Annotated in this window: 114 protein-coding genes and 1 tRNA gene (2 of these 115 running past the window's edge); 74 read left to right on the top strand and 41 right to left on the bottom strand. The window is 68.4% G+C overall.

What is annotated here, in order from left to right; genetic code table 11:
- Together ACIQCY_RS05010 and ACIQCY_RS05005 are read left to right on the top strand one after the other, a co-directional pair.
- A protein-coding gene (locus ACIQCY_RS05010) for a Pls/PosA family non-ribosomal peptide synthetase (protein WP_400482776.1) crosses the window boundary here: on the top strand, nt 1-1435 show its 3' end. The gene continues 2501 nt to the left of window position 1, outside the view; 1435 of the gene's 3936 nt are visible here — the last part of the coding sequence; its start codon lies beyond the left edge, outside the window; it ends in the stop codon at nt 1433-1435.
- A complete protein-coding gene (locus ACIQCY_RS05005; protein WP_400482775.1) occupies nt 1432-2799 on the top strand; it encodes a M1 family metallopeptidase in 1368 nt (455 codons plus the stop codon). The genes ACIQCY_RS05010 and ACIQCY_RS05005 overlap by 4 nt, the downstream gene beginning before the upstream one ends.
- 222 nt (nt 2800-3021) lie before the next feature.
- On the opposite strand, the gene ACIQCY_RS05000 is transcribed toward ACIQCY_RS05005, so the two are convergent.
- The 9 genes from ACIQCY_RS05000 to ACIQCY_RS04960 all read right to left on the bottom strand — a co-directional run bounded on the left by ACIQCY_RS05000 (nt 3022) and on the right by ACIQCY_RS04960 (nt 11480).
- Complete coding sequence (locus tag ACIQCY_RS05000; RefSeq protein WP_400482774.1) at nt 3022-3774, bottom strand: 4'-phosphopantetheinyl transferase family protein; 753 nt, start codon at nt 3772-3774, stop codon at nt 3022-3024.
- A gap of 66 nt (nt 3775-3840) precedes the next feature.
- The gene (locus ACIQCY_RS04995) at nt 3841-4080 is read right to left on the bottom strand and encodes a hypothetical protein (protein ID WP_400482773.1); all 240 of its coding nucleotides are present in this window, start codon (nt 4078-4080) and stop codon (nt 3841-3843) included.
- A 99-nt stretch (nt 4081-4179) separates the two neighbouring features.
- A complete protein-coding gene (locus ACIQCY_RS04990; protein ID WP_400482772.1) occupies nt 4180-4683 on the bottom strand; it encodes a GntR family transcriptional regulator in 504 nt (167 codons plus the stop codon).
- Nucleotides 4680-6032 (bottom strand): hypothetical protein, encoded by a 1353-nt coding sequence (locus tag ACIQCY_RS04985; protein ID WP_400482771.1) that lies wholly within the window; start codon nt 6030-6032, stop codon nt 4680-4682. The genes ACIQCY_RS04990 and ACIQCY_RS04985 overlap by 4 nt, the downstream gene beginning before the upstream one ends.
- Nucleotides 5981-6262: a hypothetical protein gene (locus tag ACIQCY_RS04980; protein ID WP_400482770.1), complete on the bottom strand. Its 282-nt coding sequence runs from the start codon at nt 6260-6262 to the stop codon at nt 5981-5983. The genes ACIQCY_RS04985 and ACIQCY_RS04980 overlap by 52 nt, the downstream gene beginning before the upstream one ends.
- 62 nt (nt 6263-6324) lie before the next feature.
- Nucleotides 6325-7293, bottom strand: coding sequence for an NUDIX domain-containing protein (locus tag ACIQCY_RS04975; RefSeq protein WP_400482769.1), 969 nt, complete (start codon nt 7291-7293; stop codon nt 6325-6327).
- Nucleotides 7293-9515: an RNA degradosome polyphosphate kinase gene (locus ACIQCY_RS04970; protein ID WP_400482768.1), complete on the bottom strand. Its 2223-nt coding sequence runs from the start codon at nt 9513-9515 to the stop codon at nt 7293-7295. Before ACIQCY_RS04970 ends, ACIQCY_RS04975 begins: the two co-directional genes overlap by 1 nt.
- 74 nt (nt 9516-9589) lie before the next feature.
- Entirely contained in the window at nt 9590-10561 is a 972-nt protein-coding gene (gene mshD / locus ACIQCY_RS04965; protein ID WP_400482767.1) for a mycothiol synthase, read from the bottom strand.
- A 211-nt stretch (nt 10562-10772) separates the two neighbouring features.
- A complete protein-coding gene (locus tag ACIQCY_RS04960) occupies nt 10773-11480 on the bottom strand; it encodes a winged-helix domain-containing protein (RefSeq protein WP_400482766.1) in 708 nt (235 codons plus the stop codon).
- Nucleotides 11481-11660: 180 nt separating this feature from the next.
- Between ACIQCY_RS04960 and ACIQCY_RS04955 the strand changes: the two genes are divergently transcribed.
- The 4 genes from ACIQCY_RS04955 to ACIQCY_RS04940 all read left to right on the top strand — a co-directional run bounded on the left by ACIQCY_RS04955 (nt 11661) and on the right by ACIQCY_RS04940 (nt 14827).
- Entirely contained in the window at nt 11661-12413 is a 753-nt protein-coding gene (locus ACIQCY_RS04955) for a hypothetical protein (RefSeq protein ID WP_400482765.1), read from the top strand.
- 217 nt (nt 12414-12630) lie between these two features.
- Nucleotides 12631-13230: an FABP family protein gene (locus tag ACIQCY_RS04950; protein WP_400482764.1), complete on the top strand. Its 600-nt coding sequence runs from the start codon at nt 12631-12633 to the stop codon at nt 13228-13230.
- Nucleotides 13231-13307: 77 nt separating this feature from the next.
- The gene (locus ACIQCY_RS04945; RefSeq protein ID WP_400482763.1) at nt 13308-14399 is read left to right on the top strand and encodes a YgfZ/GcvT domain-containing protein; all 1092 of its coding nucleotides are present in this window, start codon (nt 13308-13310) and stop codon (nt 14397-14399) included.
- Nucleotides 14396-14827 (top strand): ankyrin repeat domain-containing protein, encoded by a 432-nt coding sequence (locus ACIQCY_RS04940; RefSeq protein ID WP_400482762.1) that lies wholly within the window; start codon nt 14396-14398, stop codon nt 14825-14827. Before ACIQCY_RS04945 ends, ACIQCY_RS04940 begins: the two co-directional genes overlap by 4 nt.
- Before the next feature lie 67 nt (nt 14828-14894).
- On the opposite strand, the gene ACIQCY_RS04935 is transcribed toward ACIQCY_RS04940, so the two are convergent.
- Nucleotides 14895-15215, bottom strand: a complete 321-nt coding sequence (locus tag ACIQCY_RS04935) for a DUF3040 domain-containing protein (RefSeq protein ID WP_400482761.1) — start codon at nt 15213-15215, stop codon at nt 14895-14897.
- A gap of 158 nt (nt 15216-15373) precedes the next feature.
- Between ACIQCY_RS04935 and ACIQCY_RS04930 the strand changes: the two genes are divergently transcribed.
- A complete protein-coding gene (locus ACIQCY_RS04930) occupies nt 15374-15853 on the top strand; it encodes a MarR family winged helix-turn-helix transcriptional regulator (protein WP_400482760.1) in 480 nt (159 codons plus the stop codon).
- Between the two features lie 34 nt (nt 15854-15887).
- Here ACIQCY_RS04930 and ACIQCY_RS04925 read toward each other — a convergent pair whose 3' ends face one another.
- On the bottom strand, nt 15888-16610 hold the full coding sequence (locus ACIQCY_RS04925; protein ID WP_400482759.1) for a GNAT family N-acetyltransferase: 723 nt from the start codon (nt 16608-16610) through the stop codon (nt 15888-15890).
- 4 nt (nt 16611-16614) lie between these two features.
- Nucleotides 16615-17640 (bottom strand): 6-phosphofructokinase, encoded by a 1026-nt coding sequence (locus ACIQCY_RS04920; RefSeq protein ID WP_400482758.1) that lies wholly within the window; start codon nt 17638-17640, stop codon nt 16615-16617.
- Between the two features lie 228 nt (nt 17641-17868).
- Between ACIQCY_RS04920 and ACIQCY_RS04915 the strand changes: the two genes are divergently transcribed.
- Complete coding sequence (locus ACIQCY_RS04915) at nt 17869-18735, top strand: UbiA family prenyltransferase (RefSeq protein ID WP_400482757.1); 867 nt, start codon at nt 17869-17871, stop codon at nt 18733-18735.
- Nucleotides 18732-20159 carry a phytoene desaturase family protein gene (locus ACIQCY_RS04910; RefSeq protein WP_400482756.1) on the top strand — a complete coding sequence of 476 codons (1428 nt, stop codon included), beginning with the start codon at nt 18732-18734 and terminating at the stop codon, nt 20157-20159. Before ACIQCY_RS04915 ends, ACIQCY_RS04910 begins: the two co-directional genes overlap by 4 nt.
- On the opposite strand, the gene ACIQCY_RS04905 is transcribed toward ACIQCY_RS04910, so the two are convergent.
- The 4 genes from ACIQCY_RS04905 to ACIQCY_RS04890 form a co-directional block, all read right to left on the bottom strand.
- Nucleotides 20160-20966: a carotenoid biosynthesis protein gene (locus tag ACIQCY_RS04905; protein WP_400482755.1), complete on the bottom strand. Its 807-nt coding sequence runs from the start codon at nt 20964-20966 to the stop codon at nt 20160-20162.
- A gap of 82 nt (nt 20967-21048) precedes the next feature.
- Nucleotides 21049-21291 carry a PspC domain-containing protein gene (locus ACIQCY_RS04900; protein ID WP_400482754.1) on the bottom strand — a complete coding sequence of 81 codons (243 nt, stop codon included), beginning with the start codon at nt 21289-21291 and terminating at the stop codon, nt 21049-21051.
- Between the two features lie 32 nt (nt 21292-21323).
- Nucleotides 21324-21575 (bottom strand): hypothetical protein, encoded by a 252-nt coding sequence (locus tag ACIQCY_RS04895; RefSeq protein ID WP_400482753.1) that lies wholly within the window; start codon nt 21573-21575, stop codon nt 21324-21326.
- Nucleotides 21572-23383, bottom strand: coding sequence for a PspC domain-containing protein (locus ACIQCY_RS04890; protein ID WP_400482752.1), 1812 nt, complete (start codon nt 23381-23383; stop codon nt 21572-21574). The genes ACIQCY_RS04895 and ACIQCY_RS04890 overlap by 4 nt, the downstream gene beginning before the upstream one ends.
- Nucleotides 23384-23507: 124 nt before the next feature.
- On the opposite strand from ACIQCY_RS04890, the gene ACIQCY_RS04885 reads away from it, so the two are divergent.
- A complete protein-coding gene (locus ACIQCY_RS04885; RefSeq protein WP_400482751.1) occupies nt 23508-24842 on the top strand; it encodes a PspC domain-containing protein in 1335 nt (444 codons plus the stop codon).
- 72 nt (nt 24843-24914) lie between these two features.
- Nucleotides 24915-25595, top strand: coding sequence for a LuxR C-terminal-related transcriptional regulator (locus tag ACIQCY_RS04880; protein ID WP_400482750.1), 681 nt, complete (start codon nt 24915-24917; stop codon nt 25593-25595).
- Between the two features lie 77 nt (nt 25596-25672).
- On the opposite strand, the gene ACIQCY_RS04875 is transcribed toward ACIQCY_RS04880, so the two are convergent.
- Nucleotides 25673-26908, bottom strand: a complete 1236-nt coding sequence (locus tag ACIQCY_RS04875; protein WP_400482749.1) for a pyridoxal phosphate-dependent aminotransferase — start codon at nt 26906-26908, stop codon at nt 25673-25675.
- Nucleotides 26909-27155: 247 nt separating this feature from the next.
- Between ACIQCY_RS04875 and ACIQCY_RS04870 the strand changes: the two genes are divergently transcribed.
- From ACIQCY_RS04870 to rplL, 7 genes are all read left to right on the top strand, one after another.
- Nucleotides 27156-27228 (top strand) — tRNA-Trp (locus ACIQCY_RS04870).
- 154 nt (nt 27229-27382) lie between these two features.
- Nucleotides 27383-27640, top strand: a complete 258-nt coding sequence (secE, locus tag ACIQCY_RS04865; RefSeq protein WP_400482748.1) for a preprotein translocase subunit SecE — start codon at nt 27383-27385, stop codon at nt 27638-27640.
- Between the two features lie 102 nt (nt 27641-27742).
- Nucleotides 27743-28681 carry a transcription termination/antitermination protein NusG gene (nusG, locus tag ACIQCY_RS04860; RefSeq protein ID WP_400482747.1) on the top strand — a complete coding sequence of 313 codons (939 nt, stop codon included), beginning with the start codon at nt 27743-27745 and terminating at the stop codon, nt 28679-28681.
- Nucleotides 28682-28803: 122 nt separating this feature from the next.
- The gene (gene rplK, locus ACIQCY_RS04855; protein WP_087030133.1) at nt 28804-29235 is read left to right on the top strand and encodes a 50S ribosomal protein L11; all 432 of its coding nucleotides are present in this window, start codon (nt 28804-28806) and stop codon (nt 29233-29235) included.
- A gap of 148 nt (nt 29236-29383) precedes the next feature.
- A complete protein-coding gene (gene rplA / locus ACIQCY_RS04850) occupies nt 29384-30088 on the top strand; it encodes a 50S ribosomal protein L1 (RefSeq protein ID WP_400482746.1) in 705 nt (234 codons plus the stop codon).
- A 359-nt stretch (nt 30089-30447) separates the two neighbouring features.
- Nucleotides 30448-31047 carry a 50S ribosomal protein L10 gene (rplJ, locus tag ACIQCY_RS04845; RefSeq protein WP_400482745.1) on the top strand — a complete coding sequence of 200 codons (600 nt, stop codon included), beginning with the start codon at nt 30448-30450 and terminating at the stop codon, nt 31045-31047.
- 58 nt (nt 31048-31105) lie between these two features.
- On the top strand, nt 31106-31486 hold the full coding sequence (gene rplL / locus ACIQCY_RS04840; protein WP_400482744.1) for a 50S ribosomal protein L7/L12: 381 nt from the start codon (nt 31106-31108) through the stop codon (nt 31484-31486).
- Nucleotides 31487-31595: 109 nt separating this feature from the next.
- Here rplL and ACIQCY_RS04835 read toward each other — a convergent pair whose 3' ends face one another.
- Complete coding sequence (locus ACIQCY_RS04835) at nt 31596-32795, bottom strand: acetyl-CoA C-acetyltransferase (protein ID WP_400482743.1); 1200 nt, start codon at nt 32793-32795, stop codon at nt 31596-31598.
- A gap of 83 nt (nt 32796-32878) precedes the next feature.
- Nucleotides 32879-33487: an isopentenyl-diphosphate Delta-isomerase gene (gene idi, locus ACIQCY_RS04830; RefSeq protein WP_400482742.1), complete on the bottom strand. Its 609-nt coding sequence runs from the start codon at nt 33485-33487 to the stop codon at nt 32879-32881.
- Nucleotides 33488-33616: 129 nt separating this feature from the next.
- Between idi and ACIQCY_RS04825 the strand changes: the two genes are divergently transcribed.
- From ACIQCY_RS04825 to tuf, 9 genes are all read left to right on the top strand, one after another.
- Entirely contained in the window at nt 33617-34678 is a 1062-nt protein-coding gene (locus ACIQCY_RS04825) for a polyprenyl synthetase family protein (RefSeq protein WP_400482741.1), read from the top strand.
- Nucleotides 34679-35578 carry a phytoene/squalene synthase family protein gene (locus ACIQCY_RS04820; RefSeq protein ID WP_400482740.1) on the top strand — a complete coding sequence of 300 codons (900 nt, stop codon included), beginning with the start codon at nt 34679-34681 and terminating at the stop codon, nt 35576-35578.
- Nucleotides 35575-37197, top strand: a complete 1623-nt coding sequence (gene crtI / locus ACIQCY_RS04815; protein WP_400482739.1) for a phytoene desaturase family protein — start codon at nt 35575-35577, stop codon at nt 37195-37197. Before ACIQCY_RS04820 ends, crtI begins: the two co-directional genes overlap by 4 nt.
- Nucleotides 37198-37543: 346 nt before the next feature.
- Complete coding sequence (rpoB, locus tag ACIQCY_RS04810) at nt 37544-41053, top strand: DNA-directed RNA polymerase subunit beta (protein ID WP_400482738.1); 3510 nt, start codon at nt 37544-37546, stop codon at nt 41051-41053.
- 194 nt (nt 41054-41247) lie between these two features.
- Complete coding sequence (locus ACIQCY_RS04805) at nt 41248-45141, top strand: DNA-directed RNA polymerase subunit beta' (protein WP_400482737.1); 3894 nt, start codon at nt 41248-41250, stop codon at nt 45139-45141.
- A 364-nt stretch (nt 45142-45505) separates the two neighbouring features.
- Nucleotides 45506-45880, top strand: a complete 375-nt coding sequence (rpsL, locus tag ACIQCY_RS04800; protein WP_120147087.1) for a 30S ribosomal protein S12 — start codon at nt 45506-45508, stop codon at nt 45878-45880.
- Between the two features lies 1 nt (nt 45881).
- Nucleotides 45882-46352 (top strand): 30S ribosomal protein S7, encoded by a 471-nt coding sequence (gene rpsG, locus ACIQCY_RS04795; RefSeq protein ID WP_087076905.1) that lies wholly within the window; start codon nt 45882-45884, stop codon nt 46350-46352.
- A gap of 87 nt (nt 46353-46439) precedes the next feature.
- Nucleotides 46440-48554: an elongation factor G gene (gene fusA, locus ACIQCY_RS04790; protein ID WP_400482736.1), complete on the top strand. Its 2115-nt coding sequence runs from the start codon at nt 46440-46442 to the stop codon at nt 48552-48554.
- 206 nt (nt 48555-48760) lie between these two features.
- Entirely contained in the window at nt 48761-49951 is a 1191-nt protein-coding gene (gene tuf, locus ACIQCY_RS04785; protein ID WP_400482735.1) for an elongation factor Tu, read from the top strand.
- Nucleotides 49952-50077: 126 nt separating this feature from the next.
- Here the strand turns inward: tuf and ACIQCY_RS04780 are convergent, their stop codons facing one another.
- Nucleotides 50078-50464: a VOC family protein gene (locus ACIQCY_RS04780; RefSeq protein ID WP_400482734.1), complete on the bottom strand. Its 387-nt coding sequence runs from the start codon at nt 50462-50464 to the stop codon at nt 50078-50080.
- A gap of 473 nt (nt 50465-50937) precedes the next feature.
- Between ACIQCY_RS04780 and rpsJ the strand changes: the two genes are divergently transcribed.
- The 30 genes from rpsJ (at nt 50938) to ACIQCY_RS04630 (ending at nt 68399) form a co-directional block, all read left to right on the top strand.
- Entirely contained in the window at nt 50938-51246 is a 309-nt protein-coding gene (gene rpsJ, locus ACIQCY_RS04775) for a 30S ribosomal protein S10 (protein WP_026531952.1), read from the top strand.
- 16 nt (nt 51247-51262) lie between these two features.
- Entirely contained in the window at nt 51263-51919 is a 657-nt protein-coding gene (gene rplC, locus ACIQCY_RS04770; protein WP_400482733.1) for a 50S ribosomal protein L3, read from the top strand.
- Between the two features lie 4 nt (nt 51920-51923).
- The gene (gene rplD, locus ACIQCY_RS04765; RefSeq protein WP_400482732.1) at nt 51924-52547 is read left to right on the top strand and encodes a 50S ribosomal protein L4; all 624 of its coding nucleotides are present in this window, start codon (nt 51924-51926) and stop codon (nt 52545-52547) included.
- The gene (gene rplW, locus ACIQCY_RS04760; protein WP_026531955.1) at nt 52544-52849 is read left to right on the top strand and encodes a 50S ribosomal protein L23; all 306 of its coding nucleotides are present in this window, start codon (nt 52544-52546) and stop codon (nt 52847-52849) included. Before rplD ends, rplW begins: the two co-directional genes overlap by 4 nt.
- Before the next feature lie 31 nt (nt 52850-52880).
- Nucleotides 52881-53720: a 50S ribosomal protein L2 gene (gene rplB / locus ACIQCY_RS04755; RefSeq protein ID WP_055768070.1), complete on the top strand. Its 840-nt coding sequence runs from the start codon at nt 52881-52883 to the stop codon at nt 53718-53720.
- Between the two features lie 12 nt (nt 53721-53732).
- A complete protein-coding gene (rpsS, locus tag ACIQCY_RS04750; protein WP_104050958.1) occupies nt 53733-54014 on the top strand; it encodes a 30S ribosomal protein S19 in 282 nt (93 codons plus the stop codon).
- Between the two features lie 37 nt (nt 54015-54051).
- Nucleotides 54052-54417 (top strand): 50S ribosomal protein L22, encoded by a 366-nt coding sequence (gene rplV, locus ACIQCY_RS04745; RefSeq protein WP_055768073.1) that lies wholly within the window; start codon nt 54052-54054, stop codon nt 54415-54417.
- Nucleotides 54418-55263: a 30S ribosomal protein S3 gene (gene rpsC / locus ACIQCY_RS04740; protein WP_087076893.1), complete on the top strand. Its 846-nt coding sequence runs from the start codon at nt 54418-54420 to the stop codon at nt 55261-55263. It begins immediately after the preceding gene.
- The gene (gene rplP / locus ACIQCY_RS04735) at nt 55264-55680 is read left to right on the top strand and encodes a 50S ribosomal protein L16 (protein WP_087030089.1); all 417 of its coding nucleotides are present in this window, start codon (nt 55264-55266) and stop codon (nt 55678-55680) included.
- 2 nt (nt 55681-55682) lie between these two features.
- A complete protein-coding gene (rpmC, locus tag ACIQCY_RS04730) occupies nt 55683-56027 on the top strand; it encodes a 50S ribosomal protein L29 (RefSeq protein ID WP_400482731.1) in 345 nt (114 codons plus the stop codon).
- The gene (gene rpsQ, locus ACIQCY_RS04725) at nt 56024-56332 is read left to right on the top strand and encodes a 30S ribosomal protein S17 (protein WP_400482730.1); all 309 of its coding nucleotides are present in this window, start codon (nt 56024-56026) and stop codon (nt 56330-56332) included. Before rpmC ends, rpsQ begins: the two co-directional genes overlap by 4 nt.
- Before the next feature lie 351 nt (nt 56333-56683).
- Complete coding sequence (gene rplN, locus ACIQCY_RS04720) at nt 56684-57052, top strand: 50S ribosomal protein L14 (RefSeq protein ID WP_049829173.1); 369 nt, start codon at nt 56684-56686, stop codon at nt 57050-57052.
- Nucleotides 57053-57055: 3 nt separating this feature from the next.
- Nucleotides 57056-57430, top strand: a complete 375-nt coding sequence (gene rplX, locus ACIQCY_RS04715) for a 50S ribosomal protein L24 (protein ID WP_400482729.1) — start codon at nt 57056-57058, stop codon at nt 57428-57430.
- Nucleotides 57430-58005, top strand: coding sequence for a 50S ribosomal protein L5 (gene rplE, locus ACIQCY_RS04710; RefSeq protein WP_400482728.1), 576 nt, complete (start codon nt 57430-57432; stop codon nt 58003-58005). The genes rplX and rplE overlap by 1 nt, the downstream gene beginning before the upstream one ends.
- Before the next feature lie 87 nt (nt 58006-58092).
- A complete protein-coding gene (gene rpsH, locus ACIQCY_RS04705) occupies nt 58093-58491 on the top strand; it encodes a 30S ribosomal protein S8 (RefSeq protein ID WP_043440638.1) in 399 nt (132 codons plus the stop codon).
- 18 nt (nt 58492-58509) lie between these two features.
- Nucleotides 58510-59046 carry a 50S ribosomal protein L6 gene (gene rplF, locus ACIQCY_RS04700; RefSeq protein WP_400482727.1) on the top strand — a complete coding sequence of 179 codons (537 nt, stop codon included), beginning with the start codon at nt 58510-58512 and terminating at the stop codon, nt 59044-59046.
- Nucleotides 59047-59048: 2 nt separating this feature from the next.
- Nucleotides 59049-59432, top strand: coding sequence for a 50S ribosomal protein L18 (gene rplR / locus ACIQCY_RS04695; protein ID WP_400482726.1), 384 nt, complete (start codon nt 59049-59051; stop codon nt 59430-59432).
- Between the two features lie 29 nt (nt 59433-59461).
- Nucleotides 59462-60169, top strand: a complete 708-nt coding sequence (gene rpsE, locus ACIQCY_RS04690) for a 30S ribosomal protein S5 (protein WP_400482725.1) — start codon at nt 59462-59464, stop codon at nt 60167-60169.
- Nucleotides 60169-60387 (top strand): 50S ribosomal protein L30, encoded by a 219-nt coding sequence (rpmD, locus tag ACIQCY_RS04685; RefSeq protein WP_400482724.1) that lies wholly within the window; start codon nt 60169-60171, stop codon nt 60385-60387. Before rpsE ends, rpmD begins: the two co-directional genes overlap by 1 nt.
- Nucleotides 60387-60884 carry a 50S ribosomal protein L15 gene (gene rplO / locus ACIQCY_RS04680; protein ID WP_400482723.1) on the top strand — a complete coding sequence of 166 codons (498 nt, stop codon included), beginning with the start codon at nt 60387-60389 and terminating at the stop codon, nt 60882-60884. The genes rpmD and rplO overlap by 1 nt, the downstream gene beginning before the upstream one ends.
- A gap of 225 nt (nt 60885-61109) precedes the next feature.
- Nucleotides 61110-62420: a preprotein translocase subunit SecY gene (gene secY, locus ACIQCY_RS04675; RefSeq protein WP_400482722.1), complete on the top strand. Its 1311-nt coding sequence runs from the start codon at nt 61110-61112 to the stop codon at nt 62418-62420.
- A gap of 5 nt (nt 62421-62425) precedes the next feature.
- The gene (locus ACIQCY_RS04670; RefSeq protein ID WP_400482793.1) at nt 62426-62989 is read left to right on the top strand and encodes an adenylate kinase; all 564 of its coding nucleotides are present in this window, start codon (nt 62426-62428) and stop codon (nt 62987-62989) included.
- A 9-nt stretch (nt 62990-62998) separates the two neighbouring features.
- On the top strand, nt 62999-63826 hold the full coding sequence (map, locus tag ACIQCY_RS04665; protein ID WP_400482721.1) for a type I methionyl aminopeptidase: 828 nt from the start codon (nt 62999-63001) through the stop codon (nt 63824-63826).
- Between the two features lie 315 nt (nt 63827-64141).
- Complete coding sequence (gene infA / locus ACIQCY_RS04660; RefSeq protein WP_019481515.1) at nt 64142-64363, top strand: translation initiation factor IF-1; 222 nt, start codon at nt 64142-64144, stop codon at nt 64361-64363.
- A gap of 21 nt (nt 64364-64384) precedes the next feature.
- The gene (rpmJ, locus tag ACIQCY_RS04655; protein ID WP_043440658.1) at nt 64385-64498 is read left to right on the top strand and encodes a 50S ribosomal protein L36; all 114 of its coding nucleotides are present in this window, start codon (nt 64385-64387) and stop codon (nt 64496-64498) included.
- 163 nt (nt 64499-64661) lie between these two features.
- Nucleotides 64662-65039 carry a 30S ribosomal protein S13 gene (rpsM, locus tag ACIQCY_RS04650; protein ID WP_307084227.1) on the top strand — a complete coding sequence of 126 codons (378 nt, stop codon included), beginning with the start codon at nt 64662-64664 and terminating at the stop codon, nt 65037-65039.
- Nucleotides 65040-65176: 137 nt separating this feature from the next.
- A complete protein-coding gene (rpsK, locus tag ACIQCY_RS04645; RefSeq protein WP_104052715.1) occupies nt 65177-65578 on the top strand; it encodes a 30S ribosomal protein S11 in 402 nt (133 codons plus the stop codon).
- A gap of 150 nt (nt 65579-65728) precedes the next feature.
- Nucleotides 65729-66739, top strand: a complete 1011-nt coding sequence (locus ACIQCY_RS04640) for a DNA-directed RNA polymerase subunit alpha (RefSeq protein ID WP_055769255.1) — start codon at nt 65729-65731, stop codon at nt 66737-66739.
- A gap of 66 nt (nt 66740-66805) precedes the next feature.
- Nucleotides 66806-67405: a 50S ribosomal protein L17 gene (gene rplQ, locus ACIQCY_RS04635; protein ID WP_400482720.1), complete on the top strand. Its 600-nt coding sequence runs from the start codon at nt 66806-66808 to the stop codon at nt 67403-67405.
- A 22-nt stretch (nt 67406-67427) separates the two neighbouring features.
- Nucleotides 67428-68399: a tRNA pseudouridine synthase A gene (locus ACIQCY_RS04630; protein ID WP_400482719.1), complete on the top strand. Its 972-nt coding sequence runs from the start codon at nt 67428-67430 to the stop codon at nt 68397-68399.
- Between the two features lie 109 nt (nt 68400-68508).
- On the opposite strand, the gene ACIQCY_RS04625 is transcribed toward ACIQCY_RS04630, so the two are convergent.
- Nucleotides 68509-69132: a prepilin peptidase gene (locus tag ACIQCY_RS04625; RefSeq protein WP_400482718.1), complete on the bottom strand. Its 624-nt coding sequence runs from the start codon at nt 69130-69132 to the stop codon at nt 68509-68511.
- Nucleotides 69133-70827 carry a sensor histidine kinase gene (locus tag ACIQCY_RS04620; RefSeq protein WP_400482717.1) on the bottom strand — a complete coding sequence of 565 codons (1695 nt, stop codon included), beginning with the start codon at nt 70825-70827 and terminating at the stop codon, nt 69133-69135.
- Nucleotides 70828-71022: 195 nt separating this feature from the next.
- Between ACIQCY_RS04620 and ACIQCY_RS04615 the strand changes: the two genes are divergently transcribed.
- Nucleotides 71023-71826, top strand: a complete 804-nt coding sequence (locus tag ACIQCY_RS04615) for a response regulator transcription factor (RefSeq protein ID WP_400482716.1) — start codon at nt 71023-71025, stop codon at nt 71824-71826.
- 21 nt (nt 71827-71847) lie between these two features.
- Here the strand turns inward: ACIQCY_RS04615 and ACIQCY_RS04610 are convergent, their stop codons facing one another.
- From ACIQCY_RS04610 to ACIQCY_RS04570, 9 genes are all read right to left on the bottom strand, one after another.
- Entirely contained in the window at nt 71848-72228 is a 381-nt protein-coding gene (locus tag ACIQCY_RS04610) for an Hpt domain-containing protein (protein ID WP_400482715.1), read from the bottom strand.
- A gap of 96 nt (nt 72229-72324) precedes the next feature.
- A complete protein-coding gene (locus tag ACIQCY_RS04605) occupies nt 72325-73203 on the bottom strand; it encodes a type II secretion system F family protein (RefSeq protein ID WP_400482714.1) in 879 nt (292 codons plus the stop codon).
- Nucleotides 73204-73215: 12 nt separating this feature from the next.
- Nucleotides 73216-74148 carry a type II secretion system F family protein gene (locus tag ACIQCY_RS04600; RefSeq protein WP_400482713.1) on the bottom strand — a complete coding sequence of 311 codons (933 nt, stop codon included), beginning with the start codon at nt 74146-74148 and terminating at the stop codon, nt 73216-73218.
- A 4-nt stretch (nt 74149-74152) separates the two neighbouring features.
- A complete protein-coding gene (locus ACIQCY_RS04595) occupies nt 74153-75583 on the bottom strand; it encodes a CpaF family protein (RefSeq protein WP_400482712.1) in 1431 nt (476 codons plus the stop codon).
- On the bottom strand, nt 75580-76776 hold the full coding sequence (locus ACIQCY_RS04590; protein WP_400482711.1) for a CpaE family protein: 1197 nt from the start codon (nt 76774-76776) through the stop codon (nt 75580-75582). Before ACIQCY_RS04590 ends, ACIQCY_RS04595 begins: the two co-directional genes overlap by 4 nt.
- Entirely contained in the window at nt 76773-77537 is a 765-nt protein-coding gene (cpaB, locus tag ACIQCY_RS04585; RefSeq protein ID WP_400482710.1) for a Flp pilus assembly protein CpaB, read from the bottom strand. Before cpaB ends, ACIQCY_RS04590 begins: the two co-directional genes overlap by 4 nt.
- Nucleotides 77534-78571, bottom strand: a complete 1038-nt coding sequence (locus ACIQCY_RS04580) for a pilus assembly protein TadG-related protein (RefSeq protein WP_400482709.1) — start codon at nt 78569-78571, stop codon at nt 77534-77536. The genes cpaB and ACIQCY_RS04580 overlap by 4 nt, the downstream gene beginning before the upstream one ends.
- Entirely contained in the window at nt 78568-78960 is a 393-nt protein-coding gene (locus ACIQCY_RS04575) for a TadE/TadG family type IV pilus assembly protein (RefSeq protein ID WP_400482792.1), read from the bottom strand. Before ACIQCY_RS04575 ends, ACIQCY_RS04580 begins: the two co-directional genes overlap by 4 nt.
- Before the next feature lie 63 nt (nt 78961-79023).
- Nucleotides 79024-79269 carry a Flp family type IVb pilin gene (locus ACIQCY_RS04570; RefSeq protein WP_400482708.1) on the bottom strand — a complete coding sequence of 82 codons (246 nt, stop codon included), beginning with the start codon at nt 79267-79269 and terminating at the stop codon, nt 79024-79026.
- Nucleotides 79270-79752: 483 nt separating this feature from the next.
- Here ACIQCY_RS04570 and rplM point away from each other — a divergent pair, with 483 nt between their 5' ends.
- The 3 genes from rplM (at nt 79753) to glmM (ending at nt 82204) form a co-directional block, all read left to right on the top strand.
- A complete protein-coding gene (rplM, locus tag ACIQCY_RS04565; protein ID WP_055768152.1) occupies nt 79753-80196 on the top strand; it encodes a 50S ribosomal protein L13 in 444 nt (147 codons plus the stop codon).
- 40 nt (nt 80197-80236) lie between these two features.
- Nucleotides 80237-80734 (top strand): 30S ribosomal protein S9, encoded by a 498-nt coding sequence (rpsI, locus tag ACIQCY_RS04560; protein ID WP_055768155.1) that lies wholly within the window; start codon nt 80237-80239, stop codon nt 80732-80734.
- Nucleotides 80735-80845: 111 nt separating this feature from the next.
- On the top strand, nt 80846-82204 hold the full coding sequence (glmM, locus tag ACIQCY_RS04555) for a phosphoglucosamine mutase (protein ID WP_400482707.1): 1359 nt from the start codon (nt 80846-80848) through the stop codon (nt 82202-82204).
- An 84-nt stretch (nt 82205-82288) separates the two neighbouring features.
- Here the strand turns inward: glmM and ACIQCY_RS04550 are convergent, their stop codons facing one another.
- Entirely contained in the window at nt 82289-83113 is an 825-nt protein-coding gene (locus ACIQCY_RS04550; protein ID WP_400482706.1) for a sirohydrochlorin chelatase, read from the bottom strand.
- Nucleotides 83114-83145: 32 nt separating this feature from the next.
- Nucleotides 83146-83508, bottom strand: coding sequence for a nitrite reductase small subunit NirD (gene nirD, locus ACIQCY_RS04545; protein ID WP_400482705.1), 363 nt, complete (start codon nt 83506-83508; stop codon nt 83146-83148).
- Nucleotides 83509-83732: 224 nt separating this feature from the next.
- On the opposite strand from nirD, the gene nirB reads away from it, so the two are divergent.
- From nirB to ACIQCY_RS04530, 3 genes are read left to right on the top strand one after another with little or no spacing between them, the layout of a single operon-like run.
- The gene (gene nirB, locus ACIQCY_RS04540) at nt 83733-86399 is read left to right on the top strand and encodes a nitrite reductase large subunit NirB (RefSeq protein ID WP_400482704.1); all 2667 of its coding nucleotides are present in this window, start codon (nt 83733-83735) and stop codon (nt 86397-86399) included.
- A 3-nt stretch (nt 86400-86402) separates the two neighbouring features.
- Nucleotides 86403-87428 carry a uroporphyrinogen-III C-methyltransferase gene (gene cobA / locus ACIQCY_RS04535; protein WP_400482703.1) on the top strand — a complete coding sequence of 342 codons (1026 nt, stop codon included), beginning with the start codon at nt 86403-86405 and terminating at the stop codon, nt 87426-87428.
- A complete protein-coding gene (locus ACIQCY_RS04530) occupies nt 87425-88546 on the top strand; it encodes a uroporphyrinogen-III synthase (RefSeq protein WP_400482702.1) in 1122 nt (373 codons plus the stop codon). Before cobA ends, ACIQCY_RS04530 begins: the two co-directional genes overlap by 4 nt.
- Nucleotides 88547-88623: 77 nt before the next feature.
- Here ACIQCY_RS04530 and ACIQCY_RS04525 read toward each other — a convergent pair whose 3' ends face one another.
- From ACIQCY_RS04525 to ACIQCY_RS04515, 3 genes are read right to left on the bottom strand one after another with little or no spacing between them, the layout of a single operon-like run.
- Entirely contained in the window at nt 88624-90147 is a 1524-nt protein-coding gene (locus tag ACIQCY_RS04525) for an FAD-dependent oxidoreductase (protein ID WP_400482701.1), read from the bottom strand.
- Nucleotides 90144-92315, bottom strand: a complete 2172-nt coding sequence (locus ACIQCY_RS04520; RefSeq protein ID WP_400482700.1) for a molybdopterin oxidoreductase family protein — start codon at nt 92313-92315, stop codon at nt 90144-90146. Before ACIQCY_RS04520 ends, ACIQCY_RS04525 begins: the two co-directional genes overlap by 4 nt.
- 3 nt (nt 92316-92318) lie before the next feature.
- Complete coding sequence (locus ACIQCY_RS04515; RefSeq protein WP_400482699.1) at nt 92319-93725, bottom strand: MFS transporter; 1407 nt, start codon at nt 93723-93725, stop codon at nt 92319-92321.
- 277 nt (nt 93726-94002) lie between these two features.
- Between ACIQCY_RS04515 and ACIQCY_RS04510 the strand changes: the two genes are divergently transcribed.
- Complete coding sequence (locus tag ACIQCY_RS04510; protein ID WP_400482698.1) at nt 94003-94308, top strand: hypothetical protein; 306 nt, start codon at nt 94003-94005, stop codon at nt 94306-94308.
- A 315-nt stretch (nt 94309-94623) separates the two neighbouring features.
- On the opposite strand, the gene ACIQCY_RS04505 is transcribed toward ACIQCY_RS04510, so the two are convergent.
- The 5 genes from ACIQCY_RS04505 to coaA all read right to left on the bottom strand — a co-directional run bounded on the left by ACIQCY_RS04505 (nt 94624) and on the right by coaA (nt 99357).
- Nucleotides 94624-95256, bottom strand: coding sequence for a GNAT family N-acetyltransferase (locus ACIQCY_RS04505; protein WP_400482697.1), 633 nt, complete (start codon nt 95254-95256; stop codon nt 94624-94626).
- Between the two features lie 133 nt (nt 95257-95389).
- Nucleotides 95390-96280, bottom strand: a complete 891-nt coding sequence (locus ACIQCY_RS04500; protein WP_400482696.1) for a GAF domain-containing protein — start codon at nt 96278-96280, stop codon at nt 95390-95392.
- A gap of 259 nt (nt 96281-96539) precedes the next feature.
- Entirely contained in the window at nt 96540-97337 is a 798-nt protein-coding gene (locus ACIQCY_RS04495; protein ID WP_400482695.1) for a DUF2382 domain-containing protein, read from the bottom strand.
- Nucleotides 97338-97495: 158 nt separating this feature from the next.
- Nucleotides 97496-98377 (bottom strand): D-alanyl-D-alanine carboxypeptidase family protein, encoded by an 882-nt coding sequence (locus ACIQCY_RS04490; RefSeq protein ID WP_400482694.1) that lies wholly within the window; start codon nt 98375-98377, stop codon nt 97496-97498.
- 2 nt (nt 98378-98379) lie between these two features.
- Complete coding sequence (gene coaA, locus ACIQCY_RS04485) at nt 98380-99357, bottom strand: type I pantothenate kinase (protein ID WP_400482693.1); 978 nt, start codon at nt 99355-99357, stop codon at nt 98380-98382.
- Between the two features lie 61 nt (nt 99358-99418).
- Here coaA and glmS point away from each other — a divergent pair, with 61 nt between their 5' ends.
- The 9 genes from glmS to ACIQCY_RS04440 form a co-directional block, all read left to right on the top strand.
- Entirely contained in the window at nt 99419-101359 is a 1941-nt protein-coding gene (glmS, locus tag ACIQCY_RS04480) for a glutamine--fructose-6-phosphate transaminase (isomerizing) (RefSeq protein ID WP_400482692.1), read from the top strand.
- Between the two features lie 54 nt (nt 101360-101413).
- Nucleotides 101414-101785 (top strand): holo-ACP synthase, encoded by a 372-nt coding sequence (locus ACIQCY_RS04475; protein WP_400482691.1) that lies wholly within the window; start codon nt 101414-101416, stop codon nt 101783-101785.
- 44 nt (nt 101786-101829) lie between these two features.
- Nucleotides 101830-103383, top strand: coding sequence for a bifunctional ADP-dependent NAD(P)H-hydrate dehydratase/NAD(P)H-hydrate epimerase (locus ACIQCY_RS04470; protein WP_400482690.1), 1554 nt, complete (start codon nt 101830-101832; stop codon nt 103381-103383).
- A gap of 138 nt (nt 103384-103521) precedes the next feature.
- Nucleotides 103522-105708 carry a glycogen debranching protein GlgX gene (glgX, locus tag ACIQCY_RS04465; RefSeq protein ID WP_400482689.1) on the top strand — a complete coding sequence of 729 codons (2187 nt, stop codon included), beginning with the start codon at nt 103522-103524 and terminating at the stop codon, nt 105706-105708.
- Nucleotides 105709-105759: 51 nt separating this feature from the next.
- Nucleotides 105760-108072: a malto-oligosyltrehalose synthase gene (treY, locus tag ACIQCY_RS04460; RefSeq protein ID WP_400482688.1), complete on the top strand. Its 2313-nt coding sequence runs from the start codon at nt 105760-105762 to the stop codon at nt 108070-108072.
- Nucleotides 108069-109817, top strand: coding sequence for a malto-oligosyltrehalose trehalohydrolase (gene treZ / locus ACIQCY_RS04455; protein ID WP_400482687.1), 1749 nt, complete (start codon nt 108069-108071; stop codon nt 109815-109817). Before treY ends, treZ begins: the two co-directional genes overlap by 4 nt.
- A 157-nt stretch (nt 109818-109974) precedes the next feature.
- Nucleotides 109975-111186 (top strand): GGDEF domain-containing protein, encoded by a 1212-nt coding sequence (locus ACIQCY_RS04450; RefSeq protein WP_400482686.1) that lies wholly within the window; start codon nt 109975-109977, stop codon nt 111184-111186.
- Between the two features lie 51 nt (nt 111187-111237).
- Nucleotides 111238-112284 carry an L-glyceraldehyde 3-phosphate reductase gene (mgrA, locus tag ACIQCY_RS04445; RefSeq protein WP_400482685.1) on the top strand — a complete coding sequence of 349 codons (1047 nt, stop codon included), beginning with the start codon at nt 111238-111240 and terminating at the stop codon, nt 112282-112284.
- Nucleotides 112284-112780 carry the 5' portion of a GNAT family N-acetyltransferase gene (locus ACIQCY_RS04440; protein WP_400482684.1) on the top strand. Its footprint extends 25 nt past the window's final position, so 497 of the gene's 522 nt are visible here — the first part of the coding sequence; its start codon is at nt 112284-112286; the stop codon falls past the right edge of the window. The genes mgrA and ACIQCY_RS04440 overlap by 1 nt, the downstream gene beginning before the upstream one ends.

Here is a 112780-nt window from a genome sequence, read left to right as displayed (position 1 = left end):
GGACGTCCCGCCACCGCGCTCGCGGCTGCACTCCCGGCTGTCGTTCCTGGTGTTCGCGGCGGCGTCGGGCGTCCTCGCCCTCATCCCGTACGTCGCCGCCGCCGTCGCGGCACTGCCGGTCGTGGCCGCCCTGCGGGGAGCGCCGTCGCTCTCGGCCGCCTGGCCGTCCCTCGTGGGGCCGGTGGTCCTCGCGGCGGTCCTCTGGCTCGTCGTCACCGCCGTCCTCGTGCTCGGAACCGTCCGGTTGCTGGGGATCGGCCTGCAGGAGGGGTACTACCCGGCGCGCAGCCGCATCGGGTGGCAGATCTGGGCCACCGAACGCACGCTCGACCTGGCGCGGGACCTCCTCTTCCCCCTCTACGCCAGCCTCTTCACCCCGGTGTGGCTCCGGCTTCTCGGGGCGCGGGTCGGCCGGAACGTCGAGGCCTCCACCGTGCTGCTGATCCCGAAGATGACCACCATCAACGAGGGCGCCTTCCTCGCGGACGACACCATGGTGGCCTCCTACGAGCTCGGTGGCGGCCACCTCAGGATCGCCCCCGCGAAGATCGGCCGGCGCGCCTTCCTCGGCAACTCGGGCATGACGTCGGCCGGACGGCGGGTGCCCAAGAACTCGCTCGTCGCCGTGCTCTCGGCCACGCCGCCGAAGGCCAAGGCCGGCAGCTCCTGGCTGGGCAGCCCGCCGTCACGCCTCCGCCGCCTCGCCGTCACGGGCGACCAGAGCCGCACCTTCCAGCCCCCGCGCAGGCTGAAGGCAGCCCGAGCCTTCTGGGAGCTGTGCCGGGTGGTGCCGGTCATCCTTACCGTGATGATCGCGGCGGGCGCGCTGGTCATCTTCGATGCACTCGCCGTCCGCGGCGGGTACCCGGTGGCGGCGCTGCTGAGCGGCGTCGTCTTCATGGCGCTCGGGGCCGTCGCGGCGGGCAGCGCCGTCGTCGCGAAGTGGCTGCTGGTGGGGCGGATCGCGGCGGGCGAGCATCCGCTGTGGAGTTCCTTCATCTGGCGCAACGAGGTCGTGGACACCTTCATCGAGAGCGTGAGCGCGCCGTGGTTCGCCCGGGCGGCCAGCGGCACCCCGGCGCTGGTCTGGTGGCTGCGGGCGCTCGGCTCGCGGATCGGACGCGGCGTCTGGTGCGAGAGCTACTGGCTGCCGGAGGCGGACCTCGTGACGCTCGGCGACGGATCCACCGTCAACCGTGGCTGCGTGGTGCAGACCCATCTCTTCCATGACAGGATCATGAGCATGGACACCGTGGAGCTTGCCGCAGGCGCAACCCTGGGTCCGCACAGCGTGATCCTCCCGGCTGCGGAGATCGCGCCAGGCGGCACGGTCGGCCCAGCATCCCTCGTGATGCGCGGCGAGACCGTCCCCGCAGGAAGCCACTGGATGGGCAACCCGGTCAGCTCGTGGTCGGGTCCGGGAGACGGTGCGTGAGCGGTAGCGCCGAGGGTCCCGCACCGGACCCGTACACGCCGGCCAACGGCAGCACTTCCTACCGGGTGGAGCACTACGACCTCACCCTCGACTACAAGCTCGCCAGCAACCGGTTGTCCGGCCGCGCCGTCCTCACGATGACCGCCCAGCGCGAACTCCACGAGCTCGAGCTAGACCTCCGTGGGCTGCGCACCACGAAGGTCACGTCCGACACCGTGCGCGTGCGGTCCTTCAAGGATCGCGGCGGCAAGCTCGTGATCGGCTTCCGGCACCCGGTGCCCGACGACGCCGAGTTCAGGCTCGACATCCGCTACGAGGGCAATCCCGAGCCGATCTCCGGTACCTGGGGCGAGGTCGGGTGGGAGGAACTGACCGACGGCGTCATCGTGGCCGGGCAGCCCACCGGTGCGCCGTCATGGTTCCCGTGCAACGACCACCCGTCCCGGAAAGCCCGCTACCGGTTCACGGTGACCACCGACGCCGGCTACCGCGCCATCTGCAACGGTGTGCTCGTCTCGCGTATCGCAAAGTCCAGCCGGACCACGTGGGTCTACGAGCAGGCGGAGCCGATGGCCACCTACCTCGCGACCGTCCAGATCGGGCGCTACGAGCTCGTGGCGCTGAACGACCCGGCGCAGCCCGCCGTCGGGCTTCCCTCGCACGCACTGCCGCGCGACCCTGCGCAGCCGGTGCCGCAGTACGCCGCCGTCCCGCCGTCGCTCGCGCCCGCTGCCAGGGTCTCGCTGGCCCGCAACCACGAGATGATGACGGCGTTCGAGCAGCACTTCGGGCCGTACCCCTTCCCCCAGTACCTCGTGGTGGTCACCGACGACGAGCTGGAGATCCCCCTCGAGGCGCAGACGCTCTCCATCATCGGGCGCAACCACCTCGACCAGGACTGGAAGGCGCAGCGGCTGATCGCCCACGAACTGGCGCACCAGTGGTTCGGCAACGCGGTCACGGCCGCCCGGTGGCAGGACATCTGGCTGCACGAGGGGTTCGCCTGCTACGCCGAGTGGATCTGGTCCGAGGCCGGCGGGTCGACGACGGCGGACGCCCACGCGCTGTCCACGCACCAGCGCCTGGCCAGGGAACCGCAGGACCTCGCCATCGGGGATCCGGGTGCGCCGGACATGTTCGACGACCGCGTCTACAAGCGCGGCGCGCTGGCCCTGCACGCGCTGAGGAAGGCCGCCGGCGACGACGCCTTCTTCGGTCTCCTGCGCTCGTGGTCCGGGGAGTACCGGTTCGGCTCCGTGACAACGCCGAACTTCCTCGCGCTCGCCGCGCGGACGCTCCAGGGCGTCGACGCCGAAGCGCTGCTGGCACCATGGCTGTTCGCGGAGGAACTCCCCGCCCTCTGACGGGGCGGGACGCACCGAGGCGGGTCCGGTGGGTCCTCCCTCATCGCTGCCGGGACTCTCCGGCGGGCCTGGACTCTCGGCAGGGCCTGGACTCTCCGCACGGCTGAAATCATCCGGCAGGGCCGGCACCCTCCGGCAGGCCTGAAGTCATCGGGCAGGGCCGGCACTTTCCGCACGGCTGAAGTCATCCGGCAGGGCCGGCACCCTCCGGCAGGCCTGAAGTCATCCGGCAGGTGCGGGGACGACGGCGACGGCGGCCGCGAGCCCCAGGGTCCCGAGCAGCACGTCGTCGACCTCCCTGACGTCCGTGATCCTCCCGTCCGCCAGGACCTCCACCCCGCTCGGACCCCGATCGGTGAAACCCGTCCCCAGGGCCTTGACCAGGGCCTCCTTCCGCGTCCAGAGGCGCGCCCGCGCAGCAGCCCGGTGTGCCGTCGGCAACCGCTGGAGGGAGGACCGCTCCCCGGGCGTGAGCGCGACGTCGTCGAACCCGTCGAACCCCACGTCCGCGACCCGCTCGAGGTCGACTCCGATCCCGGCGCCGACGCCCCAGCCCGTGCCCGTGCCGCTGCCCGGGTCCAGGGCGCCGAGGAGTACGACCTGACCGGCGCGGGAGAGGCTGAGTGCCATGGGCAGCACCCCGCCGTCGAGGGTGTACCCGGGCCGTCCGTGATCCGACCTGCCGGCCCGGGTGCAGCGCGGGCACGTGAAGCTGGAGACGAGGCGGAACGCCGGGACGCCGAGCAGCTCGGCGGCCAGGGTGCGCAGCAGGTACCGCCCGGCGATGAAGGACGAGGAGAGACGGGGATCGATCAGGCGCGCAGCGCGAGCGAGTTCGACGTCGTCCAGGACGAGCGACATGGCGGCAACCGGAGGCAGCACGGATTCCGCGCCCGTGGCCTGCAGGCGGAGCAGGACGCCCGTCGGTCCACCCGGTACGGTTCCTGCATCCACTGCCTCGGGGAACGGCTTCATCCCGCCATCCTCCCCGAGGACGGCATGCCTGCGCAGGATCACCGAGGGACCGCGCCGCGGGTCGTACTAGTGGTTGACGCCGAACAGTTCGGCGCACACGTCCTCGCGCAGCACGAAGGGCCGGGGCCGGTCGGTATCGGCGGGCGTGCCGTACACGTAGTAGCCGCGGCCCTCGCCGGGTCCGCCGGCCGCACGGTCGATCGCGTGCAGGAGCTTCGGTGTCAGCGGGCCTGCGGGCCCGATGCCGTGGATCTCCTCGATCTCGTGGGGCAGAAGCCCCCGTACGAGGCCCTTGACATCGGCCATTGCTGTGTTCCCGTCCTCGGTGCTGGTCCCTGCTTGACGTCCCGAGATTAGGCAGCGGGGGTGAACGCGGCATGAACGGGGCCAGCACCGGCGGTGAAACTACGCCGACTGATCATTCCCGCCGATGTCCGGGCCGGGAGCCGGGGCAGCGTAGGCCCGACGGACCAGGACCGCCAGGTCCTCGGCGGAGACCCCACCGGCCCGTGCAGCGGTGACGGCGAGGGCAACGGCCTCGCGGAGGTCCGGGCCGATGTCCGGGTCGACGTCCCAGTCAAGATCCGGGTCGACGTCCGGGTCGATGTCCGGGGGGACGGCACGCTCTGCATTGCCGGCTATCCCGCTGCTGCTGCCGTCCGTCGGCGGAACGCGCACCAGCGTCCCCCGCCTGCCGCGTCCTTCGACCAGGCCTGCCTGTTCGAGTTCACGATACGCACGGGCCACGGTGCCCGTCGCGACGCCCAGGTCCGCGGCGAGGCTGCGGACGGTCGGCAGGCGGGCGCCGTCGTCGAGTGCGCCCCGCGCGATCAGGCGTTCGATGCCCGCCCGGATCTGCTCGAAAGGAGGCACCGGCGAGGACAGGTCGATCCGGAGGAGCGTGCTCACCGGTAGGCGTCCGCGGTGCCGACCGGAAGCGCAGAGCCACGCGGGGCGGGAAGGATGGCGACGGCGACCGCGGACACGAGCAGCGCGACGACGAGGGTGTCGACGTATCCCTGATCGACCGGCAACCCGCCCGGCCCGGCGGCGAACACTTCAGGGCGGTTCCCCGCCAGCAGGAGGCCGGTGGAGGCACACATGGCAGAGCACGCCATCAGCAGCATCCTGCGCACGGTCCCGACCCGCAACGCGATGTCCTGTTCCCGCAGGGCGCCGCGCACAGGCGGCCTGGCGACAGCAATGCTTGCGGCCATGACCATCACCGCGGGCACCGCGAACGCGACCAGCCAGGCCGCGGCACCGGGTGAGCCCCGGAGCAGTCCCACCACCCAGGCCGCAGCGATGACGGCGACCAGGAGCAGGAGGACGGCGGGGACCAAAGACCACGGCTTCAGTGGCGCCACCTGCCGGGCGTGGGACCGGCTGAGCCTCCGATCCGTGCCGTGGTTGCGGGTGAGTGCGAGTTCGGCGAAGACCTGTGCACCGCAGAACCCGAGGAACCCGAGAGCCAGCAGCGACAGCCCCAGGACGGTGCCCAACGCTTCGGATGCGAGGAGCAGGGGTACCAGGCAGATGGTCCAGGCGGCATAGCCGATACGCCGCCCACCGAGCACGACGGCGTCCGCCCGCTCGATCGATCCGCCCGGCGCGGCCAGGCCGGTGGTGACGGGCTGGTCCACCGGCTCCGCCTCCCGTGGTGGCGCGGCCGCGAGGATCACCATCACGGTCACGAACCACAGCACCGCCAGGGCGAGGCGGAGGGAGCTCCACACCTGCTCCGAACCCGAACCGGCGGCGAACTCGAGCGAACTGCCGATGCCGGACACCGAGACGAGCGCGGTGGTCCTCAGGAGCCGATTGATGAACACGCGGCGCACGATGCTGTCCTCGACATGCGTCAGGGTGGGCACCCGCCGCCTCCTGACGACGACCACGAGGGCGAGGACGACGCCGAGGACGAAGAGCAGGTGCGAGGTGCCGGCAACCAGGGCGAAGTAGCTGCCGGGGATCCGGCCCGGCGGTACCCGTCCGGTCCCGTCCGCGATACCGTCCGCCTCCACAGCGGGCAGGCCCGCGGTGAGGGCGATGGCGACGGCGCCGGCCACGACCAGCACGCCGGCGAAGGCAGCCAGCTTCACCGGCACGTAGCTTCGGAGGCTCCTGACGGTGAGGTCCGCCGTGCGGACCGTGCCACGACCGGACGGCCCTGTGGACTGGGCCAGTACGTAAATCCCACCGATCATCAGCAGGGGTGAGGCGGCACGGAGGAAGTCCCGGACCGGTGCAGGCTCCATGGTGCTGTTCCCGCCGGTACCGACCCCTGCCCGAGGAGCTCGTAGAAGGGTGGAGGCCCGAAGACCCCTCCGGCGATCAGTGCGATCACCGACGCCATGAACGCGTGCCGCCGCGCGAGCTTCATCGGCGACGCGCCGGCGTCGGTGCTGCGGTGAGCGAGCCACAGGACGGCGTACGCCACCAGCGCCTGGATCAGCAGTCCGACGAGCGAAGCGCCGAGGTACTTCATGGGACCCCCATCATTTTGTGTCAAGTGTTTGACACAGAATGGCTGCGGTCAAGCCCTCGCGATCAGTCGTCGTAGGCGCGGAACTGTTCCACCGAGACGATCCGCCCCTGGTTCGTGCTGCTCACCTGGCAGATCACGGCCTCGCCCGGCGCGAGGTACGGATCCTCGGCGGGAAGGAGCCGGCGCAGGGTGCTCGTCATGTGGTCGCCCAGCACGGAGAACACGAGCGGCAGCACCGGACGGTGCGTGCAGACCGCGACGGACCGGCGCTTGTCGAAGAGCCTCTCCACGGCGGTCCTGGCGCGTCCCGGCTTGCGGGCGGCATCGTGCTCGGTCAGGGCGTCGACGAGCTTGAGCTTCGCGCTGCGCTGGTTGACGTAGGGGGAGATGGTCTGGACGCAGCGCACCCAGGGGCTGCTCACCACCCGCTCGGGGTTCCACGCCTGCAGGAGGCGGCTCACCGCGATGGCCTGCCGCCGGCCGGTGGCGGCAAGGGGCCTCTCGCCCTCGGCCTGGCTCCACGAGGACCGTGGCTTGGCTTTCGCGTGCCGCACCACGATCAGGGGCCATGTCTGGAGGTCCTTCGAGCGGTGCGCCTCGACGAGGGCGTCGAGGGGTTCGACGTCGGACGGATTGGTCAGCAGGTCGCGCGCCCTCTCCGGCGACACCCACTGCACCCGGTCCACCTCCTTGCCGTCAGGGGTGGGGATCAGGCGCTCGGTCCTGGCTGCCCAGTAGTGCACCACCTTCTCGCCGGAGGTCACCGGATAGGCGATGGTGGCGAGCGGGATCCCGAGCTTGACGCTCAGCCCCACCTCCTCGAAGGTCTCGCGGACGGCACACTCCGGCGTCGTCTCTCCCGGATCGAGCTTGCCCTTGGGCCAGGACCAGTCCTTGTAGCGGGGACGGTGGATGATCAGGACCTCGAGCAGGCCCTTCTCGATCCGCCAGCAGAGGGTCCCGGCCGCGGCGACGGTGGCGTCGCCGCTCCGTGTGGTGCTGGCGGTGGCGTCCTTCGTGGAGGTGGCCATCAGCGGCGCGATACCGCTCGCTGGCGGCCCCGTGAGGCCAGGAGCCAGGACTGGATGTCCTCGAGGGGAGCGCCATCGTCGTCCTTGTGGTGCCGCGTCCAGCAGCCCGTCTCGTCGAGGTGCCAGCTGGACACCGATGGATTCATGTAGCGGTCCATGAGGGTCATCAGGTAGGAGATGTCGTCGGGCGCACTGAGCTGCACGAGTGCCTCCACGCGGCGGTCCAGGTTGCGGTGCATCATGTCGGCGGACCCGATGAAGACGGCAGGCTCGCCGCCGTTCGCGAAGGCGAACACCCGCGAGTGCTCCAGGAACCGTCCGAGGACGGAGCGGACCGTCACGTTCTCGCTGAGGCCCGGGACTCCCGGACGCACCGAACAGATGCCGCGGACGATCACGTCCACCTTCACGCCCGCCTGCGAGGCACGGTAGAGCGAGTCGATGATCGCCTCGTCCACCATCGAGTTGACCTTGATGACCACGCGCGCGGCGAGGCCCGCCTGCTTGTTCGCGATCTCCCGTTCGATGCGGTCGATCAGGCCCGAGCGGACGGAGCGCGGCGCGACGAGGAGGCGCTTGAAGGTGGACTTCGGGGCGTAGCCGGAGAGCTGGTTGAAGAGGCGGGAGAGGTCCTGGCCCACCTGTTCGTTGGACGTGAGCAGGCCGAGGTCCTCGTAGTACCGGGCCGTGCGGGGGTGGTAGTTGCCCGTGCCGATGTGGCAGTAGCGGCGCAGGCCGTCGATCTCCTGCCGCACCACGAGCGAGAGCTTGCAGTGCGTCTTGAGGCCCACGATCCCGTAGACCACGTGGACGCCGGCCTGCTCGAGCTTGCGCGCCCAGGAGATGTTGGCCTGCTCGTCGAAGCGGGCCTTGATCTCCACGAGCGCCAGCACCTGCTTGCCGGCCTCTGCGGCGTCGATCAGCGCGTCGACGATGGGGGAGTCGCCCGACGTGCGGTACAGCGTCTGCTTGATCGCCTGCACCTTGGGATCGGCGGCGGCCTGCTCGAGGAACGCCTGGACCGATGTCGAGAACGAGTCGTACGGGTGGTGCAGCAGGATGTCCCGACGGCGCATGGCCGCGAAGACGTTCGCGGCCTTCGACGTCTCGCTCTCGTTGAGGTGGCGGCTCGTGTGCGGGACGTGCTTCGGGTAGTGGAGGTCGCCGCGGTCGATCCCGGCGATCACGCTGAGCCCGCGCAGGTCCAGGGGTGCCGGGAGGTTGTAGACCTCGTCCTCCTCGACCCCGAGTTCACGGGACAGGAGCGCCCGGATGCTCGGGTTGATGTCCGTGGTCACCTCCAGGCGCACGGGCGGGCCGAAGCGGCGGCGCAGCAGTTCCTTCTCGAGGGCCTGGAGGAGGTTCTCGGCGTCGTCCTCCTCCACCTCGAGGTCCTCGTTGCGCGTGACGCGGAACAGGTGGTGCTCGAGGACCTCCATCCCCGGGAACAACTGGTCCAGGTGGACGGCGATGACTTCCTCGAGCGGGATGAAGCGCGCTATGCGGCCGGCGACGTTGCCGGCACGGGGTCCGTCCACGGACATGAGGCGCGGCAGCTGGTCCGGTACCTTGACGCGGGCGAAGAGCTCCTTCTCGCTGATGGGGTTGCGGACGACGACGGCGAGGTTCAGGGACAGCCCCGAGATGTAGGGGAAGGGGTGCGCCGGATCGACGGCGAGCGGCGTGAGGATCGGGAAGACCTTCTCGGCGAAGATCTTGTGGAGTTCGGCGCGCGCGGTCTGGTCGAGCTCGTCCCACGTGGTGAGGTGGATCTGCTCCTCGGCGAGCGCCGGGCGGATGTGCTCGGCGAAGACTGCGGCGTGCCGCTGCTGCAGCCGGTAGCCGTCCTGCATGATCTTCTCGAGCTGCTCGATGGGGCTCAGCCCTGCAGCGGAGGGGACGGCGAGGCCGGTGGCGATGCGCCGCTTGAGCCCTGCGACGCGCACCATGAAGAACTCGTCGAGGTTGGACGCGAAGATGGAGAGGAAGTTGACGCGCTCCAGGAGGAAAAGCTCGGGATCCTCGGCCAGCTCCAGGACACGCGCGTTGAAGTCGAGCCAGCTGATCTCACGGTCCAGGAAACGGTCCGGGCGGATGTCCCCCGAGGGCAGGAGGCTGGGAGCGAATTCGGGGATGTCGATGCGGTCCTGGGTAGCCCGGGCCGGAGCCGTCTCGGACGACCCGTACAAGGACGCACCCCGGCGTGTGGTTCCTGAATCCATTGCGTCTCCTGCAGAGTGGGCGGACATGGTGGCGCCACACCGCTGGGACAGCCGGGCGCGCCTCGAAAATAACCTTACAAGGTGGGTCGGGCCGTCTTGCCCGCGTACATGACGTCGACGTCCCAGCGCGTGAACCCGAGCTTCCGGTAGAGCGCCACCGCAGCCGTGTTGTCGGCGTCGACATACAGCATGATGGCCTGCAGGCCCTTGGCGTGCAGGTGCTCGATCCCGGCGATCGTGAGGGCCTTTCCGAGCCCCATGCCCTGTGCCTCGGGCGTCACCCCCACCACGTACACCTCGCCCATGGCAGGGTGGCTGCCCGCTCCGGCATGGATCTTCGTCCAGTGGAAGCCGAGGAGGCTGCCGTCCTGCTGCCGCACGGCGAGCAGGAAGCCGTCGGCGTCGAACCAGTCCTCGTCCATGCGCGCCTCGAGGTCGGCGCGGGTGGTGGCGCCCTGCTCCGGATGGTGTGCGAAGGCCGCGGCATTGGCCGCCAGCCAGGCGTCCTCGTCCTGGCCCCGCACGAACGTCCGCAGCACGACGCCGGCGGGCAGGCGCAGTTCGGGAACGGACTCCTCGACGGCCGCGCGCGTCAGGCGCATCCGCCACAGCTCCCGTACCGGTTCGAAGCCGAAGCGCGTGGCGAGGTCCGCAGCGGCGGAGTGGTTGCCGTGGGACCAGCCGCGGAGGTCGCTGATGCCCTCGGCCAGGACCGCCTCGATGAGCGCGGTGCCCGCGCCCTCGCCACGGCAGTCCGGCCCGACGACGAGTTCGAGGACGGCGCCGTCCTCCGCACCCCGGGTGATGACGGCGACGCCGGCCAGGTCGCTCTCCTGCGGTCCCGGGGTGCGCGCCGTGAAGACGAGCAGGCGGTCCCCGGCGTCCTGTGCGCGAAGGGTCACGAGGGTCTGCTCGGACAGGGGCGGGTTGCCGTCGGCTTCCGCTGCCGCTCCGGCGAGGCGCCGGATCTCCCCGAGGACCGCGGGTGCCGGGGCGCCGGCGATCCTGTCGATGGACCAGGTGGGGGAGTGCTCTACGGCGGTCATGCGCCCAGCCTAGTCCCCGCCCGGCAGGCGGGTTTGGCCGCCGGTCCGGCGTGGGGTAATGTCGTGAACTGCTCGAGGGGGATGCACCAGTGGGGTGCCCGCGATACGTTCGACCCGTATGTCCTCCACTTCCGGTTCCGGTGCCATCCGGACCACGAAGAAGCCCCTTCCACCCGCGGGTGGAAGGGGCTTCTTCGTTCCCTGCCGGCGCTCAGGCGTCCTGGTTGACGGAGCTGCGGTCCTCCGGGAGGCGGGTCAGCGTGAAGCGGTATCCCACGTTCCGCACCGTCCCGATCAGCTGCTCGTGGTCGGCGCCGAGCTTGGCCCGCAGGCGCCGCACGTGGACGTCGACGGTGCGCGTGCCTCCGTAGTAGTCGTAGCCCCACACCTCGTGCAGGAGCTGGTCGCGGGTGAACACGCGGCCGGGGTGCTGAGCGAGGTACTTGAGGAGTTCGAACTCCTTGTACGTCAGGTTCAGCGGCTCTCCTCCGACCCGGGCGGTGTAGCTGGCCTCGTCGATCACGACGCCGGAGGCATGGATCTCGGTACTCGCCTCCTCGCTGGTCGCCGTCGACCGCGCGATGACCAGCCTCAGGCGGGCCTCGACCTCGGCTGGTCCGGCCGAGTCCAGCACGACGTCGTCCGCGAGCCAGTTGGCGGCGACCGCTGCCATGCCGCCCTCGGTGAGGACGAGGACGAGGGGGGCGCTCAGGCCGGTCGCCTTGAGCAGCTGCGTGAGGGAGCGGGCGCCGACGAGGTCCTTGCGCGCGTCCACCAGGACGACGTCGCACGGTTCGGTCTCGAGGAGCGCTGTGGGCTCTGCCGCGAGGATGTGCACCTTGTGGTTCAGCAATTCGAGGGCCGGCAGGATGTCGACCGACGAGCCGGTGGTGTTCGTGAGCATCAGGATGTGCGGCATGTGTCCTCCACGGGTCGGGAATGCGCATCATCGGGCAGCGGCGCCGTCAGGGCCCAGGGGGCGACGGCGGTAGAGATTTCGACAAGTATAGCCGCAGCCCCTGTGATGCGGCGCACGCCGGTGCCCCGCCGCCGTGCCCGCGTTTTCCCGCCCCCCGTGCCGGTAGGGCAGTATTGCAGGGTGAAGAGGACGAGTGTTGCCGCAGCGGCCGGGGCCGCGGCTCTGGCGGCCGGGGCGATCATCGGTTCCTCCTATGTCTCCCTGCAGGCCGTGGCGATCGCTGCGGCGCTCGCCTGTCTCGTCGCCGCTGTCGGCTGGCCCCATATCCTGCGCGTACCGGCCAAGAAGAGCCAGTCCGCCGCCATCGGCCTGGCAGCCCTCCTCGCCGTCGTCCTGACGGCCACCACCCCGGGCCCGTCGTTCCTGACCTGGTTCCCGGCGTCGGTGGCTCTCGGTGTCGGCGCCGTCTTCATGATCCAGCTCGTGCGCGGAACGGGTCAGAGCCACCGGCTGGAATCGACCCTCGGGGCCAGTTCCGGGGTCGTCGCGGTCGGCATGGGTGCGGGCTGGGTGGCTGCGGACCGCCTGGCCGTCAATGCCGCCGATTCCGGGGTGACGCTCGTGACCGGGGTCAGCATCCTCGTCGCGATCGCGGTCTGCCTCCTGCCCCTTCCTGACCGCCTCGTCGCGCCCGCCGCCGTCCTCCTCGCGGCCCTCGCGGGTCCGCTCGGAGCACTGCTGTTCACCGACGTCCCAGCCCTCGCGGCCGCGGTGGTGGGACTGGCCTGCGGTGCGATCATGGCGGGGACCCGTCGCCTGCTCGTCGCGCGCGAAGCGCCGCTGGCGGCCGTCGCCGCCATCGCGGCGGGCGTCACCCCCGTGCTCGCGATCGGCGCTGTCGTCTACTTCCTCGACAAGCTCCTCCTCTCCTGAACGCAGTTCCTCGCCCGGACAGGCCCACCGGGCGTGCAGGGGCCCGGTGCCGTGCTGTCCGAGGCGGGCGTTAGGATGGAAGCATGTCCATTCTTGCTCTTGAAATCTTCTTCATCTCGCTGCTGGTCGTCGCCGGTCTCGGCATGGCAGGTTTCGCAGCCCTCGTCATCACGCGCCTGTACAAGGGCCAGAAGTAGCCGACTGACACGGAGCCCCCATGTCGATTGACCTGCCCACCGACCTGACGCCCGAGCTCGTCCCACTGTCGTGGCTCCTCGGAACCTGGGAGGGGACGGGGATGCTTGGCGAGGGTACCGCCGACTCGGAGCGCTTTTCGCAGCGCGTCGTGTTCTCCCAGAACGGCCTGCCCTACCTGCAGTACAGCGCTGAATCGTGGCTCATCGACGAGCACGGTTCGCAGCTGCGGCCGCTCTCGGTCGAGACCGGCTTCTGGGCGCTCGACCGCAAGCTGAACGACGCCGACGTCGGACCGGGCCTGAGCCCCGCGGACATCGTCCCGGCCCTCAAGACGGCCGACGAGGTGGAGCACTTCCGCAACGGGGCCGGCGGCTTCGACATCACGGCGACCATCGTGCATCCCGGCGGCATCGCGGAGCTCTACTACGGCAGCATCAAGGGCCCGCAGATCCAGCTCAGCACCGATCTCGTGATGCGCGGCCAGCATTCCAAGGAGTACACCGCTGCCACCCGCCTGTTCGGCCTGGTCGAAGGCAATCTGTACTGGCGCTGGGACGTGGCCGCGGACGGCAACGCCCTTGAGGCCCATGCCTCCGCCATCCTGAAGAAGACCTCCTGACCGTACCCGTCCCGGCATGTCCGCCGGCACGTGCACCCGGTGGAGGAATAGTCCCGTAGAGAAGGCGTTATACCGTCATGACCACCACCAGCCCCCTCCTGAGCCGACCCGGAGCCGTCGATGGCGGCGGAGCGGATGCCGGAGTCGCCTCGCACTACGGCGACCCCTTCCGCGAACAGCGTGCCCTGGCGGACGGGCAGGCCCTCGTCGACCTCTCGCACCGCGGCGTCGTGACGGTCTCCGGGCCCGATCGCCTCAGCTGGCTCAACACGCTGTCCTCGCAACTGCTGCTCGGCCTCGCGCCCGGCCAGAGCTCGGAGACGCTGCTCCTCACCGTGCAGGGGCGGATCGAATACTCCGCGCACGTCGTCGATGACGGGAACACCACCTGGCTCGTCACCGAGGGCGGGGAAGCCGGGCCGCTCGCCGCCTGGCTCGAGCGCATGAAGTTCATGCTCCGCGTCGAGGTCGCGGACGCCACACCGCAGTGGGCCGTGCTCGGCGCCACGAGGGCACTGCCCGAACTGGGGGAGGACGTCCTCGTGTGGGAGGATCCCTGGCCCGCCGTCGGCGCGGGCGGTTATGCCTACTCCATGGTCGACGACGGCCGGCACCCGGGCCGGGATAGGCCCTGGTTCGAGTACCTGGTGCCGCGCGCGGACCTCGACGCCGTCGTCTCCGCGTCCGGGCTCGCCCTTGCCGGGTCGCTCGCCGCCGAGGCCCTGCGCATCGCCGCCTGGCGTCCGCGTCCCGGTTTCGAGACGGACGAGAAGACGATCCCGCACGAACTCGACCTCATGCGCACGGCCGTACACCTCGCCAAGGGGTGCTACAAGGGGCAGGAGACCGTCGCGCGTGTCCACAACCTCGGGCACCCGCCACGTCGGCTCACCTTCCTGCACCTGGACGGCAGCCAGCACACGCTCCCGGCGCCCGGGAGTGCCGTGCTGAGCGAGGGCCGCACCGTGGGCAGGGTGACCTCGGTGGGCCACCACTACGAGATGGGGCCGATCGCCCTCGCCGTCCTCAAGCGCTCCGTCGGCGCCTCCGCCGACCTGCTGGTGCAGGACGGCGAGGAGGCGTACTCGGCCGGCCAGGAGGTCATCGTGGCCCCGGACGCCGGGCAGGTCGTCGGGCGGGCCACGGGCTTCCTGAGGTCGCCGCGATGAGCGAGGGGAACGACCGCGACGCGGGTAGGGACGGCGGCGCGGGTCGGGACGGCGGCGCAGCCGCTGCGATCGCACTGGCCCACGCCCTGTTCGACGCCGCCCGCCAGGGGGACAGGTCAACGCTGATGCGGTACCTCGACGCCGGAGTGCCGTTCACGCTCACCAACACCGCCGGCGACAGCATGCTGATGCTCGCCGCCTACAACGGGCACCCGGGCGTCGTCCGCGATCTCCTCGCACGCGGTGCCGAGCCCGATCAGGCGAACGATCGCGGCCAGACACCCCTCGCAGGCGCGGTCTTCAAGGGCCACACCGACGTGGTGCGGCTCCTCGTCGAGGCCGGAGCGGATCCCGACGCGGGAACGCCGTCGGCCCGTGCAGCCGCCGACATGTTCGGTCGTACCGAGATCGTCGCGCTCTTCGCCTAGCCCGGTCGTCGTAGCCGGCAACGGTCCCGTTCCCGCCACCGTCCTATCGGCAGCCTTCCTCGGCGGCTCAGGCTGGACTGCGGGGATGCGGGTGGTCGAACGCTCGCGCGTTCGCGTTCAGCCAGCCGAGGATGCTCCAGCCCAGGCACAGGACGGCGGCGGAGACGACGATCGCCGCCGTGACGCTGATGAAGACGCTGTTCACCGCGACGCCGGCGATGAACAGGGCCAGGCCGCCGACCCCGAGGCCGATCCCGCTACGCCAGGACCCGCCCCGCAGTCCGGATCGAGGGGCGGGTCCGAGCGCCATGAACGCTCGATTGTCGAGAGCGGTGAACTGGTTCTCGAGGAGGGCCAGCTCCTGACGTTCGTGCCTGGTCAACGACATGGTTCCTGCCTCCCACGGAGCGGACGACGATCGTATGGGGGCACTGTACTTCGCTGGTTGCGCCTGCGCAAGCATCCTGGAAGGACGGGCCGGCCCGGACGACCCGGGGGGTCCGCCGGCTTTGCCGGTGGCGGCGGCGCAGCGCAATACTGGGTGCGATGGACGACGAATGGATTCCCGACCCCGAGGTGGACGCGGTCATGGGGGCCTCCCGCGCCCTGATCGCGGTGGCGGCGAGATCGATGGTCGAGATCGAGGACGCCATGACGCCGCTGCAGTGGAGGGTCCTGGTCCTGATCTCGACGAAGGGGCCGCGCACTCCCGGCCTGATCGCGGAGGACCTGGGGGTCCATGCGTCGAACGCGACCCGCATCTGCGACCGCCTCGTCAGAGCGGACTTCATCGGGAAGACGACGCATCCGGATGACCGGCGCTTCCAGCAACTGGCACTGACCGGCAAGGGGGAGAGCCTCGTCGACCGCACCATGGCACGCCGCCGCTCGATCATCCTCGACATCATGCGCCTCATGCCCGCCCCGGAACGCGCGGCACTGGGCGCGGCGCTCGGAGCCTTCGCGGAAGCGGCCGGCGAGCTACCGCTCCATCCCGTGCCGGGCGTCTTCGGGCTCGGTGCGTAGCGCCGACCCTGCAGGCCACGCGTCGCCGGTGCTCTCAGGTCTCCAGGAGTACCGACGTCTGCGTCCCCGCGAACGCGAATCCGGCGCGGCGGGCCGTGCGCTGGGATGCCGTGCTGTCCGTTCGTGCCCGCCACTGCGGCACGAGTCCCGCGGCCATGGCTTCCTCCACCGCGACGGCGGCGATGCGCCCGGCATAGCCCTTCCGCCGCTCATCGGGCGGCGTGATCACGGCGAGGTGCGCCAGGATCCCCTCCCAGATGTCGTAGCCGGCGCCGGCCAGGGGGGTCGGCTGCGCCGCCTCCGGGGCGTCCGTCTCGTCCACCAGGACGAAGGGGTGTTCCACACCGCCGAGGTCCGCCTCGGCGACGTCGTCGGGTGGGCACCGGCGCTCGAGGGCACGGACGAGCCCGGCCTCGCTGGAGACGACGGCGGCCGGTCCCTCGAACTGCGGCAGGGTGTCGCAGAAATACAGCTGCGCCTCCCCGAGCCCCCGGCCTCCGTGGTCACGGCTGAGGGCGAGCAGCGTCGAGTGGCTGCGCAGGTCCAGGCCCGAGAGGCTGCGCCCGGCCTGGACGGCCCAGCCCGGTCCGCTGAGGACCTCCCGCCCGAAGAGCGTCACGAAGGTCAGCACCGGGGCGTCGTCGTCGATGCTGTACAGGCGGTCGCTGCCGCCGTCACCGAGCGCGCCGTCGTGGAGTCCGAGGAGCCGTGACCAGGCGAGCTGGATGATCGAGACCGTTCCCGGGTCGAGGTCCACGGGCTCAGCCGAAGAGGATGGCGGCTTCGTCGTAGCGGTGCTGCGGAACCCGCTTGAGGTTGCCGAGCGCCGCCTCGAAGCCCACGTGGGCGATCTCCGTGCCGTTGAGGGAGACCATGGTGCCCCACAGTTCGTCCTTCACGGAGTCCACCGCCGCCATGCCGAGGCGGGTGGCGAGGACGCGGTCGAAGGACGTCGGGACGCCGCCGCGCTGGATGTGGCCGAGGATCGTGGCGCGCGTCTCGATGCCCGTCCGCGCCTCGAGTTCCGGTGCGAGCTGGTCCGCGATGCCACCGAGCCGGGGGCGGCCGAAGGTGTCGAGGCCGCGCTCGGAGTGCGCCTGGTCCATGTGGGAGGGGACGAAGCCCTCCGCGACGACGACGAGGGGCGCACGCCCGCGGGCGTTGGCCGTGGAGACCCACTCGGCGATCTGCTCGATGCTCGTCTGCTGCTCGGGGATCAGGATGGCGTGGGCGCCGGAGGCCATGCCGGCGTGCAGGGCGATCCAGCCCACATGCCGGCCCATGACCTCCGCGATCATGCACCGGCTGTGGGACTCGCCCGTGGTGCGCAGCCGGTCGATGGCCTCGGTGGCGATCTGCACGGCGGTGTCGAAGCCGAAGGTGTAGTCGGTGGCGTCGAGGTCGTTGTCGACCGTCTTGGGCACGCCCACGATCTTGAGGCCCAGGTCCGTGAGTCGCTTCGCCGCGGCCAGCGTCCCCTCGCCGCCGATCGCGATGATCGCGTCGATGCCGAGGCGCTGCATGTTCGCCTTGATGGCTTCGGCTCCGCCGTTGCCCTCGAAGGGATTGGTGCGCGAGGTCCCGAGGATGGTGCCGCCCTGCTTGGAGATCCCGCGCACCGCGTGGCGGGGGAGGTCGATGATGTCGCCCTCGACGACGCCGCGCCAGCCGTCACGGAATCCGACGAACTCCTGCTCGTGCACCTTGATGCCCTTGAGCACCGCGCCGCGGATGACGGCATTCAGCCCGGGGCAATCGCCGCCGCTGGTGAGGATTCCGATCTTCATGTGGGGTGGGGTTCCTTTGACGATGGGTGGGTGGTGCATCAGGAGCACGCCGTCGGGCCCGCCTATGATTCTAGACACACACCGGTGGCGGCACCGGACTGCGTTCCCCGTCCCCGCCGGGCGGGGAACCCGCGGCCCCTGAGCACGCCGTAGGCTGGGACCATCCGGCGCAGGGCGGGCCCGAATCCCGCGGATCGCGCGCCTCGCCGTCCGAGGAGGACACCAGCAGTGCCCCAGGCAGGTTTTGCGCCAGCGGCGCTGCGCATGGTCTCCATCTCCCGGCCGGTCCTCTGGATCAACACGGTCGGCACCGGCGTCGTCGGTATGTGGCTCACCGGCACGTTCTGGCAGCCGGAGGCGCTCGCGCTCCTGCTGTGGCTGACGCTGCCGTTCAACCTGCTCATCTACGGCGTCAACGACATCTTCGACCAGGACACCGACGCCCTCAATCCCCGCAAGGGATCACTCGAGGGTGCCCGGATCAGGTCCTCCGAGGTCCGCGCCATCTGGATCTCCGTCCTCGTCACCAATGTGCCGTTCCTCGCCTGGTTCGCGGCCACGCTTCCCCCTGCCGCCCTCGCCTGGATCGCGCTCTACGCGCTGGTCTTCGTCTTCTACTCGGCTCCGCCGCTCCGGTTCAAGGCCCGCCCGTACCTCGATTCGATCAGCAACGCGGCCTACGCCTTCCCGCTCGTCTTCATGCCCTACGCGCTGGGTGGTGAGCCGGTCTGGGCCGCTGCGATCGGCCTCATGGCCTGGAGCGCGGCCAAGCACACCTACGACGCCGTCCAGGACATCGACGAGGACAGGGCGGTGGGCATCACGACGACGGCGGTCCGCCTCGGTGCCCGCGGTGTCGTCGCGTGGAGCGGCGCGTGGTGGGCGGTGGCGACGGCGTGCTTCGCCCTCGTGAACATCCCGGTCGCCGCGGTGAACGCCCTGATCGCGGGCTGGCTCCTGCTGGGGCTGTACCGGGATCCGCGGCCCGAGACGGGCCACCGGCTGTACCGGTACTCCATCGCGTTCCCCTACGTGGCGGGCACGGTCGCGGGGGTGCAGCTCGTCGTCGCCCTGACCCTGGGCCTCCACCGATGAGCCGCGTCGTCGTGGTCGGGGGCGGGATCGGCGGCCTCACGGCAGCTGCCGTCCTCGCGCGCGCGGGGCACGGCGTCACGCTGCTGGAGGCCTCGTCGAGCGTCGGGGGCAAGAGCCGCCGTCTCGAACTCGCGGGGCAGCGCGTGGACACCGGTCCGTCGCTCTTCACCTTCCCGTCCGTGTGGCAGGAACTCCTGCACCTGCTCGACGCCGTCGGGCGCCCCGGGTCCGTCCCAGCCGCGGAGACGGCGGACCTGCGGCTCGAACGGCTGCCGGAGGTCGGCACCTACTACTACCGGGGCGAGGAGTGCGCGCTGCCCGTGCCCGTGGGCCACCCCTGGCACGAGGCCTGGGAGCGCTTCGCGGCCGAGCACGGCGTCCTCGGCCCGGACGTCTCGCGACTGCTCACCACGGGTCCGCTGGAGAAGGCGGCCTATCCCGCGCTGGCCAGGCTGGGCGGCCTGTACGGGCGGAGGCTCACCACCCGCAGCTACCTCGACAGCCTGCACTGGCTCCCGGAGGGGTTGCGCGAGGTCATCGCGATCCACACGCTGAACGCGGGCGTCAGCCCCACCCGCACGCCGGCGCTGTACGCGAGCATGCCCGCGATCATGGCCCACGACGGCGCGTGGATCCCCGAGGGCGGCGTCTACGAGCTGGTGCTGGCCCTGGAACGGCTGGCGCTCGATGCCGGCGTGGAGATCCGCACGGGCGAGCCCGCGCAGCGCATCGGACGACGGCGCGTGGTCACCTCCGCCGGCACCTACCCGGCCGACGCCGTCGTGAGCGGCCTCGATGCCCACCGCCTCGCCGGCCTCCTCGCCGGACAGGCTCCGCGCACCCCGCGCAAGCTCACCTGCTCCGCCGTCGGGATCTACGCCGTCCTGGCCCGCCCGCTCCCGGACGGCACGGCACGGCACGGCGTGATCATGCCGGACGATCCCGCCGCCCTGTACGCGAGTCTCGAGGCCGGCGACGAGCCCGGGCAGACCATGGCGTTCGCCAACTACTACCCGGCGCACGGCGTCTACCCGAATGCGTCCGCAAGCCTCGCACTGCTCCTCACCGCGCCCGCCAATGGGAAGAGCTACTCGCTCGACGATCCGTTCGTGCGGCGTGAGCTGGACCGGACGACGCGCGTGCTGGGGCTGCCGGAGCCCATCGAGGAGTACTTCGAGACGTACGAGATCCTCGACCCCGGCTACTTCGGCGAGCGCGGCTCCGCCGGCGGCGCCCTCTACGGGGCAGTGCACCCCGCCTGGCTGAGCGGCCCGTTCCACGTGCCGCCCTACTCCGACCCGCTGCGGCCGTGGCTGTGGCGCGTGGGCGCCTCGGTGCATCCCGGCGGCGGCCTGCCCGCCGTCCTCGGGGGAGCGATGATGTCCTCGCAGAAGCTGCTGGCCCGCCTGGGCCCCGTCTCCTGATCAGTGCCGCGGTGCGGCATCCCTCGTCCCGCTGGTCTCCGGGAACGCGTTCGCGGCCCGGGTGAGCTGCAGGCGACGACGGACCAGCAGGACGATCAGCGCGGCGGCGAGCACCGCGGGGAACACGAGGCCCGAGAAGACGCAGACACCCAGCCACAGGAACATCGAGACGAGCAGGCTGTCGAGCAGGCCGGGGCGCAGTGCCTCGTGGGTGAGCCGCCGTCCGCCGATCCACGTCACGAGTGCCGAGGCGATCAGCCCGGAGATCAGCCAGCCCCCGTAGTTGGAGAGCGGCACCCCGTAGTAGGGTCCGCCACCGGGCCAGATCCAGAAGCCGAGTGCGACGGCCCCCGGATCCAGGACGCCGTCGATCACGACGAGCAGCAGTCCTCCGAGGACGATCCTGCGCAGCGCGGTCCCTGTTCCCGACACCACCGCCACCGCCCCGATGACCAGGGGCACGTAGGAGAGCGGCAGCAGGTAGGGCACGAGGCCGAGGATCGTGGGGCCGAGGGGTTCCCCGTAGTAGAACTCGCCGTAGGGCACTCCCGTGGCAACACCGAAGCCTTCGATCAGGTAGCCGAAGACGGACACGGCCACGAGGGCCGCGGCTCCCCGTGCGGCGCCGAACTGGCGCACGAGTGCGATGAACGCCGGCAGCGCGATCAGCAGGTTGAAGCCGTAGGACGCATAGCTCGCACCCTCGACGTCGGGGAACCGCACCACGAAGTAGCCGGAGATGAAGAGGAATACGCAGGACGCGACGAGCAGGCGGGGGAAGCTGCGGACAGCGGGGGTCTTCGGCACGGGATCCATCCTTGCAGGTCGCCCAGCAGGAAGGGGCACCCGCCGGCCCTGCGCGGATGCCCCTCCGGAACGTGCCGATGGCCTAGCGGCCGGTGAGGAGCTTCTCCAGGGCGATGCTGCCATCGGTCGTGGGCAGCAGGAGCCACAGCACCGCGTAGAGGGGCAGGCCGATGAACGGGAGGAGGAAGCTGAGGAGCATCGCGATGCGGACGTAGCCGACGCGCCAGCCGTACTGTGCGGCGATGCCCGAGGCGATACCGCCGAGGATTCCCCCGGGAGCACGCTTGATGGGGGATGAGCGAAGGATCCGGTAAAAGGACTGCATGGTGTGCCTTTCGGTTCGGGAGGTGGTGGAGCTCAGTATGCCGTCGTGTCGCGGGCGTCGTCCTGCTCCTCCGACGAGGGCCGGCTGCGGAGCGAGAGGATGCCGCCCGCGATCAGCGACAGCCCGACGCCGACGAGCAGTCCGAGGGCGACCACCACCGGATCGATCGACAGGGCGAAGAACTGGCCGAGGAGGATCAGGACGGCGACCGCGAGGATCCCGGCTCCCCAGACGACGGTGACGACGCGCGTCCTGCGCCTCCGTGCGGCTATCGAGGTACTCATGGGATGTCTCCTGTCGGGGTGGAGGTACTGGTCCGGGGGGTGAAGGAGCCGTCGGTGTCGGCTTCCGTGATGATCGAGACGTCGCTCAGGGCTCCCCGCACGTCCAGGATGAGCGCCGCCCCGGTCGCCTCGGGATTCAGGTCGCCGTTGCTCACCTGCAGGAGCCCGTCGTCGCTCTGGAAGACGGGAGGCGGGCCGTCGGCGCCGGTGGCGGCACCACGCGCGTCCGCGTCGCCCAGCGCCATGCGGGTCCGCACCTCGACGGGCACGTCCGCCGGCACGATCACCGTGACATCGCTGGCCAGGGAATTCACCGGCACCACCACATCCCGTGCCGGTGCGGGCAGATCGGTGAGGTCGATGGTGGTCTGTGCTGCCAGCACGCTGTACCCGCCGGATGCCGCACCGAGCGAGGCCGGCGTCGTCCTCGTGTCCTGTGCCACGATCCACGCTCCACCGACGACCGTGAAGGACGCCCCGAGTGCCCCGAGGGTCGCCAGGGCCGCCGTGAAGCCGACGAGGCCGGACGTGCGGCCCCGGGCCCCGAGTGCCACGATGCCGAGGGCGAGGACGATCGCGGCCGACGCCAGCGCGACGACGGCAGGGTTTGCGAGGTCGAGGACCGCCGCGTAGTCGAGGACGAGGAGGACCGCCGCCACGACGACCGCCCCGCCGATGAGGAGCGCCGTCACGGACCCGGAAGGCCGGGCGGGGCGCTCCGCTCGTGCCTTGGTCGCGCTCGCCGCCCGGCCGGGAAACGCCGGTCCCGTCAACGACGGCTCGGAGTAGGCGGACGGATAACCGGACCAGGTGTCCTGGCCCGGCCGGTAGGGCAGCGGGTAGGGCTCGGTCAGGGGGGCGGCCTGGTACGGCAGGGGAACCGTGCGGTGCGTGGACTCGTGCAGCAGGCCCGCGCCCCGTCCGTCATCGTCTCCGTCATCGTCGTCGTACCCGTCCGTGCCGGTTGCCGTACCGGCTGCCGGACCGGACGCCGCACTGGCTGTCGAACCGGTCGCCGTACTGGCTGCCGTACTGGCTGCCGGACCGGCAGCCGGACCGGAGGTCTGGTCCGCTCCACGACCCGACGCGGGTGCGTCGTGCCCGTCGTCGTTCCCGTCGTCGTGCCCGTCGGTGGGTCCGGCGTGCCCGTCAAGTCCGCCGACGGGCCCGTCGACGGGGCCGGTGGAACCCGGTCCGCCCGGCACGGGAGGTGCGGGTGGCGTGGCGGGCACGGACGGTGCAGGCCCGAACGGGGGCGTGGATCCGCCGCCGGGGCCGCCGAAGCCCTCGGGGCCGCCGGCAGGGCCGCCGGGGCGCGCCTGGCCGGCGGATCGGTTCACGATCCAGTAGACGAAGAGGACGACGGCGCCGATCCAGAACAGTGCCCAGAGGAGGCCGGCACCGCCCCCGCCGTCGCCCAGGAGGGGCAGGTTCGGGCGCCACAGGCCGATCGCCACGAGGGCTGCCGCCCCGGTCAGGCCGGAGGTCCACGAGCCGCGACCGGCCTGCTCGACGTGGATCCGTCCGTCGGGCTCGGGAAGCAGCGCCCAGGCGAGCCCGTAGAGCAGCACGCCGATGCCCCCGAAGACCGCCAGGACCACGATCAGTCCGCGCACGAGGGCCAGGTCGAGGCCCGTGCGGTGTGCGACACCGCCGGCGACCCCGCCCACCCAGCGATCGGGTGCCCTGGTGATGTCGAGGCCGCGGACCCAGCGGAAGAACGACGACGAGGCGGGACCTCCCGCCTGATGAGGTGCGGCCGGTTCATGCTGCCAGGACGGCCCGCCTGGTGTTGGTGCTGATGTCATGCCTCCATCCTTCCGCCGGCCCGCGGGGCAGGCTATCGGGGCCTACCCTGATTGAACCCTGAGAGCTCCCTGATTCTGCTCGGGGAGCGCCGCCGAGCCCCCGGCCGCGTGCTTTGCTGAGGGCATGAGACCCCCGCTGCTGCGCAGATCCGACGGCGTGATCGCCGGGGTCTGTGCGGGACTCGCCGTGCACCTCGGCATCAAGCCCGCCTGGGTCCGCATCGGCATGGCCGTGCTGACCCTGGCCTCCGGCGCGGGCGTCCTGCTGTATGCGTGGCTCTGGATCTTCGTCCCCACGGCGGCAGACAGGGCGGCCCAGGCAGGCCGGCAGACGGGCCCCGCGGCGTTCATGCAGGACGTCGGCACGGGGCCACCGCTCGACGCCGCCCCGCCGGACGGCGGTGCGGTCCGGACCACGCGGGTCCTCCGCGATCCCACCGGCCCGCGGACGGCAGGACCGGTCGATCCGGACGCCTGGCGCGAGCGCGCCATGCGGGCCGGGCGGCGGGAGGTCCTCTTCGGCTCGGTGCTGCTGCTCGCGGCGGCCGTGCTCGTGGTGCAGCTGCTCGGGGTCCACATCAACTGGGGCTTCCTCATCCCGATCGCCGTCGTGCTGACGGGCGCGGCGCTCGCCTGGTCCCAGCTCGACGACGTGCGGCGGGCGAGGGTCATGGACAGCGCCGGTGCCGGGCGGGCAGGCGGGACACTCCGCCTCCTCGCGGGCATCGTGCTCGTCGTCGCTGGCGTCCTGGTGGCGCTCTCCAGCAGCGGCTCCTGGACGCTGACCATGGCGACCCTCGTCGCCGTCCTCGCCGTCCTGGCCGGCGTCGTCCTGGTGCTCGCGCCTTGGGGGCTGAAGTTCTGGCGCGACCTCGAGGCCGAGCGGGCGGCCCGCGTGCGGGAGACGGAGCGCGCGGAGATCGCGGCGCACCTGCACGATTCGGTCCTGCAGACGCTCGCCCTCATCCAGAACCGGGCGGACTCCGAGACGGACGTGCTGCGCCTGGCCCGGGCGCAGGAGCGCGAACTGCGCCAGTGGCTGTTCGCCGACCCCGCGCGTGATCCCGGCAGCCTCGCCGAGCGCCTGCGCCTGATGGCGGGGGAGATCGAGGACCTGTACGGGCATCCGGTCTCCGTCGTCGCCGTCGGGGATGCCGTCCTGGGGCCGGCGGAGGACGCCCTGGCGCAGGCAGCGAGGGAGGCGATGCTGAATGCGGCGAAGCACGCGGGGGTGGCCGTGTCCGTGTACCTCGAGGCCGGGCCCGACGCCGTGGAGGTGTTCGTCCGGGACAGGGGTGGCGGGTTCGATCCGGCCGCCGTCCCGACCGATCGGGCCGGCATCCGCGAATCCATCCACAGCAGGATGCTGCGCCACGGCGGGTCCTCGGAACTGCGCAGCGACGCGGACGGGACCGAGGTTCGGCTGCGGCTGCCCGTGCCCGCCGCACGCGACGCCTAGGCTGGCGGGAGCGCACAGCCGCAGGACGACAGCACCGGATGAAGCACAGGCCGGCCGGCGAAAGGAAGATACGTGGACAGCGAGAACGTACCTACGGAGCGAACGGAGCCCGGAACCGTGTCCGTGGTCATCGTCGACGACCACGGCATCTTCCGCTCCGGTCTCCGGGCAGCGCTCGGGCCCGTGATCCGCGTCCTCGGCGAAGCGGCGACGGTCGAGGAGGCGGAGGCCGTCATCAGCGCTACCGGGCCCGACGTCGTCCTGCTCGACGTGCACCTGCCGGGTGGCCGCGGCGGCGGTGGGGCGGAGGTCATCCACCGCTGCGCGAAGCGCGGGACGACGTCCCGGTTCCTGGCGTTGAGCGTCTCCGACTCCGCCGAGGACGTCGTCGCCGTGATCCGGGCGGGCGCACGGGGCTATGTCACGAAGACCATCTCCGGCCCCGAGATCACCGACGCGGTGCAGCGCATCGCCTCCGGTGACGCCGTGTTCTCCCCGCGGCTCGCCGGATTCGTGCTGGACGCGTTCGGAACCGCCTCCGTCGCGGTCGACGACGAACTGGACCGCCTGTCGGCACGCGAACTGGAGGTCATGAGGCTCATCGCGCGGGGCTACAGCTACAAGGAGACGGCGAAGGAACTGTTCATCTCGGTGAAGACCATCGAGACGCACGTGTCCGCCGTGCTCCGGAAACTGCAGCTCTCCTCGCGCCACGAACTCACGCGCTGGGCCACGGAGCGCAAGCTGCTCTGAGCCGTCCTGCCTGTCCTGCCCGTGTTGCGGGCGCCGCAGCCGGGGAGTCGGGTCCTGCCCGGCCCGCGGGAACGCAGCTAGCGTGCGGAGCCCAGGAACTCCTGCAGGCGGCCCACGCCGGTGGCCAGGTCCTCGTCGCCCAAGGCGTAGGACAGGCGCAGGTAGCCGCTGGGGCCGAACGCCTCACCGGGGACGACGGCCACCTCGACCTTCTCGAGGATCAGCGCGGCGAGTTCGGCCGACGTCGCCGGGGTGGCGCCGTCGAAGCTGCGGCCGAGCAGGGCACGTACGTCCGCGTAGGCGTAGAACGCCCCGTGGGGCGTGGGGCACTCGACGCCCTCGATCCCGTTGAGCGCGGAGACCATGGCACGACGGCGGCGGTCGAACGCCACCTTCATCTCGTCCACGGCCGTCAGCGGCCCCGAGACGGCCGCCAGGGCCGCCATCTGCGGAACGTTCGAGACGTTCGACGTCGCGTGCGACTGGAGGTTCGTGGCGGCCTTGACCAGGTCCTTCGGTCCGACCATCCACCCCACGCGCCAGCCGGTCATGGCATAGGTCTTCGCGACGCCGTTGAGGATGACCACCTTGTCGCCGAGCGACGGGGCTGCCGTCGCGATCGACGTGAAGGGGACGCCGTCGTACGTCAGGTGCTCGTAGATCTCGTCGGTGACGACCCAGAGGCCTCGGGCAGCGGCCCATTCGCCGATCTCGCGCACGGCATCGGCGCCGTACACCGCCCCGGTGGGGTTGGAGGGCGAGACGAACAGCAGCACCTTGGTGCGCGGCGTCAGTGCCGCCTCGAGCTGGTCCAGGGTCACGAGGTAGCCCTGCTCCGGGCCCGCGAACACCTCGACGGGTACGCCGCCCGCGAGCCTGATGGCCTCGGGGTAGGTGGTCCAGAACGGTGTCGGCACCAGCACCTCGTCCCCCGGATCGAGGAGGGAGGCGAAGGACTCGTAGACGGCCTGCTTGCCGCCGTTCGTCACGAGCACCTGTGCCGGGTCCACCGCGTAGCCGGAATCACGCAGGGTCTTCTCGGCGATCGCCTGCTTCAGTTCCGGCAGGCCCCCGGCGGGGGAGTAGCGGTGGAACCGGGGCTGCCGTGCCGCGGCGATAGCCGCCTCGACGATGTAGTCCGGCGTCGGGAAGTCCGGCTCGCCCGCGCCGAAGCCGATGACCGGCCGGCCCGCAGCCTTGAGTGCCTTCGCCTTGGCATCGACGGCCAGCGTCGCGGACTCCGCGATCGAGCCGATCCGCCGGGAGATCCGGGGAAGGGCTGCGCGGATGGAGTCGTCGGTCGTCGCGTTCATCGGGTCCCGTTCCGTGAGGGTCTTCTGTCGGTTTCCAGCTTAGGTGGTGGCACCTGCCCGAAGCCGATTCGGAGGGCGGCGGCGCTGTCACGCACCGCGCGGCGTAAGCCGCGAGCCGGGGCCCGGTCCGTCCGGTTCGACGTTCCGGCGGGTATTGCGTAGACTTGTTCCTCGGTGTTGAAACACCATGATGGTTCGTGCCCTCGCAGGGCCGTCCGGAGTGGAAGCTGTACCGGTTCAAAACCAAAGGGTAGTGGCGCAATTGGTAGCGCAGCGGTCTCCAAAACCGCAGGTTGCAGGTTCGAGTCCTGTCTGCCCTGCGCGTGGCCTTCGCCGGACAACGGCGAAGGCCCGGCAGAAACAGATCACGAAGCCCCGGCGCAGGCACAGGCCCCGCGCGGCGGTAAACATGATCAGCTGGGGGCGCCACTGGTGGTCCGGCTGGGAACACCACACAGATTGATGAGGTTGACGGTGACCGATACGGCTGCGAGCAGCTCCAAGGGAAGCCCCTCCGAGAAGAAGGCCCCCGAGCGCGGGTTCTTCGGACGCATCATGCTGTTCATCCGCCAGGTCTTCGCGGAACTGGGGAAGGTCGTCACGCCCACCCGCCGCGAACTGGTCAGGTTCACCATCACCGTCCTCGTCTTCGTGGTCATCATGATGCTCCTCGTGACCGCCCTGGACCTCCTGTTCGGGGCCGGCGCGGTGTGGGTCTTCGGCGACAGCTGACGCTGTCCCGCGGAATGCACGTTCCGGCACGTTCGTTGTGGTGTCGGGTGAGTACAGGCAAGCAAGAGAACTTTCGAAGAATGTCAGAAAGCAGGCGGCTAGGTGTCCGAGCAAGAACTCGAACGGCAGATCACTCCCGAAGATGGTCTGGAGAACGAGGAGTACGGAACGGAGGCGGACGTGGAAGCCTCCGACCTCGACGTGCCTGCTGACGACTCCGACGTGGCCGACTACCCCGCGGACACCGATGTCGCCGCCGAGGACGGACTCCTCGCGGACGACGCCGAAGAGGCCGTGGACGCCGACTCCGAAGAGGCCGTAGACGCGGACGACGACGCCGACATCGAGGCCACTGCCGCGGACGCCGTCGACGAGGCCGCGTCCTCGGACGCCGACGAGGCCGGCACCGAGGACGCTCCCGCGGAGGAGGCTCCCGCCGAGGACCCCGTCGCTGCGTTCAAGGCCAAGCTCCGCCGGCAGGAGGGTGACTGGTACGTCATCCACTCCTACGCCGGTTACGAGAACCGCGTGAAGGCGAACCTCGAGACCCGCATCCAGACGCTGGACATGGAAGATTACATCTTCGAGATCCAGGTGCCGATGGAAGAGGTCGTGGAGATCAAGAACACCACGCGGAAGATCGTCAACCGCGTGCGCATCCCCGGCTACGTGCTGGTCCGCATGGAACTCACCGACGAGTCCTGGGGCGCCGTACGCCACACCCCGGGGGTTACCGGCTTCGTGGGCAACGCCCACAACCCGGTGCCGCTGAGCCTCAACGAGGTGTTCTCGATGCTCGAGCACACCATCGTCCACACGGACGCGGAGTCGGGCAAGCCTGTCCAGCCGCAGTTCACCCCCGCCACGGTCAACTTCGAGGTCGGCGAGTCCGTCACGGTGAACGAGGGCCCCTTCGAGACCCTCCCGGCGACGATCTCCGAGATCAAGCACGAGTCCCAGCAGCTCGTGGTGCTCGTCTCGATCTTCGAGCGCGAGACCCCCGTCACGCTCTCGTACAGCCAGGTCACCAAGATCCAGTAAAGCTTCGACGCCTCCCGGCGTGCTTGGCCGGGAGGTGCCGTTCGGCCATCACGCCATGATGGCCACCACCCCGCAGGACGCTCCTGTCCCGCGGGAACGCAATGCAAGAGAAGGACCCTTTCATGGCCCCCAAGAAAAAGGTCACCGGACTCATCAAGCTGCAGATCAATGCAGGTGCCGCCAACCCGGCTCCTCCCATCGGTCCCGCGCTCGGCCAGCACGGTGTCAACATCATGGAATTCTGCAAGGCATACAACGCCGCAACCGAATCCCAGCGCGGAAACGTCATCCCCGTGGAGATCACGGTGTACGAGGACCGCTCGTTCACCTTCATCACCAAGACCCCTCCGGCAGCCGAGCTGATCAAGAAGGCAGCCGGCGTCGCCAAGGGATCGGGCACGCCCCACACGGTGAAGGTCGCCAAGCTGACCAACGCCCAGGTCGAAGAGATCGCCACCATGAAGATGGAAGACCTCAACGCCAACGACGTCCAGGCAGCCGCGAAGATCATCGCCGGCACCGCCCGCTCCATGGGTATCACCGTCGAGGGCTGACACCCTTCCCCGTCGCTCCGTCCGGCACTGCCGGGCAGGGCACACCACCAATTTCACAGCACGACGACGCCGCACCCCGCGGACGACGGCGTGAGTGGCAGGGCCCAGCGCGGTCCGCAGACCACGACTGCATAAGGAGAACAAGCAGATGGCACAGCGCAGCAAAGCATACAAGGGAGCTGCCGCGAAGATCGAGGCGGACAAGCAGTACGCCCCCCTCGAAGCGGTAGTCCTCGCGAAGGAGACCAACCCTTCCAAGTTCGACGCCACGGTCGAGGTGTCCTTCCGTCTCGGAGTGGACCCCCGCAAGGCGGACCAGATGGTCCGTGGCACCGTGAACCTTCCCCACGGCACCGGCAAGACCGCCCGTGTCCTGGTCTTCGCGACCGGCGAGAAGGCAGAGGCGGCCATCGCGGCCGGCGCTGACTTCGTCGGTTCCGACGACATGATCGAGAAGGTCTCCGGCGGCTGGACCGACTTCGACGCCGCCGTCGCGACCCCTGACCTCATGGGCAAGGTGGGACGCCTCGGAAAGATCCTCGGCCCCCGCAACCTGATGCCGAACCCGAAGACCGGCACGGTCACGGCGGACGTCGCCAAGGCTGTCACCGACATCAAGGGTGGCAAGATCGACTTCCGCGTGGACAAGCACTCGAACCTCCACTTCATCATCGGCAAGGTGTCCTTCGACGAGCAGAAGCTGGGCGAGAACTACGCCGCTGCACTCGAGGAGATCCTCCGACTGAAGCCTTCGGCTTCGAAGGGCCGCTACATCCAGAAGGCAACGGTCTCGACCACCTTCGGTCCCGGCATCTCCGTCGACCCGAACGTCACCAAGGTCTTCACCGTCTAGGTGAGCGCCTGAAGAAGCCCCGCGGCACGTGCTGCGGGGCTTCTTCGTCTTAACGCTCCACCGGCCGGACCGGGGCTGCGAGTGGTGCCGCCGGGCCGATTTGGCGGCACGCCGCGCGTCCCGTAGGCTTGGAGTACCAAAGACCGTCGGTCGGTCCACCTCCACTTTCTTCTAGCGCACCCGTGTGCTGGCAGGAAGAAGGACAAGGATCCGAAAGTTCCCGTGAGGGACGGCCTACGCAGGTGAACGAAGCTCCTCTCCACCGGCTCACGCCCGTGTCGAGCAAAGCCCCGTGCATCTGCGCGGGGCGTTTTTTATTGGAGCCGGAAGGCCGACGCACATTCCCCGGAAGGAGGGTTATGGCAACGCCAACAAAGGTTTCTGCAGTGGATGAGATCACCACCGATTTCAAGGATTCCACCGCCGCTGTCCTGACCGAATACCGCGGGCTCACCGTTGCTCAGCTCAAGGAACTGCGCCGTGCACTTGGCACGGACAACAAGTTCTCGGTCGTCAAGAACACCCTGACCGGCATCGCGGCGAAGGAAGCGGGCATCGACGCGTTCGATGGCCAGCTCTCCGGACCCACCGCGATCGCCTTCATCAAGGGTGACGCCGTCGCTGCTGCCAAGAGCCTCACGGATTTCGCGAAAGCCAACCCGAAGCTCGTCATCAAGACTGGAATCTTCGAGGGCAAGGCCCTCGACGCCTCCGAGGTCGTTGCCCTGGCAGCCCTCGAGTCGCGCGAACTCCAGCTCGCCCGGGTGGCAGGTGTCCTCAAGGCACCGATGTCCGCCCTGGCACGCACCGTCGATGCGCTGCGCATCAAGCTCGAGGAAGAAAGCGGCGCTGCACCTGCAGCCGACGCTGACGCTCCTGCTGCCGAGGAAGCCGCTGCTCCCGCAGAAGCTGCCGCGGAGGCTCCCGCCGAGGAAGCCGCAGCAACCGAAGCGAACTAGTTTCACTTCGATCCACACACTGAAGGTGCCCTGCACCACTAAAGGAAGGACGCCTCCCATGGCGAAGCTCACCAACGAAGAGCTCATTGAAGCTTTCAAGGAACTGTCCATCATTGAACTCTCGGACTTCGTAAAGCTGTTCGAGGAGACCTTCGATGTCACCGCTGCCGCAGTTGCAGTAGCAGGCCCCGCCGGTGGCGGAGCCGGCGACGCCGCCGAAGAGGAGCAGACCGCGTTCGACGTCGTCCTCGAGGCTGCCGGCGATAAGAAGATCGCAGTGATCAAGGAAGTTCGCGCGCTCACCTCGCTGGGCCTGAAGGAAGCCAAGGACGTTGTCGACAGCGCCCCCAAGGCCGTCCTCGAGGGTGTCACCAAGGAAGCCGCAGAGAAGGCCAAGGAGGCCCTCGAGGCCGCCGGCGCCACCGTCACCCTCAAGTAGCACCCGCTGCTCCGCGTCCCGGCTCACGCCGGGACCGCCGCAGGACGAAAGAGCCCCGCTTCATTCGAAGCGGGGCTCTTTCATGTTGGAGGCCGGAGCCCGATCGAGCTCAGCGCCAGAGCAGCAGGGCCTCGCCCTGGCCTCCGCCTCCGCAGAGGCTCACGGCGGACCTGCCCGCGCCGCGCCGGGCGAGTTCCATCGCGGCGTGGAGGGCCAGGCGGGCGCCCGATGCGCCGATCGGGTGGCCCAGCGCGATGGCCCCTCCGTGGATGTTGCACTGCTCCAGCGGATAGTCGAGGTCCTTGAGGGACTGGCAGGCCACGGATCCGAACGCCTCGTTGATCTCGATGAAGTCGAGGTCGGTGGCGTCCCACCCGGCGCGGTCGAGTGCCTGCCGGATGGCGGCGGACGGCTGGGAGTGGAGGGTGTTGTCCGGTCCTGCGACCTGGCCGGGCCTGCCCACGGCGGCGAGCACGGGAAGGCCGGCCTGCTCGGCGTGCGCGCGCGTGGTGAGCACGAGTGCCGCGGCGCCGTCGGACAGCGGTGAGGAGTTGCCCGCCGTGATCGCGCCGTCCGGATGGAACGCCGGCCGCAGCCGGGCGAGGGACTCGACGGTCGTCGTCGGGCGGATGCCCTCGTCGGTGGTGAGGACGACGTCGTCGCCCTTCCGCTGCCGGACGGCCACCGGGACGATCTCCTGAAGGAGGACGCCGCTGTCGGTGGCGGCCGCCGCGCGCTGGTGGGACGCAGCGGCCACCGAGTCCTGGGCCGTCCGGTCGATCTCGAGGCGGATGTTGCCGCGCTCTGTCGAGGCTCCCATCGACTCGTCGTCGAAGGCGTCGGTGAGGCCGTCGTGCGCCACCGAGTCGAGGGCGGAGATGGAGCCGTAGTTCCAGCCCTGGCGTGCACCCGGGAGCAGATGGGGGCCCCGCGTCATGGACTCCTGGCCGCCGGCCACCACGACCCGGGCCTCACCGCTGCGGATCAGGCGGGCGGCGTCGATGACGGCCGTCAGTCCGGAGAGGCAGACCTTGTTCAGGGTGACGGCAGGAACGGTCCACGGGATGCCTGCCTTCACGGCCGACTGCCGCGCCGGGTTCTGGCCGCAGCCGGCCTGGACCACGTGGCCCATGATGACGGCGTCGACCGTCGCGGCGTCGACACCGGCGCGCTCGAGGGCGCCTGCGATGGCGAGCGCGCCGAGTTCGACGGCGGTGAAGGAGGCGAGTTGTCCGTTGAGGCGTCCGAGGGGTGTGCGGGCGCCGCCGACGATCACGACGTCGTCGGGGGTTGGCGTGGGTGTCGCCATGGCGAGACTCTCTTTCATCGTTGAAATGGTGCCGCTACCAGATTAGGGCGTGTGCGCCTCGCCCTCGCCCGAGACCCGGGAACTCAGGAGCCGCCCCGCGGGCCCGGCCCGTCCGCGCCCTCCGGGTACAGCAGGGGCAGCTGGAGCGTGAGCCAGGGGCTGAACGCCCACGGAGTCGCGGTGACGGCGCGCACGAGTTCGGCGGCGTCCACCCACCGGAAGTCCATGACCTCCTCGGGCAGGGGAGCCACGTCGCTGTCCGCGAGGGCGGTGTAGACGGGGCAGATCTCGTTCTCGACGATCCCGGAGGCGTCCACCGCCCGGTAGCGGAAGTCGGGAAGCGCGGGCGTGATGTCCCGGACGGTGAACCCGAGCTCCTGGCGGGCACGGCGCCGCACGGCATCCTCGAACGGCTCACCCGGGGCGGGGTGGCCGCAGAACGAGTTGGTCCAGACACCGGGCCAGGCCTTCTTGCCGAGCGCACGGCGCGTGACCAGGATGCGGCCCTCGCCGTCGAACACGTGGGTGGAGAAGGCCAGGTGGAGGGGAGTGTCGAGCGTATGGACGGTGGCCTTCTCCTGGGTGCCCAGCGGCGTGCCGTCCTCCGCGAGCAGCACCACCACCTCGGCCTCCGGCGCCGCACCACTGCTGTCGGCGCTGCCCGGCCGAAGGGTTCCTGCTTCGCTCGCCATGGTGGCTCTCTTTTCGCTGATCGTCCGCTCGGTGCGCGGGGCTCGCCGCGGCCGTCCGGCTGGCCCGGCTGCAGCCGCTCCCATGTTTCGTCAAGGGCGGCTCATCCGTTGTTTACTTTACCTATGGACATGGACACTCTGCTGGTCGAGCCCGCCGGGCTCGAGGAGGTGGAGGGTGCCCTCGGCCGGTTCTTCGAGGAGTCCAAGATCCGCGCGGCGAAGATCGGGCCCGGTTACCACGCGCTGTGGGAGACCCTCGAACGGTGCACCGCCGGCGGGAAACGCTTCCGGCCCCGCCTGGTGATGTCCGCATACCAGGTGCTCGGTGGCAGGGACCTCGACAACGCGGCCGGGCTCGGCGCGGCCTTCGAACTGCTGCACACGGCCCTGATCGTGCACGACGACGTGATCGACCGTGACTTCGTCCGGCGCGGCATCCCGAACGTCTCCGGCCGGTACCGGAGCATCGCCGAGGCCGCCGGAGCCTCACCCGAAGGCGCGCAGCACGTCGGCTTCTCCGCAGGAGTGGTCGCCGGGGACCTCGCGCTGTCCAACGCCTACCGGCTCCTCGAGCGCGTCGAGGCGCCGGCCACCGTCCGGCGCCGCCTGAGCGAGATCCTCGACGAGGCCGTTTTCGCCTCCGCAGCGGGGGAGTTCCTCGACATCGAGACCTCGCTCAGCCCCACCATGCCCTCGCTGGAGGACATCGTGCACATGGCGCGGCTGAAGACCTCCGTCTACTCCTTCGAAGGGCCCCTGCAGGCCGGCGCCGTCCTCGCGGGAGCGGAGGAGGAGGTGATCGACCGGCTCGGCGACTTCGGGCGCGACGCCGGTATCGCCTACCAGATCGCCGACGACCTGCTGGGTGTCTTCGGCAACGAGACGCGGACGGGCAAGACGAACTGGGGGGACCTCCGCGAAGGCAAGCGCACGGCCCTGATGTCCTACGTCGCCGCGCGCCCGGAATGGGACAGGATCTCGTCACTCGTCGGGAGTCCCGGCATGTCCGCCGCGGACGCGGACTACGTCCGGCGCATCCTGGTGGACAGCGGAGCCAGGGACTACTCCGCGGACCTGGCGGCGGAGTACGCGTCGCGGGCCCGCACCCACCTCGAGTCCGGCGGCATGCCGACGGCCCTGCGGTCCGCCCTCGAACCCGTGGTGACCGCCGTCGTGGACCGGGTGCGCTGAATGGGCGTGGAGGATTCGCTCGCGCGGTACAACGCGGCAGCCCTGAAGACCTCGGCGGAGGTGATCCGCTGCTACTCGACGTCCTTCGGGATGGCCTCGCGCATCCTCGACCGCACCACGCGCAGTTCCATCGAGGCGGTGTACGCGCTCGTGCGCGTGGCGGACGAGGTGGTCGACGGGGCCGCCGCCGGGGCCGGTCTCACGGCTTCCGGGGTGGAGCGGATGCTGGACGACCTCGAGCGCGAGACGGAGGCGGCGATGGCCACGGGCTACAGCACCAATCTCGTGGTGCACGCGTTCGCGGTCACGGCGCGGACCACCGGCATCGACACCGATCTCACGCGGCCGTTCTTCGCCTCCATGCGCGCGGACATCACGCAGAGCGAGCACACGCAGGAGTCCTTCGACCGGTACGTCTACGGGTCCGCGGAGGTCGTCGGCCTCATGTGCCTGCGGGCCTTCCTGGTGGGCAGGCCGGTGACGGCGGAGGAAGACGCCGTCCTCGTGGACGGCGCACGCCACCTGGGCGCAGCCTTCCAGAAGATCAATTTCCTGCGTGACCTCGCCGAGGACTTCTCCACCCTGGGCCGCAGCTACTTCCCCGGCGTCCGGCCGGGGAGCTTCACCGAGGCGGACAAGATCCGGCTGCTGGACGACATCGACGAGGACCTGAGGATCTCGGCCGCCTCGCTCCCGGGCCTGCCGCCGACGCCGCGCCGCGCCGTCGCACTGGCGCAGGGACTCTTCACCGAACTCGCCGTGCGGCTGCGGAGCACACCGGCCGAGGAGCTCCTCCGGGCCCGGATCCGGGTTCCGAACCCGGTCAAGTTCCGCATCCTGGCGAAAGCCTTCACCGGTCGCGCGGTACCGGAACTCGCCGCGCAGGAGAGGACGGCATGACCGCAGGCCAGAGTGAGCGCGCACGGGTGGGCGCCAGGAACGTCGTCGTGATCGGAGGCGGGATCGGCGGTCTCGCGACCGCGGCCCTGCTGGCGAAGGAAGGACACCGCGTCACCCTGCTGGAGAAGCGTGGCCAGGTCGGTGGCCGTGCCGGCTCCTGGGAACAGGACGGTTTTCGCTTCGACACGGGCCCCTCCTGGTACCTGATGCCCGAGGTGATCGACCATTTCTTCAGGCTGATGGGGACGAGCGCCGCCGAGCAGCTCGAGCTCGTGAAGCTCGATCCCGGCTACCGCGTGGTCTTCGAGGAGGGGTTCGACACCGTCGACGTGCCCGCGGACCGCGAGGCCGTGACCAAACTCTTCGAATCGCTCGAGGCCGGCGCCGGGGACCAGCTCTCGAAGTATCTCGACTCCGCCGAGGACGCCTACGAGATCGCCAAGAAGCGCTTCCTCTACTCGACCTTCCAGTCCTTCCTGCCGTTCTTCCGCCCGGACGTCCTTCGGCGCCTCCCGAGGATCGGCTCGCTCCTCCTGGAGCCGCTGCAGTCCTTCGTGGAGAAGCGCTTCAAGGATCCGCGCATCCAGCAGATCCTCGGCTACCCGGCCGTGTTCCTGGGCAGCTCTCCCTTCGAGGCCCCGAGCATGTACCACCTGATGAGCCACCTCGACCTCGACGACGGCGTGCTCTACCCCATGGGCGGCTTCACGACCCTCATCGAGGCCATGGAGCGCGTGGCGACCGCTGCGGGCGTCGAGATCCGCACCGGGGCCGACGTCGTCTCGATCGACACGGAGGCACGGACGCCCGGACGCTCGCCCCTCGATCGCCGGGCGGCGACGGTGCGGGCCGTCACCTACCGCTCGGGTGGGACGACGACGTCGGTGGACGCCGACATCGTCGTCTCCGCCGCGGACCTGCACCACACCGAGACCACCCTGCTGCCGGGTGCGCTGCAGACCTACCCGGAGAAGTACTGGCAGAAGCGCGTCCCCGGGCCGAGCGCCCTGCTGCTGTACCTGGGGGTGAAGGGCGCACTGCCGCAGCTCGAGCACCACACCCTGCTGTTCACCACCGACTGGCGGGACAACTTCGGGCGTATCTTCGGCAAGGAGACCTCCGTGCCCTCACCGGCGTCGCTCTACGTCTGCCGTCCCAGCGCGACCGACGGCTCCGTGGCACCCGAGGGCCACGAGAACGTCTTCGTCCTCGTGCCCATCCCGGCGGACGTCACCATCGGCAAGGGCGGCCTCGAGCGCGGGGGAGACGCGCGCGTCGAGGAACTCGCCGACGCGGTGATCGGCCAGATCGCCGAGTGGGCGGGCATCCCGGACCTCGCCGAACGCATCGTGGTGCGCCGCAGCTACGGCCCCCAGGACTTCGCGGACGACCTCAACGCGTGGCGGGGCACCTCCCTGGGGCCGGCGCACATCCTGAAGCAGAGCGCGTTCTTCCGGGGCTCCAACCGCAGTGCCAAGGTGGGGAACCTGTTCTACGCGGGCAGCTCGACGGTCCCGGGGATCGGGATCCCGATGTGCCTGATCAGCGCCGAACTCATCGTCAAGCGCCTGCGCGGCGATACCAGCACGGGGCCGCTGCCGGAGCCCGCGGCCGGTTAGCGCGGCCGGTTAGCGCGGCCGCGGGCGCCGCGATCCGAACAACACCTCCTCGCTCCCCGGCAGGCGCGGCGCGCTTGACGCACGAGGGGGAGAGGGGCTATTGGACTTTCCATGACCCATGCCGTAGTGTAGGTCTTTGCGTCTTCCCTCTAAACCCTGCTTGATACACAAAGCGGTAGCCTTCATATAGCGGTGGGCTTTCTTCTGCTCTCGTCGTTTAACCTGGCCCCACGGTTGGGATGCACGCGAGCAGATCCGGTGAGCACTGAGATCCCCGCAGCATACTGCGGTGGCGGTGCTGAGGCGAATGCGCTGACAAGCCTGACGGTCTGTGGAAGGATCCCTCTTGGTCGCCCCGAGCACCTCTAATAATGCAACCGCTACCAGCCAGGTCGACGCCGACGGCGCCGCACCCCGGCTCTCATTCGCAAAGATTCACGAACCGCTTGACGTTCCCAATCTTCTCGCCCTCCAGACGGACAGCTTCGACTGGCTCGTCGGCAACGAGCGCTGGAAGGCCCGCGTTGAGGAAGCGCTGGAGAAGGGACTGCAGGGTGTAGCCACGACCTCCGGTCTGGCAGACATCTTCGAGGAGATCTCCCCGATCGAGGACTTCCAGGGCACCATGTCCCTGAGCTTCTCCGAGCCCGAGTTCGCAGACCCCAAGTACACGATGGCCGAGTGCAAGGATCGCGACGCGACCTACTCCGCCCCGCTGTACGTCAAGGCCGAGTTCATGAACAACAACACGGGCGAGATCAAGCAGCAGACCGTGTTCATGGGTGACTTCCCCCTCATGACCGACAAGGGCACCTTCGTCATCAACGGCACCGAGCGTGTCGTCGTGTCGCAGCTGGTCCGCTCGCCGGGCGCCTACTTCGAGCGCACCGCCGACAAGACCAGCGACAAGGACATCTTCAGCGCGAAGATCATCCCGTCCCGCGGTGCCTGGTTCGAGCTCGAGATCGACAAGCGCGACCAGGTCGGCGTCCGCCTCGACCGCAAGCGCAAGCAGTCGGTCACGGTGCTCCTCAAGGCCCTCGGCTGGACCGAAGGCCAGATCCTGGAGGAGTTCGGCCAGTACGACTCCATCCGCGCCACCATGGAGAAGGACGCGACGGAGACCCGCGAGGACGCCCTCCTTGACATCTACCGCAAGCTGCGCCCGGGCGAGCCCCCCACGGTCGAGGCTGCCCAGACACTCCTGGACAACCTGTACTTCAACCCGAAGCGCTACGACCTCGCCAAGGTCGGCCGGTACAAGATCAACCGCAAGCTCGGTATCGACAAGGACCTCACGGACTCCGACGCCTCGGTGCTGAACATCAACGACATCGTCGCGATGATCAAGTTCCTGGTCGCGCTGCACGCCGGCGACAAGACCCTCGGCGGCAAGCGTGACGGCGGCGACGTCGAACTCCGCGTCGAGGTCGACGACATCGACCACTTCGGCAACCGCCGCATCCGCGCCGTGGGCGAGCTCATCGAGAACCAGGTCCGCACCGGCCTGTCCCGCATGGAGCGCGTCGTCCGCGAACGGATGACCACCCAGGACGTCGAGGCGATCACGCCGCAGACCCTGATCAACATCCGCCCCGTCGTCGCCGCGATCAAGGAGTTCTTCGGGACCTCCCAGCTCTCGCAGTTCATGGACCAGAACAACCCGCTCGCCGGACTGACGCACAAGCGCCGCCTGTCCGCGCTGGGCCCGGGTGGTCTGTCCCGTGACCGTGCAGGCATGGAAGTCCGTGACGTCCACCCGTCGCACTACGGACGCATGTGCCCCATCGAGACCCCTGAAGGCCCGAACATCGGCCTCATCGGTTCGCTCGCCTCGTACGGCCGCATCAACGCCTTCGGCTTCATCGAGACCCCGTACCGCAAGGTCGTCGACGGCATCGTGACCGACCAGATCGACTACCTCACCGCGGACGACGAGGTGGAGCGCCTCATCGCCCAGGCGAACGCGCCCCTCAGTGAGCAGAACACGTTCATCGAGGACATGGTCCTCGTCCGTACCCGTGGAGGTTCCGGCGAGCCCGTGCTCGTCGAGCCCACCGAGGTCGAGTACATGGACGTCTCCCCGCGCCAGATGGTGTCCGTCGCCACCGCGATGATCCCGTTCCTGGAGCACGACGACGCGAACCGCGCCCTCATGGGTGCGAACATGCAGCGCCAGGCCGTGCCCCTGCTCCGTTCCGAGCGTCCCCTCGTGGGCACCGGCATGGAGAAGAACGCGGCCGTCGACGCCGGTGACGCCGTCACCGCGAACAAGGCGGGCGTGGTCAAGGAGGTGTCGGCCGACCTGGTCAGCATCCTCAACGACGACGGCACCGAGACGAACTACCCGATCATGAAGTTCGCCCGCTCGAACCAGGGCAACGCGTACAACCAGCGCGTCCTGGTCTCCGAGGGCGACCGCGTCGAGTACAACACGATCATCGCCGACGGTCCGTCCACGGACCAGGGTGAGCTCGCACTGGGCAAGAACATGCTCGTCGCGTTCATGTCCTGGGAGGGCCACAACTTCGAGGACGCGATCATTTTGTCGCAGCGCATCGTCTCCGACGATGTCCTGACGTCGATCCACATCGAGGAGCACGAAGTCGATGCCCGCGACACCAAGCTCGGTGCCGAGGAGATCACGCGTGACATCCCGAACGTCTCCGAAGAGGTCCTCGGCGCGCTCGACGAGCGCGGCATCATCCACATCGGTGCCGAGGTCGAAGCTGGCGACATCCTCGTCGGCCGCGTCACCCCCAAGGGTGAGACGGAGCTGACCCCGGAGGAGCGCCTGCTGCGCGCCATCTTCGGCGAGAAGAGCCGCGAAGTCCGCGACACCTCGCTGAAGGTCCCCCACGGTGAGTCGGGTACGGTCATCGGTGTCCGCATCTTCGATCGCGACAACGACGACGAGCTGCCCCCGGGCGTCAACCAGCTCGTCCGCGTGTACGTGGCGCAGAAGCGCAAGATCACGGACGGCGACAAGCTCGCAGGCCGCCACGGCAACAAGGGCGTCATCTCCAAGATCCTCCCGATCGAGGACATGCCCTTCATGGAGGACGGCACGCCCGTCGACATCGTCCTGAACCCGCTCGGTGTCCCCGGCCGCATGAACGTCGGCCAGGTCCTCGAGATCCACCTCGGCTGGGCAGCCAAGCAGGGCTGGAAGATCGAGGGTGAGCCCGAGTGGATGAAGAACCTCCCGAACCTTCCCCGGGAGATCTCCTCGACCACCGTCGCGACCCCCGTGTTCGACGGCGCCACCGAGGACGAGATCGTCGGCCTGCTCGGCTCCACGAACGTCACCCGCGACGGACAGCGCCTCATCGGCGAGTCCGGCAAGGCGCGCCTGTTCGACGGCCGCTCCGGCGAGCCGTTCCCGGACCCGATCTCGGTCGGCTACATGTACATCCTGAAGCTCCACCACCTGGTGGACGACAAGATCCACGCGCGCTCCACCGGCCCGTACTCGATGATCACGCAGCAGCCGCTGGGTGGTAAGGCACAGTTCGGCGGCCAGCGCTTCGGCGAGATGGAAGTGTGGGCCCTCGAGGCCTACGGTGCGGCCTACACGCTGCAGGAACTCCTGACCATCAAGTCGGACGACATCCACGGACGCGTCAAGGTGTACGAGGCCATCGTCAAGGGCGAGAACATCCCCGAGCCGGGCGTTCCCGAGTCCTTCAAGGTCCTCATCAAGGAAATGCAGTCGCTCTGCCTGAACGTGGAAGTCCTCTCCACCGACGGCACCACGATTGAAATGCGTGACTCGGATGAAGAAGTCTTCCGGGCCGCGGAGGAACTGGGCATCGACCTCTCACGGGCCGAGCCGAGTTCTGTCGAAGAGGTCTAGGCGACATCCGGATCCTGTCTGGTCCGGCGCCTGGAGGAAGGCGGCTTTAATATTTCGGAGGCCGCCCGCGGCCGAGGAAATTTCGTTGCCGCCGTTCCAGGCGCCGGGCCGGACACCCGGCACCCGCCCAGCACTCTTCGCCGCACCCCATAAGACTTCAAGAATTTAGAGAACAAAGAGAGAACAGGGACCCTATGTCCAGCGAATCCTCCTTCGGCCTCATGCGAATCGGCCTTGCCACCGCGGACGAAATCCGCGGCTGGTCTTACGGCGAGGTCAAGAAGCCGGAAACCATCAACTACCGCACGCTCAAGCCCGAGAAGGACGGCCTCTTCTGCGAGAAGATCTTCGGCCCTTCCCGTGACTGGGAGTGCTACTGCGGCAAGTACAAGCGCGTGCGCTTCAAGGGCATCATCTGTGAGCGCTGCGGCGTCGAGGTGACCCGCGCCAAGGTGCGCCGCGAGCGCATGGGCCACATCGAGCTTGCTGCTCCCGTCACGCACATCTGGTACTTCAAGGGCGTCCCCTCACGCCTGGGCTACCTCCTCGACCTGGCGCCGAAGGACCTCGAGAAGGTCATCTACTTCGCCGCCTACATGATCACCGCGGTCGACGAGGAGAACCGCCACGCCGAACTGCCGAACCTCCAGGCCGAGCACGACCTCGAGAAGAAGCAGATGACGGACCAGCGCGACTCCGACATCGCCACGATCGCCAAGGACCTCGAGGACGAGCTCGCCCGCCTCGAGGGAGAGGGCGCCAAGGCTGCCGACAAGAAGAAGGCACGCGACTCGGCCGACCGCCAGATGGCGAACGTCCGCAAGCGCGCAGACGCCGACATCGAGCGTCTGGTCCAGGTGTGGGAGCGCTTCAAGACCCTGAAGGTCGCCGACCTCGAGGGTGACGAAGGCCTCTACCGCGAACTGCGCGACCGCTACGGCCTGTACTTCGAGGGCTCCATGGGCGCCGAGGCGATCAAGAAGCGCCTCGAGAACTTCGACATGCCCGCCGAGGCAGAGATGCTGCGCGACATCATCCAGAATGGCAAGGGCCAGCGGAAGACGCGTGCCCTGAAGCGCCTCAAGGTGGTCAACGCGTTCCTGACGACCACGAACAGCCCCCTGGGCATGGTCCTCGACGCCGTGCCGGTGATCCCGCCGGAACTGCGCCCGATGGTCCAGCTCGACGGTGGCCGCTTCGCGACGTCCGACCTCAACGACCTGTACCGCCGCGTCATCAACCGCAACAACCGCCTGAAGCGCCTGCTCGACCTCGGAGCTCCCGAGATCATCGTGAACAACGAGAAGCGCATGCTCCAGGAAGCCGTCGACTCCCTTTTCGACAACGGTCGTCGCGGCCGTCCGGTCACCGGACCGGGCAACCGTCCCCTGAAGTCCCTCTCGGACATGCTCAAGGGCAAGCAGGGTCGTTTCCGCCAGAACCTCCTCGGCAAGCGCGTCGACTACTCGGGCCGTTCGGTCATCGTGGTCGGCCCGCAGCTGAAGCTGCACCAGTGTGGTCTGCCCAAGCAGATGGCCCTGGAGCTCTTCAAGCCGTTCGTGATGAAGCGCCTGGTGGACCTCAACCACGCGCAGAACATCAAGAGCGCCAAGCGCATGGTCGAGCGTTACCGCCCCCAGGTGTGGGACGTCCTCGAGGAGATCATCACCGAGCACCCCGTGCTGCTGAACCGTGCACCCACCCTGCACCGCCTCGGCATCCAGGCGTTCGAGCCGCAGCTCGTCGAAGGCAAGGCACTCCAGCTGCACCCGCTGGTCTGCGGTGCGTTCAACGCGGACTTCGACGGCGACCAGATGGCAGTCCACCTGCCGCTGAGCCCCGAGGCCCAGGCGGAGGCGCGCATCCTGATGCTCTCCTCGAACAACATCCTGAAGCCGTCGGACGGCCGTCCGGTCACCCTGCCCTCGCAGGACATGATCATCGGCCTGCACCACCTCACCACCAAGCGTGAGGGAAGTGCCGGCGAAGGCCGCGTCTTCACCAGCGTCGCCGAGGCGATCATGGCGTTCGACATGGGCTCGCTCCACCTCAACTCGGTGGCGCGGATCCGCGTGGACAACTTCGTGCCCAGTGCCGACATCGCTGCTCCCGAAGGCTGGGAGCCGGGGACGCCTGCGCTGATCGAGACCTCGCTCGGACAGGTGCTCTTCAACGAGACGCTTCCCCTGGACTACCCCTGGGTGGAGAAGGTCGCCGACAAGGGCCAGCTCTCGACGATCGTCAACGACCTGGCGGAGCGCTACCCGAAGGTGGTCACGGCGGCGACGCTGGACAACTTGAAGGACGCCGGTTTCTACTGGGCCACCCGCTCGGGCGTCACCGTCGCCATCTCCGACATCTCCGCGCCGATCAACAAGGCCGGGATCATGGAGGGCTACGAGACGCAGGCCGCCAAGGTCCAGTCGCAGTTCGACAAGGGCCTGATCGCCGACGAGGAGCGCCGCCAGGAGCTCATCGACATCTGGAACAAGGCCACCAACGAGGTCGCCGCGTCCATGCGTGCCGCGATGCCGAAGGACAACACCATCAACCGCATGGTGTCCTCCGGTGCCCGTGGTAACTGGCTGCAGGTCCGCCAGATCGCCGGTATCCGTGGCCTCGTGGCCAACCCGAAGGGTGAGATCATCCCTCGTCCGATCAAGTCCTCGTACCGCGAGGGCCTGTCGGTCCTGGAGTACTTCATCGCCACGCACGGTGCCCGTAAGGGCCTCGCCGACACCGCCCTGCGTACGGCCAACTCGGGTTACCTGACCCGTCGCCTGGTCGACGTCTCGCAGGACGTGATCGTCCGCGAGGACGACTGCGGTACCGAGCGCGGCCTGAAGGTCACCATCGCCGTGCCGAACGCCGACGGCGAGCTCGTGCTGCACGAAGAGGTCGAGAACTCGGCGTACGCCCGTACGCTGGCCACCGACGTCGTCGACTCCAAGGGCCAGGTGCTCGCTGCCGCGGGCTCCGACGTCGGAGACGTGCTCATCGGTGAACTGTTCGAGGCCGGCATCGCCGACATCAAGGTCCGCTCCGTGCTCACCTGTGAGTCCAGCGTCGGAACCTGTGCCCTCTGCTACGGCCGTTCGCTCGCGACCGGCAAGACCGTGGACATCGGAGAGGCTGTCGGCATCATCGCCGCGCAGTCCATCGGTGAGCCGGGCACGCAGCTGACCATGCGTACCTTCCACACCGGTGGTGTCGCATCGGCGGAGGACATCACCCAGGGTCTGCCCCGTATCCAGGAGCTGTTCGAGGCGCGTACCCCCAAGGGTGTCGCCCCGATCTCCGAGGTCGCAGGGCGGGTCACCATCGAAGATGCCGAGAAGCAGCTCCGCCTGGTGGTCACCCCCGACGACGGCTCCGAGGAGATCGCGTACCCGGTCCTGCGCCGTGCACGCCTCCTGGTCTCCGACGGCGACCACGTCGAGGTCGGGCAGCAGCTCGTCTTCGGTGCGGTCGACCCGAAGCAGATCCTGCGTATCCTCGGCCCCCGCAAGGCCCAGGAGTTCCTGGTGGACGAAGTCCAGCGCGTGTACCGCAGCCAGGGTGTGGGCATCCACGACAAGCACGTGGAGGTCATCGTCCGGCAGATGCTGCGCCGCGTCACCGTGATCGAGTCCGGCGAGTCGGACCTGCTCCCGGGTGAGCTGGCGGAGCGTCGCCGCTTCGAGGACGAGAACCGCCGCGTGGTATCCGAGGGCAAGAAGCCGGCATCCGGCCGTCCCGAGCTCATGGGTATCACCAAGGCGTCGCTCGCCACCGAGTCGTGGCTGTCGGCCGCTTCCTTCCAGGAGACCACGCGTGTCCTCACGCAGGCCGCCATGGAAGGCAAGAGCGATCCGCTGCTCGGCCTCAAGGAGAACGTCATCATCGGTAAGCTCATCCCGGCCGGCACCGGCCTGGACCGCTACACGAAGGTCACGGTCGAACCCACCGAGGAAGCCAAGGCGAACCTCTTCACCGGTCCGAGCGCGTTCAGCGACTTCGACTACGCCGGTGTCGAGGGCGGCCTGAGCCCCGAGTTCCACGCGATCCCGCTGGACGACTACGACATGGGTAACAGCGACTTCCGCTGATCCTGAGCGTCACAAGGAGAGGCCCCGGACCATCTGGTCCGGGGCCTCTCCCGTCCCTGCCCGGCTGCCCTACCACGTGGGGGAGGAGACGGGGCGAAAGGCCACCGCCGATCTCTGGTAGACTGGACCTCAATTGTTTGTGTGGCAGAGGATCGGCGTTGCGAAACGTATCTCCGCGTTGTACGTAAGTTGTATAACGAATGCCACATTTTCGCACGCCTACAGTCGTTCTGCGGCAGTTGTCAGTGGGTGTTGCGCCAAACGACTGATCATCCCGACTTCTGGATGGTGCGGCCCTGCTGAGCCGCCCTCGCCGCGGAGTAGGGCGACAGAGATCACTTCAGACATTACGGAGAACACGAAAGTGCCTACGATTAACCAGCTGGTCCGCAAGGGCCGGACACCTAAGGTCTCCAAGACCAAGGCGCCCGCACTGAAGGGCAGCCCCATGAAGCGCGGCGTTTGCACCCGCGTCTACACCACCACCCCGAAGAAGCCGAACTCGGCCCTGCGCAAGGTCGCCCGCGTGCGCCTCAACGGCGGCATCGAAGTCACCGCCTACATCCCCGGTGTGGGTCACAACCTTCAGGAACACTCCATCGTGCTCGTGCGCGGCGGCCGTGTGAAGGACCTTCCCGGTGTCCGCTACAAGATCATCCGTGGCGCGCTCGACACCCAGGGCGTGAAGAACCGCAAGCAGGCTCGCAGCCGCTACGGCGCAAAGATGGAGAAGAAGTAATATGCCTCGTAAGGGCCCGGCCCCGAAGCGGCCGCTCGTACTCGATCCCGTCTACGGCTCACCCCTGGTCACGCAGCTGATCAACAAGGTGCTCGTCGACGGCAAGAAGTCCACCGCAGAGCGCATCGTCTACGGCGCACTCGAAGGCGCACGCGCCAAGTCCGGCGGCGACCCCGTCGCAGCCCTCAAGAAGGCCATGGACAACGTGAAGCCGACCCTCGAGGTCCGCTCACGTCGTGTCGGTGGCGCGACCTACCAGGTTCCCGTCGAGGTCAAGCCCGGTCGTTCGACCGCCCTGGCCCTCCGCTGGCTCGTGGGCTACTCCAAGGCCCGCCGCGAGAAGACCATGACCGAGCGCCTCCAGAACGAGATCCTGGACGCGTCGAACGGTCTCGGTGCCGCAGTCAAGCGCCGCGAGGACACGCACAAGATGGCCGAGTCGAACAAGGCCTTCGCACACTACCGCTGGTAGCAGATCTGCCGGCCGGACCGTTTCCCCACCAGGGCCGGCCCGGCCGGCAGCCCAGCAGAACTCCATTTTCGTATTAAGGGAGACACCGTGGCACAGGACGTGCTTACCGACCTCAACAAGGTCCGCAACATCGGCATCATGGCCCACATCGATGCCGGCAAGACCACTACTACCGAGCGCATCCTGTTCTACACGGGTGTCAACCACAAGATCGGCGAGACGCACGACGGCGCCTCCACCACCGACTGGATGGAACAGGAGAAGGAGCGCGGCATCACCATCACGTCTGCCGCCGTGACCTGCTTCTGGGAGAACAACCAGATCAACATCATCGACACGCCCGGCCACGTGGACTTCACGGTCGAGGTCGAGCGTTCGCTGCGCGTCCTCGACGGCGCTGTCGCAGTGTTCGACGGCAAGGAGGGCGTCGAGCCCCAGTCGGAGACCGTATGGCGCCAGGCCGACAAGTACGAGGTCCCCCGCATCTGCTTCGTCAACAAGATGGACAAGCTGGGCGCCGACTTCTACTTCACGGTGGACACCATCATCAGCCGCCTGGGCGCCAAGCCCCTCGTGCTGCAGCTCCCCATCGGTGCCGAGAACGACTTCATCGGCGTCGTGGATCTTCTGCACATGCGCGCCCTCGTGTGGCCCGGCGATGCCAAGGGTGACGTCACCATGGGTGCGAAGTACGAGATCCAGGAGATCCCGGCCGACCTCAAGGAGAAGGCCGAGGAGTACCGCGCGGCACTCGTCGAGACCGTCGCCGAGTCCTCCGACGAGCTCATGGACAAGTACCTCGAAGGCGAAGAGATCTCCGTCGACGAGCTCAAGGCCGGCATCCGCAAGATGACGATCAACTCCGAGCTCTACCCGATCCTCTGCGGCTCCGCGTTCAAGAACCGCGGTGTGCAGCCGATGCTCGACGCCGTCATCGACTACCTGCCCTCGCCCCTCGACGTCCCCCCGATGATCGGACACGATCCCCGGAACGAAGAGATCGAGCTCACGCGCAAGCCCAGCACGGAGGAGCCTTTCTCGGCCCTCGCGTTCAAGGTCGCGACGCACCCGTTCTTCGGCCAGCTGACGTTCATCCGCGTGTACTCCGGGCATGTCACGGCCGGTACGCAGCTCGTGAACTCGACGAAGAGCAAGAAGGAGCGCATCGGGAAGCTCTTCCAGATGCACGCCAACAAGGAGATCCCCGTCGAGGAGGCTTCGGCCGGACACATCTACGCGGCGATCGGCCTGAAGGACACCACCACCGGTGACACCCTCTCCGACTCGACGAACCAGATCGTGCTCGAGTCCATGAGCTTCCCCGCGCCGGTGATCTCGGTGGCGATCGAGCCGAAGACCAAGGGTGACCAGGAGAAGCTGTCCACGGCCATCCAGAAGCTCTCCGCCGAGGATCCCACGTTCCAGGTCTCCCTGAACGAGGACACCGGTCAGACGATCATCGCCGGCATGGGCGAGCTCCACCTGGACATCCTGGTGGACCGCATGCGCCGCGAGTTCCGCGTCGAGGCGAACGTGGGCAAGCCCCAGGTCGCCTACCGCGAGACCATCCGGAGCAAGGTCGCGAAGCACGACTACACCCACAAGAAGCAGACGGGTGGCTCCGGCCAGTTCGCGAAGATCCAGATCGCGATCGAGCCGATGGAGGTCGAGGAAGGTGTCATGTACGCCTTCGACAACAAGGTGACCGGTGGCCGCGTGCCCCGCGAGTACATCCCGAGCGTCGACGCCGGCATCCAGGATGCCCTCAACGACGGCGTCCTCGCCGGATACCCCGTGGTCGGCATCAAGGCGACCCTGCTCGACGGCGCCTACCACGACGTCGACTCCTCGGAGATGGCGTTCAAGATCGCCGGCCGGATGGCTTTCAAGGAAGCCGCACGCATGGCGAAGCCCGTGCTGCTCGAACCCCTGATGGAGGTGGAGGTCCGCACGCCCGAGGAATACATGGGTGAAGTGATCGGCGACCTCAACTCCCGTCGCGGCCAGATGCAGTCCATGGAGGACGCCAGCGGCGTGAAGGTCATCACGGCCCACGTGCCCCTCTCGGGCATGTTCGGCTACATCGGTGACCTGCGGTCCAAGACCCAGGGCCGTGCCGTGTACTCCATGAAGTTCGACAGCTACTCCGAGGTCCCGAAGGCAGTCGCCGACGAGATCATCCAGAAGACTCGCGGCGAGTAGCAACCCCTCCCGGAAACGGGAATCCCGGGAAGCGTGGCCGGCCTGTCCAAGGGCAGGCCGGCCCGCTTCCCAGCTTCCGGACCAAGCCGGACCGGCAGTGCAGAGCAATTTCATCAAAACAAAAGCCCCCAGTAGACTTGCATGAGTTTCAGCTGCGAAAAGCGCGGCTGGGAAGCAGATCTTCTCAAACGTTCTAGGAGGAACCCGTGGCGAAGGCAAAGTTCGAGCGGACTAAGCCGCACGTTAACATCGGCACCATCGGTCACGTTGACCATGGAAAGACCACGTTGACGGCTGCCATTTCCAAGGTGCTGTACGACAAGTACCCCACCCTCAACGAGCAGCGTGACTTCGCGTCGATCGACTCGGCTCCCGAGGAGAAGCAGCGCGGCATCACGATCAACATCTCGCACGTTGAGTACCAGACCGAGAAGCGCCACTACGCACACGTAGACGCCCCCGGTCACGCTGACTACATCAAGAACATGATCACCGGCGCGGCCCAGATGGATGGTGCGATCCTCGTGGTTGCCGCCACCGACGGTCCCATGGCGCAGACCCGCGAGCACGTGCTGCTCGCCCGCCAGGTCGGCGTCCCCTACCTGCTGGTCGCGCTGAACAAGTCCGACATGGTCGACGACGAGGAGCTCCTGGACCTCGTCGAGATGGAGGTCCGCGAACTGCTCAGCTCGCAGGGCTTCGACGGTGACGAAGCTCCTGTCGTCCGCGTCTCCGGCCTCAAGGCCCTCGAAGGCGACCCCGAGTGGGTCAAGTCCGTCGAGGAACTGATGGAAGCTGTCGACAACAACGTGCCGGACCCCGTGCGCGACAAGGACAAGCCCTTCCTGATGCCCGTCGAGGACGTCTTCACGATCACCGGTCGTGGAACCGTCGTCACCGGCCGCGCCGAGCGTGGAACCCTTGCCATCAACTCCGAGGTCGAGATCGTCGGCATCCGCCCGGTCCAGAAGACCACGGTCACCGGTATCGAGATGTTCCACAAGCAGCTCGACGAGGCTTGGGCAGGCGAGAACTGTGGTCTGCTCCTCCGCGGCATCAAGCGCGAGGACGTAGAGCGCGGCCAGGTCATCGTGAAGCCGGGTTCCATCACCCCGCACACCGATTTCGAGGCCAACGTCTACATCCTGGCCAAGGACGAGGGCGGGCGTCACAACCCGTTCTACTCGAACTACCGTCCGCAGTTCTACTTCCGCACCACGGACGTGACCGGCGTCATCACCCTCCCCGAGGGCACCGAGATGGTCATGCCCGGCGACAACACTGAGATGACCGTAGAGCTCATCCAGCCCATCGCCATGGAAGAGGGCCTCGGCTTCGCGATCCGCGAAGGCGGCCGCACCGTTGGTTCGGGACGTGTCACCAAGATCCTGAAGTAGTCCTCCGACTGCTGACGTGATTTTCAAGAAGGGCCCCGCTGCTGTAGCAGCGGGGCCCTTCTTGTGTCGGTGCTGGGGTGCGGACAGCCGGTTCTTCGGCCGGTGGCCCTGAAGGGGGGAGGAGGTTCAGGTCGTCAGCTGGTGGAGGCAGAGGATGTTCTGCTCCGTGTCGGTGAACCAGGCTGCCCTGCCCATCCCGTCCTCCGCGATGTGGTTGACGGTCTTCAAGCCGGGCAGGTCGTAGTCCTCGAATTTCACCCCTCGCGATTCGAGGGCTTCCAGTTCCGTCGCGAGGTCCTCGACCTCGAAACTGATCTCCGTGTTGCCGGACGGAACAGCGTCCGGCTTGAGCATGAGCTGTTGTATTCCGCTGTGTCCGTCGTCGCTGAACGTGATGGTCCCGTGGTCCATGGGGCCCATCGCGGTGAGCCCGAGGGACCCCTCATAGAAATTTCGCGCACGATCCATGTCCTTCACGGGCAGGATCGTCGTCGTCTTGTTGGGGCTGAGCATGGCCGAACTCCTCTCGTACTGGTGGGACCCCTCACACTAGCGACGCGGCGCCCTCTTCGACCCGGGTCTTCCTACCTGTCTTCGGGTGGAGGATGGTCGGGCGGGGGAGTGGCAGGGCCCTCCCGATTGGCGTTATCCCGGCGTCTCTGCCACACTGGACAAGTTGTTCAAGCGCTCGCGCGCGCGGTCTGAGACCTCCTCCCGGTCAGGATAATGCCTGATGCAGGGATCCGGTCCGCCGGCACGTGCGGCCCAAATATAATCCACCCCGTTCGGCTCGGCCGGAATTCGCGGACCGTGTGTGTCCAGGAAACACGACACGCCCGAGCGCGGGGGTCGGAGACCTGGCAGGGTGAGGAACCCGGATCCTTCCGGATTCAGCCTGATCAGGACGCGTCGCACAACGGACGCAGGAAATGTACGTACGTACCGGAACTGCCCAGGCAGTTATGTAGAGAGAGAGTCGAGACGCCATGGCGGGACAGAAAATCCGCATCCGGCTGAAGTCATATGACCACGAGGTCATTGATGTTTCAGCGCGGAAGATCGTTGAGACGGTGACGCGCGCAGGCGCAACGGTAGTGGGCCCCGTGCCGCTGCCCACGGAGAAGAACGTTTTCGTTGTCATCCGGTCCCCGCACAAGTACAAGGACAGCCGTGAGCACTTTGAGATGCGTACTCACAAGCGTCTGATCGACATCATTGACCCCACGCCCAAGGCCGTCGATTCGCTGATGCGTCTCGACCTGCCTGCGGACGTGAACATCGAAATCAAGCTGTAAGGGAGAGCGGATACATATGTCTACTTCACTTACGCGCCAGGTCAAGGGCCTGCTGGGCATCAAGCTCGGCATGACCCAGGTCTGGGATGAGAACAACATCCTCATCCCCGTCACCGTCGTCCAGGCGGACTCGAACGTCATCACCCAGCTCCTCAGCGAGGACAAGGACGGCTACACGGCCGTCCAGATCGGCTTCGGCCAGATCGATCCCCGCAAGGTCACCAAGCCGCTCGCCGGCCACTTCGACAAGGCAGGCGTCACGCCCCGCCGTCACGTGGTCGAGCTGCGCACGTCCGACGCCGACACCTACTCGCTCGGCCAGGAACTCTCCGTGGAGATGTTCGAGGCCGGCCAGACCGTCGACGTCATCGGCACCACCAAGGGCAAGGGTTTCGCCGGTGTCATGAAGCGCCACGGGTTCCACGGTGTTGGAGCCTCGCACGGTGCCCACAAGAACCACCGCAAGCCCGGTTCCATCGGTGGAGCATCCACCCCCAGCCGCGTCTTCCGTGGAATGAAAATGGCAGGCCGCATGGGTGCCGTTCGTCAGACCACGCTGAACCTCAAAGTTCACGCTGTCGACGCCGAGAAGTCGCTGCTGCTGATCAAGGGTGCCGTACCCGGCGCCCGCGGCCAGGTCGTCCTCGTACGCACCGCCGTGAAGGGAGCATAGCCACATGGCTGCCAACACTGTAAATGTCGATTTCCCCGCGGAGATCTTCGACGCACAGACCAACATCCCGCTGCTGCACCAGGTCGTCGTGGCCCAGCTTGCGGCTGCCCGTCAGGGTACCCACAAGACGAAGACCCGCGCCGAGGTGAGCGGCGCAGGCCGCAAGCCGTTCAAGCAGAAGGGAACGGGCCGCGCCCGCCAGGGCTCGATCCGCGCTCCGCAGATGACCGGTGGCGGTATCGTCCACGGGCCCACGCCCCGCGACTACAGCCAGCGCACCCCCAAGAAGATGATCGCCGCCGCCCTGCGCGGAGCGCTCTCGGACCGGGCACGCAACGGCCGCATCCACGTCCTCGATTCCCTGGTTGCCGGCGACAAGCCGTCGACCAAGGGTGCCATCGAGACCCTGCGTTCGATCTCCGAGCGGCCCCGCCTGCTCGTGGTCATCGAGCGTGCCAACGACGTCGCCGCACTGTCCGTGCGCAACGTCCCCGCAGTGCACGTCCTCTACGTAGACCAGCTCAACACGTACGACGTGCTGGTCTCCGATGACGTGATCTTCACCAAGGCCGCCTACGACCAGTTCGTCGGTGCGTCTGCTGTCATCTCCGAGGAGGATGCCAAGTGAGCGGCACCATCGCAAAGGATCCGCGCGACGTCGTCATTGCACCCGTCGTCTCGGAGAAGAGCTACGGCCTGATCGACGAAGGCAAGTACACCTTCCTGGTCGACCCGCGTTCGAACAAGGAAGAAATCAAGCTGGCGGTCGAGAAGATCTTCTCCGTGAAGGTCGACTCCATCAACACCATCAACCGGGTTGGCAAGCGCAAGCGCACCAAGTTCGGCTGGGGCCAGCGCAAGGGCACCAAGCGTGCCATCGTGTCCCTCAAAGAGGGCTCGATCGACATCTTCGGCGGTCCGCTCTCCTAGAGCGGAGACCACTTTAACGAGGAATTGAGTTATGGGAATCCGTAAATACAAGCCGACAACCCCGGGCCGTCGTGGCTCGAGCGTTGCCGACTTCGCTGAAATCACACGGTCGACGCCGGAAAAGTCGTTGGTCCGTCCCCTTCCCAAGAAGGGTGGACGAAACAACACCGGTAAGATCACGACCCGCCACAAGGGCGGTGGACACAAGCGCCAGTACCGCCTGATCGACTTCCGCCGCCACGACAAGGACGGCGTCGACGCCCGCGTTGCCGAGATCGAGTACGATCCCAACCGCACCGCGCGCATCGCCCTCCTGCACTACGTCGACGGCACCAAGCGCTACATCGTCGCGCCGAACAAGCTCAAGCAGGGCGACTTCGTCGAGGCCGGGGCCGGGGCCGACATCAAGCCCGGCAACAACCTGCCGCTGCGCAACATCCCCGTCGGTACCGTCATCCACGCCGTCGAGCTCCGCCCAGGCGGCGGCGCGAAGATGGCACGCTCCGCCGGTGCATCGGTCCAGCTCGTCGCCAAGGAAGGCCGCTTCGCCCAGCTGCGACTGCCCTCCGGCGAGATCCGCAACGTCGATGTCCGCTGCCGCGCGACGATCGGCGAGGTCGGCAACGCCGAGCAGTCGAACATCAACTGGGGCAAGGCTGGCCGTAACCGCTGGAAGGGCATCCGCCCGACCGTCCGCGGTGTCGCCATGAACCCGGTCGACCACCCGCACGGTGGTGGCGAGGGCAAGACCTCCGGTGGACGCCACCCGGTCAACCCGAACGGTAAGGCCGAAGGCCGTACCCGTCGCCCCAACAAAGAGAGCGACTCACTCATCGTGCGTCGCCGTCGTTCCGGCAAGAACAAGCGATAGGAGCCTGGAGACATGCCACGCAGCCTGAAGAAAGGCCCCTTCGTCGATCAGCACCTTTTCGTAAAGGTCGCTCGCGAGAACGAAACGGGCACGAAGAACGTCATCAAGACGTGGTCCCGCCGCTCCATGATCATCCCCGACATGCTCGGGCACACGATCGCGGTGCACGACGGGCGCAAGCACATCCCGGTGTTTGTCACCGAGTCGATGGTCGGGCACAAGCTCGGCGAATTCGCTCCCACGCGGACTTTCCGCGGCCATGTTAAGGACGACCGCAAGGGCAAGCGCCGCTAGGCGCTGCTCTTACGGCTAAGACGAGAGAAGGAAAGCAATGGAAGCCAAGGCTATTGCGCGTCATATCCGCGTAACGCCTATGAAGGCCCGGCGCGTCGTCAACCTTGTTCGTGGTAAGCAGGCGAATGAGGCTCTGGCTATTCTGAAGTTTGCCCCACAGGTTGCTTCGGAGCCGGTTTTCAAGGTGGTCCAGTCGGCGATGGCCAACGCACGAGTCCTCGCGGACCGTGACGGCGTTGCCTTCGACGAGGACAACCTCATCATCAGCGAAGCATTCGTCGATGAAGGCCCCACGATGAAGCGGTTCCGTCCGCGTGCCCAGGGCCGCGCGTTCCGCATCAACAAGCGGACCAGCCACATCACGGTTGTCGTCGCTACCCCTGAGAAAGTGGAGGTCCGCTAAGTGGGACAGAAAGTAAACCCGCACGGGTTCCGACTCGGCATCACCACCGACCACAGGTCACACTGGTTCGCCGACAGCAACAAGCCGGGCCAGCGCTACCGTGACTTCGTCCGCGAAGACATCAAGATCCGCCAGCTCATGTCGACCGGCATGGACCGGGCCGGCATCGCGAAGGTCGAGATCGAGCGCACCCGGGACCGCGTCCGCGTGGACATCCACACGGCACGTCCCGGCATCGTCATCGGCCGCCGTGGAGCAGAGGCGGACCGCATCCGCGGCGAGCTCGAGAAGCTCACGGGCAAGCAGGTCCAGCTGAACATCCTCGAGGTCAAGAACCCCGAGATCGAAGCACAGCTCGTTGCCCAGGGCATCGCCGAGCAGCTTTCCTCCCGCGTGGCCTTCCGCCGCGCGATGAAGAAGGCCATGCAGTCCGCACAGCGTGCCGGCGCCAAGGGCATCCGTGTCCAGTGCTCCGGTCGCCTGGGTGGCGCCGAAATGAGCCGCTCGGAGTTCTACCGCGAGGGACGCGTTCCCCTGCACACGCTCCGTGCCAACATCGACTACGGCTTCTTCGAAGCGAAGACCACCTTCGGCCGTATCGGCGTGAAGGTCTGGATCTACAAGGGTGACGTCACGGCGAAGGAACTCGCAGCCCAGGCTGCAGCAGCTCCCTCGCGTGGCCGTGGTGGAGACCGTCCGGGCCGTGGCCCTGCCGGTGCCGACCGCGGTGGCGACCGTGGAGGCGACCGTCGTCGTCGTGCACCCGAGCGCTCCGAGGGCCAGGGTGCTCCGGCACCCGCCGAGACCGCCGCAGCCCCCGCTGCGACTGAAGGAGGACAGGCTTAAATGCTTATCCCACGTCGAGTCAAGTTCCGTAAGCAGCACCACCCGGGTCGTTCCGGCGCTGCGACCGGCGGTACCGAGGTCAGCTTTGGCGAATGGGGTATCCAGGCTCTGAGCCCGGCATACGTCACCAACCGCCAGATCGAGTCCGCTCGTATCGCCATGACCCGCCACATCAAGCGTGGCGGAAAGGTCTGGATCAACATCTATCCGGACCGCCCGTTGACCAAGAAGCCTGCCGAGACCCGCATGGGTTCCGGTAAGGGTTCGCCCGAGTGGTGGGTGGCCAACGTCAAGCCGGGCCGTGTTCTCTTTGAACTGTCCGGAGTAACCGAAGAGGTAGCCCGCGAAGCCCTGCGCCTCGCGATCCACAAGCTGCCGCTGAAGGCACGCATCGTGCGTCGTGAGGGTGGTGAATAGTTATGGCTCTGGGTTCAAAGGAACTGGCAACAGACCAGCTGGACGGCTTCGATAAGGACCGCCTGGTGGAAGAACTGCGCAAGGCCAAGGAGGAGCTGTTCAACCTCCGCTTCCAGTCGGCCACCGGCCAGCTCGAAAGCCACGGTCGCCTTCGCTCGGTCAAGCGCGATATCGCCCGCATCTACACGGTGCTGCGCGAGCGTGAACTGGGTCTCCGTCCCGAGGTCGTAGCTCCCGTCGAGGAAGCTAAGCCCGCGAAGGCGGACAAGCCCAAGAAAGCCAAGAAGGCCTCCACGAAGGACGAACCTTCCGTGGACACCGAGGCTTCTGAGGAGGACGCCAAATGAGTGAGCAGCAGAGCGAGACCGTAGGAACCGAGAAGGCCGTCCACGACGCCGACTCGCGCGGCTACCGCAAGGTACGCCGTGGCTACGTCGTCTCCGACAAGATGGAGAAGACCATCGTGGTCGAGGTCGAGGACCGCGTGAAGCACGGCCTGTACGGCAAGGTGCTTCGCCGCAGCTCCAAGGTCAAGGCGCACGACGAGCAGAACGTCGCCGGCATCGGCGACATGGTCCTGATCAGCGAGACCCGCCCGCTGTCCGCCACCAAGCGGTGGCGACTGGTCGAGGTCATCGAGAAGGCCAAGTAGCACCAGCACCAGCACCATCCTGGAGCCGGCCCCGCCGGCACCACCGACGATGCCCCGGACACGATTTCGTGTCCGGGGCATCTTCGCGATACTATAAGAATCTTGTCTGTCTGGTGGGCTGGCGCATGCCCTCACGAGGTTTCCTCGCAGGGCGTCCCTCAGGGGTTTCCTTCACACCGGGCACATAGGCAAAAGCCCGATAATCTTGTTCACCACAATCCCACCGTGCGGACGTTCGACGCATGGACGCGCGCCTAGGCGTGCACGTGGTGAGTACCAGTATTACGGGGCCCACCCATATCCGTTCCGCAAGGCTCGACAAGAGAACCGGCGCGACGACAGGAGTAATCAGTGATTCAGCAGGAGTCGCGGCTAAAGGTCGCCGACAACACGGGGGCCAAGGAAATCTTGACCATCCGCGTTCTCGGAGGATCCGGGCGCCGCTACGCAGGCATCGGCGACGTCATCGTCGCCACCGTGAAGGACGCGATCCCCGGCGGCAACGTCAAGAAGGGCGACGTCGTCAAGGCGGTCATCGTCCGCACCAAGAAGGAACGCCGCCGCGCGGACGGTTCCTACATCAAGTTTGACGAGAACGCAGCAGTGATCCTGAAGAACGACGGCGACCCCCGCGGTACCCGTATCTTCGGCCCTGTCGGTCGCGAGCTCCGCGACAAGCGTTTCATGAAGATCATCTCGCTGGCGCCGGAGGTGCTGTAGTCCATGGCACAGAAGACAAAGCTCAAGATCAAGAAGGGTGACCTCGTCCAGGTCATCACCGGAGCCAAGCAGGAGCGCGGCGGAGACCGCGGCAAGCAGGGCAAGGTGCTGAAGGTGTTCCCCGAGACCAACCGCGTCCTCGTGGAAGGCATCAACCGGATCACCAAGCACACCAAGGTCGGGCAGTCGCAGCGCGGCACCAAGACCGGTGGCATCGAGGTCGTTGAGGCACCCGTGCACATCAGCAACGTCGCCGTCGTCGATCCCGAGACCAAGAAGCCGACCCGCGTCGGATTCCGCACCGAGACCGTCGAGCGTGACGGCCGCGAGCGCGTTGTCCGCATCCGCGTGGCCAAGTCATCAGGGAAGGATCTGTAATGACTGTCGAAACCGCAGAAACCCGGGTTCTTCCCCGCCTCAAGGCACGCTACGCGTCCGAGATCAAGGCTGCGCTGCAGGAAGAGTTCAGCTACGCGAACGTCAACCAGGTTCCCCGCCTGGTCAAGGTCGTCGTGAACATGGGTGTCGGTGACGCCGCCAAGGACTCCAAGCTGATCGACGGGGCCGTCAAGGACCTCACCGCGATCACGGGCCAGAAGCCGCAGGTCACCAAGGCCCGCAAGTCCATCGCCCAGTTCAAGCTCCGCGAAGGAATGCCCATCGGTGCGCACGCTACCCTGCGTGGCGACCGCATGTGGGAATTCACGGACCGCCTGATCTCCCTCGCCCTGCCCCGTATCCGCGACTTCCGGGGGCTCAACGGCAAGCAGTTCGACGGCAACGGCAACTACACCTTCGGCCTCACGGAGCAGTCGATGTTCCACGAGATCGACCAGGACCGTATCGACCGCGTACGTGGCATGGACATCACCGTCGTCACCACCGCCAAGACCGACGCCGAGGGCCGCGCGCTCCTCAAGGCGCTTGGCTTCCCCTTCAAATCCGAAGATTAATCTAACTACGTTGCAGGTCCGCTCCAGCCGTCACCGCGTGTGCCGGCCGGAATCCGGAAACCGTTTCGAGGAAGGGCAAGAGCCCACATGACAATGACAGATCCTGTCGCAGACATGCTCACGCGTCTGCGCAATGCAAACTCGGCTTACCACGACTCCGTGTCCATGCCGTACAGCAAGCTGAAGGCCCGCGTAGCGGACATCCTGAAGGCCGAGGGCTACATCGCCGGCTGGAAGGAAGAGGAAGCGGAGGTCGGCAAGAAGCTGACCATCGACCTCAAGTTCGGACCGGACCGCCAGCGTTCCATCGCCGGCATCCGCCGTATCTCCAAGCCCGGCCTGCGCGTGTACGCCAAGTCCACGAACCTGCCCCACGTGCTCGGCGGCCTCGGCATCGCCATCCTGTCCACGTCCTCCGGTCTGCTCACGGACCGCCAGGCATCCAAGAAGGGTGTAGGTGGGGAAGTCCTCGCCTACGTCTGGTAGCGGGAAAGGGAAAGAAAAATGTCACGTATTGGACGTCTCCCCATCACCGTTCCCGCAGGTGTCGAGATCGCGGTCAACGGCAACGAGGTCTCGGTCAAGGGCTCGAAGGGCGAGCTGAGCCACACGGTTCCCAGCCCCATCGAGGTCTCCCTGAACGAGGGAATCCTCACCGTCTCCCGCCCGAACGACGAGCGCGAGTCGCGTTCGCTGCACGGCCTCACCCGCACGCTGATCTCCAACATGATCGTCGGAGTCACCGAGGGCTACAAGAAGAACCTTGAGATCGTGGGCACGGGTTACCGTGTGCAGGCCAAGGGCAGCGACCTGGAATTCGCTCTGGGTTACAGCCACCCGGTCGCCGTCAAGGCACCCGAGGGCATCACCCTGACCGTCGACAGCCCCACCAAGCTCTCGGTCGCAGGCATCAACAAGCAGCAGGTCGGCGAGGTCGCTGCAACCATCCGCAAGCTGCGCAGGCCTGACCCCTACAAGGGCAAGGGCATCCGCTACGCAGGCGAGATCATCCGCCGCAAGGTCGGAAAGGCTGGTAAGTAACCATGGGTCTGAGCATCAACAAGAAGCGCAGCTCGAAGAGCAAGTCCGCCTCGCGCGGACGCCGGCACCTCCGTGTACGCAAGCGCGTATCCGGTACCGCCGTCCGTCCCCGCCTGGTCGTCAACCGTTCGGCCCGCCACGTATTCGTGCAGGTCGTCGACGACACCAAGGGCGTGACCGTAGCATCAGCCTCCACCCTCGAAGCGGACCTCCGTGCATTCGACGGTGACAAGACCGCCAAGGCCAAGCGCGTTGGCGAACTCGTTGCAGAGCGTGCCAAGGCTGCCGGTGTCGAAGCTGTCGTCTTCGACCGCGGCGGCAACAAGTACCACGGTCGCGTTGCAGCAATCGCAGACGGCGCACGTGAAGGTGGGCTGGCACTGTGACCGAGGAGAACAAGGCAAAGGAAGCCCCATTGAATACGGCTACAGAGCAGCCCGCAGCCGAAGCTCCGGCTGCAGGCGCAACTGAGACCGCGTCGGCTGATGCGAACCGTGGCCGCGGCACTTCCCGCGGTGGCGAGCGCGGCGGCAACTCCCGCGGTGGCGAGCGTGGCGGCCGTGGTGGCCGTGACGGTCGTGACGGCGGACGCAACGACGACAAGGACAAGTTCATCGAGCGCGTCGTCACCATCAACCGTGTCGCCAAGGTCGTCAAGGGCGGCCGCCGCTTCAGCTTCACTGCCCTCGTGGTGGTAGGCGACGGCAACGGCATGGTCGGTGTCGGCTACGGCAAGGCGAAGGAAGTTCCCTCCGCCATCCAGAAGGCCGTCGAGGAAGCCAAGAAGACGATGTTCCGCGTTCCGCGCATCGGTGGCACCGTCCCGCACCTGGTGCAGGGCGAGGCAGCAGCCGGCGTCGTCCTCCTCCGTCCCGCCTCCCCGGGTACCGGCGTTATCGCCGGTGGCCCGGTGCGTGCGGTACTGGAGTGCGTCGGCATCCACGACGTCCTCTCCAAGTCGCTCGGTTCCGCGAACGCCATCAACATCGTTCACGCAACCGTTGACGCGCTGAAGCGCCTCGAAGAGCCCCAGGCAGTCGCGGCCCGCCGCGGCCTGCCCCTCGACGAGGTCGCATCCCACCAGATGCTGCGCGCGATCGCAGCTCAGAAGGCAGGTGCGTAATGACCGCGATCACCCCGAAGCGCGTCCGCGTGAGCTCGGCGAAGCTGGAGATCACCCAGATCAAGTCCGCTATTGGCGGCAAGCAGAACCAGCGCGACACGCTGCGGTCCCTCGGCCTCAAGCGGATCGGCCACACCGTGGTCCGTGAAGCGGATGCCGTCACCGTCGGCATGGTCAACACGGTTCCGCACCTCTTGAAGGTTGAGGAGGCCAACTAATGGCAGAGAAGAACACTGCGGCTCCGGCCGCACCCGAGGCAAGCGCAGAGCGCGTCCACGCACTCAAGGTCCACCACCTGCGTCCCGCCCCCGGAGCCAAGACGGCGAAGACCCGTGTAGGCCGTGGTGAGGGTTCGAAGGGTAAGACTGCAGGCCGTGGTACCAAGGGAACTGCAGCCCGCTACCAGGTGAAGGCAGGATTTGCCGGCGGCCAGCTGCCGCTGCACATGCGCCTTCCCAAGCTGCGCGGCTTCAAGAACCCGTTCCGCGTCGAGTTCCAGGTCGTAAACCTGGACAAGCTGTCCGAGCTGTACCCCGCTGGCGGCGACGTCACCGTGGACAGCTTGGTGGCGAACGGTGCCGTACGCAAGAACCAGCCCGTCAAGGTGCTGGGGACCGGCGAGATCACCGTGGCCGTCAACGTCTCGGCCGACGCCTTCTCCGCATCCGCTGCAGAGAAGATCGTCGCAGCCGGCGGGACCGTCACCGAGCTGTAGGTCGCCGGCCGTCCCTCTCCCGCCGAGCGCGGGGGAGGGGGCGGCTGTGATCCATGGCACTTTGGAACTAGACTCTTGGTGGGCAGGGCTGAATCAGCCCACCAGGAGTCTTTTTTCGGCTTCGGCCACTTATCACCCCGCGGTTCTCTCGCACGGGTGACCAACCGTTAGACTCGGTTGTTGTGTACGGTCCGCCTCAGGACCAACAGACCTTCAGGAGGACGCTTGCTTAGCGCTATTGGCCGGGCATTCCGGACGCCAGACTTGCGGCGCAAGCTGTTGTTCACGCTGGGAATCATCACCATCTTCCGCCTCGGGGCCTTCATCCCCGCTCCGGGTGTCGACTACGGGAACGTCCAGCAGTGTCTCGCACTGGGCAACACCGAGGGCGGCCTCTACCAGTTCGTCAACCTGTTCAGCGGCGGTGCACTGCTGCAGGTCTCGATCTTCGCGCTGGGCATCATGCCGTACATCACGGCGAGCATCATCACGCAGCTCCTCCGGGTGGTCATTCCCCGCTTCCAGGAGCTGCACCAGGAAGGCGCCCAGGGGCAGTCCAAGCTGACCCAGTACACGCGCTACCTGACGATCGCCCTCGGCCTGCTGAACGCGACCACCCTCGTCTCCCTGGCCCGATCGGGTGCGCTGCTCGGCAACTGCCCGGTGCCCCTGATCCCGGACGACTCCCTGATCACGATCATCCTGCTCATCATCACGCTGACCGCCGGTACAGGCCTCATCATGTGGATGGGTGAGCTCATCACCGAGCGCGGTGTCGGCAACGGCATGTCGCTGCTGATCTTCACGGCCATCGCCGCCGGCTTCCCCACCTCGCTGGGCGAGATCCTCCGTACCCAGGGCGCCACCGTCTTCGCCTTCGTGCTCGCGATGGGCGTCGTCGTCGTCGCCCTCGTGATCTTCGTCGAGCAGTCCCAGCGCCGCATCCCGGTGCAGTACGCCAAGCGCATGGTCGGCCGCCGCACCCTGGGTGGGAGCAGCACGTACATCCCGATCAAGGTCAACATGGCCGGTGTCATCCCCGTGATCTTCGCGTCCTCGATGCTGTACCTGCCGAGCCTGATCGCGCAGTTCAACACTCCCCAGGACGGCACGGCGCCGGCCGCATGGGTCAACTGGATCACCACCTACCTGACCAGCGGGGACCACCCGCTGTACATGGCGATGTACTTCCTGCTGATCGTCTTCTTCACCTACTTCTACGTGGCGATCACGTTCAACCCGGACGAGGTGTCCGAGAACATGAAGAAGTACGGCGGCTTCATCCCCGGCATCCGTGCCGGACGCCCGACGGCGGAGTACCTGCAGTACGTGCTGTCCCGCATCACGCTGCCGGGCGCCATCTACCTGGGACTCGTGGCGCTGATCCCGCTGATCGCCCTCGTGGCCATCGGCGCGAACCAGAACTTCCCGTTCGGCGGTACCTCGATCCTCATCATGGTCGGCGTGGGCCTCGAGACGGTAAAGCAGATCGACGCACAGCTCCAGCAGCGTCACTACGAAGGGTTGTTGCGTTGACGAGAATGCTGATCATCGGTCCTCCCGGTTCGGGCAAGGGCACGCAGGCCGCACGGATCTCCGAGCGCCTCGGTGTCGTGGCCATCTCCACGGGGGATATCTTCCGTGACAACGTGAAGCGCGAGACGCCCCTCGGCGTCGAGGCCAAGAAGTTCATGGACGCCGGCGACTTCGTGCCCGACAGCGTCACCAACAGCATGGTGCGCGACCGCCTCGCGGCGGACGACGTGCAGGACGGCTTCCTCCTCGACGGCTACCCGCGGACCGCGGCGCAGGTCGACGAGCTCGACGACATCCTCCGCGAGAACGAGCTCGAGCTCGACGTCGTGCTGCAGCTCACCGCGGACGACGAGGAGCTCGTCAAGCGCCTCCTCGGGCGGGCCAAGCTCGACGGCCGGTCCGACGACAACGAGCAGGTGATCCGCCACCGCCTGGGCCTCTACCACGACCAGACCGAAGCGGTCGTGTCCCGGTACGCCGAGCGCGGCATCGTCACGAAGGTGGACGGCATCGGCAGCATCGACGGCGTCACCGAACGCGTCATGGCGGCCCTCAAGGTAGCGAGCTAGGACCACCGCATGTTCCGCCAGCCCAAGGTCGAATACAAGACCACCAGCCAGATGCTCGTGATGCGCGAGGCCGGTCTGGTGCTCTCCAAGGCGCTGGACCGAGCTGTCTCGGCAGCCGCCGTCGGCGTGACCACGGCCGAGCTGAACGAGGTGTTCGAGGAGGTCCTCCGCGAGGAGGGCGCCACGTCCAACTTCCTCGGCTACCACGGCTTCCCCGCCAGCATCTGCACGTCGGTGAACCACGAGGTCGTCCACGGCATCCCCGGGAACCACACCCTGCAGGACGGCGACATCATCTCGATCGACGGCGGCGCCGTCGTCCGTGGGTGGCACTCCGACTCCGCGCGCACGGTGATCGTCGGGACACCGCGTCCCGAGGACGTCCGCCTCTCCGACATCACGGAGGAGGCGATGTGGCGGGGGATCGCCGCCCTGGCCTCCGCCCGGTTCGTGGGAGACATCGGCGCGGCGATCGACGACTACGTCTCCTCGGTGCCCGGGCCGGCGCTCGGGATCCTCGAGGACTACGTGGGACACGGGATCGGCACCCAGATGCACCAGGCGCCGGACGTGCTGAACTACCGCAGTTCGAACCGCGGGCCGAAGGTGCGCGCGGGCCTGTGCCTCGCGATCGAGCCCATGCTCGTGCAGGGAGGACTGGAGACGGCAGTGCTCGACGACGACTGGACCGTCGTCACCACGGACGGCAAGCGCGCCTCGCAGTGGGAGCACAGCGTGGCGGTGCACGACGGCGGCATCTGGGTCCTCTCCGCACCCGATGGTGGGGCCTCTCGGCTCGAGCCCCTCGGGGTCACGCCGGCTCCGCTCGGCGGCTGACCGCCGGTACCGCACCGCACGAGCCCTGTACTGCACAGCCCCTGAACGACGAAAAGGTCCCGCACATGCGTGCGGGACCTTCGTCGTTGCGAGCAGTCCTCATCGCCCTCCGCGCGGCCAGGGCGCAGGGTCGGCCGGATTTAACTATCGGGGAAGAGTAGCGTACAGTCGTCTGTTGGTTGTCTCTGCTTTTCGTGCCCAATTGGGCCCCGGAGACCTCCCTGCGAGCGGAGCTCCGGCTCCCCGCGGGTGTGACAATCAAAACCCCAAACCCGTCCGCTACGCAAGTGGCGGGCATAGACGTTAGCGGAGGATATGGCCAAGAAAGACGGTGTCATTGAGATTGAAGGCACTGTGAACGAGGCGCTGCCCAACGCGATGTTCCGCGTTGAGTTGGCCAACGGTCACATTGTTCTCGCCCACATCTCGGGAAAGATGCGCCAGCACTACATTCGAATCCTTCCTGAGGACCGGGTCGTAGTGGAACTCAGCCCGTACGACCTCACCCGGGGCCGTATTGTCTACCGCTACAAATAAGAATCAACTCGAAGGAAAACCATGAAGGTCAACCCGAGCGTGAAGCGGATCTGCGAGAAGTGCCAGGTGGTCCGCCGCAAAGGCAACGTTCTCGTCATCTGCGAGAACCCGCGCCACAAGCAGCGCCAGGGCTAAGAACCTCCTCCCGAGGCTCTTCCCGCGCGTAGAAGTACATTTCACGGCAGAACAGCATCCCTGACGGGATGTACACCCCCGGCTCGGAGGCCGGGGACCGGAACACCTGTTCCGGGGACGTTCTGCTCCAGACCTCCGGTATCACCAAAGGAGCACCGCCACTATGGCACGTCTCGCTGGCGTAGACATCCCCCGCGAAAAGCGGGTAGTCATCGCGCTTACCTATATCTACGGCGTGGGCAAGACCCGTGCAGAGAAGACGATCGTCGACACGGGGATCTCCCCGAACACGCGCGTCAAGGACCTCACCGACGTCGAGCTGGTCCAGCTCCGCGACTACATCGAAGGCAACTTCAAGGTCGAGGGTGACCTCCGCCGAGAGGTCGCAGCCGACATCCGCCGCAAGGTGGAGATCGGCAGCTACGAAGGCATTCGGCACCGCCGCGGCCTTCCCGTACGTGGACAGCGTACGAAGACGAACGCCCGTACCCGCAAGGGTCCGAAGCGTACGGTCGCAGGCAAGAAGAAGGTCGGACGCTAACCCCACTGGCTCCCTGACGTGACTCGCTAGCGCTCGTCACGCCCGGGTCCCTCGCCGGCGGAGGCCCCTGTTCGCAGAGCCTCCGGTGGGATTCGATCCGACTCAATGCTTTACCCAATACCTTCGTAGGAGAAGTAATGCCCCCCAAGACTCGTGGAGCGGTGCGTAAGCCGCGTCGCAAGGACAAGAAGAACATCGCGCTCGGCCAGGCGCACATCAAGAGCACCTTTAACAACACCATCGTGTCCATCACGGACCCCAGCGGAGCAGTCATCTCCTGGGCCTCCGCCGGTGAGGTTGGCTTCAAGGGCTCACGCAAGTCCACCCCGTTCGCTGCGCAGATGGCTGCCGAAGCCGCTGCGAAGCGCGCACAGGAGCACGGCGTCCGCAAGGTCGACGTCTTCGTGAAGGGTCCGGGATCGGGCCGCGAGACCGCGATCCGCTCGCTGCAGGCCACCGGCCTCGAGGTCGGATCCATCTCCGACGTCACCCCCAGCGCTCACAACGGCTGCCGCCCGCCCAAGCGCCGCCGCGTCTAATCGGCTCTCCGGTCACCGTGCCGCCCTGCAGGACCCGCTGGGTCCGGCAGGGCGGTTCGGTGCCGTTCCAGCAGATTCCGAGCCGGCCGACCAGCAGTCCCGCCCATTTAGAAGCGTCATATAGCGGATGCTTCCTGAAAGGAAATGTACGTGCTCATTGCACAGCGCCCCACCCTGACTGAAGAAGTAGTCGCCGACAACCGCTCGCGGTTCGTGATCGAACCCCTCGAGCCCGGCTTCGGCTACACCCTCGGCAACTCGCTCCGCCGCACGCTCCTGTCCTCGATCCCCGGTGCCGCGGTTACCAGCATCCGCATCGACGGAGTGCTGCACGAATTCACCACCGTTCCCGGGGTGAAGGAGGATGTCACCGAGATCATCCTGAACATCAAGAACCTCGCCGTCTCCTCGGAGCACGACGAGCCCGTGGTCGCCTACCTGCGCAAGCAGGGACCCGGCGTCGTCACGGCTGCGGACATCGCGCCTCCCGCAGGCGTCGAGTTCCACAACCCCGACCTGCACATCGCGACCCTCAACTCGAAGGGCAAGTTCGAGCTCGAACTGACCATCGAGCGTGGACGCGGCTACGTGTCGGCCTCGCAGAACAAGTCCGGCGACTCCGAGATCGGCCGCATCCCGGTCGACTCGATCTACTCGCCGGTCCTGAAGGTCACCTTCCGTGTGGAGGCGACCCGCGTGGAGCAGCGCACCGACTTCGACAAGCTGATCGTCGACGTCGAGACGAAGGACGCCATTGCCCCGCGCGACGCCGTCGCTTCCGCAGGTACCACCCTGGTGGAGCTGTTCGGCCTCGCCCGCGAGCTGAACACCGCGGCCGAGGGTATCGAGATCGGGCCTTCGCCCACGGACGCAGCACTTGCTGCCGACATGGCGCTGCCGATCGAGGACCTCGAACTGACGGTCCGCTCGTACAACTGCCTCAAGCGCGAGGGCATCCACTCCGTGGGTGAACTCGTTGCACGCTCCGAGGCCGATCTCATGGACATCCGCAACTTCGGTGCGAAGTCCATCGACGAGGTCAAGGCGAAGCTCGTCGAGCTCGGTCTGTCCCTGAAGGATTCCCCTCCAGGCTTCGACCTTGCCGCCCGCGCTGCAGCCATCGAAGAGGACGACGCCGCCTACGGCGACGAAGAGCTCTAAAACGCTATCTGTCCGCCCGCCGCTCCCAAACGCGGCGGGACGGACACCTAATGAGGAGAAATAACCATGCCCACACCCACTAAGGGCCCACGCCTCGGAGGCGGTCCGGCGCACGAACGCCTGATGCTCGCCAACCTGGCCGCCTCACTGTTCGAGCACAAGCGCATCACCACCACGGTGACCAAGGCGAAGCGCCTTCGCCCCTACGCAGAGCGTCTCATCACGTTCGCGAAGAAGGGCGACCTGGCGTCGCGTCGTCGCGTCCTCGGTGTCATCAGCAGCAAGAGCATCGTCCACGAGCTGTTCACGGACATCGCACCTGCCGTCGCCAACCGCGAGGGTGGCTACACCCGCATCACCAAGATCGGCAACCGCAAGGGCGACAACGCTCCCATGGCCGTCATCGAACTGGTGCTTGAGCCGATGTCCGCCAAGCAGTCCGTCGTGGCCGAGGCCGAGGAGGCCAAGGCTCCCGCCGCTGCGGCAGCACCCGTCGCAGAGTCCGTCGATTCGCCCGAGTCGGCAGATTCCGTAGAGTCGGCTGAGTCGGCTGAGTCGGCAGCATCAGCCGAAGAGGTCGCGGCCGAGGACACCACGGTCGACGCCGAAGCAGGCACCGACGAGGTCGTCGTCGTCGAAGGCACCGTCGAGGACGAGAAGAAGTAATTCTTCCGCCCCGATCCACGTCATGACCATGCTCGAGCCCGCTGTCCCTCCCGGGGACGGCGGGCTCTTGCGTGTCCGGCTCGATATCGCGTACGACGGCGCGCCCTTCTCCGGGTGGGCGCTGCAGCCGGGGCTCCCGAGCGTCCAGGGTGTCCTCGAGGACGCCCTCTTCATGCTCCTGCGCCGGCGGGTGAGGCTCACCGTGGGCGGCCGGACCGACGCCGGCGTGCACGCGCGGGGCCAGGTGGCGCACGTCGACCTCACGACCGCCGAATGGGACGGCATGGCGCGGGGCCGGGAGCTCGACCCGGCGAATGCGTTCCTGCGCCGCCTGACCGGCACCATCAACCGCGAACTGACCGATGGCCTGACCGGTCGGGGGCGGTCGGCCAGGAACTCGGTGGCCGCCGTCGTCGTGCGGTCCGCCACGCCGGCCCCACCGGGGTTCGATGCGCGGTTCTCGGCGCTCTGGCGACGGTACAGCTACGCCATAGCCGACACGACCTCCGGCCAGGACCCGCTCCGCCGGCACACCACGCTCTGGTACCCGGCTCCGCTGGATGTCGCACTGCTGAACGAGGGCGCCGCACACCTGCTCGGTATGCAGGACTTCGCCGCCTTCTGCAAGCCCCGCGCGGGCTCCACCACCATCCGCGAGCTGCAGCGGTACGAGTTCGTCAGGGGGGACGACGGCGCCATCACCGCGACGGTGCAGGCGGACGCCTTCTGCCACAACATGGTGCGCGCGCTGGTCGGCTCGACGCTCCGCGTGGGCTCCGGGGAGATGCCGCCGGTATGGCTGGCGGAGAGGCTCGCCGCCCGCCTCAAGGACGCCCGGTCCATCCTCGCGGCGCCGCACCCGCTCGTCCTCGAGGAGATCGCCTACCCCGGGGACGGTGAGCTCGCCGCGCGCGCGGACCTCACGCGCGCCCGCCGCAACGCGGGCCACCTCTCGTCGCCGTCCGGCAGCTCCACGGCGGGCGACGCCGGATAGTCGTGCCGACCGCACGGAACGGGCCGGGACGGAACTGGCCGGGACGGGACGGGACGGGACGGGACGGGACGGGTCGGGTCGGGCCGGGACGGGACGGGACTAGCCGCAACTAGCCCAGGAGGACGAGGCTCGCGAACGCTGCGAGCAGCATGCCGGGGCCGAACGGGAAGGTGGACCCGCGCGAGCCGCGGCGCGCCAGGAGGACTGCCACGCCGGCCAGGCCGCCCAGGAGGAAGCCGCCGAGGAGAGTACCCATCCAGGCTGCTGCCCCTGCCCAGCCTCCGATGAGCCCCAAAACGGCCGCGAGCTTGACGTCACCCATGCCCATCCCGGCCGGGGAGATGAGCGCGAGCACGAAGTAGACGGCGAAGAGGCCGGCCGCTCCCGTCGCGGCGCCGAGCAGGCCCATCCAGTGGCCGCTGGCAGCCGCCGCGAGGAGCAGCAGGGGGAGTGTCACCGCCGTGAAGTGGAGGAGGACGGCGTTCGGCAGCAGCTTGGTCCGCGCATCGATGGCACCGAGCAGGACGCCGAAGACGGCAAGGACGGCCACCACCGGCCAGTTCCACCACTCGCCGGTGGCTGCACACCCTGCACCGGCCAGGAGGCCGGCCAGCAGTGCGAGGGGCAGCCGCCAGGACGGCGGCAGGACCGTGCGCGGGTCCCTGTCCGCGAGGCGTGACACTGCGTAGGTGATCAGGGCGGTCACCATGCCGCCGGCAAGGGCGAGGACCACCTAGACGGACTCTTCCAGGGAGTCCTGGGCCGTGCGGCTGACCTCGCCGTTCACAGGGAGGGTCACGGTGAAGCGGCTCCCTTTCCCGGGCGCACTGACGCAATGGATGACACCGCCGTGGCTCTCCACGATGGACTTGGTGATCGCGAGTCCCAGCCCCGCGCCGTCGATATCGGCGCGGCGTGCTCCGGGAGTCCGGTAGAAGCGGGAGAAGACCTGTTGGGCCTCCTGCTCCGTCATGCCCATGCCCCTGTCGTCGACGTGGAGGTTGATCGCGGACTCCGTCTCCTCCGCCTGGATACTGACCACGCCGCCTCCCGGGGAGTACTTGATGGCGTTCGAGAGCAGGTTGTCGAGCACCTGGGAGATGCGCAGGGGGTCGATGAGCGTCCACAGCGGGCTCTGCGTGGTGGTCTTCAGCTTGACGCCGTTCTTCTGCGCCCGGAGCCGGTTCGATCGGACGCTCATCTCGATGAGGGCCGCGAGGTCGACCGGCCGCGGGTGGACTCGGACGCGGTCGCCGGCGGTCGAGAGGAGGTCCGCGACGAGATGGAGGACGCGCTCGGCATTGCGTCCCGCCACGTCGACGTATCCCAGCAGGTGAGGCGGCAACGGGTGCTCGTCCTCCAGGACGAGTTCGAGGTACCCGAGCACCGAGGTGAGCGGTGCGTGGAATTCGTGCGAGATGTTGGAGATGAACGCGTCCTTGGCGTTGACCGCGTCCACGAGTTCGGTGACGTCGCTGCAGGCGATCAAGGCGCCGGTGATTCCGCCGTCGGCGTCCTTGATGGGCCGTGCCGCCGTCGAGAGCGCTCGCTGCGCCTCGCCGTCGCCCACCCAGATGAGCTGGTCGGCGAAGGTCTCGCCCGTGAGCGCCCGGTAGATGGGGCGTCGGTTCGGGGGTAGCGGCGTGACCTTGTCGGGCCCGAACATGAGCTTCCCGGTCTCGCCGTCACCGTCGTCGCTTCCTACGATCAGCCTGTTGAACAGTTCCTGCTGGCGGTTGGTGAGCGTGGTGGTGCCGTGGGCGTCCACGGCGGTCAGGCCAACGTCGACCGTGTTGAGGATCGCCGTGAGGACGCGCTCGCGGTCGATGGCCGCACGGAGGAGTTCGTTGAGGTCGCGCTCCTTGCGTTCCAGTTCCTGTTCACGGGCCAGGGTCCTGGAGTTCATGACGCGCATGCCGACGGCGATGCTGAGCATCACGACCGGCAGCAGGAGGACGCCGAGGTAGGAGTGCAGAAGGGCCGGGTCGAACGCGCCGACCAGCGGCCATGCGGTCACGAGGAGGGACCCCGCGAAGGTGAGGGCCAGGCCCGCCCAGGTGGGGAGGGAGGAGCGCATGAGCCACAACACGGGGAAGACGACGAGGACGCCGAGGCCCGGCTGCGTCTGCATCGCGCCGTCCCGCACCAGTGCGATGGCGAAGAAGTCCAGGATCGGGACGACCAGCAGGCTGCGCTGGGGGAACTCCCGCCACGGCACGATGACGCAGAGTCCCAGCAGGACGAGGATGATCGAGAACCCGAGTTCGAACGTGTGGTTCGACAGCAGTCCCGGGCGGAGGATCGGGGCGGTGACGGCCACGACGACGACGATCAGGGACAGGGGGAACTGGCAGAGGACGACCGACCGGCTGATGGTGAGGCGCTCCGTCGCGGCGCGTATCCACTCCGCAGCGGCGTCCCTACGCATGCACTATCCAGGGACCAGTGAGACACCGCATATTGAACAACTCCCGAGGCTGAGACCTACCTGCTCGGTCCATTATGTCGCCTCGCCAGCGTTTTGCACGGGATGGCGACGCAAAACCGGCACGCGGGCAGGCACAATGGGAATTATGAGCAGTCAAACATGCGTCAGTGCAGGTCAAGCGGTGGTGGGGGCGGAGTGAGTGACCCAGGGGTAGCGGTCGTCATCGAGGACGACGCCGACGTGCGGAACCTCGTCGCTGCCGTCCTGCAGCAGTCGGGCTTCGAGGTGCACGTCGCGCCCAGTGGCAGGGCCGGCGTCGATCTGGTGCGGACGCACGACGCGATCGTCGTCACCGTCGATGTGGGCCTGCCGGACATCGACGGTTACGAGGTGCTGAGGCGCATCCGGTCGACCAGCAACTGCTACGTGGTCATGCTGACCTCGCGCGGGGACGAACTGGATACGCTCACGGCCCTGCAGCTGGGCGCCGACGACTATCTGACCAAGCCCTTCCGCCCCCGCGAGCTCCGGGCCCGCATCGCGGCGATGCTGCGCCGACCGCGTGCCGTTCCGGAGCCCGGGGTGCCGTCCCGCGCCGTGGCCGTCCCGGCGTCGCCGCCCGGGGCTGCTCCGGCTCCTGAGCCTGCTGCCGGCGTTGGCTCGCCGATGCTCGAGCACAACGGGTTGGCCCTGAACGCCGCCGCGCGCACCGTGGTGGTCGACGGGCGGGACCTGGGCCTGACGCGCAGCGAGTTCGACCTGCTGCACGAGATGCTCAGGAGCAACGGGGCGGTGAGGACGAAGGCTGATCTGGTGCGCGTGGTCCGCGGCGACTACTACGGCGAGGACACCTACATCAGCGATTCCGATGAGCGCGCCATCGAGGTGCACATCGGGAACCTGCGCCGGAAGCTCGACGAGGATCCCAAGAACCCGCGCTGGCTGCAGACCGTGCGTGGGGTCGGGTACCGGCTGACGCCTGCCCGCCTGACGGCATAGCCCGCCTGACGGCATGAGCCGTCAGGCGGCCGTGAGGTAGCCGGTTTCCAGTTCGCTGATGGTGTCCAGCCCGCAGCGCTCGATCGCGGGCAGCGAGCGGCGGGCCGTATCGAGGTCGTCGGTGGCGACGGCCGTCTCGAAGTCCGCCGCGAGCGCGGAGAGCCGCGCGGCGCCGACCATGGCGGACGAATTGCGGAGGCTGAGGGCGGCGTCGAGCGCCGCGGGGACGTCCCGGTTGCCGAGCGAGCTGGTCAGGCGGAGGTAGCGATCCTCGAACCCGGTGATGTAGTCCCGGGCGAAGGCCCTGGCCGGCCCCGGGTCGTTGAGCTGCCCCTCGAGGAGCGTGAGGACGGCGAGGTCCACGAGTGGCAGGACCTTCGGGGCGGCATTTACGGGCACCACGTCAGGCTACGGTGGTGAGCTGACGTTTTGTCGGGAATCTGCTGATGGTGAAGAACAACTGAGCAGATGTTGCGCCGTTCCCTCCCGGTGTGCGCCTCACTGGCCCGCGAAGGTGTCGATGACATTCAGCACTGCGGGGCCGAGGATGACGATGAACAGCACCGGGAAGATGAACAGCAGGAGCGGGAAGAGCACCGCGACGGGCAGCTTCATCGCCTTTTCCTCCGCGCGCTGCCGGCGCTTCACGCGCATGACCTTGGCCTGGGTGCGCAGCACCCCGGACAGGGCGATACCGTAGGCGTCCGCCTGCACGATCGCCTTCACGAAGCTGCGGAGCTCGGGGATGTTGCTGCGGTCGGCCATAGCCAGATACGCCTCGCGCCGGCTGCGACCCACCTGCATGTCCTGCAGCGTCCGCACGAGCTCGTCGGCGAGGGGGCCCTTCCCGGTCTCGCCCGCTCGCTGCATCGCGCTTTCGAAGCCCAGGCCCGCCTCGACGGAGATCAGCATCTGGTCCAGCGTGTTCGCGAGTTCCAGGGCCATGGCCTTCTGCCGTTCCTGGCCCTTGCTGTAGAGGAGGAGATCCGGGACGAAGTACCCCAGCAACGTAATGAAGATGCCCAACAGGACGAAGAGCTTCTCGGGGGAGGACTGCACCAGGAGCAAGCCTGCGATACCACCGGCCAGGCCGAGGAGGGGCTTGGCCGTCAGGACCTTCTCGAGGGGCATCGACGCCGGTCGTCCGGCCAGGGCGAGCAGGTGGTCGAGCTTCAGGACGTAGGCCTGTGGCGTGACGCGCCTGCCCAGGCGTCGCAGCGGGTGGCGACGCTCGGTTGCCGCACCGACCCCACGGCCCTGCTCGAGGTTCACCTTGATGGTCCGGCGCAGCTTCGCGTCCGACGTCAGCAGGGACCAGCTGAAGTAGCCGATAGGCACCGAGGTCAGCAGGAGCGAGGTGAGCAGGATCAGGTCCATGAACGGGGTTCCTCAGAATCTCAGGTCGATGATCTTGCGCAGCCAGAGCCCGCCGATGGTCATCATGACGGCGGCGCCGGCCAGCATCACCCACCCGAGCGGCTTGGTGAACAGCGGATCGACGTAGCCGGGACTGACCACGGTCAGCATGAGCGCGATGCCGAAGGGCAGCGCGGCCAGGATGTAGGCGGAGAACTTCCCCTCTGCCGCGAGTGCCTTGATGTGGCCCTTGATCTCGCTGCGCTCGCGGATGGTGTGTCCCACCTGGTCGAGCACGTCGGCGAGGTCACCACCGACCTCGCGGTTGATCTGGATGGCCTGGGCGATCCAGGCGAAGTCCTCGTTCTGCATGCGGTGGGATGTGTCCAGGAGCGAGGCGAGGAGGTCCTTGCCGAGGCTTGTCTCGGCCACGATCCGCCGCATCTCCTCCGACGTCGGGCTGTCGGCCTCCGTGGCGGCCGCGTCGATCGCGCGGAGGATGCTGTGCCCCGCGCGAAGACCACCGGTGAGCAGTTGCAGGGTGTCGCCGAGCTGGGCATCGAAGCGGCGCCGTCGTCGTCCCGTCAGGAAGCCCACCACCAGGTGGGCCGCCGCGGGTGAGAGCAGGAGCAGGAGGATCCCGATCACCGGAGCGAGCAGAACCCAGCCGAGCAGGAGGCCGGTGATTCCGCCCAGGATCACGAGCAGGTAGACCTCGGCCTGGCTGATGCGCACTCCGGCGGTTTCCAGCACCGCCTGATTGAGGAAGCGCTTGGGGTGGCGCTGAAGGTACCCGTCCATGGCACGGCCAACGGCCCCCGCGAACCGGGACAGTTGCGAGTGCTGCTCCTCGACCGGCGGCCGACGCCGGTCGAGCGGCACCGGCGAATGCGACGGCCGGAGTGCCACGAGTGCCAGGACGATGGCGCCGATCACCAGCACCACTCCGGCCAGGAAGACTGCCATGCGCCTACCGCCCGCGCAGCGGAGCGGACCCGAAGACGGCGGGGGAGACCGTGATGCCCATGTCCTCGAAGCGCTCCATGAAGCGGGGACGGATGCCCGTGGGAACCGGCTTCCCGAGGAAGCGGCCCTTCGAATCGACCCCGGCGGAGTAGTCGAAGACGAAGGCGTCCTGGAGTGTGACGACGTCGCCCTCCATGCCCTGCACCTCGGTGACGTGGGTGATGCGTCGGCTGCCGTCGCGGAGGCGCGAGATCTGGACCACGAGGTTGACGGCGGATGCCAACTGCTCGCGGATGGCCCGCAGGGGCAGGTCCATGCCGGCCATCAGCACGAGGGTCTCGAGGCGCGCGACGGCGTCCCTCGGCGAGTTGGCGTGCACCGTCGACAGCGAGCCGTCGTGGCCGGTGTTCATGGCCTGCAGCATGTCGAGTGATTCGCCGCCACGTACCTCGCCGATCACGATGCGGTCCGGCCGCATACGGAGCGAGTTGCGCACGAGGTCCCGGATGGACACGGCGCCCTTGCCCTCGGTGTTCGGAGGGCGGCTTTCCAGGCGGACCACGTGCTGCTGCTGGATCTGGAGCTCGACGGCGTCCTCGATCGTGACGATGCGTTCGTCCCCCGGGAGGAAGGAGGACAGCACGTTGAGCAGCGTGGTCTTTCCCGTGCCGGTGCCGCCCGAGACGATGATGTTGAGCTTCGCCTTCACGCAAGCATCGAGCAGCTCCGCCATCTCGGGTGTCAGCGTCCCGAAATCGATGAGGTTCTGCACGGTGAGGGGCACCTTGCTGAACTTGCGGATGGTCAGGGAGGAACCGTTGACCGCGAGCGGCGGGATGACGGCGTTGACGCGGGAGCCGTCCTCGAGGCGCGCATCCACGAAGGGCGAGGACTCGTCGATGCGGCGCCCGACCTTCGAGACAATGCGTTCGATGACCCTGCGCAGGTGCTCCTCCGAGCTGAACCGGGAATCACTGAGCGTCAGGCGGCCCTTCTGCTCCACGTAGATCTGGTCCATCCGGTTGACCATGATCTCCGTGACCGTCGGATCGTCGAGGAGCCGCTGCAGGGGGCCGAACCCGAGCACGTCGTCGGCCACGTCCTGGATGAGGCGGCGGCGTTCGTCGGGACTGAGCGGCACCTGTTCGGCGTCGATGATCTGACTGAGTTCCTCGCGGGCAACGACCTTCAGGTCGTCCTCGCTGATGGAGGTGTCACTCGCACGGGCACCCATGCGCTCGAAGAGGGCCGACGCGGCGCGCTGCTTGAGCCCCGCGAAGACGTCCACCTTCGCGGATCCCGGCTTCTCGGGCACCTCACGGACGACGGCGGGCGCCAGGGCCGCCGGGCGCGGCTCCTCGGGGGCAGCGACGGACGGTTCGGCGGTGGGGACGGGGGAAAGGCCGGCGGCCTGGATGCGCGCGGAGAGGCTCATCGCACCACCACGCGGCGGTGCAGCTTCCGCTGCGACTTCGCACGCCACTCGTGGTCGAACCGCTGGACGAGGTCGGTGAGGCTCTTGGTCGCCGGATCGCGGACCTTGTCCTGGAGGAGGGGAACGCCCCGATTCGTCGCGAGGGTGATGGCACGCGAGCGGGGGATGGAGATGTCCACGGGCGCGGCGAGGGTCGCCTCGATGTCCTCCACCGAGAGCCCCGACTTGGTGTCCGCGAAGTTGAGGACCACGTGGCGGGTCTCCGGTATGAGGTTGAGCTGGTGCAGTACGTCGAGGCCCGTCCGCAGGCCGCGGACACTGGGCACGTCCATGCCGGTGACCCAGACGGCGTCGGTGCACTGCTCCAGGGCGGCGAGGCTCGGCTCCGTGAGCCCGGGGCCGGTGTCCACGACGACGTAGCGGAACTCGAGCGCGAGCTGCTGGATCAGGCGGGCCACCTGTGCCGAGGAGATGCGGTCGGCGTCGGCGGGGTTGCGGGGGCCGCAGAGCGCGTAGATACCCGAGGGATGCGGCGTCAGGAAGGCCTTGAGGACCATCGAGTCCTGGGTGGCGGCGCCGGAGACGGCGTCGAGCACCGAGTACTGGGGGTTCAGGTACAGCCCTGTCCCGACATCGCCGAACTGGAGGTCGAGGTCCACGATGACCACGCCCATCGGGGCCATCTTCCCGAGGCCTACGGCGAGATTCGTGGCGATCGTGGTCTTGCCGACGCCACCCTTGGGGGAGAACACCCCGATGACGAGTCCGCTCTGCTGTTCGCGGGGCGCCTGCGCGTCGGGCCGCTGTCTGGTGGCGAAAGCCTGGCACGCGCGTTCGAGCTGGGCGCGGATGCTGGGGATGTCCGCGAGGGGGGAGAGGATGTCGCGGACACCCGAGCGCATGGCCTGCAGGGCGACCTCGGGGTGATCGTCGTGCACCAGCACCACACTGATCTCCGGGAAGGTCACGTCCACGATGAGGGCGAGGCGCAGTGCATCGTCCAGGGCGATGCCGGGCCCGAAGACGAGGACTTCCGGCCGATCCTGCCACAGCTGGTCGAGGACGGCGGCTGGGTCTCCGGAGAGGATGCTCGCGGGCAGGCTCTTCACATGCCCTGGCAGACCGCCGGAGACCGCGAGGCGAAGCTTTTGCTCGAACTCCGAACTGGGGGTGATCAGGACGAATCTGCTCATCGGTACAGGTCCTTGTTCTGGAGGATGGGGGAGTCTCCCTCGACCGTCGCGGCTGTTTCCTTGCTCAGCCACAGGGTCGCGTTCTGGTTCGCGTGAACGATGCGCGTCGCCTGGGCGGTGTCGACGGCGACGGTCAGCATGAGGGAGCCGCTCGGCAGCGCCTCGGCTTCGGCGCGGGCTTGCGCTTCCGGGTCGGCAGCGGGGTCGACGGCGACCGCGGTGGGGGCTCGCTGCACCGAGGTGACGAGTATCTTGTGGAGGGCGAGTTTGGTGGTGGGGACGTCGGCTTCCTCTTCGAGCCCGCCCGTTTCCAGGGAGATGAAGACCCCTACAAGGTCCCCCGGTCCTATCTTGCCGCCCACCGCTCGATCCGGTTCGATGGTGAAGGACACTTCCTGCAGGCCTTCCGGCACGTCGACACTGCCTGCTACCGCGGCGTCGTCCGGGTCCACCAGGCGTTCGGCGAGCAGTTGCTCCCCGGGCATCAGTTCCACCGCGGTTACCTTGCCCGTCGACGCGTTCAGGTCCTTGAGAGCTGAGGCTCCGACGGCAGTGGCTGGCAGGGACTGTGTTGTGAGAAACGGCATGAGTTCCTCCGACGGTGTGCCAATGGGAACCGCGGTTGCAACCACCAGGACGTTGACGGGATCGAGGCCCTCGACCGCCCGGGCTTCCGCCCCCTGCGCGTAGCCGTAGAGCATCAGGGCTCCGACGAGCGCGAGAACGACGGCGGCGACGCCGGCCAGGAGACGGGATTTCATGGTGTTGCTTCCTCGAGGGTGAGTCGGACGACGGCTGTGCCCATCGTGGGGTCATAGGGGCCGAGCTTGTAGGCGTCATCGAGGGACACCATCTTCACGAATTTCCCGATGATCCCGATGCACTGCGTCGAACTGCACTTGTAACCCGGGTAGTAGTTGTCACGGTAGGCGTCGGGGAACACCGCGTTGCCCTCCTGCTTGAACTTCCAGCCGTGCACTTCGAAGGCTGCGAAGCCGACGAGGTGATAAACAGCAGTTGATCCGCTGTCTGCGACGCTGTCGTAGATAGGGAAGAGCCCCACGGGAGCGTCGCCGGCCTCGATCCTGGTTCGCCATTCCTGCAGAAGAGTGACGCAGTCCACCGGAGCTCCGGTGTTACCGGTGTTACTGCCGGACGCACTCTGCGTGATGTCGACGAAAGCCTCGCACTTACCGGTCGTCTGGTCCAGGCTGCCGAACCCTCCGGGAGGGCCACCAGCGCACGCGGCGGTGTAGTCGGATTTCTTCCGAAACTCGACCACCTGCCAGCCTGGTCCGTCATCAAGTTCGCACTTGGAGAAGGTGATCGGGAACGGGGCGGGTCCGGACGCTGGGCTTCCCCAGGTGGCGGTGGAGGATGCGGTCACTTCGCTGGAACTGATGCCGAGCGCGTTAGCGAACAAGAGCGTGACACGATTGGGCGCCTGCCCGTCCTGTAACGCCCCCGTCGTGACCGTAACCTTGCGGGTCGTCTCATTGACGATCACGTTCTTGACGTTGCTCTTCGAGTCCAGTGCATTGCTGTCGGCGAGACTGCGAGCAATTGGAGCAGCCGGAGCACAATCACTGTCACTTGGATTGAGTGCGCACTTCTGCGCGACAGCGAGTGCGCCTGCGTCAGCGCCGGTCTGGAGTTGCGCCTTCTCGGATACGAGCATGCCGACATCGACCGCCAAAGCGGCGAACCCGAGCAGGGTGACCATGAGGAGTGCGACCAGCACGCTGACGGCGCCGTGCTCGCTGTCACGCCGACCGTTCTCGCCGTCCCGCTTCATCCGCCGCAAAGCATGACTCCCTTGCCGGTCAAGCCGAAGGGCCCGGCAATGCCTGTCAGCGACCCGAGTGTGTAAGTGATTGTTACGGTGGCGGTACTGCCAGAGGGACACGGATTGGCGGACGTTGCTTCAGGAACAGAGATGGCGATGTTCGGAGCCGTGAGGGCGGGATTCAAGCTGCCTCCTGCGACGATCGCAGACGCGCGCGCTTCGGATGGGCTCCTGGAGATTGACATCACGCGGACGCCTTCACGCGCCGCGCCGGTCAGAGTGGCTTGAGCATTGAAGGCGCGTCCAAATTCCATGATGCCGAGGAGGAGAAGCAGAAGAATTGGCAGGAGCAAGGCTAGTTCGACGGCCGCGGCACCACGTTCATTGCGTTGCAAAATGGCCTGCTCTCCTACCGAGGGGTGTGCTGGGTCTCGCCTTTCAGCACACCCCGGGACGAGTAGTTACTTGGAGCAGGACCCAGCCACTGGCGTCGTTCCTGTGGTCGCAGCCGTGTAGATGCCACCCTTGAGCGAGCAAGTCGCGCTTTCAAAAGATCCCTTCAGCCCACCACCGAGCAGCGTGACAGCTGCGATGATGACGACGGCGATGAGGGCGACCATGATGCCGTACTCGACGGCGGTGGCGCCGTCTTCCTTGCGGACCAGGCGGGGGAGGATGTGCATGCGGGTGTTCGATACGAGGAACATGGGGGACTCCTGAGGGGCTTCCGAGCGGCTGACCCAGCGCCAGCACTGCCAGAAAGCTACCAACGCGAACACGCAAGAAACCTTGTTTGCCCTGATCCTGAGTGAACATTCACTATCCTGCACCGGCCCTGCACGCGCCCTGCGCAGAATCTGCGCTCGCGCTGCTGTGCCCCGGCCCCCACGCGCCGACACCGCCCCCACGTGCGCCGGCGATGGCTCTGACCGGCTCACTTTGACCTAGGGTGCGCCAACAGGCTAACCTTGGTAGTCGTTGTGCGTATCCCAACTCGATACGTCTGCGCCCTCCGGAGCGGTTCAGTTGCAGAACCACCTGGCCCGGGGGCGGAGCCGAGGTTCACGGGATAACTGGTCGTATTTCAGCCCTCACCTGAAGTTCCGGTAACGCATGAATAAGCTGAGCCCGCGGGCACGGAGCACTCCGTGGATGTGGGCGACACCGAAATAGAAACGAAGGCCATAACCGTGCGTACGTACACCCCGAAGCCAGGCGATATCTCCCGCCAGTGGCACGTAATCGATGCAACCGACGTTGTGCTCGGCCGCCTCGCCAGCCAGACAGCTATCCTGCTGCGCGGAAAGCACAAGGCGACGTTCGCCCCCCACATGGACATGGGCGACTTCGTCATCATCATCAACGCCGAGAAGGTTGCCCTCACCGGCTCCAAGCTCGAGCAGAAGCGCGCTTACCGCCACTCGGGTTACCCGGGCGGCCTGAAGTCGACCAGTTACGTCGAACTCCTGGACAAGAACCCGGAGCGCGCAGTCGAGAAGGCTATCCGCGGCATGCTGCCCAAGAACTCGCTCGCCGCCCAGCAGATCGGCAAGCTGAAGGTCTACCGCGGCGCCGAGCACCCCCACGCCGCACAGCAGCCCACCACGTACGAAATCACCCAGGTCGCCCAGTAGTCCTGGCCACCAACACTAAGAAATCACTTCAAGGAGAACCGTGGCTCAGAACACTGAAGAGCTGAACGAACCGACTGAGGAGCTCACGAGCTACACCTCAGAGTCCACCGAAGGCAGCGAAACCGCCGTCAAGGAGCGCCCTGCGCTGACCGTCGGCGGCGGAGCCGTCGGACGCCGCAAGGAAGCAGTCGCCCGCGTGCGCCTCGTTCCCGGCACCGGCAAGTGGATCGTCAACGGGCGCGAGCTCGCCGACTACTTCCCGAACAAGCTGCACCAGCAGGAAGTCAACGATCCGTTCAAGCTCCTCGAGCTCGACGGCGCGTACGACGTCATCGCCCGTATCCACGGTGGTGGCCCGTCCGGCCAGGCCGGCGCCCTGCGCCTCGGTGTTGCCCGTACGCTCAACGAGATCGACCGCGAGAACAACCGCCCCGCCCTCAAGAAGGCAGGCTTCCTGACTCGTGACGCCCGCGTCATCGAGCGCAAGAAGGCCGGCCTCAAGAAGGCCCGCAAGGCGCCTCAGTACTCCAAGCGCTAAAGCTCGGAAGACACGCGAAGAAGCCCGTCCGGGGTTCCGGACGGGCTTCTTGCTTTAACCTGCAGGAGGCGCACCCGAGCCGCCTCAGCTTTCCCCTTAGGATGGTCAACCATGAGCAAGTTATTCGGCACCGATGGTGTGCGCGGTCTGGCCAATGGCCTGATCACGGCGGAACTCTCCCTGCAGCTGGCCCAGGCGGCCGCCGTCGTCCTCGGCCACAACGCCGTCGACGGGAACCGGCGCCCCACCGCGGTGATCGCCCGGGACCCCCGCATCAGCGGTGAGTTCATCGCCGCCGCGGTCGAGGCCGGCCTCGCCAGCTCGGGCGTGGACGTCTACGACGCCGGCGTGCTGCCCACGCCTGCAGCGGCCTTCCTGGTCGCCGATCTCGACGCCGACTTCGGTGTCATGATCTCCGCCTCCCACAACCCCGCACCGGACAACGGCATCAAGTTCCTGGCCCGCGGCGGCAACAAGCTCAGCGACGCCCTCGAGGACGCGATCGAGGACGAGATGGCCAGTGCCCGCCTCCGCCCCGTCGCCGGCGACGTCGGCCGGATCCAGCGGTTCGCGGACGCCGAGGACCGCTACGTGGTCCATCTGCTCCAGACCCTGCCGCACCGCCTCGAGGGCCTCAAGGTGGTCCTCGACTGCGCGCACGGCGCGGCCAGCGGCTGCTCGCCCGAGGTCTTCAAGAATGCCGGCGCGGACATCGTGGTCATCGGCGCCGACCCCGACGGCGTGAACATCAATGACGGCTACGGCTCGACCCACCTCGGCAAGCTGCAGGCCGCGGTGCTCGAGCACGGAGCCGACCTCGGCATAGCGCACGACGGCGACGCGGACCGCTGCCTCGCCGTCGACCACGAGGGAACGATCGTGGACGGCGACCAGATCATGGCCGTCATGGCCCTTGCCATGAAGGACGCCGGGAAGCTCAAGGAGGACACGCTCGTGGCTACCGTCATGAGCAACCTCGGCCTGAAGATCGCCCTGCGCGAGGCCGGCATCACCGTCAAGGAGACCGGCGTCGGGGACCGCTACGTCCTCGAGGGCATGCGGGACGGCGACTTCAGCCTCGGTGGCGAGCAGTCCGGCCACGTGATCTTCGCCGAGTACGCGACGACGGGCGACGGCGTGCTCACCGGGCTCCAGCTCGCGGCGCGCATGGCCGCCACGGGCAAGAGCCTCAAGGAACTCGCCGCCGTCATGACGAAGCTCCCGCAGGTGCTCATCAACGTCACGGGCGTCGACCGCACGGCGGCCAGCTCGGACGAGGGCGTGCAGGAGGCTGTCCGAGAGGCCGAAGCCGTCCTGGGCGAGACCGGGCGCGTACTGCTCCGCCCTTCCGGCACGGAACCCGTGGTGCGCGTGATGGTTGAAGCCGCCGACACCGATACGGCCCAGCGCATCGCCGAGGAACTCGCCGCGACCGTCCAGGATCGTCTCTCCCTGGAACCCGTCGCCTGATCCCCGTCCTCTGGGCGGAGGACCGGGAGACCGGGAGACCGGGAGACCGGAAGACCCGACGAACGGTAGACCGGAAGACCGGCATCAGGCCTGCTGGACCGAGCCGCTCCGGACACACATCGACACCAGTGCACGGCACGCCCTCGCGCAGGGCGCTTCCTTCCCGGTCCCCACACCGCTGGCGCGCGCCACGGCGTCGTCGTACCGCGACAGGGCGATCTCGGCGATGACAGGGCTCGGCAGCAGGGGAGCGCTGACGACGTCGGCCCCGGCCTTCGCCAGCTGGTCGTGGAAGTACCCGGGCGCGAGCAGGTAGGGCGCGAGCGCCACCGGCGTCGTTCCCGGATCCTCCCGGTACGCCGCGACGGCGGCGGGGACGGAAGGGGAGGCCTTCGAGCCGAAGCCCGGCCGCACCGGGCCCGTCCGGAGTTCCGCGAGCACTGCCTGCACCTCGGCGACGTCCTCGGCCGCGCAGGCATCCGAGGACCCCGCGGCGGCCAGCACCACGGCGTCGCCATCAGCCACCCCGGCTTCCGCGAGGCGTTGCTGCAGGACGTGCGCGAGCCGCGGATCCGGTCCCAGCGGGAGTGCGGACACCGTCCCCTCCCTGCTGGCGGCAGCCCGCGCGATGTCCACCTTCACGTGGTAGCCCACCGACAGCAGCAGGGGCACGATGACGGCCGCACGACCCGGCGGAAGCGATGCCACGACGTCGACGAGGTCCGGTTCCTGCACGTCGACATAGGCCTCGCGCACGTCCAGGTCCGGACGCAGCGCGGAGATCCCCGCACGGACGGCGTCGATCTCACGGCGCCCCTGGGCGTTGTCCGTCCCGTGCGCGCAGGCAATGAGGACGGGTGCGGCTGTGGGGGTGTCGGCGGGGGTGGAGTGCTCGGTCATGCCAGCCATTGAAGCATCCCCGGGAAGCAATCCGGTGACGTTCAGGCGGCGACGTCGACCTCGACGACGCCGTCGACGCACCGCACCGGATAGGCCCTGAGGCCTTCCCCGCCGGACAGGCAGGCGCCGCTCGCGAGATCGTAGACCTCCTTGTGCAGGGGGGACGCGATGGTGGACAGCGCGCCGCGGGACCCGACGATTCCCCGGGCCATCACCGCGGCGCGGGTCCGCGGATCGATGTTGCCGACCGCGTGCAGCCGGTCACCCGGCAGCCTGAACAGGGCTATCTGTTCGCGTCCTACGAGCGCTGCCTCGCCCCAGCACTCCTCGAGGTCCTCGAGGTGGCAGACGGCGATCCAGGTGGCACGAGTGGTGGCGGGACGCTGCAGGATGAGCTCGGTCATGGCGTTCTCCTCGATGGCTGATGCGTTCGGCTCAACGCTAGGCAGCGCACGTGACGCGCACGTCCCGGGGCTGTTGCGCCCGGGTAACTTGCGCCTCACGGCCCTCCTGCCCGCCCGTGAGCCCGAAGTTAACCTTGCGATACATCCGCGACACACAAGAGAAATTGCCGCTTCGTACTGTGGGACCAGAGACAGGGCCATCCCGGTCCCGACGGAAGGCACCCATGAGCGAGACGCGATCATCCCGGCCCGCCGAGGGCGCCCCCACCGCGGCCCAGCGCCGCATCGTCGTCGTCGGCGGCGGACCCGCAGCCCACCGGTTCGTGGAAGCCCTGTGGCGGCGTGGCACGGACGGGCTCGCCATCACCGTGCTGACGGAGGAGGTGCATGCTCCCTACGACCGTGTGGCGCTGAGCAGTGCGCTGACCGGCGACGTGGACCTCAGCCTCGGCGAACAGCTGATGTGGCGGGAGCCGGCCATCCGGCTCGTGACCGGGGAGCGGGCGGTCCAGCTCGACCTCGCTGCACGATGCGTCGTGGGGGAGTCCGGTGAGAAGTACGCCTACGACGACGTCGTCCTCGCCACCGGGTCCGACGCCGTGCGGCTGCCGCTGCCCGGCGGGGAGCACGCCGCCGTCTACCGCACGCTCGACGACGTGCAGTGGCTCCGGACGGAGACCGCCCGCCTCGCCGCGGGTCTCGGCCGGGCGCCACGCGCCGTCGTCATCGGCGGAGGACTCCTCGGCCTCGAGGCGGCCGGCGGGCTGCAGCACCTCGGCGCCGAATCGACGGTCGTCAACCGGGCCGGCTGGCTCATGAACGCGCAACTCGACCAGGGCGGCGGGCAGGCACTCGGGCGCCTCATCTCCGCGAAGGGCCTGGGCATCCACTGCGGCGGCGCGCCGACGTCCATCGAGACGGACGACGGCGGGCAGGTCACCGGCGTGGCGCTGAGCGACGGGACCGTCCTCCCCGCGGACCTCGTGGTGTTCGCCGTCGGCATCCGGCCGCGGGACGAGCTGGCACGGGATGCCGGGCTCGAGGTCGCGCCCCGCGGCGGCGTGGTCATCACCGCCGGCTGCGAGACGGCGATGCCCGGCATCTGGGCGATCGGCGAGGTGGCGAGCTACGAGGGCGTCAGCATGGGGCTCGTCGCCCCGGCCAACGCCATGGCCGAGGTATGCGCCGACGGGATCCTCGGCGGAGTGTCCACCTTCCCGGGCTTCGACACCGCCACCAAGCTCAAGCTCTCCGGCGTCGAGGTCGCGAGCTTCGGCGATGCGCTCGCGGAGACCGACGGCAGCCTCGAGATCGTCTACGCGGACCCGGCCCGCGGCCTCTACCAGAAGCTCGTGGTCACGGACGATGCCCGGACGCTGCTCGGAGGCATCTTCGTCGGCGACGCCGCACCCTACTCCTCGCTCAGGCCCCTGCTGGGCCGCGAGCTGCCCGCCGAGCCCGGCGCCTACCTCTCCTCCGCCGGCGGCGGCGAGGCTCCGCAGTCCGACCTGCCCGACGACGTCATCCTCTGCTCCTGCAACAACGTCACCGCCGGTGCCTGCCGGTCCGCGGTGCACGGGACGGGGGAGGAGGGAGCGGCTGGCGAGCCTGCCCTCGACATGCCCTCGCTCAAGGCGTGCTCACGCGCGGGGACGCAGTGCGGCTCGTGCGTCCCGATGCTCAAGAAGCTGCTCGACAGCGAACTCACGAAGGCCGGGCGCACCGTCTCGAAGGGCATCTGCGAGCACTTCGCCATGTCGCGGCCCGAGCTGTTCGAAGCCATCCAGGCCCTGGACCTCGCTTCCTTCCAGGACATCATCCGCCGTTTCGGTGCCTCCGAGGAGGCGAAGGCCGGGCACGGCTGCGACATCTGCAAGCCGGCTATCGGTTCCATCCTGGCCACGCAGCGCGGCGAGTACGTGCTCGACGGCGGCCGGGGCGCGCTCCAGGACACCAACGACCGCGCGCTCGCCAACATGCAGCGCAACGGCACCTACTCCGTGGTGCCGCGCATCCCGGGCGGGGAGATCACCCCGCAGAAGCTGGCCGTCATCGCGCAGGTCGCCGAGCAGTTCGGCCTGTACGTCAAGCTGACCGGCGCCCTGCGGATCGACCTCTTCGGGGCTCGGCTCGAGCAGCTGCCCGAGATCTGGAAGATCCTCGTCGAGGCCGGCTTCGAATCCGGGCAGGCGTACGGCAAGGCCCTCCGGAACGTGAAGTCCTGTGTCGGGTCCACCTGGTGCCGGTTCGGCGTGCAGGACTCCGTGGCCATGGCGATCGACCTGGAACTGCGCTACCGCGGGCTGCGCGCTCCCCACAAGTTCAAGATGGGGGTCTCCGGATGCGCGCGTGAGTGCGCCGAGGCGCGGAGCAAGGACGTGGGCGTCATCGCCACCGACCAGGGCTGGAACCTCTACGTCGGCGGCAACGGCGGCTTCCAGCCCGCACACGCGCAGCTCCTGGCGCAGGACCTCGACGGCGAGACGCTGGTCCGCTACATCGACCGGTACCTCATGTACTACATCCGCACGGCGGACCGCATGCAGCGGACTGCCCGCTGGATGGATGATCTCGACGGCGGCCTCGACCACGTGCGCGACGTCGTCATCCACGACTCCCTCGGTATCGCGGAGGACCTCGAGGAGGCGATGGCCCGGCACGTGGAGCACTACGAGGACGAATGGGCCGCGACCCTCAAGGATCCGGACAGGCTCCGCCGTTTCCGGTCCTTCGTCAACGCCCCCGACGCCGCCGACCAGTCGATCGTCCTCGTCGAGGAGCGCGGCCAGCGGCGCCCGGCCACCCCCGCCGAGATCGAGGAACAGGCACGCCGCACCAACCTCGGAGCCGCGATCCCCGTCCGCTCCGCAACCGGAACCCTGGAGGGCTGAGCCATGCACCTGGACATCGACCTGGCCGACCGCCGCGTGATCGTCGTCGGGACCGAGCAAACCTCACGCCGGGTAGTCGCGAGGTATCGGGCCGCCGGCGCCGTCGTCGACCGGCAGGACGACGCGGCCCGCTGCACTCAAGCCGTGCTCGACGGCGCCGCGCTCGCCGTCCTCGTGGGCGACCCCTCGAGCGGCGCCGGGATGCTGCGCGAAGCGTGCGGACGGGCCGGGGTCCTGCTCGTCCGCGAGGCCGCTGCGCTGGAGGCCGGCACGGTGACGCTCATCGGGGGCGGACCGGGCGCACTCGGACTCCTGACCCTCGACGCCGCCGCAGCACTCCGGGAGGCCGACGTCGTGCTCTACGACCGCCTGGCTCCCACCGAGGCGCTCGCGGAGCTCGCCCCGGCGGCGGAACTCGTCGACGTCGGGAAGCTGCCGGGCCACCACCGCGTCCCGCAGGCCGGCATCAACGATCTCCTGGTCCGCCACGCACTCGCCGGCCACCACGTGGTCCGGCTCAAGGGCGGGGACCCCTTCGTCTTCGGTCGGGGCAGCGAGGAGCTGGCTGCGTGCCTCGAGGCCGGGGTGCCGTGCCGCGTGATACCAGGGGTCAGCTCGGCGATCTCCGTTCCCGCTGCCGCCGGAATCCCGGTCACCCACCGGGGCGTCAGCCACCTGTTCACGGTCGTCTCCGGGCACGCCCCGCTGAGCGATGCGGAGCACGAGCACCTGGCGGGCCTCGGCGGGACGATCGTGGTCCTCATGGGTGTCTCGACACTCCCGCAGCTCGTCGCCGGCCTCGGCAGGGCCGGGATGCGGGCGGACATGCCGGTCGCCGTCGTTGAGCGCGGGTACAGCGCGTCCCAGCGGACGACGGCGGGCACGCTGTCCAGCATCGTCACGGCGGCCGGGGCCGCCCGGTGCCAGTCGCCGGCCGTGCTCGTGATCGGCGAGGTGGTGCGCGTGGGCCTCGACCTGCAGGGCGGGGCCGCGCAGCTGGCCCGGCTGACCGAATCGCTGGCATCGTGACCGAGACCGCCCGCACGGACGGAGCCGGAGGGCAGCTCTCCGGGTTCCGCATCGGCGTGACGTCGGACCGCCGCTCGGGGGACCTCATCGACGCCCTGGAGCGGCGGGGTGCCTCGGTGTTCCACGCGCCGGCCCTGAAGATCGCGCCCATCGCGGAGGACGTGGAGCTGCTCTCGGACACCGCGGCCATGGTGGCCGCCCGCCCCGACCTCTTCCTCATCACGACGGCCTACGGCATGCGCCGCTGGTTCGAGGCGGCCGACGCCGCCGGGCTGGGCGACGACCTCCTCGACGTCCTCGGGAACGGCCGCATCTACGTCCGCGGTCCGAAGGCCAGGGGTGCGGTGCGCGCGGCGGGGCTCGACGACGTCGGCATCAGTTCCGACGAGACGACGGCGACCCTCGTGGACGAACTGCTGCAGCAGGACCTGTCAGGGCTGACCATAGGCGTGCAGCTGCACGCCTATGCCGACGCCCACCAGCTCGAACGCCTCCGGGCCGCGGGCGCCACGCTGCTCACCGTCACGCCGTACCGCTGGATCAAGCCCGAGGGGTCGGAGCGGCTGCCACGGCTGATCGACGCCGTGTGTGCGGGGCAGCTCGACTGCGTCACCTTCACGAGCGCGCCTGCCGTGGATGCCCTCTTCAGCACGGCCGCCGAGCAGGGACTCCAGGAAGAACTCGTCCAGCGGTTCCGCCGGAGCGTCCTCGCGGCCGCCGTCGGGCCCGTCACCGCACAACCCCTGATCGACGCCGGGATCCAGCCGATCGTGCCCGAGCGTTTCCGCATGGGCGCACTGATCCGCCTCGTCTGCGACCACCTCGCCGAGCACCATGTGGAGCAGCTCCGCACGCGCTCCGGCTACGTCGAGGTGCGGGGCCGATCGGTCCGGGTGGACGAGGTCCAGGTGGACCTCGCGCCGGCGCAGCTCGTGCTCTTCAAGGCACTGCTCTCGGCACGTGGGGCGGTCCTGAGCCGCGATGCGTTGACGGGCCTCCTTGCGCACACCGGCGCCGGCCACGCGCTCGACATGAATGTGAACAGGCTGCGGAAGTCGCTCCCCGATCCCGGGTTGGTAGAGACCGTGGTCAAGCGCGGCTACCGCCTGCACGTGTAGGCCGTGCCCGGCGCGGCCGGTGCGTCCTCCGCCATGCGTCGCCGGGCCGCCGTCCATTCCGGCGCGCGCCCCGACCGTCATGACGCCACCGCCACGGCGAAGTGCTGCTCGATCACGGCCCGGATGTCCTCGTGGCAGCCGCCGCACCCCGTTCCTGCCCGCGTGCCGGCGGACACGTCCGCCACGGAGGAGCAGCCGCCGGCCACCGACTCCTGCACCGTTCCCCGGGTGACGCCGGCGCACCGGCAGAGCGTCGCGTCAGGCCCGGGAGGCAACGCGGCCAACACGCCTTCGGTGCTGTCGAGACGCAGCAGGCTGGACCGATCGGCCGGGAGTTCGCTGCCGCGCTCGAACAGCAGGACCAGCTCCGCGCCCGTCCGCGGCATGCCGACGCACACGAGTCCCGTCAGGACGCCGTCGCGCGTCACCATCTTCGCGTAGCGTCCGTGGCCCGGGTCGGCCCAGACGGCGACGGCGAGGCCCGCTTCCTCGGTCCAGGGGTCGGCATCCGTCTCGCCTGCGGTCACGGCGTCGACTCCGCGTGCCTTCAGGACCAGGACCGGATCCCGTCGCTCGGGTGGGCCGGCGACGGCGGCCGGGGTGCCCGACAGCTCCGCCGCCAGGGCCAGGCCGAGCTGGTCCGCCTGCTGCCAGCCCGGTCCGAGAAGGCCCTGCGGGGTGGTCGGACCGGCGCAGGCCGCGCAGGAGCTGTCCCGGCAGCGCACTTCCGCGCAGTCGCCGATCGCCCAGATGTCTCCCGTGCCGAGTGCGCGGAGCGAATGATCCACCAGGATGCCGTCCGCGATGTCGAGATCGCAGCCGTCGGCCAGTTCGGTGCGTGGCCGCACGCCGCAGGCGAGCACGAGGGCATCCCCGTCCACCCGGCCGCCGCCGTCGAGGGCGAGGCCCGTGAAGCGCCCGTCGGCAAGCAGGATCCCGCTGGTGGTTCCGGCCGTCACGGTGATGCCGGCCCTCCGCAGTGCCGCCGCCAGGACGCGCGCGCCCTCGCCGAGGAGCCGTTCCATGGGGGAGCGGCCGTGGTGCACGAGGGTGACCCTGCCTCCCTCCTCGGCGGCTGCGAGGGCGGCTTCGATCCCCAGGATCCCACCGCCGAGCACCACGATGCGCTGCTGTGCGGCCAGGGCTGCGGACAGCGCGCGGGCATCGCCGAGGTCGCGGAGGAAACTCACGCCTGCCGGGAGGGCGCGGGTGGCGTCGATCCCGTCGAGGCGTGGCAGGACGGGGCGGGAGCCGGTGGCGAGCACCAGGCGGTCGTAGCCGATCACCTGCCCGTCCTCCAGCAGCACCCGCCGGAACGGCCGGTCGATCCGGGCCACGCGGGCGTCGAGGCGAACGTCCACACCGGCGGCCGAGAGGGCTGCCGGGTCCGCGAGGGTGATCGCGGCTTCCCGCGTGCGGCCGACGGCGACGTCCGCGACGAGCACGCGGTTGTACGCGGCGTCCCGTTCCTGGCCGATCACCGTCAGGGCCACGCGCCCGGCACGGACCAGGGGCTCGAGGTGCTCGACGAGCCGTGCGGCGACGGGCCCGAACCCCACGACGACGATGCGCTCCCTACCGTTCGCGGCTGTGCTGCTCATGCGATGGCCTCCAGTCGGCTGGTGAGGACGTGGTGGGTGGCGGCGTGCAGTGGCCTGACGCGGACGGGTGTGGTCTTGAACTCGGGCATGCCGGAGACCGGGTCCGTGGAGCTGCCGGTGAGGCGGTTGGCGCTTCCCGCGCCCGCGTAGTGGAAAGCGAGGAAGACGGTGTCCGGGCGGATGTCGGCCGTCAGGTCGGCGAGCGCGTGCGCCTCACCGTGCGCACTCGTGACGACGACGGCGTCGTCCTGCCGTACGCCGAGGTCCTGGGCCGTCGCGGGGTGGAGCTGCAGGCGTGCCGCCGGTTGCGCTGCGAGCAGCTCGGAGACGCGCCGCGTCTGCGCGCCGGACTGGTAGTGCTCGAGGAGCCGGCCCGTGGCCAGGAGCAGGGGTGCAGGGAAGCGGGCGGCGGCCGCGTCGGAGCGCGGGCCGACCGGCACCAGGACGGCGCGGCCGGTCGGGTGGCAGAAGGAATCGAGGAAGAGGCGGGGCGTTCCACCGGACCCGGGCGGATAGGGCCAGTACGCGGCCGCTCCGGCGTCGAGCACGCCGTAGTCCAGCCCCGAGTAGTCCGCGATGCCGCCGGCACTGGCGCGAGCGAGCTCGTCGAACATCGTCGACGGATCGTCGCTGAACAGGGACGGGGCCTCCAGCAGGCGGGCGAGTTCCTGCATGATCCACAGCTCGCTGCGGACGCCGGCGGGAGGGGTCACGGCCGCACGTCGGCGCAGGACACGGCCCTCCAGGCTGGTCACGGTGCCCTCCTCCTCGGCCCACTGCAGGACGGGCAGGACGACGTCGGCCATCGCGGCCGTCTCGGACAGGAAGAAGTCCGAGACGACGAGCAGGTCGAGGGAGCGCAGGCCGTCGATGACCCGTGGGGCGTTCGGCGCCGACACCGCGATGTTCGCTCCGTGCACGAAGAGGCACCGGACGCCGTCGGGTTCCCCGAGGGAGGCGAGGAGTTCGACGGCGGGCAGGCCGGGCCCCGGGATCGACGCCTCGGGTACTCCCCACACGGCGGCGACGTGTGCACGCGCCGCCGGGTCCGTGATCTTCCGGTACCCCGGCAGCTGGTCCGCCTTCTGCCCGTGCTCCCGGCCGCCCTGCCCGTTGCCCTGGCCCGTCAGCGTTCCGTAGCCGCTGTGCGCCGTGCCGGGCAGGCCGAGCAGGAGGGCGAGGTTGATCGCGGCGGTGGTGGTGTCGGTGCCGTCGGCGTGCTGCTCGATCCCCCTGCCGGTGAGGATGTAGGTGCCCGCACCGCCGTCCGCTCCGCTGCGGGAACCCTTCGCGAGGAGCCTCGCCGTGGCCCGGATCGTCGCGGCGGGCACCCCGGTGATGCCCTGCACGCGCTCGGGCCACCAGCGCGCGAGGCCCCGGGTGACGTCGTCGTACCCGTCCGTCCGGGACTCGAGGTAGCGCCGGTCCTCGAGGCCTTCGGCCACCACCACGTGGGCCAGGCCCAGGAGGAGCACGAGGTCCGTGCCCGGCGTGGGCTGCAGGTGGATGCCCCTGCCCTGCTCGGTCAGGCGGGCGGTGGCGGAGCGGCGCGGGTCGACGACGATCAGTCCGCCCGCTGCCTGCGCGCCGCGGAGGTGCTGGATGAACGGCGGCATGGTGTCCGCGGCGTTGGAGCCGAGGAGCAGGACCACGGAGGCGGCGTCGAGGTCCTCGAGGGGGAAGGGGAGGCCGCGGTCGACGCCGAAGGCGCGGTTGCCGGCGGCGGCAGCGGAGGACATGCAGAACCGGCCGTTGTAGTCGATGCGGGACGTGCGGAGGGCGAGGCGGGCGAACTTGCCGAGCGTGTAGGCCTTCTCGTTGGTCAGGCCCCCACCCCCGAAGACCGCGACGGCGTCCCGGCCGTGCTGGGCCTGGATGCTGCGGACCCGGTCTGCGACGAGGTGCAGGACGTCATCCCAGGCCGCCTCCCGGAGGACCCCTCCGGCGTCGCGCACCAGGGGGGCCCGAAGGCGGTCCGGATGGTCGAGCAGCTCGGCCGCGGACCAGCCCTTCCGGCACAGGCCGCCCCGGTTGGTGGGGAAGTCGCGGCCGGTGACCGTCGCGCCGTCGTGCCCGCCGCCCGGTGAGGCGGTCGGCGTGACGGTCATGGCGCACTGGAGGGCGCAGTAGGGGCAGTGGGTGTGCTGCCCGTCCCCGGCCTGCCGCATCGCTCAGACCTTGCCGAGCGTCGAGGAGGGGCGAAGGTAGCAGAACCAGGTGACGGCCAGCATCAGCGCGTACCCTCCGACGAAGCCGTAGAACGCGCCGTCGTAGCTGCCCGAGGCGCCCTTCGAGGCGTTGAGGACCTGGGGGATGAGGAACCCGCCGTAGGCGCCGACCGCCGAGATGAGCCCGAGGGCTGCCGCGGACTTGCGGGCGGTGCTGACGGATTCCCGCAACTCCACCGATCCGGCCGCCGCACCCCGCCGGGCGAAGATGACGGGGATCATGCGGTACGTGGCGCCGTTGCCGGCTCCGGCCGCGGCGAAGAGGACGAGGAAGAGTGCGAGGAAGAGCCAGAAGTTGGCCAGGGGAAGGGTCCAGACGACGGTGAGGGCGATCGACGCCATGACGGCGAAGGCGCACACCGTGATGAGCGCGCCGCCGAACCGATCGGCCAAGCGTCCGCCGAAGGGGCGGGCGAGGGAGCCGACGAGGGGGCCGAGGAAGGCCAGGCCCAGCGTGACCGGGCCCATGGAGATCTGGGAGAAGGCGGGGAAGGTGTCGGCGATCAGCTTCGGGAAGACGCCGGCGAAGCCGATGAACGAGCCGAAGGTGCCGATGTACAGCAGCGCCATGATCCACAGGTGCGGTTCCCGGACGGCCGCCAGGGACCCCGCGAAGTCGCTCCTGGCGCTGGACAGGTTGTCCATGTACTTCCAGGCCCCGAAGGCGGCGGCGAGGATCAGCGGCACCCAGATCCAGCCGGCGAGCGGCAGGTCCAGGGTCGCGGCGGCACCGAGCACGACGGCGATGGGGACCACGAGTTGTGCGACGGCCGCTCCGAGGTTGCCTCCCGCGGCGTTCAGGCCGAGTGCCCAGCCCTTCTCGCGGGCAGGGTAGAAGAAGGTGATGTTGGCCATCGAGCTGGCGAAGTTGCCGCCGCCGAAGCCGGCCAGTGCTGCGACCGCCAGCATCACGCCGAAGGGCGTCTCCGGGTCCGAGACGCAGAGGGCGAGCCCGACGGTCGGGATCAGCAGGAGGAGGGCCGAGATGATGGTCCAGTTCCGCCCGCCGAACCTCGGCACCATGAAGGTGTAGGGGATGCGCAGGGTCGCTCCGACGAGGGACGGCATCGAGATCAGCCAGAAGATCTGCGACGTCGAGAAGGTGAAGCCCGCAGCGGGCAGGTACACGACGACGATGGACCAGAGCTGCCACACCACGAATCCGAGGAACTCGCAGGCGATGGACCACTGGAGGTTGCGCTTGGCGATGGCCTTGCCGACGCTGTTCCACTGGGTGGTGTCCTCGGCGTCCCAGTCATCGATCCATCGACCGGGCCGGTGGTTCAGGGCGGGGGCGCTCGCGGTAGCCGTTGCGCTCGGGGTGGGGGATGCTGCTTCGTCGATGCTCACGGAAGTCCTCCAGGGGTGGTGTTCCTGCTTTCCCCCGACGCTAGTGAGCGTGCGTTTCCGGTCCTGGCGCGCCGCGTAAACGCTCCGTGTCGTTCACCTATCCGGGGCCGGGCCGCGTTGTGAGAACTCGGTCCGGCAAGTGAGCGGCCTGCTCCAGGACCCAGGAGCAGTCACGGCTCCGGACCTTTCTGAGATCGAGCGGCTCTACCACTTGAAAAGTAAGTATGCTTACTGTTATTGTCATGTGATGGGGATCACAACTAGAAGGAGTGAGTTCATGCGATCGATTGCAAAAGCCACTGCAGGAGCGACTCTCGCCGGAGCGCTGCTCTTCTCAGCGGGAGTCGCCCCGGCGTCTGCCGCCCGTCCGATCCAGATCCAGGATGGTCTCGTCAACGTTGCCGTCGGCGATGTCACCATTCTGGAGGACGTCAATATCGGTGTAGCCGCCCAGGTCGTGGCGCAGATCTGCGGCGTGAGCGTCGGCCCCGTGGCCGTCCTCGGCCAGGCCGTCGACCGGTCGGGCGATACCTCCACGGTCTGCACGGCAGATCTTGGTGAGATCAGATTGGAACAGAACTAACAGCACGAATCGATAAGGCTCCTCGAGAGGCGCATTGTCGAATATCCAGGAATTCTTGAGATTCCCGGATAGCACATGGGAAGAGGTAGTGAGCCCCTGGGTCCACTACCTCTTCTCATGTGTCCGGGTGCGATTTTCTTTCGCCCAGACGATGCCCGTAAGGATTCGCTGTGATCATCACGTGATCGGCACCAAAGAGGTTTCCGATCCGTCCGATCGACAAACGAACCCTGGTCTCTTCCGTGACCGACCGTCGAGTTCCTGGCCGACCTGGCCGACGTCGGCCCCGCATCCCCGAACCTGTCCTTCGGACTCCTAGTGTCCCGTGCGGGCGGTGAGGGACCGGTACTGCGGGTTGTCGGCGAGGAACGAGAATGCCATGGGGCACTGCGGAACGAGGCTCAGGCGCCGCTTGTGGGCGTTGAGCACCACGTGGCGCATAAGGGTTGCGTCGACGCCCTGGTCACGGAAGGCGGGCTGTTCCACGCCGTCACGGAGGATGATCTGCGCCCCGACCATCGTGTACTTCACGTAGGCGGCCATCGTGCCGTCGATGAACAACTCGAACCGGCAGTACAGGGGGTTGTCACGGAAGGTTTCCTTGGGCTGGTGCACGGAGCCACGTTCCATGGCCTGCTGTGCACGGTGCTCGAGTTCGTCGACGATCATCTCGTATCGGTCGGTGGCGCCGGCGGGCGGATAGGCGGTGTCCATCAGCTTGTAGGCCTGGTTCACCATGACGCGGAGTTGCCTGGTCGACAGGGCTGCCAGGTCCCCAGGAGAGAGATCCTCATGCAGCAGGGTGCTGTCACGCTCGGATCGGGCGGCCCGCATGCCGGGAACCTGGAGGCTGGTGGCCGATTCGGCCAGCGAAGCGACGTCACCCGTCGCGGCGGATGCAGTCGTGGGGACTGAGGCGGTAGGGACTGGGTGCAAGAGTTCTGTCATAGCCGTTCCTGTGTTCGTCAGAACCATGGCCTTTGTCTGGACCCCGGTGTCAGCACGAGACTATCGGTAAGACGCCCGAAAGCAAACTAAGTAGGCTTACAACTGCTGTGCGCCATCGGGCTGGCAGTCCTTGTCAGACCCAGATCTCGATCTGTACCTGCGCGGCGAGGCGCCGCAGGACCTGCACGTCCTCGTCGGTGAAAGGCCGCGGCTGGTCATCGATCAGGCAGAGGGTGCCGATACGCCAGCCGTCGGCCGTGCAGATGGGATGGCCTGCGTAGAAGCGGATTCTCGGACCGTCTGCGACAAGGGGATGGTCCCGCCACTCCGGGTGGGTGCCGGCATCCGGAATGACCAGCGTGCGATCGTGCTCGATGGTCTTCGCGCACAGTGCGATGCCCCGCGGGAGGTCTTGCCCGATGGGCCCGACGACGGACTTGATGACCTGGAAGTCCTCCGCGATCAGGGCGATGGAGGCTGAGCTGACACCGAAGTAATCCCTGGCCTGCCGGGTGATCCTGTCGAAGCGTTCCTCCGGCCCCGTCTCGAGCAATCCCGACTCGTACAGAGCATGGAGGCGCCGGAACTCGGCTTCGTCCGGGTCGGCATCGTCTGCCCCTCCGTCTGCGGCCTGGGTGGAATCCAGGGCATGGACGTCCGTGCTGTCGGTGGTACTGGTGCTGTGATCCCCGGCCGGCGGGGCGTTGAAGTCGTATTCGTCGGGGGAGAGTGCCAGCGTGCGGAGATAGTCGCCGTATCCGGAGAAGGACGCTGTGTCCTCGGTGCTGTAGTGGGCGCCGTCGGCCAGGGAGCCGGTGCTGTCGAGCAGTTCATTGATGGCCTGGGCGAGCAGGTCCCGCTGGGATGCCGGGAGCATGACCAGGCCGGTCAGGTACCCCTGGACCTCGAGCTCATCGGCATCGCCCGTGATGCCGAAGTAGGTCGTGAAGACATCGTCGAGACCCAGGCCGGCTGCCCGCACGGTCTGAATCGCACTCCACTGCTGCACATACTCATCGAGCACGTTGATTCCCTCACCGACTTGTCCGTGTGTCCCTTGCGCGATCCATCCGGATCCGCCCACCGACCAAGACTAGGCTCTTCACGCATTCCACTTCACCGGTCTCACGACCATGGGCATGGGGGTCGACACGAGCAGCCAAACCTGCAAGGGGTGTCGGGCTGACGTGCTGGAGTCAGAGCTGAGGCGGGGTACTGACTGGTGCAGTACCCCGCCTCAACCGGCAGTGGCAGCGAACCTGCTGCCCAGACGCCTGTCGTTGCTAGCGCGCGGTTCCGTCGGTGTCCGTGTCGATGCGCTCTTCGCGGACCTGCTCGTTGACGGTGTGCTGCTCCGTGACGGTCTCCTTGTCCAGGCGGACCCTCTCGACGGGAACAGCTTCCTTCTCGACCACGGGGCGCTCGGCGGAGAGGACCACTTCGTGTTCCTCCTCGCTGATCTCAGGGCCGGCCAGGGCCTCGCCCCGGTTCGCGTCCGTGATCGGCTCCCGCTCCACGCGGACTTCTTCGTGACTGACCGGGACCGTGGTGCTGACGTTCTCCGTCACCACGTGCTTGCGAAGCCGTGCGCGCCCGGTCTCCCGGGTCTCGGTGCCGACGCGCAGCTCTTCCTTCGAACGCGTCATCGCCTCGTCCGTGGTCGGACCCGAGGTGTCATGACCGACAGCACCACGCGTACCGGTCGTCGTACCGGCAGCCGTATCCGTCGTGGTGCCGGTGGTCGTGCCGGTCCCGGTGCTGGTGCCGTGGAGGCTGTAGTGGCGGTAGAGCTCTTCTTCCTCGGCGGGGCTCAGGTGCCCGTCGCGCTCCACCGACGGTGCCGCCTTGACCAGGGACTTGTCATAGGGAACCCGGAGGTCGTTGCCGTCGATCGTTGCTTCCTGGAGGGGGACGAAGGTCTCCTTCGTCCCGAAGAGTCCGGTGTTGACGGTGACCCAGCTCGGGTTGCCCGTGGTGTCGTCCACGTAGAGCTCGCCGATGGAGCCGAGCTTCTCGCCGTCGGTGGTGTAGACCGTTCCCTTGCCCGTTGTGAGCTGGTCGAGGTTGTCATTGCTGATCATGAGTGCTCCTTACCGTTGCTGAACATCTACGAACTGAACCGTTGAAGGCATCTGGCAACTGTAGGCAAGACCGGAACATATGACAAGCCCCCTTACTATTAGGGCGTGTAACGGTCCTCGCGTTTGCCTCCGGTGTGAGGAGGCCCCCGTGCGACCGATCAGTACGACGGCGCTGGAGGCAGCCCGAAGTGCTCCTCGAGTGTCTGCGTCCCGGCCGCCTTCATCGCGAGGGACACGTCCCTGCCCACATAGCGGAAGTGCCAGGACTCGGCCGAGAACCCGGTGGTCTCATGGAAACCCAGGGGATAGCGGAGGATGAACCCGAACTCCGCGGCGTTCGCGGCCGCCCACTGCGCGGCGGGAGTGTCGCGGAAGCACAGCACCAGTGTGCAGGCGCCGTCGGACTGGCCGATATCGAATGCCAGTCCCGTCTGGTGCTCCGAGTAGCCCGGGCGCGCCGACACCGTGTCCGCGCCTGCCGGATCGCCGTACTGGCCCACCCAGTAGGCGTAGGTCGATTCCTGGCTCGCATACGAGCGGTACCCGCTGACGAGGACGAGCCCGACGCCGTCGCCCTCCGCCGCGGCGAACATCTCCTCCACCGCTGCGGCCGTGTCGGGGCGCAGGAGCGCGTTCTCGGCGGCCGTCGCCACCGCGGGCAGGCGCAGCTCGGCGGGCGCGTAGTCCAGCGGTGTGAGCGGGCGGCGCTTGTTCACGACGACGCCCACGGCGCCGGGATCGGCATGCGGATCGCCGGCCGGAGGCGCCTGCGGACCGGCGGCCGCACCCTCGCCCGTGACGGCGGGACCGGGTTCGCGCTGGGCCGGCGCCGGAAGACTGCCGGCGGGGGCCGGGAGGTCAGCGGCGGGCGGGGCCGGTTCCGATGCCGGCGCCGATCCCGGTTCCGACGACGGCACTGATCCCGGTTCCGACGACGGCGCGACGGCCGTTCCCGTGTCCACGCCGGCCGTCGGCTCCGGTGCTGAACACGCCGGCAGCGACAGCGCCAGGAGGACGATCACCGCCGGCAGGACGCGCACCCTCAGGTCTTCCGGAGGAGCATGCGGCGGATGGAGTGGTCCGCGTCCTTCGTGAGGACGAGCTGCGCCCGGCCGCGCGTCGGCAGCACGTTCGCCACGAGGTTGGGTTCGTTGATGCGCTCCCAGATCCCCTTCGCCGTCTGGCGCGCCTCCTCGTCGGTCAGGTTCGCGTACCGGTGGAAGTAGGACTCCGGGTCCGCGAACGCACCGGACCGGAGGGACTGGAAGCGCTGGATGTACCACTGCTCGATGTGCGCGGTCTTCGCGTCCACGTAGATGGAGAAGTCGAAGAAATCGCTCAGCGCCAGGCCCGTGATGCCGTCCGGCCGTGGCCGGGCGGGGGCGAGCACGTTGAGCCCTTCGACGATCAGCACGTCGGGCCGCCGCACCACGACCTCGCGCCCGGGCACGATGTCGTACGTCAGGTGCGAGTACGAGGGTGCGCGCACCTCCGCCGCTCCGCTCTTGACCTCGCTGACGAAGCGGAGCAGGCGGCGGCGGTCGTAGGACTCCGGGAATCCCTTGCGCTGCATGAGGCCGCGCCGCTCGAGTTCGGCGTTCGGATACAGGAAACCGTCCGTGGTGATGAGTTCGACGTCCGGGGTGTCCGGCCAGCGCCGCAGGAGCTCCCGCAGCACCCTCGCCGTGGTCGACTTGCCCACCGCCACCGAACCGGCGACGCCGATCACGAAGGGGGTCCTGGTGGTCGTCTCGCCGAGGAACGTGTTGGTGGCCGCGTGCAGCCGCCCGGCAGCGGCCGTGTAGAGGGTCAGCAGGCGGGAGAGGGGAAGGTAGACCTCCCGCACCTCGTCGAGGTTCAGTGCGTCCCCGAGGCCGCGCAGGCGCTGCACGTCCTCGACGTTGAGGGGGCTCTCGATCTCGTTGGACAGGCGGGACCACATCTGGCGGTCCAGTTCTACGAAGGGGGTGAAATTCTCGGCACTCGTGGCCTGTTGCGTGCCCGTGCTTCTGTCACTCACCCGTCGATTCTGCCCGGTGCCCTGCGCATTAACCAATCCAGCCACCGGTAGGCTAGGTGACATGTGTGGAATTGTGGGATATGTAGGCCGGGACCACGGCCAGGGTTCATCGGTGCTCGACTCCGTCGCTCCGGCATTCGACCAGGAGGCGCCCGAGGCGCAGCACGGGGCGCTCGACGTCGTGATGGAGGGCCTCCGGCGCCTCGAATACCGCGGCTACGACTCCGCGGGTGTCGCGGTGATCACGCCGGCAGGCATCGAGTCGCGCAAGAAGGCCGGAAAGCTGACGAACCTCGTCGACGAACTGGCGGCGGATCCGCTGCCGCGGTCGCTCACCGGGATCGGGCACACGCGCTGGGCGACCCATGGCGGACCCACCGACCAGAACGCGCACCCGCACCTCGCCGACGGCGGCAGGCTCGCGCTGATCCACAACGGCATCATCGAGAACTACGCCGAGCTCAAGGCCGAACTCACGGGTGAAGGGCTGACCTTCCTCTCGGACACCGACACCGAGGTGGCCGCCGGACTCGTGGGGTCCATCTACCGTGGGCTCGTCGAGAGCGGAGCGGAGGGTGACCTCCTGACCCTCGCCCTGCAGCAGGCGTGCCAGCGACTCGAGGGCGCCTTCACCCTCCTCGCCATCCACGAGGACCAGCCCGGCGTCGTCGCGGCGGGCCGTCGCAACTCGCCGCTCGTCGTCGGCCTCGGCGACGGTGAGAACTTCCTCGGTTCGGACGTCTCGGGCTTCATCGACTTCACGCGCCGCGCCGTCGAGCTCGGCCAGGACCAGATCGTCACCATCACGCCCGAGGACGTCACCATCACCGACTTCTTCGGAGCTCCCGCCGAGGGCAAGGAGTTCCACGTCAGCTGGGACGCCGCAGCCGCCGAGAAGGGTGGCTTCGATTCCTTCATGGAGAAGGAGATCCACGACCAGCCGCTCGCCGTCGGGCAGACCCTGCTCGGACGGTCCGACGTCTCGGGCAACCTCGTGCTCGACGAGCTGAGGATCGACGAGTCGATCCTGCGCTCGGTCGACAAGATCGTGGTGCTCGCGTGCGGCACGTCGGCGTATGCCGGCCAGGTGGCCAAGTACGCGATCGAGCACTGGTGCCGCATCCCCACCGAGGTCGAGCTGTCCCACGAGTTCCGCTACCGCGACCCGATCGTGAACGAGAAGACCCTCGTGGTCGCCATCTCGCAGTCCGGCGAGACCATGGACACGCTCATGGCCGTCCGGTACGCCCGGGAGCAGGGCGCCAAGGTCGTGGCGATCTGCAACACCAACGGTTCGACGATCCCCCGCGAGTCCGACGCCGTGCTGTACACCCACGCCGGCCCGGAGATCGCCGTCGCCTCGACGAAGGCCTTCCTCGCCCAGATCACCGCCGCCTACCTGCTCGGCCTGTACCTCGCCCAGCTGCGGGGCAACAAGTACCGCGACGAGATCGCCGACGTGCTGGCGGACCTCTCGGAGATCCCCGCGAAGATCCAGGCCATCCTCGACGACGCCGACAAGATGAAGCAGCTCGGCGTGGACATGGTCAACGCCAAGTCCGTGCTCTTCCTCGGCCGCCACGTGGGGTTCCCCGTGGCCATGGAGGGCGCGCTCAAGCTCAAGGAACTGGCCTACATCCACGCCGAGGGCTTCGCCGCGGGCGAGCTGAAGCACGGGCCCATCGCACTGATCGAGGAGGGCCAGCCCGTGGTGGTGGTCATGCCGTCCCCGAAGTCGCGGGATTCGCTGCACCCCAAGGTCGTGTCCAACGTCCAGGAGATCCGCGCTCGCGGCGCCGTGACCATCGTCATCGCCGAGGAGGGCGACACCTCGGTCGAGGCCTACTCGGAGCACGTGTTCTACGTGCCGGCGTCGCCCACGCTCCTTGCTCCGCTGCTGACGACCGTCCCGCTGCAGATCTTCGCCCTCGCCCTCGCCAGCGCGAAGGGCTACGACGTGGACCAGCCGCGCAACCTCGCGAAGTCGGTCACGGTTGAGTAGTTCCACCCCGGTACCGCCACGGGTCGTCGTGGCGGTACCCCGAGGGGTGTCCGCATGATCGTGGGCATCGGGGTCGACGTCGTCGACATCGAGCGCTTCCGGCAGCAGCTCGAGCGGACCCCCGCCCTCGTCCAGCGGCTCTTCGTGCCGTCCGAACGCGAGCTCAACACCCGCTCCCTCGCTGCGCGCTTCGCCGCGAAGGAGGCCGTGGCCAAGGCCCTCGGTGCTCCTGGCGGCATGAACTGGCAGCACTGCACCATCGCGGTGGACGAGGCCGGTGCGCCGTCCGTGGTGGTCGACGGGACCGTGGCGGCTGCCGCCCGCGCCCGCGGCGTCGAGACGTGGCACCTCTCGATCAGCCACGACGGCGGCCTTGCCACGGCGATGGTCGTAGCGGAAGGCCGTGCCCCGTCCCGGGGCAGATAGTAACCGTACTGATTATCGGCCGGCTTACCGCTAAGCTCGACCATATGCTCCAAGCATTTTCCGGGGGTGACGTCCGCGCTGCGGAGGCACCCCTCATCGACGCCGGCCAGGGGAACGCCCTCATGCAGAAGGCTGCCCACGGGCTGTTCGGCGTCGCCCTCGGCCTGCTGCGGGGCGCCGGGCGGGGGACCTACGGGGCCACCGCCGTCGTCCTGGCCGGGAGCGGCAACAACGGCGCGGACGCCCTGTATGCGGGGGAGAGGCTCCTGCGCAGGGGCGTCGGCGTGACCGCGATCCTCACCTCGGAGCGCGTGCACGCCGCCTCGCTCCAGGCCTTCACCGGAGCCGGCGGCACGACGGTCCGGCTCGATGACGCCGACACCGCGGACCTCGCAGAGCACGCGGCGGCTGCCGACATCCTCATCGACGGCATTCTCGGTACCGGTGCGAGCGGGGGCCTCCGCGGTGCGTCCGCGGCTTTCGCCGAGGCGTTCGACCGCGCAGCCGGGCCGCGCGGCCGGCGCTCCACGATCGTCGTCGCCTGCGACCTGCCGAGCGGGATCGGCGTCGACTCGGGCCTCGTCGACGGACCGGTCCTGTCCGCGGACGCCACCGTGACCTTCGGGGCGGCCAAGCCCGGCCTGCTCCTCGGCGATGGCGCCGTGGCCGCCGGAGAGCTGAACATCGTCGACATCGGCCTCGACTTCTCCTCCTTCACCCCTGCTGCGCAGAGCCTGCTCGACGCCGACGCCGCGGCCCTCCTGCGCGTCCCCGGTCCCCGGGACCACAAGTACTCGCGCGGGGTCCTCGGCGTCGCCGCGGGATCAGCCCGCTACCCGGGAGCGGCCGCACTCGCCGTCGGTGCTGCTCTCGCGACCGGCGTCGGCATGGTCCGCTACCTCGGGCCCGCCGCAGTCGCAGGCCTGGTCCACCAGCGGAACCCCGAAGCGGTGGCCTCCACCGGTTCGATCGCGGAGGAGCGATCGCAGGCGTGGCTCGTCGGTCCGGGCGCCGTGGACGACGACGACCAGCGCCGGCGTGCCGAGGACGCGATGCGCTCCGGCCTGCCCGTCGTCGTCGACGCCGGTGCCCTCGCCCAGGTGCCGGAGCGCGTGGGTCCGCAGGTCATCCTCACGCCCCACGCCGGCGAGTTGCGCCAGCTCCTGGCCGGGCGCGGCGTGGACGCCGAGCGTTCCGCGATCGAGGCCGAACCCGCGCATTTCGCGCTGCGGGCCGCCGAGACCACCGGCGCCACGGTGCTCCTCAAGGGGTTCACGACCGTCGTCGCGGCACCCTCCGGTACCCTGTTCGTCCAGGCCGACGCGACGCCGTGGCTCGCCACCGCCGGTTCCGGGGACACGCTCTCCGGGATCGTCGGGGCCCTCGCTGCAACCCTTGCCGGTGATGACGGCGCGGCTGGCCGGATCGGCGTCGCGCAGGAGGATCTCTGGGCCGCGATCGCGGCGGCCGGGGCACTGATCCACGGCAGGGCGGGGCAGCGTGCCGCGCTGCGCGGCCCGGTGGTGGTCTCGGACCTGCCCGCCGACATCGGAGCGATTGTCGCGGACCTCCTCGAGGAGCGTCGCCTAACGATGTGAGCGCCCTGATTTACCTGACCGACAGATGAATGCGCTATGTATGGAGCAAGCCTGGGGGCACACGGCCCCCGAAGCCTGCGAGTACCACCGCGGACGCCCTGTAAGGCGCCCGCGGCAGAAAAACACCAAGGAGAACTCATGGAACTATGGCCCGGCGATGCGTATCCCCTGGGAGCAACCTACGACGGCACGGGGACGAACTTCGCGCTCTACAGCGAGGTCGCGGATCTCGTCGTCCTCTGCCTCTTCGACGAGGACGGCACGGAGACCTGCGTCGAGCTCAAGGAGGTCGACGGCTATGTCTGGCACGGCTACCTGCCGCAGGTGAGCCCCGGACAGAAGTACGGCTACAGGGTCCACGGCCCGAACAACCCCGCCGAGGGACACCGCTGCAACCCGAACAAGCTCCTCCTGGACCCCTACGCGAAAGCGATCTCAGGGGACCTCGACTGGGACCAGGCGCTGTTCGGCTACAACTTCGGCGACGAGAACTCCGTCAACAACGAGGACTCCGCGGCGCACATGATGCTCGGCGTCGTCGTGAACCCGTTCTTCAACTGGGACGGCGACCGCATGCCGCGTACGCCCTACCACCAGTCCGTGATCTACGAGGCCCACGTGAAGGGCCTCACCCAGCTGCACCCGGACATCCCCGAGGAGCAGCGCGGGACCTATGCCGGTATCGCGCACCCCTCCGTCATCGCGCACCTGCAGAAGCTCGGCGTCACCGCCATCGAGCTGATGCCGGTACACCAGTTCGTCAATGACAGCACGCTGCAGGAGAAGGGCCTCTCGAACTACTGGGGCTACAACACCATCGGCTTCTTCGCGCCGCACAACAAGTACAACTCCTCCGGGGACCAGGGCGAGCAGGTCCAGGAGTTCAAGGCCATGGTGCGCGAGCTCCACCTCGCGGGCATCGAGGTCATCCTCGACGTCGTCTACAACCACACGGCCGAGGGCAACCACATGGGCCCCACCATCTCGATGCGCGGCATCGACAACGCGTCCTACTACCGCCTGGTGGAGGACGACAAGCAGTACTACATGGACACCACGGGCACGGGCAACTCGCTCAACGTCGGCAACCCGCACTCCCTGCAGCTGCTCATGGACTCGCTGCGCTACTGGGTCACCGAGATGCACGTGGACGGCTTCCGCTTCGACCTCGCCTCCGCCCTCGCCCGCGAGTTCTACGAGGTGGACCGACTCTCGGCCTTCTTCGAACTCGTGCAGCAGGACCCCGTGGTCTCGCAGGTCAAGCTCATCGCGGAGCCGTGGGACGTCGGTCCCGGCGGGTACCAGGTGGGCAACTTCCCGCCGCAGTGGACGGAGTGGAACGGCAAGTACCGCGACACGGTCCGCGACTTCTGGCGCGGGGAGCCCTCCAGCATCGGCGAGTTCGCCTCGCGCCTCACCGGATCCGCGGACCTCTACGAGCACTCGATGCGCCGTCCCGTCGCGTCCATCAACTTCGTCACGGCCCATGACGGCTTCACGCTGCGCGACCTCGTGTCCTACAACGAGAAGCACAACGAGGCCAACGGCGAGGACAACAACGACGGCGAATCGCACAACCGTTCCTGGAACGGCGGCGTCGAGGGACCGACGGACGATCCCGAGGTGCTCGCCATCCGCGTGCGGCAGCAGCGCAACTTCATCGCGACCCTCCTGCTCTCGCAGGGCGTCCCGATGCTGCTCCACGGCGACGAACTGGGCCGGACGCAGGAGGGCAACAACAACACCTACTGCCAGGACTCCGAACTCAGCTGGGTGCACTGGGACAAGATGGACCAGCCGCTGCTCGAATTCACCGCAGCAGTCAACCGCCTGCGGTCCGAGCACCCGACGTTCCGCCGTCGCCGGTTCTTCGACGGGCGCCCCGTGCGCCGCGGCGAGGGCGAGGCGCTTCCGGACATCGTATGGCTCGACACGTCCGGCGAGCTCATGGCGCCCGAGGACTGGGACAGCGGCTTCGGCCGTTCGATCGGGGTCTTCCTCAACGGCCAGGGCATCCAGGGCCGCGACGCGCGCGGGCAGCGGATCGTCGACGCCAACTTCCTGCTGTACTTCAACGCCCATGACGAGGCCGTGGACTTCACGATCCCCTCGGATGAATACGGGACGTCGTGGGACGAGGTGATCGACACCGCCGGCAAGTACGCGGACAGTGAAGCGATCCCCGCCGGCAAGACCATCTCCATCGAGGGCAAGTCCATGGTGGTCCTCCGGGCCCACTCCGAGGTCGAGGATCTCGACCACTCGGTCGCGGCGTCCCTGGCCATCCTCGCCAATGAGGTCACGGCCAAGACCGGCACCCCCTAGCACCACCCCTCGCCAGGCACACCCACCCCACCGTCCCAGGAGGACCTCCACGTGTTGACACCGAAATCGACCTACCGGCTGCAGATCCGGAGCGAGTTCGACCTGCATCGAGCCGCGGCCCTGGTGCCGTACCTGCACGACCTCGGGGTGGACTGGGTGTACCTGTCGCCGATCCTGACGGCGGAGAAGGGGTCCGGCCACGGCTATGACGTGACCGACCCCACCGCCGTCGACCCCGACCGCGGTGGTCCCGGCGGCCTCGCTGCCCTCAGCGAGGCCGCCCGGGCGGCGGGGATGGGCGTGCTCGTCGATATCGTCCCCAACCACATGGGCATCGAGACCCCTGCCGACAACGCGTGGTGGTGGCAGCTCCTGAAGGAGGGCCGCTCATCGCGGATGGCGGAGGCGTTCGACGTCGACTGGGATGCCAACGGCGGGCGCATCCGCGTGCCCGTCCTGGGCGACGGTGACGGGGAGCTCGACCAGCTGAAGATCGTCGACGGCGAGCTGTACTACTACGACAACCGGTACCCGATCGCCGAGGGCACGGCCCACCCCGGCGACACCGGCGCCGAGGTCCACGCGCGCCAGCACTACGAACTCGTGAACTGGCGCCGCGCGGACAGCGAACTGAACTACCGGCGATTCTTCGGCGTCAACACCCTCGCGGGCCTCCGCGTCGAGGTGCCGTGGGTGTTCCAGGAGAGCCACAGCGAGGTGAAGCGGTGGTTCGACGAGGGCCTCGTGGACGGCCTCCGGATCGACCACCCCGACGGGCTCGCGGACCCCAAGGGCTACCTCGAGGACCTCCGCGCGCTGACCGGCGGAGCCTATGTGCTCGTGGAGAAGATCCTCGAGCCGGGGGAGAAGCTCCCGCAGGACTGGGCCACCGAGGGGACCACCGGGTACGACGCGCTCGCCGACATCGACCGGCTCTTCACGGATCCCTCGGGCGAGCACGCGCTGACGGAGTCCGTGCCGGTGGACACCTTCCACGAGATGATCCACGGCACCAAGCGCGGTATCGCCGACGGCATCCTGCGTTCCGAGGTGCTGCGGCTCGCGCGGCTCGTCCCCTCCGACGCCGGGCTCGCCCCGGAGGCCGCCGCGGACGCGATCGCCGAACTGCTCACGTGCTTCCCCGTCTACCGCAGCTACCTCCCGGGCGGCGCCGAGTACCTGGCCGAGGCGGTGCGGGACGCGCAGGTCCGGCGGCCCGACCTCGCAGACACCATCACCGCGCTCCACCCGCTCCTGAACCCGTTCCTCGAGGGCTCCGGAGAACTCACCGAACTCGCGGTGCGCTTCCAGCAGACCTCCGGCATGGTCATGGCCAAGGGCGTCGAGGACACGGCGTTCTACCGGTACTCGCGGCTCGTCTCGCTCAACGAGGTGGGCGCCGATCCGGGCATCTTCTCGCTCGATCCGCTGGAACTCCACCGCCGGCTGCTCGAGCGCGAGACGGACAGTCCCCTGGCCATGACGACGCTCAGCACGCACGACACCAAGCGCAGCGAGGACACCCGCGCCCGCATCTCCGTGCTGTCCGAACTGCCCGACGTCTGGACCGACGTGCTCTCGGGGCTCGAGGACCTCGCGCCCATCGGCGACCCGACCTTCGCGCCGCTCCTCTGGCAGTCCCTGATCGGGGCATGGCCGCTGACCCGCGAGCGCGCCCACGCGTACGCCGAGAAGGCCTCACGCGAGGCTGATCTCAGCACGCACTGGACGGCACCGGACGAGGAGTTCGAGCGGGGCATGCACGCCGCCGTCGACGCGGCGTTCGACGACACCTCGGTCAACGCCGTTCTCGAAGGCCTCGTCGAGCGGATCCAGCAGGCGGGCTGGTCGAACTCCATCGGGTTGAAGCTGCTGCAGCTGACCATGCCCGGCGTACCGGACGTCTACCAGGGGACGGAGTTCTGGGACACGTCCCTCGTGGACCCGGACAACCGCCGGGACGTCGACTACGACGCCCGCCGGCAGGTGCTGACCGACCTCAACTTCGGTGCGCTGCCCCAGCTCGGCGCCGACGCGCACGCGAAGCTGCTCGTGGTGAGCCGCGCCCTCAAGCTGCGGCGCGACCGCCCGGAGCTGTTCACCGGGTACACCGCCGTCCCGTCCTCCGGCGAGGCCGCGGACCACGTCTTCGGGTTCGACCGCGGGGGAGCCATCACCCTCATCACGCGGCTGCCCTACGGACTCGCGCAGCGCGGGGGCTGGGGGGAGACCACCCTCGAGCTACCCCCGGGAAGCTACACCTGCGCCCTCACCGGCGCAGTGGTCTCCGGCGGGACCGTCCGCGCGGCCGACATCTTCTCCACCTTCCCCGCAGCCCTACTGGTCCAGGAGGACGCCTCATGAGTTCCACCTTCGATGTCTGGGCGCCCCGCGCCGAGTCCCTCACCCTCGTGGCCGACGGCACCGAGTACCCCATGACGCAGGGCGACGGCGGCTGGTGGCACCCCGCGGACGCCCCGACCATCACCGGCGACGTCTCCTACGGCTACCTCGTGGACGGCTCCGACACCCCCGTCCCGGATCCCCGTTCACGGCGCCAGCCCGAAGGCGTCCACAAGCTGTCGCGCACCTTCGACCCCTCCGCCCACGAGTGGCAGGACGGGTCCTGGCAGTCGCCGGGCCTGAACGGCGGGGTCATCTACGAGATGCACCTCGGCACCTTCACCCCCGAGGGGACGCTCGACGCCGCGATCGGCAAGCTCGACCACCTCGTGGACCTGGGCGTGCAGTACGTGGAGCTCCTGCCGGTCAACGCCTTCAACGGCACCCACAACTGGGGTTACGACGGCGTCCTCTGGTACGCCGTCCAGGAGACCTACGGCGGTCCCGCCGCATACCAGCGCTTCGTCGATGCCGCGCACCAGAAGGGGCTCGGCGTCATCCAGGACGTCGTCCACAACCACCTGGGCCCCAGCGGGAACTACCTCGGACTCTTCGGCCCGTACCTCACCGAAGGGATGTCCAACACCTGGGGAGACTCGCTGAACCTCGACGGTCCGCAGTCCGACGAGGTGCGGAACTACGTGATCGAGAACCTGCTCATGTGGTTCACGGACTACCACGTGGACGGGCTCCGCCTCGACGCCGTCCACGCGCTGCACGACGAACGCGCCGTGCACATCCTCGAGGAATTCGGCGCGCGCACCGACGAGTGCGCGGCGGAGCTCGGCAAGCCGCTCTTCCTCATCGCGGAATCGGACCTCAACAATCCGCGCCTGATCCAGGGCCGCGACGTCGGAGGGTACGGGCTCGCGGGTCAGTGGAGCGACGACTTCCACCACGCGGTACACGTCAACCTGACGGGCGAGACCGAGGGGTACTACCTCGACTTCAACTCGGTCGGCGCCCTTGCGAAGGTCCTCGAGAAGGGTTTCTTCCACAACGGCACCTACTCGTCGTTCCGTGAGCGCCACCACGGCCGCGAGATCGACGCGTCCCGCGTCACGCCGCTGCAGCTCGTCGTCGCCACCCAGAACCACGACCAGATCGGCAACAGGGCCGCCGGTGACCGCATCAGCGCCACCCTGAACCCGGCGCAGCTCGCGCAGGCCGCCGTCCTGAACATCCTCGGCCCCTTCACCCCGATGCTCTTCATGGGGGAGGAGTACGGAGCGTCCACGCCGTGGCCGTTCTTCACGTCCCACCCCGAGCCCGAACTCGGCAAGGCCACGGCCGAGGGGCGGCTCAGGGAGTTCGAGCGCATGGGCTGGCGGCCCGAGGACGTCCCCAACCCGCAGGACCCCGCGACCTTCGCCTCGGCCAAGCTGGACTGGGCGGAAGTGGAGCAGGGGCACCACGCCGACCTGCTGTCGACCTACCGGGAGATCATCCGGCTGCGCCGCTCCCGGCCCGAACTGCGCGACGCCGACTTCGGCAGCATCGCGGTCGACTTCGACGAGGAGGACCGCTGGATCGTCCTGCACCGCGGCAGCACCGCCGTCATCCTCAACCTCGGTGACGCGATGGTGACCGTGCCGGTGCGCGGTGCCGATGCGGAGGTCCTGCTGTCCACGGTCGACGGCGTCGGCCTGCTCGCCGACACGGTGCAGCTGCCTCCCCACGCGTCGCTCGTCCTCAGCCTGGCCTGAGGTTGGGTCAGGACTCTCCAAGGGTTCCGGCAGGACGAGGCCCGGGAGGGTCGAACCGTCGGAGCGCTCCGCCATACTGGGCTGAAAGTCCTTTCCGCGGGAAGGCCGCGTCCCGTCACCTGACGGGACGCGGGGAGCCCGAGGCGGCAGGAACACCATGACCCTGGACATCACGACACTGCGGGTGGCCTTCGGCGCCCTCGCCGTCACCCTCTTCGTGCTGTTCTACACGGTGTCGTTCCGCCACACCCGCTCCGCCTACAGCGCCTGGTGGTGCGTGGCCATCGCCTGTTTCTGCACCGGGTCCTCCGGCTACCTGCTGGACGGCACAGCCCACCAGGTCTGGGCCAATCCCCTCGCGAACACCCTGCTGGTCATGGGCACGGCGAGTGTCTGGGCGAGCGCCCGGACCCTTCGGACGAGCAGGCCCGCGTGGCTGCAGCTGTCGGCGGCACCGCTGCTGACGCTGCTGGCGTCGGCCCTGGACAACCCCGCCACGAACACGTGGTCCGGGGGCCCGGTGTTCCTCGGCATGATGTCCCTGACCATCGGCCTCGCGTCCTGGGAACTGTGGCGCCTGCCGAGCAGCTACAGCAGGGTGCAGGCTCCCCTCGCCGTCGCCTCCGCCCTGCTCTCGGTCCTCTACCTGGCGCGGTGCCTCGTGTTCGTCGCGGTCGGGCAGGAGGGCTACGTGTTCGCCACGTTCTTCGGCTCCGGCATCACCACCCTGATCAGCATGCTCCTGCTCGTCGTCGTGTCCTTCAGCGCGGCCGCGCTGAGTGCCGAGCAGATCGCCACCGATCTCCGCGCCCGCGCGGACCGGGACGCGCTGACCGGCCTGCTCAACCGCTCCGGCTTCCTCGACCTGGCCACCGTGCAGGCGGACCGCCTTGCCCGCACCAACCGTCCCGGAACGGTCATCCTCGCGGACCTCGACTTCTTCAAGAGCGTCAACGACACCCACGGCCATGCCGCGGGCGATACCGTCCTGAAGGCGTTCGCCGACGCCTGCGCGGAGACCGTCCGGTCCACGGACCTGGTGGGCCGCTACGGCGGCGAGGAATTCATCTTCCTGCTCCCCGGCGCGTCGGTGTCGAGGAGCGAGGACATCACCCGGGACGTGAGCATGGCACTGCGTGGCAACTCGACTCCGGGCGGCTTCGAGATGCCCACCGTGAGCTACGGCATCGCTGCGATCGAGGTGTCGGACTACGATCTCCCGGCGGCGATCGCGGCCGCGGACCAGGCCCTCTATGCGGCCAAGGCCAGCGGCCGGGACATGTCGGTGCGCGCCATTCGGCCCGCGGGCAAGGGCCCAGGCTCCTCGGCCGAACCGCCGCAGGGTCCCCTGCGCGTGCTGGAGGAGTGAACGCTGCGTCACGGCCGCGGAAGCCGATGCCTGCTCCCCTAGGATGAGGGAATGACCTTTGACCCTGCTGATGACCGCTACGACTCGATGCCGTACCGCCGCGTGGGCAGGAGCGGGTTGCAGCTGCCCGCCGTCTCCCTCGGCCTGTGGCACAACTTCGGGGACGACAAGTCCTTCGATGTGCAGCGGGACATCCTCCGCCGGGCCTTCGACCTCGGGGTCACGCACTTCGATCTCGCGAACAACTACGGTCCGCCCGCGGGCAGTGCCGAGACGAACTTCGGGCGGCACCTGAAGGACGATTTCCGGCCGTTCCGGGACGAACTGGTGATCTCGACGAAGGCCGGGTATGGCATGTGGCCGGGCCCGTACGGGGAGTGGGGGTCGCGGAAGTACCTGCTGGCGAGCCTTGACCAGTCGCTGGAGCGCATGGGCCTGGACTATGTGGACATCTTCTACAGCCACCGCCCGGACCCGGAGACCCCGCTCGAGGAGACCATGGGGGCCCTCGATACGGCGGTCCGGTCGGGGCGGGCGCTCTACGCCGGGATCTCGTCCTACTCGCCGGAGCGGACGGTGGAGGCGGCGGCGATCCTGGCGGATCTGGGCACGCCGCTGCTGATCCACCAGCCGTCGTATTCGATGCTGAACCGGTGGACGGAGAACGGGGAGCCGAACCTGTACGAGGCGTTGGAGGCGGTGGGTGCGGGATCCATCGCGTTCTCGCCGCTCGCGCAGGGGCTGCTGACCCGCAAGTACCTCCACGGCATCCCGGAGGATTCACGCGCGGCGGCGGACAAGTCCCTGGATGCGGGTCAGTTGAACGAGGAGAACCTGCGGCGGATCCGGGGCCTGCACGCGATCGCGGAGGGCCGGGGGCAGAGCCTGGCGCAGCTGGCGATCGCGTGGGTGTTGCGGGATCAGGTGAAGGGGACGCCGGTGACGTCGGCGCTGATCGGTGCCTCGAGTGTGGGTCAGCTCGAGGACAGCGTGGCGGCCGTGCGGAACCTGTCCTTCACGTCCGGGGAGCTGCACGCCATCGACGAGTTCGCCGTCGAATCCGACATCAACCTCTGGGCCGCAGCCCTCGAGGCCTGATGCTGCAGTTCCGGCCGGCGGCTCCCGGGGACTGGCCCGCCATCTGGAGCATCATGGAACCCGTGGCCCGGGCAGGGGAGACCTACTGCTGGGACACCTCGATGGACGAGGAGGCCGGGCGGCTCGAATGGCTCCCCGGAGCGGCGGGCACCGACCCGACCCTCGCCGTCTTCGTGGCGGTGGACGAGGGGACCGGGCGCGTGGTGGGCACGGCGCAACTGCACGCCAACCGGGGCGGGAACGGCTCCCACGTCTCCAATGCGTCCTTCCTCGTGGCAGCCGACGCCGGCGGCCGGGGTGTCGGAAGGGCCCTCGCAGGGCACGTGCTGGAGGAGGCCCGATCGGCGGGCTATACGGCGATGCAGTTCAACGCGGTCGTCGAGACCAATACCCGCGCCGTCGCGCTCTGGACCTCCCTCGGCTTCACGATCGTGGGGACCGTACCCGGCGCCTTCGTGCATCCGGCCGAAGGGCCCACGGGCCTTCACATCATGCA

The sequence above is a fragment of the Arthrobacter sp. NPDC092385 genome, assembly GCF_044755105.1.
Classification (GTDB): Bacteria; Actinomycetota; Actinomycetes; order Actinomycetales; family Micrococcaceae; genus Arthrobacter_D.
Note: the sequence above shows the minus strand (reverse complement) of the source record. Positions and strands in the feature narration are given on the sequence as shown.

Excerpts from the sequence above, each read along its gene's own strand:
- ACIQCY_RS04885 (WP_400482751.1), top strand. The coding sequence starts at position 23,508 with ATGAGACCCCCGCTGCTGCGCAGATCCGACGGCGTGATCGCCGGGGTC.
- ACIQCY_RS05000 (WP_400482774.1), bottom strand. The coding sequence starts at position 3,774 with ATGAAGCCGTTCCCCGAGGCAGTGGATGCAGGAACCGTACCGGGTGGA.
- rplF (WP_400482727.1), top strand. The coding sequence starts at position 58,510 with ATGTCACGTATTGGACGTCTCCCCATCACCGTTCCCGCAGGTGTCGAG.
- ACIQCY_RS04780 (WP_400482734.1), bottom strand. The coding sequence starts at position 50,464 with ATGCTCAGCCCCAACAAGACGACGACGATCCTGCCCGTGAAGGACATG.
- ACIQCY_RS04670 (WP_400482793.1), top strand. The coding sequence starts at position 62,426 with ATGCTGATCATCGGTCCTCCCGGTTCGGGCAAGGGCACGCAGGCCGCA.
- ACIQCY_RS04620 (WP_400482717.1), bottom strand. The coding sequence starts at position 70,827 with ATGCGTAGGGACGCCGCTGCGGAGTGGATACGCGCCGCGACGGAGCGC.
- nirB (WP_400482704.1), top strand. The coding sequence starts at position 83,733 with ATGAGCGAGACGCGATCATCCCGGCCCGCCGAGGGCGCCCCCACCGCG.
- rplP (WP_087030089.1), top strand. The coding sequence starts at position 55,264 with ATGCTTATCCCACGTCGAGTCAAGTTCCGTAAGCAGCACCACCCGGGT.
- mgrA (WP_400482685.1), top strand. The coding sequence starts at position 111,238 with ATGACCTTTGACCCTGCTGATGACCGCTACGACTCGATGCCGTACCGC.
- ACIQCY_RS04895 (WP_400482753.1), bottom strand. The coding sequence starts at position 21,575 with ATGAGTACCTCGATAGCCGCACGGAGGCGCAGGACGCGCGTCGTCACC.
- rplD (WP_400482732.1), top strand. The coding sequence starts at position 51,924 with ATGGCTGCCAACACTGTAAATGTCGATTTCCCCGCGGAGATCTTCGAC.
- rpsH (WP_043440638.1), top strand. The coding sequence starts at position 58,093 with ATGACAATGACAGATCCTGTCGCAGACATGCTCACGCGTCTGCGCAAT.
- ACIQCY_RS04970 (WP_400482768.1), bottom strand. The coding sequence starts at position 9,515 with ATGGATTCAGGAACCACACGCCGGGGTGCGTCCTTGTACGGGTCGTCC.
- rplA (WP_400482746.1), top strand. The coding sequence starts at position 29,384 with ATGGCACAGCGCAGCAAAGCATACAAGGGAGCTGCCGCGAAGATCGAG.
- ACIQCY_RS04825 (WP_400482741.1), top strand. The coding sequence starts at position 33,617 with ATGGACACTCTGCTGGTCGAGCCCGCCGGGCTCGAGGAGGTGGAGGGT.
- ACIQCY_RS04975 (WP_400482769.1), bottom strand. The coding sequence starts at position 7,293 with ATGGCCACCTCCACGAAGGACGCCACCGCCAGCACCACACGGAGCGGC.
- rpsG (WP_087076905.1), top strand. The coding sequence starts at position 45,882 with ATGCCTCGTAAGGGCCCGGCCCCGAAGCGGCCGCTCGTACTCGATCCC.
- rplR (WP_400482726.1), top strand. The coding sequence starts at position 59,049 with ATGGGTCTGAGCATCAACAAGAAGCGCAGCTCGAAGAGCAAGTCCGCC.
- ACIQCY_RS04470 (WP_400482690.1), top strand. The coding sequence starts at position 101,830 with ATGCTCCAAGCATTTTCCGGGGGTGACGTCCGCGCTGCGGAGGCACCC.
- ACIQCY_RS04590 (WP_400482711.1), bottom strand. The coding sequence starts at position 76,776 with ATGAGCAGATTCGTCCTGATCACCCCCAGTTCGGAGTTCGAGCAAAAG.
- ACIQCY_RS04820 (WP_400482740.1), top strand. The coding sequence starts at position 34,679 with ATGGGCGTGGAGGATTCGCTCGCGCGGTACAACGCGGCAGCCCTGAAG.
- ACIQCY_RS04475 (WP_400482691.1), top strand. The coding sequence starts at position 101,414 with ATGATCGTGGGCATCGGGGTCGACGTCGTCGACATCGAGCGCTTCCGG.
- ACIQCY_RS04605 (WP_400482714.1), bottom strand. The coding sequence starts at position 73,203 with ATGGACCTGATCCTGCTCACCTCGCTCCTGCTGACCTCGGTGCCTATC.
- rplL (WP_400482744.1), top strand. The coding sequence starts at position 31,106 with ATGGCGAAGCTCACCAACGAAGAGCTCATTGAAGCTTTCAAGGAACTG.
- ACIQCY_RS04995 (WP_400482773.1), bottom strand. The coding sequence starts at position 4,080 with ATGGCCGATGTCAAGGGCCTCGTACGGGGGCTTCTGCCCCACGAGATC.
- glgX (WP_400482689.1), top strand. The coding sequence starts at position 103,522 with ATGGAACTATGGCCCGGCGATGCGTATCCCCTGGGAGCAACCTACGAC.
- rpsQ (WP_400482730.1), top strand. The coding sequence starts at position 56,024 with ATGAGTGAGCAGCAGAGCGAGACCGTAGGAACCGAGAAGGCCGTCCAC.
- rpsK (WP_104052715.1), top strand. The coding sequence starts at position 65,177 with ATGCCCCCCAAGACTCGTGGAGCGGTGCGTAAGCCGCGTCGCAAGGAC.
- rplX (WP_400482729.1), top strand. The coding sequence starts at position 57,056 with ATGGCACAGAAGACAAAGCTCAAGATCAAGAAGGGTGACCTCGTCCAG.
- cobA (WP_400482703.1), top strand. The coding sequence starts at position 86,403 with ATGCACCTGGACATCGACCTGGCCGACCGCCGCGTGATCGTCGTCGGG.
- ACIQCY_RS04950 (WP_400482764.1), top strand. The coding sequence starts at position 12,631 with ATGTCGATTGACCTGCCCACCGACCTGACGCCCGAGCTCGTCCCACTG.
- ACIQCY_RS04945 (WP_400482763.1), top strand. The coding sequence starts at position 13,308 with ATGACCACCACCAGCCCCCTCCTGAGCCGACCCGGAGCCGTCGATGGC.
- ACIQCY_RS04595 (WP_400482712.1), bottom strand. The coding sequence starts at position 75,583 with ATGAGCCTCTCCGCGCGCATCCAGGCCGCCGGCCTTTCCCCCGTCCCC.
- ACIQCY_RS04520 (WP_400482700.1), bottom strand. The coding sequence starts at position 92,315 with ATGCGGCAGGCCGGGGACGGGCAGCACACCCACTGCCCCTACTGCGCC.
- ACIQCY_RS04495 (WP_400482695.1), bottom strand. The coding sequence starts at position 97,337 with ATGATCAGCAATGACAACCTCGACCAGCTCACAACGGGCAAGGGAACG.
- glmM (WP_400482707.1), top strand. The coding sequence starts at position 80,846 with ATGAGCAAGTTATTCGGCACCGATGGTGTGCGCGGTCTGGCCAATGGC.
- ACIQCY_RS04580 (WP_400482709.1), bottom strand. The coding sequence starts at position 78,571 with ATGAAGCGGGACGGCGAGAACGGTCGGCGTGACAGCGAGCACGGCGCC.
- ACIQCY_RS04980 (WP_400482770.1), bottom strand. The coding sequence starts at position 6,262 with ATGAAGTACCTCGGCGCTTCGCTCGTCGGACTGCTGATCCAGGCGCTG.
- rpmD (WP_400482724.1), top strand. The coding sequence starts at position 60,169 with ATGACCGCGATCACCCCGAAGCGCGTCCGCGTGAGCTCGGCGAAGCTG.
- idi (WP_400482742.1), bottom strand. The coding sequence starts at position 33,487 with ATGGCGAGCGAAGCAGGAACCCTTCGGCCGGGCAGCGCCGACAGCAGT.
- ACIQCY_RS04630 (WP_400482719.1), top strand. The coding sequence starts at position 67,428 with ATGACCATGCTCGAGCCCGCTGTCCCTCCCGGGGACGGCGGGCTCTTG.
- glmS (WP_400482692.1), top strand. The coding sequence starts at position 99,419 with ATGTGTGGAATTGTGGGATATGTAGGCCGGGACCACGGCCAGGGTTCA.
- mshD (WP_400482767.1), bottom strand. The coding sequence starts at position 10,561 with ATGACCGCCGTAGAGCACTCCCCCACCTGGTCCATCGACAGGATCGCC.
- treZ (WP_400482687.1), top strand. The coding sequence starts at position 108,069 with ATGAGTTCCACCTTCGATGTCTGGGCGCCCCGCGCCGAGTCCCTCACC.
- rplQ (WP_400482720.1), top strand. The coding sequence starts at position 66,806 with ATGCCCACACCCACTAAGGGCCCACGCCTCGGAGGCGGTCCGGCGCAC.
- rpsS (WP_104050958.1), top strand. The coding sequence starts at position 53,733 with ATGCCACGCAGCCTGAAGAAAGGCCCCTTCGTCGATCAGCACCTTTTC.
- rpsM (WP_307084227.1), top strand. The coding sequence starts at position 64,662 with ATGGCACGTCTCGCTGGCGTAGACATCCCCCGCGAAAAGCGGGTAGTC.
- ACIQCY_RS04450 (WP_400482686.1), top strand. The coding sequence starts at position 109,975 with ATGACCCTGGACATCACGACACTGCGGGTGGCCTTCGGCGCCCTCGCC.
- ACIQCY_RS04940 (WP_400482762.1), top strand. The coding sequence starts at position 14,396 with ATGAGCGAGGGGAACGACCGCGACGCGGGTAGGGACGGCGGCGCGGGT.
- rplJ (WP_400482745.1), top strand. The coding sequence starts at position 30,448 with ATGGCAACGCCAACAAAGGTTTCTGCAGTGGATGAGATCACCACCGAT.
- ACIQCY_RS04600 (WP_400482713.1), bottom strand. The coding sequence starts at position 74,148 with ATGGCAGTCTTCCTGGCCGGAGTGGTGCTGGTGATCGGCGCCATCGTC.
- ACIQCY_RS04525 (WP_400482701.1), bottom strand. The coding sequence starts at position 90,147 with ATGAGCAGCACAGCCGCGAACGGTAGGGAGCGCATCGTCGTCGTGGGG.
- ACIQCY_RS04960 (WP_400482766.1), bottom strand. The coding sequence starts at position 11,480 with ATGCCGCACATCCTGATGCTCACGAACACCACCGGCTCGTCGGTCGAC.
- crtI (WP_400482739.1), top strand. The coding sequence starts at position 35,575 with ATGACCGCAGGCCAGAGTGAGCGCGCACGGGTGGGCGCCAGGAACGTC.
- rplV (WP_055768073.1), top strand. The coding sequence starts at position 54,052 with ATGGAAGCCAAGGCTATTGCGCGTCATATCCGCGTAACGCCTATGAAG.
- cpaB (WP_400482710.1), bottom strand. The coding sequence starts at position 77,537 with ATGAAATCCCGTCTCCTGGCCGGCGTCGCCGCCGTCGTTCTCGCGCTC.
- infA (WP_019481515.1), top strand. The coding sequence starts at position 64,142 with ATGGCCAAGAAAGACGGTGTCATTGAGATTGAAGGCACTGTGAACGAG.
- ACIQCY_RS04910 (WP_400482756.1), top strand. The coding sequence starts at position 18,732 with ATGAGCCGCGTCGTCGTGGTCGGGGGCGGGATCGGCGGCCTCACGGCA.
- ACIQCY_RS04570 (WP_400482708.1), bottom strand. The coding sequence starts at position 79,269 with ATGTTCCTCGTATCGAACACCCGCATGCACATCCTCCCCCGCCTGGTC.
- rpmC (WP_400482731.1), top strand. The coding sequence starts at position 55,683 with ATGGCTCTGGGTTCAAAGGAACTGGCAACAGACCAGCTGGACGGCTTC.
- ACIQCY_RS04505 (WP_400482697.1), bottom strand. The coding sequence starts at position 95,256 with ATGACAGAACTCTTGCACCCAGTCCCTACCGCCTCAGTCCCCACGACT.
- ACIQCY_RS04920 (WP_400482758.1), bottom strand. The coding sequence starts at position 17,640 with ATGAAGATCGGAATCCTCACCAGCGGCGGCGATTGCCCCGGGCTGAAT.
- ACIQCY_RS04985 (WP_400482771.1), bottom strand. The coding sequence starts at position 6,032 with ATGGAGCCTGCACCGGTCCGGGACTTCCTCCGTGCCGCCTCACCCCTG.
- rplO (WP_400482723.1), top strand. The coding sequence starts at position 60,387 with ATGGCAGAGAAGAACACTGCGGCTCCGGCCGCACCCGAGGCAAGCGCA.
- ACIQCY_RS04930 (WP_400482760.1), top strand. The coding sequence starts at position 15,374 with ATGGACGACGAATGGATTCCCGACCCCGAGGTGGACGCGGTCATGGGG.
- rplE (WP_400482728.1), top strand. The coding sequence starts at position 57,430 with ATGACTGTCGAAACCGCAGAAACCCGGGTTCTTCCCCGCCTCAAGGCA.
- ACIQCY_RS04875 (WP_400482749.1), bottom strand. The coding sequence starts at position 26,908 with ATGAACGCGACGACCGACGACTCCATCCGCGCAGCCCTTCCCCGGATC.
- ACIQCY_RS04805 (WP_400482737.1), top strand. The coding sequence starts at position 41,248 with ATGTCCAGCGAATCCTCCTTCGGCCTCATGCGAATCGGCCTTGCCACC.
- ACIQCY_RS04510 (WP_400482698.1), top strand. The coding sequence starts at position 94,003 with ATGCGATCGATTGCAAAAGCCACTGCAGGAGCGACTCTCGCCGGAGCG.
- rplC (WP_400482733.1), top strand. The coding sequence starts at position 51,263 with ATGTCTACTTCACTTACGCGCCAGGTCAAGGGCCTGCTGGGCATCAAG.
- map (WP_400482721.1), top strand. The coding sequence starts at position 62,999 with ATGTTCCGCCAGCCCAAGGTCGAATACAAGACCACCAGCCAGATGCTC.
- rplB (WP_055768070.1), top strand. The coding sequence starts at position 52,881 with ATGGGAATCCGTAAATACAAGCCGACAACCCCGGGCCGTCGTGGCTCG.
- ACIQCY_RS04835 (WP_400482743.1), bottom strand. The coding sequence starts at position 32,795 with ATGGCGACACCCACGCCAACCCCCGACGACGTCGTGATCGTCGGCGGC.
- ACIQCY_RS04550 (WP_400482706.1), bottom strand. The coding sequence starts at position 83,113 with ATGGCTGGCATGACCGAGCACTCCACCCCCGCCGACACCCCCACAGCC.
- ACIQCY_RS04935 (WP_400482761.1), bottom strand. The coding sequence starts at position 15,215 with ATGTCGTTGACCAGGCACGAACGTCAGGAGCTGGCCCTCCTCGAGAAC.
- ACIQCY_RS04900 (WP_400482754.1), bottom strand. The coding sequence starts at position 21,291 with ATGCAGTCCTTTTACCGGATCCTTCGCTCATCCCCCATCAAGCGTGCT.
- nirD (WP_400482705.1), bottom strand. The coding sequence starts at position 83,508 with ATGACCGAGCTCATCCTGCAGCGTCCCGCCACCACTCGTGCCACCTGG.
- ACIQCY_RS04890 (WP_400482752.1), bottom strand. The coding sequence starts at position 23,383 with ATGACATCAGCACCAACACCAGGCGGGCCGTCCTGGCAGCATGAACCG.
- rplK (WP_087030133.1), top strand. The coding sequence starts at position 28,804 with ATGGCCCCCAAGAAAAAGGTCACCGGACTCATCAAGCTGCAGATCAAT.
- rpmJ (WP_043440658.1), top strand. The coding sequence starts at position 64,385 with ATGAAGGTCAACCCGAGCGTGAAGCGGATCTGCGAGAAGTGCCAGGTG.
- rpsJ (WP_026531952.1), top strand. The coding sequence starts at position 50,938 with ATGGCGGGACAGAAAATCCGCATCCGGCTGAAGTCATATGACCACGAG.